This is a genomic window from Staphylococcus sp. acrmy, from assembly GCF_022690565.1.
GTDB classification, from domain to species: Bacteria; Bacillota; Bacilli; order Staphylococcales; family Staphylococcaceae; genus Staphylococcus; species Staphylococcus caledonicus.
The window spans coordinates 57,672-173,014 of record NZ_JALCVE010000001.1 but is presented as its reverse complement, the minus strand read 5'-3'; the positions used below and the strand labels follow the sequence as shown (position 1 = coordinate 173,014).

Below are 115,343 nucleotides of genomic sequence, written 5' to 3'. Positions count from 1 at the left end.
ATCCACGCTTCACTAGTATTGAGCGTTATGCCGAAGAACATCATCTTGCGGTCATCATGCCTAACGCTGATCATAGCGGCTACGCGAATATGACATACGGCCATAGTTATTACGATTACATACTAGAGGTGTATCACTATGCACATCAAGTCTTCCCACTTTCAACACGACGTGAAGATAACTTTATAGCAGGTTACTCGATGGGTGGTTATGGCACGATGAAATTTGCCTTAACACAACCAGAGTTATTCTCAAAGGCATCACCTCTCTCATCAGTCTTTCAAGCTCAAGATTTAATGAACTTAGACTACTCAGACTTCGCACCTAAAGCTATTACAGGAGAAGATACGAATATCAAAGGTACAGAATTAGACACCTATTATCTCGTAGATAAAGCTATTGAAAATGAAGCAACCCTACCACAACTATTGATTCAATGTGGTACCGAGGACTTCTTATACGAAGATAACCAACAATTCATGGCCTACTTAGATGAAAAAGGAATTTCTTATCAATACGAAGAAGGCCCTGGCGCACACGACTATGCATTCTGGGACAAAGCCATCAAACGCACCATTGAATGGCTAATAGAAGAGTAAGGAGCGCTCTGAAAATTAATTTCATTGTATTGACAAAGCCTATTTAACAACCTATCATTAAATGTGAAAACGTTTTCATTAAGGGTGATGGTATGGCAACAATTAAAGATGTAGCTCGAAAAGCTGGTTTATCAGTGACAACAGTGTCACGCTATTTAAATAATCATCCTTATATTACGGATGAAAAGAAACGAAAGATTCAACAATCAATGGAAGAATTAAATTATTTTCCTAATTCATTAGCAACACAATTACGTTCAAATAAATCTTTTACAATAGGGGTCATCGTTCCACGGATTACTAATCCGTACTTTGCTTACTTAATAGATGCGATTGATCAGGTTATTAAAGATACACCGTATCATACACTTATTATGCAAACATATAATAATAAGGAAGAAGAATTACGCTTACTCAATATGTTTAAACAACAACATATTGCCGGGGTAATAATGGCATCACTTGAAAATGAAATAGCCATCATTGAAACATTTTCAGAATTTGGGCCCATCGTCCTCTCAGCCGATCAATCAGTACAATCTGACAAAATAAAAATTATACATACAAATCAACGTCAAACCACCTATGACGCGATTCAATATCTTATCGATAAAGGATATAAGAAACTAGCATACTGTACGGATAATAATTACTTTGGACATTGTTATAATAAACCACGAAATTTGGGTTTCCGTGAAGCTATGGAAGACAATGGCTTAGCTATTAGAGAAGAATGGATATTTAATAATATACATACTATTGAAGATGGGGAAAAGGTTGCTGAAATACTCTTACATGAAGAGGTGTTACCCGACGCCATATTTGCAGGAAGCGATGAGGTTGCACTAGGTCTAATACATTATATGACGGAACATCATATTGAAGTGCCAGAGCAAATTGCGATTATGGGGTATGACAATCAACCTATTTCAAGTCTAATTAAGATTTCTTTATCTACCGTCAATCAACCAGTGAATGCAATAGGCAAACAACTCATAGAATGCTTACTTGCTATCCTTGAAGATACAGAATTTACGATAAACGATGAAATATTAAAACTGGATATCGTTGAACGTCAAAGCACATAAAAAACAACGCCTACCAATTGAAACAATCCAATTGGTGGGCGTTGTTTATCTATTTTAGAATTTCAATGCTAAATGGAACGACGTAATCTTCGCCTTTATTTGTTGAGACAAGTGCTAGGATTGTGTAGATGATTTCTGCAATAATAATGACGAATATTGTTAAATAACCAATTAAGACCATCATTAAAACCATACTCACAATTGCATAAATTGAATAACTGATAGCGTAATTAAAGTAATTTCGTCCTTGCTGATTAATATATTCAGACTCATCTTTCTTCATCATCCAAATGACTAATGGCCCGATAAATCCAGTAAATATAGAGGTAATCCAGATTAACATAGTCATCGTCTTTTCATTTTGTGACACTTGACCAAATGCGTGCGGGTTCTTCGATTGATTTTGTAAATTCATACTTTGATTTCCCAACTTTCTACGTGATTTGAACTTCTTGAGATAAATATAAACTATAGGTGTGTCAATTTTTGTCTATTTAAAAATATGCATCTTACATTTTTAAGTTAGTTATAGTTAAATAAAGATAATCATTAATATTAAGCGAGGAAAAATTATGACTAAAGCAACCGACATTTTAGAGCTATATTTGAAATTAATGTCAGGCGAACGATTAACTAAAGCACAAATTGGCGAAACGATTAGTAATAAGTCGGCTCGAACGGTACAACGTTATATAGCTAATTTAAATGAATTCTTAACAACAAGAAGAGATACCGAATATTTGAAAAATGTAATGAACCCAACTGATAAAAAATATGAGATGCGACGAGATGATAATAAATCATTTGATAAGGAACAAATTCTAGCAATATTAAAAATTCTTATTGCTTCGCGTGGTTTATCTAAAGAAGAAATAAGACATGTGATCGACAACTTAACTGAGAAAATTTCCGATAATAATCGAGAAAAAATAACAAAAGCGATTAATTCTGAATTAATTCACTATGCGCCAATGAACCACGGAGAACCGCTATTTAATAAAATATGGGAACTAAACCAATGTATACAAGAAGGTAAAGCGATTGAGTTTGAATATTTTAATGCGATGAATCGTGGCCGCTTACATAAAATCAAGCCTATGTATATCACATATTCTGAACTTTACTTTTATTTAGTAGGTGTGAATGAGAAAGAGCAGGTACTCATTTTCAGGGTGGATAGAATTCAAGAATATAAAGTGATTCAAGAGACTATTCAGGTGCCAAGTTCTCCGTATATCAAAGAAGGGGAATTGAAAAAGCGTATTTACTTTATGTACGGTGGTGAATGGAAGAAAGTTACTTTCGAGTTTAATGGGGGCATCATTGAATCTGTACTAGATCGCTTCCCAACAGCACAATTATTGAAAAAAGATTACTCCAATAATCGCTTCGTAGTAGAAGTCGAAGTGATTGGTGATGGCATCTTAATGTGGTTATTATCTCAAGGTGCACGTATTAAAGTACTCTCACCACAAAATTTGAAAGAAAAGCATATCGCAGAAATTAAAAAAATGTTATTGAATTATGAGTAGACAAATTTTGACTACCTAATGAGGTATACTTTTCAACAAATAACGTTGTGAGGTGTGCAATTATGATTAAATTAGATTATGAAGCTAAAAAACAAGCTGAAAGAGCAATGTTGAAACCTAAACTATTAAGAACTAAAGAAGAACAACTACTTGTAACCTTTTATAAACGCGAAGTATTTGTGGAAAAGCAAAAACCAAAGAAGTTTCTAATATAGTTATATTAATATATTGTGAGAAAACTATATTTTTACTATAAAAAGTATAGCAAAACTTTTGTAAAAAACTTATAATAAGCATGTGTCATTCATAATGAAAGTAGGAAATTAAATGATACCTAGGTTCACACAAGTCGAAATAAGTAAGCGCATTCAAAAAGAAATAAATAAAAGTGAATTAGATATAGATATATATGCAATGGAACACAGTTATAATCTTGATACTTTACATAAACTGTTGAACCCATCGCTAATATGGATTGCACAAGATTATAAACTCGCATCAAAGATTATAGATATCGCGCCTGAACAACTATTGGAGCAGTTACCGCAAGAAGAATTAGACAGTATTTCTTTTCGTGCATTAGATAATACTGATGAGATTAATCAAAAAGTAAGACAACTAGACGATATCTTCCAATTACTGACCTATCAATTAAAGATTGGAAGTGACCTACATGACTGAGACATATCGAGAAACGATTGAGCGTATACGACCTATAGCTGAACAATTTATCTCTGAACATAACATTCAGTATCCAATCATAAATAGTATCGAACTACTTTCTAAAATGGGCTATTACATAGTAAAAGCACAAGCGCCAAATAATCTATCTGGGTTTTATATGAAGAAAGATCGCTTTCCATTTATCTTTGTTAATTCGAACCATAGTAGAGGGCGACAAAATTTCTCATTATGGCACGAAGTATATCACCACTATATGAACCATCAAAATGGGATTAGTGACTTTAATTCTCAATCATTAGAAGAGAGAGAAGCAGAAATTTTCGCCGGAATCGTACTCTTACCTGATGCAGAAATTAAAAAATGGATGGATACTTATGGCGATATTATGCAACCTGATATTTTAGCTAAGATGAGACGTCTATTATCACGTTAGTTTTAATGCAGCAATGATTCGTTCAATGCAACTTAACCCAATTCCTAAAGAGCTATATCAACAGCTAAAATCTTTATCTCGTATTGATAATTCTAAGCAATTGTATGCAATTTACATTGAAAATGGACTAAATACCGAGATTTTAGACCCAACTGAAGATATACAAATCTCATCTAATATTATGAATATTTTAGAAAAAAATTATAGCGATGGTTTAGTTTCTGGGGCAAAGATTAATGAAATTATTGAGAAAATTGAGGGACTCAACAATGGACACTAAAGTACTGACGCCACCTATTGTAGATACAGATATTTGGGTGTACTTAACGTTATCAGGGTATTATCAACGCATTATCGACTATTATGGTTACTTACAATTTTCCGACGTAGTAGAACAAGAAATTATGAACTGGCAAAAAAACTCCGAAGAATTTTCAACTATAGCAAAGACCTTTGAAAGACTTAAAATGACTCAAAGTGTAAGAGTTATTCACTTTGAAAATTTTGATACATTTACGCAAGCAAGCATTAACCACACTTTAAGCGAATATGGATTAAAAGAAGTAGGTATCATCGAAAAGAATAAAGGTGAATTTACAAGCTTACTTTACGCACTACATACCGATATTCATCGCTTTAAAACTAACGATCGTAAATTTAAAGAAACGATTGAAGACCACATTGATGAAACCTTTACCTTCGTCAATTGGATTAATATTCTAGACAACTATAGCACCAACTTTAAAGAAAAACTCGAAACACAAAAATTAGTTGATAGAAAGCAACTAAAAATGAAACAACAAAACGAAGCACACAAACATACTAAACAAGATCCAAGATGGGATAAATTAAAACAATTAATCAAACAATGAGGAGAAATAATAATGTTAAATAGACAAGAAAGAATTAGCGCAGTTAGTGATTTAGAAAAAGCAGTTGAAAAATTTGAAAAAGAAAAAGCTTACATGGTTACTCAATCTGAGAAACTTTATAAAGAGAGAATAATTTTAAAAGATAATGTGAAAAAGGTTTGGCAATTTTTAAATGGTATGAGAAATAAACCAGAGGAAATTAAGGTTGAAGTAGAAAAATTAAAAATAGAATTTGAAAGATATGAAAATTTTGTCGCTGAAATAAATGAAGAGGTAGAAAATTCGATAAAATTAGCAGCTGGTGGTGTAGGCGGTGGCTTAGCGGCTGGCGTAGGAGTAGCAGCTTTTGGACCTTCTGCAGCTATGGCAATTGCTACTACATTTGGCACAGCTTCAACTGGTACAGCTATTTCGGCTAGCAGCAACGAATGCAGCATTAGCTTGGTTAGGAGGAGGCGCTATAGCAGCTGGTGGCGGTGGTACAGTTGCAGGTTCAGCATTATTAGCTTTAAGCGGTCCTATCGGCTTGACAATTGGCGGAATTAGTATAGCTACAGCAGGATTACTTACAAGTTCAAAAAATAAAAAAGTCGCTAATGAAGCAAGAACTAAACAAGTTGAAGTTAAAACACAAATAAAAATGCTTAAAGGTACTAGCGAAGAAGTTATTGAAACAACAGAGTTAACAAAAACAACTAATTTATTAATTGATCCATTCTACGATGATGTATTAAATAGAACAACTAAATATAAATCCGACTATAAAGTAATTAAATCTGCGGGAGATAATGAATTGATTAAAGATTTAGGTAGTCTACTTAACCAAACAAAAGAAGCAACGTCATTATTAAATAGAGCTATAGGTAAGGAGGCATAGTTGTGGAGGAAACTATTAGTTTTGATAGATTTCTAGATTTAAAATACCTAGATAGTACAAATTTATTTAAGGTTAATGACGTTGAACAAAAGACTAGTAAATTATTAGAAGAATATAAATCTATAGCCATTAATCAAGTTATTCAAAACTTTGGTTTAGAAAAAATTATGAAAGTCTATAAAGTTGGCGGCAATGTTACTACTTTAAATAATTTTAAAAATGGAGTTTTTAGTGATGAGGAAACTCAAAGTAAGTATAATCAGATTCAAGCGAATAAAATAAAATTAGATCGTGATTCTCTCGATAGAAACGTAACAAGAATAAATAAAGATGGGGAGGAAGAAGTCCTCTCATTTAGTCTTACGAATATTTCAAAGAAAACTGGAAAAATATTTAACGGAGAAAAAGAGTTAGCTAATGATAAAACAAAGATAAAAAATCCCCCCTCAAAGACTGAAAAAAATCAGTCTAACGCTCGTGTATCAGATAGAGGGAAAAATCAAATTAATGGAATAGCGAATAAGCATAAGCATAGTGACGGTAAAATCAGAGACGCTTATAATAAAAAAATATTCTTAATACTAAGAAACCTAATAAATCAAACTATCAACATGATCATATAATTTCATTAAAAAAATTAAGTCAGGATTATGCTTTTAACCTGTATTTAGATAAAGATGAAAAATCCATATTTGCTAATAGTCCAGACAATATTGCTATTACTACTCAAGCAGCCAATCAATCCAAAGGCGCGGATAGTTTAACTGATTGGGCAGATAGAAATGGAAAAGATAACGCAAAAAGATTTGATAAAAATAGAGAAGATATGAAGAATGAAGAAACTAATGCTAATAAAGCTTTAGAACAGACAAAAAAAGATGGTAAAAATAAATATTATCGAGAGAAAATAACTAAAACAAGCGTGACTTCTGGAATGAAAATGGGTATGAAAGAAATGCTTGGAATGCTATTGTTTGACTTACAAAATGAATTTTTTAAAGAAATGAAATACTACTTCAACAACTTCAAAGAATTTAATAAAAATAAAGTTAAATGGGCTGAATTAAAGTTATGTATAGGACGTATAAAAGAAAAAGTTCTGAATAAGGCTAAAGAATATTTAGTTGGTTTTTCAACAGGTTTCATCAGTGGTTTTTTAGGAAATATTTTAACAATTATACTAAATACTTTTAAAATAACTTATAAAAGAACAGTTAAATTAATTGGGGAAACTTTTAATGGTATTGTTTAATCGATAAAAGAACTATTTAGCTCTGAAAATGATGAACATAAATATAGAGAAGCGGTTAAAGCTTTTAGTGCGACAATTGTTGGCGCTTTAGGTGGGATTATGACCGAAAGTTTAATTGCTTATCTTAGAACAACACCTTTTGCTATTTTTGCCGAGTTAATAGGTGGCACAGTGGGCGGTATTTTAACAGGTATCACTGTCGCTACAACTATGTATATAATTGATGATTTTAGAGGATTTATCGAATCGATTAAAGGTATTTTTACTAGAGATAAGTATACTCAAAAAGAATTACAAGCTAAACTTGAGGAACTTTTAGAGAAAATTGATGAAGAATATGCTGCTATTTTAAAGAAAATTAAAAGAGAGTATAAACGACTAAATGAATTAACTCAGAAAGCCTTTGACCTAAAAAACAGTGCTGCCGAACGTTTGGCTAACACTGTTGTATATGCATCCGCAATGAATGTTAAAGAAACTGAAATAGTTTCTACTGTAGAAGATATAGATGATTTCTTTTTAAACTAAAAAATGGAAGAGGCTAATTTGTTTATCATACAAGTTAGCCTTTTTCTATTTAAAATGAACACGTTAGCGACTTTTCACATTTCTTTTTCTACTTTCCAATAAATGCTAAATAGGTACCAGGCCATTACTACTAATTCCAATACAAAACCGCTAATAATAATGGCGTCTATATCTAGCCACAAGCCGATGATTTCGACTACTAAACCAATTACTCCTACTGCTATTATCACCCATAAGTATTTCAGGCTATATTGCCAAAATAACGTTTGTGCTTTTACCCAATTTTCTTGGCTTGCTAAGGATTTTCTTGTGCGAAAGCCGTACCACCAATTTCGTTCTGGCGGTGGGCTAGTTTTAAAGGCAAAGCCTAGAACGCCCATTACGACACTAAATGGCAATAACAACATCCAAACATCCCTTCAAGTTTTCTCACTACCTTATTAATTCACATAATATATTAACTTACATTTCTATTCAAATTGAATTCAAATCATAAATGAACTAAACTAAAGTTAAAGAAAGCGTTTTATTATAGGTTTTATACATACATTATATTTTAAATATGATTAAAGTGAGAGAGGGCGTAATTTAATGTTTAAGTATTATATCACTTGCTTACTACTTTTCTTTACGTTTGCGATAGTGTGCGGAATGACGCTAAGCGAAGATGTAAGTAAAGAAGCTACAGTAGTAGCAGTAGGCGATAATTTAATTCATCCGGTAGTTTTTAATGACGCGCTTCAACAAGATGGCTCCTACAACTTTGCACCGATGTATAGACATGTGAAAGACGACATTCAAGAACCTGATTTGGCATTTGTAAATCAAGAGTCTCCATTAGGTGGCGATGATCGTCCATTTTCAGGATTTAAGCAGTTTAACACACCTAGTCGGGTGGCTCAGGATATTGTTGATACGGGTTTCGACGCTATAAATGGCGCGAATAATCACGCGCTAGATCAAGGGGACAGCGGCGTTCGGAATAACATTCAAACGTGGAATAAATTTAATCATATTCTGTTTACAGGTATTTTTAATTCGGAAAAGTCCTCCAAAGCAATACCAACGATAACGGTGAATGGCATTAAAGTAAGTGTCTTAAGTTATACATATGGAACGAACGATATGACGTCTCAATATCCTTATACGGTGAAACAATTTGATAAGAAGACCATTCAACGTGATGTAAGAACGGCGAAACAACAAAGCGATGTAGTAATGGTATCCGCCCATTGGGGACGTGAAAATCAACATAAGCCTGACGACTCTCAGAAGAAATATGCGCAACTTTTTGCGGATGAGGGGGTAGATGTGGTACTTGGTACACATCCTCACGTTATTCAGCCCGTTGAGTGGGTTAAGAGCACATATAATCATCATCAAACACTCGTGGCCTATTCGTTAGGTAATTTTCTGAATGGACAGTATGGCGGTGATGAGAACAATCAACTTCTAGGACGTTTAAACTTTAAGATTGTTGAAGCTCCTAAAGGCCCCCATTTGGAAAATGTCACATGGACCAGTATGGTGAATCATTATGAACAGGCAGTACCAACAGATAAGCGTACGAGACACCACTTTAACATTTACAATTTAGATGATTATAACGATAAACTGGCACAACAACATGGTTTAAATAGTGATGCTAAAAGCCAATGAAATATTAAACACTTACAAGATATTACGAAAGATGTCATAAATGATCAATATTTAAATGAAAAGAGTTTATAATACAACGAGGTCACAAGAAATGAATAAATACATCAACAAAGATTTAATATAATTTAAAATTTCTTTGCTATTTTTTATTTAGCTAAGTATAAATAAGGAGCCTAAAACATTTTATTAAATGTCCTAAGCTCCTTATTAATAGAAATTAATTATCTAAAATTTTACCTTTATTTGCTACAATTGTTTGATTTTCTCCAATGTCTTCAACAACTAATGCTTGAGCACCAATTTTCGCATTGTCTCCAATTTTTACGTTGCCTATAATTGTTGCACCTGCACCAATAAGTACATTATTACCAATTACAGGTGTGCCATGTTTTCCACGGCCTCCCATAGTTACATTTTGAAGTATTTTACAATTTTCGCCAATAATCGTTCTTTCATGTATGACGCATCCTAATCCGCTATGCGCAAAGCGAGTGCCTTTTCCAATTTTGACACTACGAGGAACATCAGTCGCAAAGACTAGGCGATTGATTTGTTGCATTAATCTAGGTATTACAGGAACATTTTTACTGTAGAGCTTAGTCATTAAAAATACTGATTTATTCATTAAAGACATTTTATTTTCCTCCTTGGCTTCATTTAAATAATAAGTAATTTTTTCACATTATTCAATAAATAAAAGGAAATTGTTTTGTAATATTAGTGGTTTTCAAAAATAAAGTCTTATACAATAAAATCCCTTAATAATTATTTTTAATTTACACTAGAAGATAATTATTAAGGGAAGAGGTGTTCAATTAGTTAAATATGGTCTTATAATTACTTATTTATTTTGTTCGGCGAATGCTTTTGAGATGTCACGTAGTTTTCTAGGTGAGTCATTCCATTTCATTGTAACTTCAGTAAAATGCATTTGGTTAGGTGCATCATTAATATCTTTGAAGACTTGTTTTAATTCATTTGAACTTTTAGCTTCGTGTATCGCTACATTATCGCCACCAAATACTTTAGGTAATGCTTTATAATCCCACATGCGAATATCGTTATATGGTTTTTCCATACCGTGAATGAGACGTTCTACAGTGTAGCCGTCATTATTAATCACAAAGATAATAGGTTTAATATCATTACGGATCATAGTTGATAATTCTTGTACTGTTAATTGTAATGAGCCATCACCAATTAATAAGATATTACGGCGTGAGTTATCAGCCATTTGAGTACCTAATGTTGCTGGTAGTGTGTAGCCGATAGAACCCCATAATGGTTGACCAATAAATGTCATACCTTTAGGTAAAGCAAGTTCGTATGCGCCAAAGAAAGATGTGCCTTGTTCGGCGATTAAGATATCATTGCTTCCTATAAATTCTTGCATCATGTTAAAGTATGTGGCTTGTGTTAATACCTCATCTGATAATTCGTAATCTGGTTTGTCTGCCTTTTCAAAAGTAGGAGCAGAACCTTCATATTGATAATCTAGTGTATTTAAACCAGCAAGTAAATTAGGCAATGTGACTTCGTTATCTACTGTATCGTTCATTTTGAAATAGCGATGATTCAACATTATTACGTCATCTACATCAAATTCGTAAGAGAAACCTGCTGTAGATGAATCGGTTAATTTGGCGCCGATATTTAGAATGGCATCACTGTTATTTACATAGTCTTTAATATTATCGTCCGCAATTTTACCGTCGAATATGCCAACATAGTGTTCATTTTCTTCGTTAAAAGCACCTTTACCTAACGATAATTGGGCAACTGGAATATGTGTTTGATTAACAAATTTTTCTAATTGATCATGTAAGTGGAAGCTATTGATTTCATGCCCTGCAATAATGACAGGTTGCGAAGCGGACTTCAATTTCTCTGCGACCATATCAATGTAGCTTTGAACATCTTGTTCAGGTGCTTGTGCTACTTCATATGATTGCTCAACGTCGATTTCAGTCATTGCTACATCAATAGGTAAATGAATGTGTACCGGACGACGTTCATGAATAGTTGCATTAATAACTCTTGGAATTTCAGTTGTCGCATTGTCTGCAGTAATATATGCTTGTGCTGTAGTAATATGGGCGAACATTTTTTGATAGCTATCAAATTTTCCTTCACCTAATGAGTGATGTACATATTTGCCAGCTTGTTCAACTGCTTGCGTAGGGGCGCCAGTTATAGCAATCACAGGCACGCGTTCAGCATATGAGCCAGCGATACCATTTACTGCACTAAGTTCACCTACACCGAATGTTGTGACAAGCACGCCAAGGCCATGTATACGCGCATATCCGTCTGCTGCATAACTACCATTCAATTCATTTACTGCACCAATCCATTCAACACCATCATGGCGTACAATATCATCAAGAAATGCGAGATTGAAATCTCCTGGTACACCAAATATTTTATCTACTCCAGCTGTATGCACTGCATCCATTAAATATTGTCCTACACGTTGTTTCATATACATTCCACCTTTATTTCTAAATTAACTATAGTTCAAATATAAATCGGTAGTTAAATAAAGTCAATTAACTTGACCTTTTAGTGACCTTTTTCTGAAAATTGATTATAATGTGTATAAAAATTCATATTTGAAAAGGACAGACGCCTATGGATAGTAATAAAAATGAATATGAACATATGTTATTTTACTTTGCGTATAAGACGTTTATTACGGCAGCAGACGAGATTGTAGAAAAATATGGCATGAGTAGACAACATCATCGGTTTTTATTCTTCATTAATAAATTACCAGGCATCACGATAAAACAATTATTAAGAACATTAGAAATCTCAAAACAAGGATCCCATGCTACATTGCGTAAACTTAAAGAAGAGGGACTCATCGTTGAACAAATGTCTGAAGAAGATCGTCGCGTTAAACAACTCTTTCCAACCCCAAAGGGCAGTAAATTAGTAGATAAACTTAATAAAGCGCAAAATGATTTAATGCAAGAAACCTTTCAAAAAGTAGGTCATGATTGGTATGACATTATGGAAGAACTTGCGAATTATCGCGAAGGCTTTCAAGATATTGAACATTTGAAAGATGAAAGAAAAGAGACAGATAATTAATAATGGGCTAGGAGACTATTAAGACTCCTAGCTTAATAATGTGAACCTTAGTTTAATAATGTTTAATTTTCAAAAATATTGTGTTAAAACTTAATAATTTTATTGTATTTTTTGAATTTAAAAGTAATATTGAATTGTAATTATTTAAACTTTTAAGGGGAGCAAAATGAAAAATAAAAAATTTAGTTATCATGTTTCGCATAAGTGGCTATTGGGAGTAGCTACCACAGTTATTGGTATAGGACTATTAAGTGTAATTGAGGGACAAGCACAAGCCGCTGAAACAACTCAACAAACAACTTCAAAGTTAGATAAATCGTCAACTAAGCCTATTAAGAAGATAAGTCCAAATAAAGAAATTAGTCATGTTACGCAACCAAATTCAACGACTTCATCTAGAACGACACAAGCAATTAATACATCTAAAGGTAAGCAAAGTATTAAAACAGTGACACCAAAATACAAAGCAACGAGTCCTAAAGTAGTAAAACCAGTCTCAACACATAAATTAATGACTAAATCGTTGAAATCAAAGCCAGTACAATCTAAAGTAGTACCTAAAAGCTCGGTATCATCTAAAAAGATTCCACAAACTAAGAGTTTAACGACTAAAACTTCATCAAAATATAAAGCAAAAGCACCTACGAAAGCGAAAGCAACTTCTACGTCAAATACAAAAATTAAAATCACATATCCACCAACACAAAGTCACTCAAAAACATCTAAAGTGAATTCTTCGCATAAAATAACTAAAAAAAGTACAAAGCAAGTCAAAGTTAAACCTAAAAAGACGACAAAAACAAAAGCTACAATTGCATCTGTTAAAACATCTGTGCCGGCAAATACCACTGCGGTTAAACCGATACCTCAATATCGAGTAGGTAGGAATATAGCGGATCACTATAATTCAATGAGCGAATTATTGAACCACACTCAGCAAGGGGTGGATTGGACAAAAGAGAGTTCTGATAATCATAGTAGGGTGTTAATAATGGCGCCACACGGGGGAAATATTGAACGTGGGACAACGGAGTTAACTAAATTGATTGCTGCAAAAGGTAACTATGATTATTACACGTTTAATGGGCTAAAAAAGCTAAATAGCAATGAACTACATGTCACTTCAACGAATTATGATGATCCGGATTTAATTAATCGTAATTATTATAAGGATGTGTCTGTGACGGTTCATGGTGTACGTGCACAAAAAGGGATATTAGAGAATACAGTATGTATAGGTGGATTAGATTACAATTTAAGAAATTTTATCAAAACTGAATTGGTAGGACACCAATTTAATGTACAAGATGCAAGTGGTTATATAGCTGGAGTAACATCAAATAATATTGCTAATTTTAATTGGAGATGAAAAGGAGTTCAACTAGAACTTACTTCAGATTTGCGCGACAGAATGTTAAAAGGAGACGTCATGGATAATGGCTTATCAGTAATGGATAGTTTTGTTACGGCAATCAACAACGCCATTACACAATACTTAATTTAATAGAAAACGACGACAAAAATCTAATGCCAAAATAAAGACTGAGACACTTATAAATAAATGTCCCAGTTTTTTAATGATATTATTAGAAATTTTTGCTCATTTCTCTTGCTTCAGCAAGTGATGCGGCTTTAATTTCTTCAGTTCTTTCAGGTTCAGCATTATGTCCTTCAATAATAACTGTTTCATATGAAGGCACACCTAGGAATGACATGATTGTTTTTAAGTAACGATCGCCACTTTCCATTTCAGCTGAAGGGCCTTCTGAATAAAAACCACCACGTGATTGAATGTGTAATACTTTTTTATCTGTTAAAAGACCTTGTGGACCTTCAGCAGTATATTTGAAAGTTTTACCAGCAATTGAAATTGCATCAATATAAGCTTTTAATACTGGTGGGAATGATAAGTTCCACATTGGTGATACGAAGACATATTTATCAGCTGCAAGAAATTCATCTAAAATTGCGCTTAAGCGATCAACTTTTTGTTGTTCTTCATTAGTAAGTGTATCGCCATTACGTAATTTGCCCCAACCTGTTAATACGTCTTTGTCGATCATAGGAATATCTTCTTTAAATAAGTCGATGTGTTTAACCTCATCGCTTGAATGGTTCTCTTTATATGATTCTAAAATGCTTTACCAGCTGCCATTGAATTAGAAGCTAATTCATCTAATGGATGTGTTGTAATGTATAATAATTTAGCCACAGTCATGCTCCTCAAATCATTTATTTCGAAATCGATATAATTAATATATTGGATTTTCAAAATATTGCAATACTTTTCAATGAAAATCAGACCAATGGGGTATAGAATATTTAATGTAGGTTTTAAAAATAAGTTAATTAAGTGTATAATATAGGTAAATTTAGATTTAAATACACAGAAGAAATCTAATGAATGTAGAACCTTAAAGGAGTGACAGACGTGAGAGGATTATTAATTACAGTAGTTTTAGGCGTAGCTGCATATGTTGGTTTCAAGAAATATCAAAATAAAGTTAATGAAATGCCTAATATTGAATATTAATGTTGTAAGCCATGATGTTTTCATAATGAAAAACGTCTTGGCTTTTTATTTTATATAAATTCTACATAATATTTATTGAATTTCTCTAAATTCAAAGAAGTGCTATCTGATGTGGAAAATATAAATATTTTTTATTTAAAAAGACAAATATTGGCTATGTAGTATTATATAATATTCGGAAGGGACTTTTTCTCATTAATTTGCTCGGAATTAATAGATTGAAATACATAATTGAGCATTAGATACATAATTAATGAATATGTAGTATAAAATGTAAAAATTTACATGATATTTACATGAGATTAAAAATCCTTTTAAAATATTGTTATACGATGAAGTGTAAAGGTTTATAGGCGTAAAACGTCTTATAACAACTGTCTACATAGAAACAAATGAATTTTTTAAAAAAATATAAAGTTTTGAAATGAATATATTTTAAAAATTTGTTGTAAAAATCTTTTTAAAAATATAAAATTAGTAACGAAATTAGATATTGGAGGTTAACATGGAAAATACAGTTGATTTTACAAAAATATGGGAGATTATAAAGAAAAATTGGAAACTTTTAGTACTTTTACCAGTTGTGTTTTTACTAATTAGCTTAGTTTACACTTTCTTTATTGCTACTCCTAAGTACGAAGCATCTACTCAAGTGCTTGTTAATGAAAAAGAAAAAGACAAAAATATGATGGCTCAAGAGGTACAGAGTAATATTCAATTAGTTAATACATATTCTGAAATTTTAAAGAGTCCAAGAATTTTAGATGAAGTAGCAAAGAAACATGATGATTACTCATCATCTAAATTAAATAAAATGATTTCTGTAAATACAGAAGCAGAATCACAAATTTTAAATGTCAGTGTTAGAGCAAGTAATGAAGAAAAATCAGAAAAGTTAGCAAATGATGTAGCTAAAGTATTTAAAAAGCAAATACCTGACATTATGAATGTAGATAACGTGACTGTACTTTCAAATGCGAATGGCACAGCTACAAAAGTTTCACCGAAAATTACTACTAATATAGTCGGTGGATTATTATTAGGACTAATTATCGCTGCACTTATCGTAGCGCTTAAAGAAATGTTTGATAAACGTATTAGAACAGAAGAAGATGTGGAAAGAGAACTTGAAATACCAGTATTAGGATCTATACCTAAGATTAAATAGTTAAGGAGAATAGCAACTATGGCGAAAAAAGAAGTTAGAAAACAATTGGATACACCTCTTTATGCTCATGATAAACCTAAGTCAATAACAAGTGAAAAGTTTAGAGGTATTCGTTCAAATATAATGTTCTCAGGCGCTAATCACGAAATTAAAAGTATTATTGTGACTTCTGAGAAACCAGCTGCCGGTAAAAGTATTGTTTCGGCTAACATAGCAGTTACATACGCTCAAGCTGGCTATAAAACGTTGATTATAGATGGGGACATGCGTAAACCTACGCAACACTATAATTTTGAAACGTCGAATTACGATGGACTTTCTAATTTAATTATAGGTAAAAGTGATTTTGAAAAAGCTATTCGTGATACAAGAGTTGATAATTTAGATTTATTAACATCTGGACCAGTTCCACCTAACCCTTCAGAGTTAATTGCTTCTGATAGATTTAAAAATCTTTATGAACAATTAATGGAAATGTATGACTTTGTACTAATCGATACTCCTCCTGTAATTTCAGTTACAGATGCTCAAGTATTTCTACAAAGTGTTAAGGATTGTGTAATGGTTATTGATACTGAAAGAAATAATAAAAATGAAATTAAAAAAGCTAAACAACTTATTGAACAAGCCGATGGCCATATTATTGGAGCAATTTTAAATAAAACAGCTGGAGATAAATCATCAAACTATTATTACTATTATGGAGATGAAGCTGAGTAATGATCGATATTCATAACCACGTTTTAATCAATGTAGATGATGGTCCTAAAGATGAGGAAGAAATGCTTAAATTACTTAAGCAAGGAAAAGATGAAGGGGTTACAGATATCATTGTAACTCCTCATCATCTTAGTCCAGCGTTTGACAATGAATACAAAATTGTAGAAGGAAAGCTACAACAACTTTTAAATCTTGATAAAGTAAAAGAGTTAGGAATTAATCTTTATCCAGGTCAAGAAATAAGAATAAGCGATCAAATTATTCCGCAACTAGAAAAAGGCGAAGCTATTGGGTTGAACCGCTCGAAGTACTTATTAATTGAGTTTCCTTCTGGTGGAGTTCCTCACTATACGAATCGCCTTTTCTTTGAATTACAATCTAAAGGTTATGTTCCAATAATTGCACATCCTGAGAGAAATAAAGAGATAAGCCAAAACCTAGATGTATTATTTGAACTTGTAAATGAAGGTGCACTTAGTCAATTGACTTCAGCATCACTACTAGGTAAACATGGTAAAAAGATTCAAAAAATTTCGCTTCAAATGATGGACAATAACTTAGCACACTTTATTGCTTCTGACGCACATCATGAGACCAACCGCCCCTTCTTTATGGATAGCTTATTCAAAGAGAAAAAGCTTAAAGATTATGAAGGAAAAATTAAAGAAATGATTAATAACGCGCAAGTTATTATAAAAAATGAAGAAATAAAGAAAAAGCAACCATCTCAATCATATAACCAAAAGAAACTATTTGGTTTATTTTAAATTTATGAAGTAAGTTAGGGGGAGAGAAGTGGATAAGTTAAGTGCAAGAGGACGTTTACTTATACTAATTATACTCGATTCATTGATTGTAGCATTCTCAGTCTTTATTTGTTACAACATTTTAGAACCGTATTTTGAAGGTTATTCACACAGACTTTTAATTTTAACATCAATAATTCTATTAATCTCTCATCATGTTTTCGCATATATATTCAATCTTTACCATCGTGCATGGGAGTATGCCAGTGTTAATGAACTATTACTTATAGTTGAATCTGTAACTTGTTCAATATTAGCAACTGTTGTTTTAATACCATTATTCACAGGGCATCCACCATTCTTTAGACTATATCTAATTACATGGATGATGCATTTAATCTTAATTGGTGGTTCGCGTATTTCGTGGAGAGTTGCGCGTGGCTTTGTAGTAGGTAAAAAACAAAAGAAAAAACCGACACTTATTGTTGGTGCAGGGCGTGGTGGTTCATTATTAGTACGCCAAATGTTAAGAAGTCCTGAAATGGGATTAGAACCATTATTAGCTGTTGATGATGATCCACAAAAACGCAAGTTAACTATTGCTGAAGGGGTTAAAGTTCAAGGTAAGATTGAAGACATCCCTACATTAGTTAATAAATACAGAATTAAACGAATTATAATTGCTATTCCAACATTAAAGCCAGATCGTTTAAAAGAAATTAATGATATTTGTAATAGTACAGGTATTGAATTATTTAAAATGCCAAATATTGAACAAGTATTAGCTGGAGAATTAGAAGTTAACCAACTTAAAAGAGTTGAAGTTGAAGACTTACTTGGTAGAGAACCAGTAGAGTTAGATATGGCAATGATCTCTAAAGAATTAACCCACAAAACAATTTTGGTCACTGGTGCTGGTGGTTCAATTGGTTCAGAAATATGCAGACAAGTTTGCAAATTCCAACCAGAGAGAATTATTTTATTGGGTCACGGAGAAAATAGTATTTATTTAATTCATCAAGAATTAAGTAATATGTATAAAGAAAAAATTGAGATAGTACCTATTATTGCCGATGTTCAAAATGTTGAACGTATGGAAGAAGTTATGGAAACTTATAAACCATATGCTGTTTATCATGCAGCGGCCCATAAACATGTTCCGCTGATGGAATATAATCCAACAGAAGCATTTAGAAATAACGTGTTAGGTACTCGTAATACAGCAGTCGCTGCTAAAAAAGCACAAGTTAGAAAGTTTGTAATGGTTTCAACTGACAAAGCCGTAAATCCTCCTAATGTAATGGGAGCTTCAAAACGAATGGCTGAAATGATTATTCAAAATCTTAATGAAAAAAAAGGACATACAGATTTTGTAGCTGTTCGATTTGGTAACGTATTAGGATCACGTGGCTCAGTTATTCCATTATTTAAAAAACAAATTGAGGCTGGGGGTCCTGTGACGGTTACACATCCAGATATGACGAGATACTTTATGACTATACCCGAAGCCTCAAGATTAGTACTACAAGCGGGTGCTTTAGCTCAAGGTGGAGAAGTGTTTGTACTAGATATGGGTGAGCCAGTTAAAATTGTGGATTTAGCTCGTAATCTAATTAGATTAAGTGGTAAATCGGAAGAAGAAATTGGTATTCAATTTTCAGGTATTCGCCCAGGTGAAAAATTATATGAAGAATTATTAAATGAAAATGAAATACATTCAGAACAGGTATATGAAAAGATTTATAGAGGCAAAACTATGACACCACCTAGAGAAGAATTAGAAGAAGTTATTCGCTATTTAAACACTCACAACAATGAAATTAAAGAAACGCTAATTGATTTAGCGAATAGGAAGTATTAATAATGGTTAATTTATATAGAATCGTAGTTATAGCTTTATCAATTATAGGTATACTGGCGACTTTAATTAGTCCAGCCTATATTCCTAATAATTTAGTACTTATACCTTTAGTATTTTTAATATTATTTTTAATTTTCCCATCTTTTAGTAGATACATGTTTAATAATTTAGGGATAACAGTGATTAACTTCACTATGCTTTTGAGATACGTTATTTCACCCTTATTAATGGCTTTTTATGGTTCAAATATCCAAATTGGAGCCACAGTATCAATTTCAATTCAAAGTCGAGCTGTCGGTTTAATGATTTATGAAATGATAGTTTTATTCGTAATATTTGCGATATTCCATAAGTATTTTTATACAAACAAGGTTGAATTTTATAACGTTAAAGCTAGACCTAATTTATTCGGTTGGATGTTCGTTATAGTAGTGATTCTACTAGTAGCTTTAGATCCGTCATCTATAGGGAGATATTCATTTATTTGGTCTGCTTCCCAATTAAATGATGATGCCTTAGCCGACGTAACTTTAGTAGCTTTATTTGTACAATTAGCACAAATAGTGTTAACGGTCGGTTTATTGAATATTATTTATAGATATTATGAGAGAAAACCCAATATTTTATATTTACTACTGTCTTTAGTTGTGATAATGATTTCTGCTTCATTTATCGTGGGGACAAGTAGATCAAGTATTATTATTCCGTTAATCACAGGGTTATTTACAGTATTTATTTTATACAAGAATTATAGAAAATTGATTATTGCTATGTCTGTTATTTTAAGTTTATTAGTAATTGGAATCTCTACTCTTTTAAAACAAAATACTAATATTGTTACAGCTAGAGGATTGTATCACTCAGCTGGAGCTTTAGAGAACTTTAATACAGATGTTCAAATATATTTTTCAGGTTTAATAAATATAGGACATTCTATTGAAACTTCATATATATATGAACCGTTTCGTTTAAATGCAATTTTTGGAGACTTAACCCACTCGGTTATCTTTGTAAACTCATTCTTTAGAAATTTTCAAAGTGCTTTAATTGCGTTTAATGACATGTTTTATAAAAGAGTAGGAGTTAGTGACCAAATTCTTCCTTTATTAGGACAAGGTTACTTATACTTTGGAGCTATTTTAGCACCGATTTTCTCTGTAATCGTATTATTTGTGGTCATGCTATTGGATAAGAATATCCAACATAGCAATTCAGTTTTTACTTTATATGTATACGCTTATTTATGTCTGAAATTTTCACTATTCTTTATGTCCAATGCCACAATCTTACTTTCATTCTTCACGAATTTCTTCTTGGTATTATTTGTGATTGCGATTTTAAACAAAAGGATTGTAGTTAGAAGGAGAACAGAATGAATATAGGAAAAAAAGATGTACTTTGGGGATATATAAGTTTATTAATGGTGCAAGGAATAAATGTTATTTTATTACCTGTCATTTTAAGATACTTAAACTCAGCTGAGCTTGGCGTATGGTACACATTTACATCACTATATGGCTTAGCAATGTTAATTGACTTTGGTTTTCAAACGATTATAACTAGGAATGTTAGTTATTTATGGTCTGGGGCTCAAAGTGTTAAAAGTGTTGGTTTCGAAACTGTAGACGAGAAAAATTCAAAAATTAATATTCCGTATTTTATAAAAGTGATTTCAGCGGTCAAGTTTATTTATACGTCTATGGGTACGATTATATTTGCTCTTTTTATCACAATAGGGACTTGGTACATGGTAAGTATTAGCGACGGAGAAATAAGTATGAAGACCATGCTTATTTCTTGGTTGTTTTACATGGTATCGATTGTTCTGAATATTAGTTTCTCTTATTGGAATTCGGTACTAAAAGGTATAGGGGCAATTAAAACATATAACCAAATATTAGTTGTTACCAAAGGGACACAACTAATTTTATCAATAGTGTTTCTAATGCTTGGGTTAGGATTAATAGGCGTTTCAGTTGCTTACTTTATTTCTGTAGTGGTGAACCGAGTTTTACAATCACTGGCTTATTATAAATATTCGCCTGAAACGCAAGAAACTAAAGGTAAATTGAAAGTTAAATATGATAGGGAAATATTTAATGCTTTATTACCTAATACTTTAAGAACAGGTTCAATTTCTATCTCTAATTATTTGATTATTAATTTTCCAATCATATTGAGTTCTTACTTTTTATCGTTAAAAGTATCTGGACAATTTGGTTTTATAAATCAAATTGTAACCTTGATAATTATGTTGTCTAATTCGTATTACAACACTTATTTAGCTAAATTTAACTATCTACGTGTAAAAAACAAATATGACGATTTAATAAAATTATTTAGAAAAGCATTGGTAACAAGCTGGGCGTTTAACTTTATAGCCTTTGCCTTATTTATTCTGTTAGGTAATTGGGTGCTAGATATTATAGGCGCGGATTACACATTGTTAAATTTAGTGCCAATGCTAATTATTATTATCTATCGATTTTTATATAACAATCAAACGTTGTTCACTAATTTTTTAGCAACTAAAAATTTAATTCCACATCATAAATCGTTTTTAACATCAGCAATAATAACTGTCGTAATACAGTTAGTGTTATTGCAATTTATTGATAATAAGTTGATTTATTTACTCTTGCCATTATTAATAGTTCAATTAGTTCATAATAATTGGTACTGGGTTTGGTACGTAATAAAAGACATTAGGAAAGATAAAAAATTAACTCAATCAAGTTAATAATTTATAGGTGCTAAGGAGTTTAATATGAAATTATTATTTGTAGTTAACAATTTTAACTTTGGCGGACCCCAAAAGAGTTTATTAAACCTTTTTTATGAACTTAAAGATACAGATCATGAAATCGATTTGATGATACTTAACCAAGAAGATAGCTTAACAAAATATTTACCTGACTATGTTAATGTAAAAAAAGTTAGTTCGAAATTTTCAGTCTTAATGCTTAATAGAAAAAATCTCTTATCAAGTATTTTGAAAAATTTTAAAAGCCCTAAGTTAGGTATGAACGCACTAGTTTTTACTTTGAAAAGTAAACTAAAAATGCATGATACTACAAAAGCAAAACAACAGTTTTGGGTTGAAAATAAGTGGAAAGACCTACAAATGAAAAAGCGCTACGATTATGCAATCGGCGTTTCAGGTGGCCATTCTGTCTATTTCATTGAAGATTATATTAATGCAGATCACAAAATTGGTTGGATTAGAACAGATTATCGAGTGTTAAAAAGAGACCATGAAATTGATAAAAAGTATTTCGATAAAATGGACGGAATGCTTTCCGTATCAAAAATGTGTTCTGAAATTTTTGAAGATATTTTTCAAATTAGACCAGTCACTTTCTATAATAGCTTACCTATTAAATTGTATGAAAATATCGAAAGTGAAAAAATTGATATACAACCAAATAGCTTTAATTTATGTACGATTTGTCGTTTAGATAATGGCAAAGGACTGGATTTATTAATTGAAGCAGCAAAAATTTTAAAATCTAAAGATTTAAATATCAAATGGTACGTGGTAGGTGCTGGAAAATTAGCACAATGGCTGCAAGATGAAATTTCAAATAACAAATTAGAAAATCTCGTAATACCAGTAGGATTCAAATTTAATACTGGAAGTATAGTGAAAAAAATGGACGTATTAGTACATCCTTCTAGATTTGAAGGTAAATCTAATACAGTAGATGAAGCGTTGTATTATAACATTCCTGTAGTAGCTACTAACTTTGAAACAGTATACGAACAAATAACTAACAATGAAAATGGATTTATCGTCAATATGGACGGCTATGAAATCGCTCGAAAAATTGAAGAACTTTATGAAAATAAAACTACTTATCAAACTATTAAAACTAACATAGAAAAACTAAATGTTGAACCTAGCGATAAAGGTAAAGAGTTCATAGAAACGATAAAATTTATAGGGGGTTAATATTATGCTAACTATCTTTACTCCTACATTTAATAGAGCACATACTCTTCCTAGATTATATGATTCATTATTAAAACAAACTGATCATGACTTTGAATGGTTGATAGTTGACGACGGTTCGACTGATGACACCCCTCAACTAGTTAAAAGTTTTAAAACTGATAAATTTTCTATTCGTTATATTAAACAGAGTAATGGAGGTAAACATATTGCCTCTAATGTTGGCTTGAAAGCAGCTAAAGGGGATATTTTCGTAGTATTAGATAGCGATGATTGGTTTTATCCTAATGCTGTAGAAGTTTTTAATACAAAATTTAGAGAAAACAAAGATATGAAAGCACTAATTACTTTGGATACTTATGAAGATGGCAAAGTGGTTGGTGAAAAGCTACCCGAAATTGAAAAAGTAAACTGGGTAGACTTGCGATATAAATATAAAGTTCGACATGATAAATGTTATGTCTTTGCAACGAATATAATTAGAAATATGACTTTCCCTCAATATGGGAAATCAAGACATATGCCACCTTCATATCAATGGTTCGAATTCAGTGAACTATATGATTGTTATTTAGCTAATATCAATACTAAATATGTGGAATATCAAACTGATGGTATAAGCAGTAAAGTTAAAACTAATTATTTTAAATCTGCAGAAAACTATTGTGAATATCGAAAGTTAGCACATAATCAATTACCCACTCTTAAAGATAAACTAATTAATTATTTGTTATATGATATATCATGGATAGATACTGGACTAAACTTGAAGTACAAATTTAAAGATACTGAAAAATTTGCCACTTCTCTAGCATTAACGCCATTCGCATTAGTACTTTATTATTATTACAAAATAAAGTTCAAGAGGAGAGGATTAATTGACTAGTCTATTGTCACAAAAGTGCTTTAAATTGTTGCAAATTCCATACAAATTTTTACCGAAACCAATATGTAATCTGATATGGGACATCTCGTTAATAAATGATTCTTTAGCAGCAATTGTGTATAGAAGACTTTATTTAAATAAATACGCGAAAAGTGTTGGGGCAAATACCCATATTGGAAAATATGTAGTTTTGAAAAATGTACAAAATTTAGTGTTAGGAAATAATGTAAGTCTACATTCTTATTGTTATATAGATGCACATGGGGGAATAGATATAGGGAACAATGTTTCGATAGCTAATCATTGTACTTTAATTTCCTCTGAACACACTTGGGAAAACAAAGATAAACCTATTAAGTACAACAGGATACAATCGAAAAGAATTTGTATAGAGGACGATGTTTGGATTGCAGCAGGTGTAAGAGTGCTTGGAGGCAATACAATTAAAACTCGTTGCATTATTGGAGCAGGTGCGGTTGTAAATAAGGATACAGAACCGAATAGTCTGTATGTAGGTGTTCCAATTAAAAAAATCAGGGAGGTAAATGAATGATGAAAGTTTTGATTACTGGAGCTGCAGGTTTTATCGGCTCAACATTAGCGAAAAAATTAATCAGTCAAGGCTATGAAATAGTAGGTATTGATAATCTCAATGACTATTATTCAGTTCAATTAAAAGAAGACAGATTAAAATCTATCGGAAAAGAAAATTTCACTTTTTATAAAAATGATTTAGAGGATTATGAAAAAGTAAACCAAATCTTTGAAGATGAAAAGCCAGAAGTAGTTATTAATTTAGCAGCACAAGCCGGCGTTAGATATAGTATTGAAAATCCAAGAGCTTATATTGATTCAAATATTGTTGGATTTATGAATATTTTAGAAGGTTGCCGTCATCATAATGTTGAACATTTAATTTACGCTTCATCAAGTTCTGTATATGGTGCGAATACAAATAAACCTTTTAAAACATCAGATAATATAGACCACCCATTAAGTCTCTATGCCGCTACTAAAAAATCAAATGAGTTAATGGCACATACTTATAGTCATCTATATAACTTACCGACAACTGGTTTACGTTTCTTCACAGTTTATGGGCCATGGGGTAGACCGGATATGGCTTTATTTAAATTTACTAAAGCAGTTGTAAATGATGAAACAATTGATGTTTATAACCACGGTAAGATGATGCGTGACTTTACTTACGTTGATGACATTGTAGAAGCAATTAGTCGCTTAGTGAAAAAACCGGCTCAACCAAATCCTGAATGGTCTGGTGCTAACCCAGATCCAAGTTCATCATATGCTCCATATAAAATCTATAATATCGGAAATAACAATCCGGTTCGTTTAATGGAATTTGTAGAAGCTATTGAGAACAAACTTGGTAAAACAGCTAAGAAAAATTATATGGATTTACAACCGGGAGATGTACCTGAAACTTATGCCAATGTGGATGATTTATTTAAAAATATCGATTTTAAACCAGAAACGTCTATTCAAGATGGCGTAAATAAATTTATTGATTGGTATCTAGAATATTATAAATAAAGGGAGATTTAATTATGGATAGAAATATAGCAGTAGTTGGATTAGGATATGTAGGTTTACCCGTAGCGGTGACATTTGGCAGAAAGCACGAAGTAATTGGCTTCGATATTAATGAAAACAGAATAAAAGAATTAAAAGATAATCATGATAGAACAAACGAAGTTACTTCAGAAGACTTGAAAGCTACAAACATTAAATTTACATCTAACGCTGAAGATTTGAAAAAAGCTGATTTTATTATCGTAGCTGTTCCGACTCCTATCGATAAAAATAACAAACCAGATTTAACACCATTAGTTAAAGCGAGTGAAACAGTGGGTAAAGTATTGACTCCTGATACGATTGTAGTTTATGAATCAACAGTTTACCCTGGAGCAACAGAAGAAGATTGTGTGCCAGTATTAGAAAAAGAATCTGGCTTAACTTGTGGTAAAGACTTCTTTGTTGGTTACTCTCCTGAAAGAATTAATCCAGGTGATAAAGTGCATACATTTGAAACAATCACTAAAGTAGTATCTGGTCAAACTCCTGAAGTATTAGAAGTTGTTGCCGATGTATATGGTTCAGTAGTGACTGTAGGCGTTCATAAAGCATCATCAATTAAAGTGGCCGAAGCAGCAAAAGTTATCGAAAATACACAACGTGACGTGAATATTGCGTTAATGAATGAACTAGCGCTTATTTTTGATAAATTAGATATCGACACTAATGAAGTGTTACGTGCATCAGGTACTAAATGGAATTTCTTAAACTTTAAACCTGGTCTAGTTGGAGGACATTGTATCGGTGTAGATCCATACTATCTAACTCATAAAGCGCAAGAAGTAGGACACCATCCAGAAGTAATCTTAGCTGGTCGTCGCATTAATGATAATATGGCTAAATATATTGCTTCTAACGTAATTAAAGGTTTATTAAAACAAGGATTAGAAGTTCAAGGCGCTACAGTAAATGTATTAGGTTTAACTTTCAAAGAAAATTGCCCTGACTTAAGAAATACAAAAGTTATTCATATTATCGAAGAATTAAAAGATTATGGTTTAGATGTTCATGTAAGTGATGTTGAAGCTGATAAAGAAGAAGCACAAAAATTCTATGGTATTAACTTAGAAGATAAAAAAGATTTACCAACAGCAGATGCAGTTGTATTTGCAGTAGCACATACTGACTATGTTGATAATAAACAAGAGTATTTAAGTCTTGTTAAAGATAATGGCATGGTTCTTGATATTAAAGGTATTATTAGCGATGACGAAATCGGAAATAAAGGTTTATGGAGATTATAAACTTACTCTCCATATAAATAAGGGTGATCGTATTGGCTAACAAAAAAATATTTCAATTAGTAACGGTCTCTAAAAGTATTACCTTAATGAAAGGGCAAGTTGAATATTTAAGAGATAAAGGCTTAGACGTTCATATTGTATCTTCTGAGGGACCGGAACAAAAAAACTATTCTCCTGATATTACTCATGCAATTAACATGGAAAGAGAAATTTCTTTAAAAAATGATTTGAAATCATTGTTAAAAATGATTAAATTATTTCAAAAAGAAAAACCTTATATTGTTAATTCTGGTACACCTAAAGCAGGCCTTGTTGGAACCTTGGCCGCTTTTATCACGCGTAGACCTGTTCGTATATATACGGTACGTGGTTTAAGGTTAGAAACAGTAACGGGATTAAAATATAAAATTCTATATGCTATGGAGAAATTAGCGATGTTTTGTGCAACTGATATAATTGCAATTTCAGATAGCTTAAAAGATAAAATTGTTGAATTGGGTCTAGAGAAAAAAGGTAACATCAAAGTATTAGGATATGGTAGCTCAAACGGTATTAATCTGGAAAAATTCAAAAAAGAATTTAATGATATCCCCGACGATTTAAGTGGAATATTAAAAGATCAATTTGTTATTGGCTATGTCGGACGAATTGTAAAAGATAAAGGTATCCATGAAGTGGTTGAAGCGTTTAAAATAATTCAAAAACAACATAGCAATGTGAAATTGCTTATTGTGGGTCCTATCGAAAAAGATGATTCAATTAGCCAAGAGGATTTTGAATATTTACAAAGTAATCCAGATATTATTATGGCAGGTCATGTTGCTAATACAGTGAATTACTATAATCATATGGATGTACTTGTCTTTCCTACACATCGTGAAGGGTTTGGTAATGTCAGTATTGAAGCCCAAGCTGTTGAAGTGCCAGTTATAGTTAATAACGTAACTGGAGCTAAGGATACACTTGTCGATGGTGTAACTGGATACTTAGTCGAAAAAGATGACTATAAACAAATAGCTGCTAAAGTAGGCTATTTAATTGATAATCCTAATATGAAAGAAAAATTGGGTAAGAATGGAAGAAAAAATGTAGAACAAAAATTCAGAAATGAAGTAGTTTGGAAACATTTAGAAACGATATATAAAAACAATCTTCCTGTTTAAAATTATTTAATAAGGAGGGAAATAGAATGTTAAAACGTATATTTGATATAGCTGTCAGTGCTACAGGTTTAGTTGTGTCAGCGCCGATTACTTTAACGGCAGCTATAGTGATTGCGAAGAAACTAGGTAAACCTGTTCTCTTTAGACAAACGCGTCCGGGACAATACGGAGAACCATTTGAAATTTATAAATTCCGTACAATGTCTGATAAACGAGACGAAAAAGGTGAATTGTTACCGGATGAACAACGGATGACGTCAGTTGGAACTTTTATTAGAAAATCTAGTATTGATGAATTACCACAACTCATAAACGTGTTAAAAGGCGACATAAGTTTAGTTGGTCCAAGACCGCTATTAATGGAATATTTACCTTTATATAATGAAGAACAAAAAAAGCGTCATAATGTAAAACCTGGTATTACTGGTTGGGCACAAGTAAATGGTCGTAATGCTATTACTTGGGATGAAAAATTTAAATTAGATGTTTGGTACGCAGAGAATCAGTCATTTAAATTAGACATGTATATTATATACAAAACGTTCATTAATATTTTACAACGAAAAGATGTTAATGCGCCTAACCATGTAACTGCTGAGAAGTTTAAGGGGAACGAAGCATGAGTCAACCTATAATACTTATTGGTAAGGGTGGTCACTCAAAAGTTATTAGAGATATCATTGAGGCGTCCCAACAATATCATGTTGCAGGTTACCTCGATAATGCTATAGATGAATATTACATTGAAAACGGTATTTTTTATGATAACTTAGAAGCGGTTAACAATTATAAACATGATTATTTCTTTATAATTGCAATTGGAAATAATCATGTTCGTAATAAGTTGTTTAATGAATTAGATATTAAGCTTGAAAAATATGCTACACTAATTCATCCATCAGCTATTATCAGTCCTAGTGCTAAGATTAATTATGGTACGGTAGTCATGCCTAATGCTGTAATCAATGCAGAAACTATAGTAGGTATGCATGCCATAATTAATACTGGCGCTATTGTAGAACATGATAATCAAATTGGTGATTATGTTCATATATCTCCTAACGCTGCATTAGCAGGGGGCGTTAGAGTTGGTGATGAATCTCATGTAGCAATTAATGCGGCAGTACTACCATTAGTTGAAATTGGTAATAAATGTATTGTAGGTGCTGGTGCGACAGTAATAAAAAATGTTAAATCAGAATCAACAGTCATTGGAACCCCAGCAAAAATTAAGGAGTGAATTGAAGTGGAAGAAGAAAGAATTTTCTTATCTAGACCTCATATGGGTGGTACAGAATTAGATTACATACATGATGCCTTCGATAAAAACTGGATCGCACCATTAGGTGAAAACGTTACAGAATTCGAAAATAGTGTTAAAAGTTATGTAGGAGTAAATGCAGCATTGGCTGTGGGAAGTGGTACTTCTGCTATTCATTTAGCCCTAATTGAAAGTGGAGTTCAACAAGATGACATTGTATTTTGTAGTTCATTAACATTTAGCGCTTCAGCTAATCCTATTATTTATCAAGGTGCAAAACCAGTATTTATCGATTCTGAAATAGAATCATGGAATATGTCACCAAATGCATTGCGTAAAGCATTTGAACAATATGCTGAAAAAGGTATTACACCTAAGGCAGTGGTTGCTGTTAATTTATATGGTCAATCTGCTAGAATGGATGAAATTAAAGAAATCTGTGAGCAATATGGTTCAATTTTAATTGAAGACGCTGCCGAGTCACTTGGCGCTGAATATAAAGGTCAAAAAAGTGGTACATTCGGCAATTTTGGTATCTTCTCATTTAACGGTAATAAGATTATTACTACTAGTGGTGGTGGAATGCTTATTTCAAATGATGAAGAACATATTGCTCACGCATTATTCTTATCAACACAAGCAAGAGACAAAGCAATTCATTATCAACATAGTGAATTAGGATTTAACTATCGTTTGAGTAACATATCTGCTGGTATTGGTAGAGGCCAAATGAAAGTATTAGACCAACGTATTGCACGTCGTAGAGAAATCTTCGAAAGATATGAACAAGAATTTGGAAACGTTGAGGGCTTTGATTTCCAACTTGAATTACCAGATTCAAAATCAAATCGTTGGTTAACTGCTTTAACAATCGATGAAAATAAAACAGGCTTTACTGCTTTAGATTTAATTGAAAAGTTACAAGAAAATAATATCGAAGCACGCCCAGTATGGAAACCTATGCATTTACAACCTTTCTTTGAGAAATATGATTACATTACCGAGGGAAATGATAATGGTGCATACTTATTTGATCACGGCGTATGTTTACCATCAGGATCAGATATGACTGATGAACAACAATCACGAGTGATTGAAATTATTAAAAGTCTATAAAAAATGAGTGAGTATAAATGAAGAAAAAAAGATCAACTACTTTTAAAGTCATAGTTGCTATATTAATTTTTATCATAGTTCTTATTATTGCTATTGGTATTTTTGTATTTGCAAAACTTCATTCATTGAGTAATTCCATAAACTCTCCTTTAGATAGAGAACACTCGCAATTAAGAGATAAGCCGGCTAAAGAAGGCGACCCTATGACGGTAGTACTTTATGGTGTAGATGATGATGCTGAAAGACAACAAGAAAATTTAGGACAACGTAGTGATTCAATTGTATTAATGTCAATTAATCCTGAAGACAAAAAAACAGTAATGGTTAGTGTGCCTCGTGATACACGAGCTAAAATTGTTGGTCATGGAACAACTGAGAAAATCAATCATGCGTATGCTTATGGCGGTCCTAAAATGGCTGTTAATTCTCTAGAAGAATTAATGGACGTGCCTGTGGATCATTACATAGCGATAAATATGGATGGCGTTAAAACTGTTGTAGATGAATTAGGCGGAGTTGATATTACAAGTAACGCAACATTTACTTTCCATGGTTACAATTTTGAACAAGGTAAAAAATATCACATGGATGGCGATCAAGCATTAACGTATATGCGTAGTCGTAAAGAAAATGGCGCAGGTGGAGACGAGGGTCGTCAATTGCGTCAGCAACAAGTCATCACTGCAGTTGCTAGAGAAGCCTTTTCAATGAATTCAGTTACTAAGTTAAACGGTATCTTCAAAGCTGCACAAAATAACTTGAAAACTGATTTAAGCTTTGTTCAGTTAAATCGTTTCAGATCAGATTACGATAAAGCTCAAGACAATGTAGAACGTCTAACAATTGATGGCCAAAACGCCTTGGGTGACGATAATCTATATTATTTCTATCCTGATGACAATAGTTTGAAAGATATTAAAAAGAAATTAAAAGATAATTTAGAACTTAATTAATAAAAAAAGCACTTTATCGCAACCGACGATAAAGTGCTTTTAGTATATTAATAATATTAGAATAGAGATTATATTTCGTTTAAACTATTTGAAGAAAAAGTATAAAGGAAGTATTGATAAAAGAAAAGCGTCCTCCGAGGAGGGCGCTTTACAAATGCTAGTTTATTGTTGACTTTGATTCATGCTAACATCGTTTGCGAAGAAGTCGAAGATGTTTTTCGCGCTATCAGTATTATCGTTGTTACCTAAGAATTTATCTTCGCCTGGGCCGTGAGCGTAAGTGTTCACGTCTTCACCAGTATGACCGTAAGTTGTCCAACCTGTATGTGATTCATCATTGATTGGTTTTTGAATAGCATCTTGTAATTTTGTTGTTGCTTCGGCGATTTTAGGGTCGTCTTCATTTTTAGCTTTCGACTTAACGTCTTTAAGTTCTTTAGCTGCATCTTTAACTTTGTCTAATTGGTCGTTAGGGAATTCGATGCCATAACCTTTGCTAATTACTTTTTCAGGGTCTTTGCCATCTGCAATTTGTTCTGTCATGTAAGAACCAGTATGTTTCATTTTGTGAATCGCTTCTGGATTCCAGACGTAGTCTTTACCTTTAGCGATAGATAAGCCACCAGTAGAATGGTCGGCAGTCGCTACAACTAATGTATCTTTATGTGTATCAGTGTAGTCAATCGCATTTTGGAATGCTTTGTCAAAGCCACCCATTTCCGACATAACACCAGTAATATCGTTAGGATGTCCGGCTTTATCGATTGAAGCACCTTCTACCATTAAGAAGAAGCCTTTATCGTTTTTCTCTAATTTAGATAATGCACTGTTTTCCATATCAACTAATAATGGATTCTTTTTCGGCGCATCTAGTTGTAATGGCATATTTTCCTCTGAAAATAATCCTAATACTTGATCGCTTTGAGAGTTGGCTAAATCTGTTTTATTTGTCACATAATCATAGCCGTCTTGTTGGAATTTTTTCTTTAAGTTACCATTTTCTTTACCGAAATATTTAGAACCGCCACCTAAAATAACGTCAACTTTATGTTGGCCGTTAATTTTATCATTGTAAAATTGTTGTGCAATTTCATCTTTCTTATCACGGTCATCTACATGGGCAGCGTATACGGCCGGTGTTGCATCTGTTACTTCAGCAGTAGTGACTAAGCCAGTAGATTTTCCATTTTCTTTAGCTTGTTCTAATACAGATTTCAGTGGTTTTTTATCATTATCAACTGAAATCGCGCCATTATATGTTTTTTGACCTGTCGCAAAAGCAGTACCACCTGCTGCTGAGTCGGTTACATTTTCTTTAGGATCATTTGGATTCGTACGATTGGTACCTTTTAAATACTTATCAAAAGCAGTTTGGTCTAGTTCTTTAGTATTTGGATCATCTGCATAGTAACGGTAAGCTGAGTTATAAGAAGGTCCCATCCCGTCACCAACCATGAAGATAACGTTTTTAGGATTTTCAGTGTTACCAATTGCCATGTAGTCGCCATCTTGACCTTGTTGGCCTTGATTTCCTTCACCTGGACTAGATGCAAATGAAAGTTGAGTAGTTCCTAATACTGATGCAGCTAAGATTGTACTTGCCACTGTAGTTTTACCAAATTTGTTAATGAAACGCATTGTTATAAAGCCCCCTAATATGTATATCATCTTGTACTACATCTTTAATATTAAAGAACTTAATTTGATTTAAAGTTAGTATAAAGTTATTTTTAAGTAAAGCTATTGTAAACAATTATTAACTGCAAGAATTAATTCTATTTTTATTTTTTTCTAAATAGGAAAAATATCGTTTTGTACAATAAAACGTAGCGTGAGCTTTATTGAATAACACAGTAGAGTAAACGTGTTCATTTTTCATTAAAAGTTGTAAAATAGAAATTGAATTAACTGTAAGCACTATATAGAAAAGTAGAGGTGTCTACCAATGATATTTATTATGTTATCGCCATTACTCATCATTGGATTTATAGCATTATCAATTATGGAAGAAAGAAAACGTAAAGCTAAAACACGTGATAAAGAAGACGAATTTGAAAAAGAGAAAAATAAACTGTCTAATCCTGACTACACAGATGAACATAAAGAATAATAAAGGGTGAAACTTATGAAAGTATTGATTGTGGAAGATGACTTTGTCATAGCGGAAAGTCTAGAAAACGAGTTGTCCCAATGGAACTATGACGTCATTGTGGCGAAACAATTTGATAATATTCTTGAGTATTTCAAGGTCCATCAACCACAACTGGTCTTGCTAGATATTAATTTACCAACATTTAATGGTTATCATTGGTGCCAAGAGATTCGTAAGGAATCTAATGTGCCAATTATCTTTATCAGTTCACGTACAGATAATATGGATCAAATCATGGCGATTCAAATGGGTGGCGATGATTTTATCGAGAAGCCATTCAATTTATCTTTAACGGTGGCTAAGATTCAAGCGCTCTTACGTAGAACCTATGATTTAGCGGTCTCTCATAATGAACTCACTGTACAAGGTTGTCAACTCGTCGTGGACAAAGCAACGCTATATCATAATAATGAATCTGTTCAACTATCTTTTACAGAATTACAGATTCTACAAATGCTTTTCCGTAATGAAGGCAAGTATGTTAGTCGTACGGCGTTGATTGAAAAGTGTTGGGAGTCGGAGAATTTCATAGATGACAATACATTAGCGGTAAATATGACGCGTTTGCGTAAGAAATTACAATCCATAGGTGTGAAAGATTTGATTGAAACGAAGAAGAATGTCGGATATAAGGTGTAAGCGTGATGTTAAGAGCATTTATTAAATCAATTATTAATGAATTGAGTATTGTCGCTATCACTTTATTGCTATTTGGCCTTATATTTTTCTTATTTGATTTACCGTTTGGCGCGTTTTTCTTAGGCACTTCGATTATTGTATTTGTCATGGTCATTTACTGGCTTGTAAAATTAAGTGGTTTTAAGGAACAAGAGAATTTAAAAGAAACGAAGCTCGAACTAGAACAAGAGTTACAACGTGTGAAAAGTGCGCAAACTGATTATCAAGCTAATGTAGAGAATTATTTCTTAACATGGGTACATCAAATTAAGACACCGATTACCGCTTCGAAGCTATTGTTAGAGCGCAATGAAGATAATGTTGTGAACCGGGTACGGCAAGAGATTATCCAAATTGATAATTATACGAGTTTAGCCCTAAGTTATTTAAAATTGATGAATCAAGAAACGGATATGTCCTTTTCAAAAGTAACGATTAATGAACTTATCCGTCCGTTAATTATGAAATATTCGATTCAATTTATCGACCAAAAAACTAAAATCCATTATGACCGTTATGAAGCGGAAGTTCTTACAGACGTGCAATGGTGTTCGATTATGATTGAACAGCTTCTCAATAATGCGTTGAAATATGCGCGAGGCAAAGATATTTGGATTACCTTTGATAGTGACACTAACATCTTATCGATTCGTGATAACGGTGTAGGTATCAGTCAAGCCGACCTTCCTAAAATCTTTGATAAAGGCTATTCAGGGTACAATGGTCGTTTGAATGATAAATCCAGTGGTATTGGTCTCTTTATCGTGAAACATATTTCCCGTCATTTACATCATAAAGTAGACGTACAATCCGAACTAGGTAAAGGTACGCGCTTTTGCGTTCATTTTCCACAAACAACATAAACTTTCAATATTGTAAGTTAGCCAACAACATTTGTAAGAAAATATCAATGTTGTTGGCGCTTTTTTGTTTTATTATAGAATTAACACTTAACAGTAGAGTCGAATGGTGAAGTTCATTTTCAAAGAAGAGGAGAAACAAAGTGATGTTGTTAGACGTGAAAAATGTGAAAAAGGTCTTTGGCAGAAGATTAAATGCGACGACTGCGCTAAATGGTATCTCATTTAACATACATAAAGGCGAATTTGTAGCTATCATGGGCGAGTCGGGTTCGGGGAAGTCTACCTTACTTAACTTAATTGCTACATTTGATAAAGCGACAGAGGGCAGGATTATTATTAATCAACAAGATGTGCGTGATTTACGTAATAAGCAAGTGGCTCATTTCCGACGTGATAATCTAGGCTTTGTCTTTCAGGATTTCAATGTCTTACCTACAATGACGAATAAAGACAATATGTTGATGCCGCTTGTCTTAGCCAATCGTTCACATAAGGTGATGGAAGCGCGTATAGCGAAACTGAGTGAGGAACTTCATATTCAGGATTTATTACATAAGTATCCTTACCAAATTTCTGGTGGGGAACAACAACGAATTGCTATTGGTCGGGCGCTGATTAATGAACCAGATATTCTCCTTGCTGATGAGCCGACTGGTGCGCTTGATTCTAAGACGTCGAAGAATATTATGACCCTTTTCCGAGAACTTAATAGGAATAACCAAACAATTCTAATGGTGACACATTCAACAGTAGATGCTTCTTATGCGAAGCGGGTGTTATTTATTAAAGATGGTCGGTTGTATCATGAAATTTATCGTGGAGAAGAGGCACGACAAGATTTCCAAAAGCGAATTGCCGACAGTTTAGCTATCTTGAATGAAAGAGGGAACTAAGATGACGTTACGCATGTTAGGGAAGATGATTCTACAAAACTTCAAAATGCAACGCCATGTTATTCTGCCTTTCATCCTAGCGTTAAGCATGATGTTCGGGACGGAGTTTATCCTATTATCGCTCAATATGAATGAGTATGTGCGTGAACGTAGCCAATTATTACCAGGGTTTGTCGCAATAGGTAATATCTTCATGTGTATGCTAGGTTTTATCTTTATTTTATATGCGAACCGCTTCATGATGAAACGGCGTCAACAAGAGCTTGCTATGAATATGATTTTAGGTATGGAAAAGAAGCACTTCCGCATCGTTATGTTTATAGAAATGGTGTATCAATATATTATCATTGCCGTGTTAAGTATCACGGGTGGCTACTTATTTGGTGCCCTTATTTTTATGCTATTAAATAAATTAATGCAACAAACAGGCATGTCACTTATGGATTATCCTTTTAATCTTAAGGCGATGGTCTATACGTTATTGATGCTCGCGTTTGTCATGTTATTCCTATTTAGCCTTAACAATATCAAGATTCTATTTCAAAGTCCGATTAAATTAATTACCCAACGACAAAAGACAGAAAAAAGGTTACCGACACCTGTACTGTACCTATTATTTATTATTGGTTTAAGCGCGTTAATTGGAAGCTATCATATTGCTTTAAGTGATCAACTGATTATTCGGTCACTTTATAATTTATTTGGTGCTATTTTACTCGTCATGATAGGAACGTACTGTTTATTTATGTCGTTAGGCATTCTACTTCTTGATTGGCTCCAACGGTTACCAAGAATTTACTATAATCCGAAATACTTTTTCACAATCTCGGGATTACGTTCAAGAATGAATTCTAATGCGGTAGGTCTAGCGAGTATCACGATGTTATGTACCTTTTTAATTGTCACGTTAGGGATGAGTGTCTCGACGTATAGAGGGATAGAACAACGTTTAGATACACTAATGGCGACGCAATATAGAGTGACGTTAAATGGTAATATTCATAATGATAAAGAGGTTCAAAAGAAGGCGAAGCATATTGAACAGGATATTAGAAAACATGCTAAGGTAGACTTCTTCAGAACCAATACGGTGAGCATGATAGCGGCAGATTATAGGGCGAATGGCGTATTGCTTCCACGAGAGAATAAATTTTATTCTATGGGGTTAAAAAGTGCCTTTCTTATTATTATGACGCAACATGATTACAATGAGCTGAATACTGAGAAAGTTCACTTGAAGCCTAATGAGATGGGATTAAGTAGTGATAGTTTATTATTTAAAAAGTTGAATAATGTGAAGCTAATGAATGAAACGTTCACTGCCAAACAACTGAATGGCCATAATTATTCATTACCTGTGCCTGGGTCCTTAACGATTGTGACACCAGATAGTACCAGTTATCAACATATTACAAACTACTATATGAATAAAGATAAAAACGATAATAAAGATGTAAGTGATATAACAAGTTCATTTATTCATTTTAATATTATGACGAAAGATACATCGCATTTCGATAAAGTGAGTGGTCAACTCAGTAAAAAATATATAGCACAAATTGAAAGTAAAAAAGGAACAGGCGCATCACTTTATGAGTTAAATGGTTGTTTAATATTTATTGGTGTCGTGGTATCTATCATTTTATTACTGGGTACATTTTTAATGATGTACTATAAAAATATTGCGGAAGGTTACGAAGACCGACGAAATTATCAAATTATGCAGAAGGTAGGTATTGAAGAAGAGAGAATCAAAGCAACGATTAATAACCAAATCATGTGGATTTTTATCTTACCTATTATTGTAGCAACGATTCATGTCGTCTTTGCCTCAAAAATGATTTTTAATACATTAGGCATTCTTAGTATTAATAATGTAGGGATTTTTGCGACAAGTTATATTGGGGTGATCGTCGCTGTCATCATTATTTATGCCATAATGTATTGGATTACATCTCGTATATATTATTTTATTGTGAATAGTTATTCTTAAATTTTTTATAAAAAATTAGTTATACTTTTTAAAAATAAGTGTAACCTAGTAAGCGGTAGGGTATGAAATAAAAAAAGGAGGCGTAAATATGGCTAATTACTCAAATGAGTACACAGCATCAGGAAATACACATCAACGTAAAGTTAAACGCACAATCGAACATATTCTTACATGGGTTGGCGTTGTACTACAAGCATTAGTTGCTATACTATTTTTACTTGCTAAACCATTTTTAGGCAATGACAGCTTTAGAGATCAAATGGTTAGAGAAGCTCAAAAACAAGGTGAACAAATATCTACAACTGATATTAACCAAGGTTTTGACGCATTAAGTGGTGTAATCAACTTCTTCACATGGGGTGCGATTATTCCATTAATTTTAGCAATTATCGGTGGTCTTTTAATCAGTAAAGCACCAAAAATTGCAGGTATTTTAATCCTTATTGCAGGCTTTATCACTCTAGCATCAAACTGGATTAGTGTTGTTTTATGGATTATTGCAGGTATCATGTTACTAGTAAGAAAAGGTAAGAAAAAAGATACTTACGATAACCACTATTACGCAAATGACAATAAATATGATGACCATAACCGTAATCATAATGATCGCGATTATGACAATCATAACCGTGCTTATGACGACCGTCATGACAATAACTTCGATGATCGTCGCAATAACGACTATAACGATCGTTATGACAATGACCATGACAATCGCCGTCATAATAACGATGGCCATGACTATAATGATAGATATGATGATCGCCATCAAGACGACCGTCTTAATGTAGATAATCATGACCGTCACGCTGAACGTGAAGATATTAATAATGGCTATCGTGATTCAAATCATCGTGATGACTTACATCGTTCTAATGATGATGACTTCCAACGTAAGAACAATGCAGATTGGACATCTGAAAAAGATCGCCATGATGTAAGTGACGAACATGATCACCGTGATAACAATGAATTAGGTAGAGATTTAGCAAATAATGAAGAACGTCATTATAATGATGCTGATCGTTCTCAAGGTTATGATGAAGATAATCATTTCCGTCGTAGCGATAGATATAATGATGACAATCATGAATTTGATAATACTAATGAACGTCAAGACCGTCACCGTGACAACAACTTCTTACAAGATGAAACTCAAAAATTAAAAGATAAAAAAGACAATGACCCTTATAAATACTAGTCATTGATATATTAAAAGTGGGACGATAACTCGCCCACTTTTTTTATTTATATTAGTATATACCAATACTCCGTATTGTTTAGCTCGCTTTTCTAGGGTGCCGTCTCAGCCTACCCCAAATTTTAATTTGGGGCCCCGGTCTTCTACTGGCACTGCTCCCTCAGAAGTCTCGCTCACAATACTACGTATATACAAATAATTTAACGTTATCATTTTTAAAGTAATAAAAATTCTCAAGTTATCTTATACATAAAGTTCATTAGATAAAATACTTTGTATTGCTAATATTTTTTATCATAGTTCTTGCTAAAAAAATAATTACAAAGGGAGATACTCGCCTTATTTATAAATAAGGCGAAGGTGCTCCTAAGTTAGCATCTTCGCCTTTACGTTAATTTCTATTATATGGATATGGATAAATGAATTGGATAAATGAATGTCTATTTGGATAATAGTGAATATCTATAATTTGTTTAATTAATCTAACCCCAAGTGTTCTCTCAGGGTATGACCTGAATACTCTGTACGATACAAACCGCGACGTTGTAATTCAGGCACAATCAGTTCTACAAAGTCTTCTAAACTATGGGGAAGTGAAGGTGGCATTAAATTGAAACCATCTGCCACACCTTCATTGAACCAATACTCCATTTCGTCAACAATCTCTTCTGGCGTACCAATAAGGGTTAAATGGCCACCGCCAGCATTTAAATAGCCCAATAATTCACGTACGGTAGGCTGTGTGTCATTAATCATTTCAAGTATTGTTTCATAGCGACCAACAGGCCCACTAAATTCTTCAACTGGTGGTAAGTCGGGAACAGGTTCATCGAGTTCCCACTGACTACAATCCTGTTGGACAAAGAAGCTAAGTTGTTTTAAAGCCGTTTCAACAGACAATAATCCATCGAGTTCTGCTTTCTTTTCTAAAGCTTCTTCATGTGCCCGACCGACATAAGTCACTAACCCGGGAAATACTTTAATATATCTAGGATTTACAGTGGTCTTAGCCATTTCAGCATCTAGGCGTTCACGGTAACGGCGTGCTTGTTTAATATTCCAAGATACTGAATAAACAGCATCGGCATATTTCGTTGCTAAAGCGATGCCTTGCTTTGAAGCACCTGCTTGCATTGCAACGGGTTTACCTTGTGGACTTTGTGGGGTCGTTAACGGTCCACGCACTTGGAAATATTTGCCTTTATGTTGAAGCGGTTGAATATTTGAATTATCTATCAATGTACCTTGTTCACGATTAGGTTGAAAATCATCCGTAGACCAAGATTCAAACAAACCGTTCATGACGTGAGCGAATTCGTCAGCCTTTTCATAACGGATAGAATGGTCGGGTAAAGCAGGCATGCTATGGTTCTGAGCTTCTAAATCGGTCATAGAGGTTACCAGATTCCAACCGACACGACCTCCAGTAATATGGTCGAGACTTAAGAGTTGGCGAGCAACCGTAAATGGATTTGAAAATGTGCTCGAAATGGTGGGTACTAAGCCAACATGTTGTGTTACTTGCGAAATTGCTGTTAAGTTAATCAGTGGATCAAACCAAAAGCTTGGCATAGTAGTAAAGCCAGGATTAAATGATTGGTTATCGGCGAAGAACACGACATCAAATAAGCCTTTCTCTGATAGTTGAGCAAGATGTTGATAATAGGTAACATCTCCAACGCGCTCAATACTCGAATCAGGGTGTTGCCAAGCGGCCTGGTGATGACCACAACCATAAATCAAAATACCTATGTGTAAATGATGATTATCTTTAGGCATAGCTACATAAACACTCCAATTTGAAATCAGTCGTCGTTCATTGGTGGATTAATTCATCGTTAAACCGCCATCAACTGTTATATTTTGACCAGTAATACCACTAGCTGCTTCTGTGCTTAAGTATGCGATTAAGTTAGCTAAGTCTTGAGGTGTCGTTACTTTGCGTAGTGGTGTAGTTTGTGCGATTAAATCAAATACTTCCGGCGTCGTGACTGCACTCGCATCTGTGGTCTTTAATAAGCCACCAGACACGAGATTAGCAGTGATACCGTATTGTCCTAATTCGGCTGCTACATTACGTGTGAAACCAATTAATCCAGCCTTAGCCGTCGTATATTCATGATAAGGTACGACAGGGTTTTGATATAAATTAGTACCAATACTAATGACACTACCAGCACCGCGTTCGATAAATTGAGGTATCACACTTTGCGTGACATTAAACGCAGCTTTCAAAGTGCCGTCAATTTGTTGTTGATAATCTTCCCAAGTAAGATCTTTAAACGCTTTTTGTGCAACCGGATCAAACTTGAAATTAACTAACGCATTATTTACAACGACATCAATTTGGCCAAAGTGGTCTGTCGCTTCTTTAACTAAACGTTCCACGTCTTCACGTTGTGTCACGTCAGCTTGAATAGCAATAGCCTTTTCACCAATCTCAGAAGCAATCCGTTCAGCCGCCTCCTTACTATTGTTGTAATTAATCACGACTTGGAAGCCTTGCTCAGCCAATGTTTTAACAATGGTCGCTCCTAAACCGCGACTACTTCCTGTTACTAATACTGTTCTAGCCATGTATACCGTACCTCCGTACATCTCATTTACAGTAAAAAAATACGCAACCTTCACTAGAGGAAAGTTGCGTAAATAGTAGATGTTATACGTCTATATAAAGAGTTGACAAATTTGTCACATCTCAATATTTATCTAAAATTTATCCCACACTTTCCTACGCTAGTACGATCTAGTTCAGGTTCAAAGGGTTTAGAGCTTTACTCTATCTCAGTTAAAAAACACCCCTAGTGCATATATTTATACTATAGTTACAATTTATAAGTTTTAATTTAATAAGTCAAGGCTATTTAGTTAAGTGTGCCAAAAGTTAAGACGATTTCAATTAATATAATTATATTAACTAATTTGATAATAAAAAGTATTTGCAATTATATAAGATAGAGCTTACGCTTATTCAATGATTTGATATGTTCGTATAGTTTATACTTTTTGAAAATGCAGTTCTTAACTTAATCAAAATAAATAGTAAAACAAGAAAGGAGGGATATGATGGCGTATACCATTGGACTAATACCGTCACCTGGCGTGGCGCATAAACTAGTAGATAAAGCAGTACCTAAAGTTCAAAAGCTCTTACACGAGCGTATCGATGACAATCAACAATGGAACTTTGAAAGCAAAGTAGACTTGTTAATCGGTTCGGCGGAAGATGTGTACGAAAGTATCGATAAAGCTACCGACATGAAAGAACGTTACGGTTGGGATTTTGTCATTAGTATTACTGACTTACCAAGTATCTCTAATAATAAAGTAGTGATTAGTGACTACACTAGTGAGAGTCAAGTGTCTATGCTTTCATTACCGTCACTAGGGTGGATAGATTTAGAACGTAAATTAGTGAATAGCATAGCCACTCTAGTCGAACAACTTTATAGTGACAATACGAAAGAGAGACCGAAAGTACATCCGCTAATTCGTCCAGAGGCTGTCGACCCAAGAGAAGACGAGAGTTCGAAGCGACGTTACATTAATCGTTTTTTAATTTTAGGATGGTTGCAACTCATTTTAGGATTAACCCGCTCTAATGAACCATGGAAGACCATCTTCAACTTTAAAAAGATTATCTCCGTTGCTTTTGCGACTGGGACATATGTGTCCATCTTCTCGATGCCTTGGGAATTAAGTGTGCAATATTCACCGCTTCGATTTATCATTCTAATGCTTACGGCAATTATAGGTATGGCTGCATGGTTGTTTTATGCGCATCAATTAGGTGAACGGAAGACTGCTAAATCACAACGTGTCTACCGTTATATTTATAATTCTACAACCGTGCTCACTTTAATCATTATTACGGTAATGAACTATGTGATTCTTTATATCTTGTTAGCAATCAGTATTTCATTATTTGTACCTGTGAGTTTATTCAATAGTTGGACGAGTGCGAACCCAGATTTCACTTTTCTAAATTATGTAAAATTATTATGGTTTGTAGCTTCATTAGGCTTATTAGCCGGCGCGATGGGGTCTACAGTTGAGAACGAGGAGAAGATACGCAAGATTACGTATTCCTATCGTCAATATCACCGTTATAAAGAAGCGGAAAAAGAAGAACGTCAATCAAAATCACAAGATGAAACACAACAAGAAGTGGCACAAACGGCTTCTAATAAGCAAGTAAAAGATGAAGAACAATATGAAGGTAAAAAACAAGACCATAGAGAGGAGGATGAATCATGAGTGAAGAAAAGACCATTGGCTTAGTAGTAGCGCCTGGCGTGACTGAAAAATTAGCCGAGAGTTTAGTGGACGATATCCCTAATATCTTATCTAAACAGAATAATAACCAACATGACTGGAAAGTCGACCTCGTGGTTGATCCTCTTACTGGTTATGCCGAATCTGTAGAGAAAATCTTTAAGAAAATACAAGATTATCACGATAAAAGACAATGGGATTATGTGGTGGCAGTCACAGACTTACCGATGTTTCATAACCATCGTGTATTAGCATTAGATATTAATAAGAAAAATGGTGCGGCTATCTTCTCATACCCAGCGTTTGGTTGGCGTCCTGTTAAAAATCGTTTTAAACGATCAATCGTAGCCATTATTAATGAGGTACATCACTCTGAAGAACGTCATGAAGAGTATGATGAAGATGATGACGCCAAATATGCGATTAATAAACAATTTCCATTATCAAAAATTGATAAAACAGAAGTGTATTTAGATGAAACGGAAAACTATCATTTGCGTTACTTATCCAATTCACGTTCTGCAGGCATGATCCGTTTAGTCAGTGGGATGACCTTTGCGAATAATCCATTAAATATGATGGCGAGTTTAAGTAATATTGTCGCTATCGCTTTTACCACTGGCGCATTTGGTCTTATTTTCACTACAATGTGGCAGATGAGTATGGAATTCTCAATGTGGCGTCTATTCGGTATTTCAGTGATTGCCGTTATCGGTATGTTGATATGGGTCATGCTATCTCATGAATTATGGGAATCCACTAAAAAAAGTAATAATAAACGACTCACATGGTTATACAATTTAACCACAGTGATGACCTTATTTGTTGCCATTATTATCTATTATATTATTCTCTACACGTTGTTCTTAATTGCGGAACTTGTGTTGTTACCGCCAGACTTTTTAGGACAACAGGTAGGATTGAAAAGAGCAGCCGGCTTTGATTTATATTTAAGTATCCCATGGTTTGCAGCATCGATTTCAACCGTAGCTGGTGCCATTGGTGCAGGTCTATTAAATGATCAACTCATTAAAGAAAGCACGTATGGTTATCGTCAACAAATGCGTTACCATAACCGTGATGAAGATTGAGAAAAAACTAACATCTAAGGTAAACGCCTGACTAGATGTTAGTTTTCTTTAGTTAAGTAGTATGATAGTCGGAATTCGAGTTGAGTTTTATTTTTTTCTAGTGAAAAATAACATTATTAAGATAGAAACTGCTAATAATATTTGAGAAAAAGCTATAGAAACATTAATGACTTTAAACATTATCAAAATATTAATAATCATAATGATGATGACGATTAGTAATAAAATCATCTCAAAACGATTTAATTTTTTACGATTATCTTTCATTAAGTTTCCTCCTTATAATTATGTTGGAATACAAAATAATAAATTTGATTACATGAACCTGTACTTAATGCTAGTATAGGTTTTTTCTATAAACTATAAAATTACTTCGAGGTCATTTAGTTAAACCTTCACATTAAATAAGGAACTTTGTCAAAACGCCTTGACTTTCCATTTAAAAATGGTAAAGTATTAACATATTATTCTGACAATTCTGATAGGATTTGTTTAATAAATTTGTGAACAGTGAGGGGGAATCATAAGTTTATGTCAGTACAGAAAATTACGTATGAGAACTTTGAGAGCGACCCTTTCATCGATTCTATAACAGGTAACGACGCAACTAAAGGGGCCTATGAAATTCTAGATTGGGCTTATAGCACATATGGTGATTCCATCGTTTATTCATGTAGTTTTGGCGCAGAGAGTATGGTACTTATTGATTTGATTTCTCAAATTAAACCAGATGCTCAAATTGTATTTCTAGATACTGATTTACATTTTCAAGAAACTTATGATCTAATCGATAGAGTAAAGGAAAAGTATCCACAACTTCGCATCGAGATGAAGAAGCCAGATTTAACGCTAGAAGAACAAGCTGAGAAATATAATCCAGCTTTATGGAAGAATGACCCGAACCAATGCTGTTATATTAGAAAGATTAAACCATTAGAAGAAGTCTTAGGCGGGGCAGTCGCTTGGGTTTCTGGATTACGTCGTGCGCAGTCGCCTACACGTGCTAATACAAACTTTATTAATAAAGATGAGCGTTTTAAATCGATTAAAGTGTGTCCGTTAATTTATTGGACGGAGGATGAAGTGTGGGATTATATTAAGCAACACGAGTTGCCTTATAATACGTTACACGATCAACATTACCCAAGCATCGGTTGTATTCCATGTACATCTCCTGTATTTGATTCAAGTGATTCTAGAGCAGGACGTTGGTCTAATTTTGAAAAGACAGAATGTGGATTACATGTTGCAGATAAACCTTAAAATATAAGGTAAAATTTTTTAATTATAAAACATAGTATTCTGATAGGTTTTAAAAAGAAATTCTGAAATACGAGAGTCGGATAGATGGAAGTGGCTAAGACATTAATAATTAGTTCTTTGCGAAAATGATAAACGGCATCTGACGAGTATCCTAAACACTTTTGTCCCACCCTCTTGTATTTCTTACATAATAAAAATAGTATATTATTTATAATAGAAGATTATTTTTACGGAATAAGAGGTGGATACGATTGAATTTAAGTGTCACTAATAGCCCATTTACAGAAGGACAAGCCACACAAATTAATGAATTACTACAAACACTCACACCAGAACAAAAAGTTTGGCTAAGCGGTTATTTAGTTGCGAATCAACAATTTTCAACTAATGCATCAACTTCAACTCAATCACAAGCGCAAACTAGTACGCCAGGGCAAGGCGAACTGTCGGAAAGCACTGAAGCTATGCTTCAACAAAATGAACCAACTATGGTACCTGAGAAACGTGCTATCACATTGCTTTACGGTTCTGAAACAGGCAATGCGAAAGGCTTAGCCGAAATCTTTGAAGAACGTCTATCTAACATTGGGCATAAAGTAACGTTAAAAGCGATGGACGACTTTAAAGCTAAAAATCTTAAAAACGTTGAAGACTTATTTATCATTACGTCAACACAAGGCGAAGGTGACCCACCAGATAACGCTGCTGAATTGCACGAGTTTATCCACGGTAGAAAAGCACCGAAACTTGAATGTGTCAGATTCTCTGTTTTAGCGTTAGGTGACCAAACCTATGAATTCTTCTGCCAAACTGGTCGCGACTTCGATAGAAAGCTTGGAGAACTAGGTGCCGAAAGAATTTATGAACGTGTCGATTGTGACGTCGATTATGAAGAAGACGCTGAAAAGTGGATGGCCAACGTCATCAATGCGATTGATACAGAACCAGAAGGTACACAAAGTGAACAAGTAGTCAGCGAATCTATTAAATCTGCGAAAGAAAAGAAATTCTCTAAAGCGAATCCTTATGAAGCAGAAGTATTAGAGAATATTAACTTAAACGGTCAAGGCTCTAATAAAGAAACACGTCATATTGAATTCTTATTAGACAATTTTGGCGAAGAATATGAAGTTGGCGATTGTTTAGTCGTTTTACCACAAAATGATCCAGCACTAGTCGATTTATTAATCAGTACACTTGGCTGGGACCCAAATGAACAAGTTTCAATTTCAGATGAAGGTGACACGCTATCATTAGAAGAAGCGCTAACGTCTCATTTTGAAATTACAAAATTAACTAAACCGTTACTACTCAATGCGGCATCATTCTTCGACAATGATGAACTTTCAGAAAAAACTGAAGATAGAGAATGGGTTCAAAATTACATCGAAGGTCGTGACTTCATCGACTTATTAAATGACTTCGCAACAACTGAATTACAACCGGAGAACTTATATCAATTACTTAGAAAACTCCCACCTAGAGAGTATTCAATCTCAAGTAGTTACCAAGCGTTACCGGATGAAGTACACATCACCGTTGGAGCAGTAAGATATAACACGCATGGTCGAGATCGCTCAGGCGTCTGCTCAGTACAATTTGCGGAACGTATTCAACCAGGTGATACAGTGCCGATTTACTTAAAACGTAATCCTAACTTTAAATTCCCTACAGAGGGAGACACACCAGTGATTATGATTGGTCCTGGTACAGGGGTTGCACCATTTAGAGCGTATATGCAAGAACGTGAAGAACGTGGCTTTAAAGGCAACACATGGTTATTCTTTGGAGACCAACACTTCACAACTGACTTCTTATACCAAACTGAATGGCAAGAGTGGTTGAAAGATGGAGTCCTAGGTAAAATGAATGTCGCTTTCTCACGTGATACAGATGAAAAAGTTTATGTACAACATCGCATTGTAGAGCACAGTGAAGAATTTAATCAATGGCTTCAAAATGGGGCTTCAATTTATATTTGTGGCGATGAGAAACATATGGCTAAAGATGTACATCAAGCGATTCGCAACGTCTTAGTGAAAGAACAAAACTTGTCTGAAGAAGAAGCAGAAGACTATTTAAAACAAATGAAAAAAGATAAACGTTATCAACGAGATGTGTACTAAAGAAAGGGTGGTACTTAATGGCTAAATCAAACAAGCAAATTTCAGATGAATTAGACCACAAACTTGACGCTTTAGAATATATAAAAGATGAGAGTAACTATTTACGTGGCACAATCGAAGAAGGATTGGCATACCCATTGACAGGTGCCATCTCAGATGATGACACGAAACTATTAAAGTTCCACGGTAGTTACCAACAAGATGATAGAGATTTACGTGACGAACGTCGTAAACAAAAGCTTGAACCGGCATATAGCTTTATGATTCGTGTCCGTCTACCAGGCGGTAAAGCCACACCGGAACAATGGATTGCGATGGACGATATTTCAAACAAATACGCAAATCATACTTTGAAATTAACGACACGCCAGACCTTCCAGTTCCACGGCATTTTAAAAAGAAATTTAAAAACATCAATGAAAAAAATCAATGACTCAGTACTTGATACGATTGCGGCATGTGGGGACGTTAACCGTAATACAATGTGTAACCCTAACCCGTACCAATCAAGTATTCATAAAGAAATTAATGACTATGCGACGGCAATAAGTAATCATTTACTACCACAAACACATGCATATCATGAAATTTGGCTAGACGGTGAAAAGGTACTCGATTCTTCAGAAGAAGTAGAACCAATGTACGGTAAGAAATATTTACCACGTAAGTTCAAAATCGGTATCGCCGTGCCACCAACCAACGATATTGACGTCTACTCTCAAGATATCGGTTTAATCGGCATCATTGAAGATGACCAGTTAGTCGGTTTCAATGTAACAATCGGTGGCGGTATGGGTATGACCCATGGTAATACTGATACCTACCCTCAAGTTGGGCGCTTAGCTGGATTTATTCCTAAAGATAAAGTAGTAGATGTTTGTGAAAAGATATTAACGATTCAACGCGACTACGGCAATCGTGAGAATCGTAAGAATGCACGTTTCAAATACACGGTCGATCGTTTAGGTGTTGAAAAGGTAGTCGAAGAACTCAATTCACGATTGGGTTGGGACATTCAAGAGGCAAGAGACTTCGAATTCGAACATAACGGCGATCGTCTAGGCTGGATTGAAAGTGAAGAAGGCATTTGGAATTACACTTTATTTATCCAAAATGGACGTGTCAAAGATACAGAAGATTATAAATTAAAAACGGCATTGCGAGAAATCGCAGAAACACATACGGGCGACTTCAGATTATCTCCAAATCAAAACTTAATTATCGCAAATGTAGTTCCTGAAAAGAAAGATGAAATACAAGGTCTTATCGACCAATACGGTTTAACAGACGGTAAGAACTATACCGGCTTAAGAAGAAATTCTATGGCATGTGTCGCATTTCCAACATGTGGTCTAGCCATGGCTGAATCAGAACGATATCTTCCTTCACTTATTTCAAAGATTGAAGATTTATTAGATGAAGCAGGTGTTAACGATGAAGATATTACGATTCGTATGACAGGTTGTCCTAATGGATGTGCGAGACCAGCATTAGCTGAAATTGCCTTTATCGGTAAAGCACCTGGTAAATACAACATGTATTTAGGTGGTGGCTTTAAAGGCGACCGTTTAAACAAACTATATAAGGAAAATATTGGCGAACAAGAAATTCTTGAAAGTTTACGACCAATTTTAATTGATTATGGTAAAGAACGCCTTGAAGGTGAACACTTTGGTGACTTTGTTATCCGTTCAGGTGTCGTAGCTAAAGTTCATGGCGGTCAAGATTTCCATAGTTAACATTAAAAAGAAGTCAATAAAGTGGGGTGACAAGATGGGGAAAGTGTATCTCGTAGGAGCAGGACCTGGAGATCCTGATTTATTAACAATTAAAGGCTTGAAAGCTATCAAAGCTGCCGACGTTATTCTATATGATCGTTTGGTCAACAAAGACATCTTAGACCTAGCTGAACCATCAACAAGATTCTTCTACTGTGGTAAAGATCCTAATAAGCATTCCTTGCCACAAGAGGAAACCAATCGAATGTTGGTAAGTTTGGCTAAAAAAGGCCATGTTGTCACTCGTTTAAAAGGTGGCGACCCATTCGTCTTCGGAAGAAGCGGAGAAGAAGCGGAAATCTTAGCACAACATCAAATCCCGTTTGAAATTGTGCCAGGAGTCACGTCAGGCATCGCCGCCCCTGCGTATGCAGGTATTCCGGTAACACATAGAGATTATAGTTCTTCAGTAGCGTTTGTAACGGCTGTAAATAAGCCAGGCATGTCGAAAGAAGCATATTGGCAACATTTAGCACAGGGGCCAGAAACGTTATGTATCTATATGGGCGTTAAACGATTAGCCGAAATTTGCGAATTATTAGTGCGACACGGTAAAGGCATTGATACACCCGTAGCATTAGTTCATCTAGGAACAACAGATGCGCAAAAGACGGTAGTTGGCACATTAGGTAATATTGTTACACGCGCTTCAGAAATTAAAAACCCAGCAATGATTGTTGTTGGCGATGTGGTTCACATGCGTCAAAAGATCAGCTGGTTTAAAGAACAAGTTGCAGATTCTACCTTAGTGAATAAAGTGTAAGAGACTGACACATTAGAACATAAAGGGAGGAACGATATGAGTAGTATGCCACTTATGATTGATTTAAATGATAAACAGATTGTCATTGTTGGTGGCGGAAAAGTAGCTACCCGACGCGCAACGACATTAGTTGAATATTGTTCCCATGTTCATATTGTTAGTCCAACTCTCACTACAGAATTACAGAATTTACTAGAAAATGGACGTCTCACATGGAGTGAAAAGCAATTCGAACCACAAGATATCAAGCGTGCGTATTTAGTAGTGATTGCCACGGATCAACCCGAGGTCAATGATTACGTCAAAGCATGTTTGCCTCATGGTACATTGCTTAACCATGCTGCAGATGCACATGCAGGAGATGTCACTTTTCCTAGTATTTTAAAACGGGGACGATTAACGATCAGTGTCTCAACCAATGGTGCTAGTCCGAAATTAGGTTCCCAAATTATATCAACCTTAAATGACATGTATGACGACAACTATGAAACGTATATTGAATTTTTATATCAAAGTAGACAGTATATTAAAGCATTAGCAATTGAGCCATCTAGAAAGCAACGCCTGTTACAACAAATTGTGTCTGACGAATATTTAGATGAAGATAAACAACTTGAATTCATGCGATGGCTCCAATCACAAGCTGAGGATAAGGGGTCATGTGATATATGAGAAAATTATTTATATTTGCATTAGCTGGATTTTTAGCCCAACTTGTTGATGGTTCACTCGGAATGGGTTTCGGTGCTTCATCATCATCTATATTATTGACGTATGGTATTGCACCTGCCATTGTATCGGCAACCGTGCACTTTTCAGAAATAGCTACTACGGCAGCGTCAGGGACATCACACTGGAAATTCGAAAATGTACATAAACCTACTATGTTAAAGTTGGCAATTCCAGGAGCAATTAGTGGTTTTATAGGCGCAGGTTTACTCACTCAAATACATGGCGAGTATATTAAACCGTATATTGCATTGTTTTTACTCTCAATGGGCGTCTATATTTTATATCAATTTTTATTCAAGCGTAAAAAGGAAATTCATACGCATATTGGTAAGGTTAGCGGCGTTAAGCTTGTACCTCAAGGCGCGATTGCAGGTTTCTTAGATGCGATTGGTGGCGGAGGATGGGGCCCAGTAAATACGCCATTATTATTAGCTAGCCATAAAATTCAACCACGCTATGCGATTGGTACAGTGTCGGCCAGTGAATTCTTTGTTACGTTATCAACATCACTTAGTTTTATTATCTTCTTAGGTATTACACAAATTAATTGGTGGTTTGTCATTGCGCTAAGCATCGGGGGTATGGTAGCTGCACCTATTTCAGCCTATTTAACGAAAGTATTACCGATAAATATTTTAGCTATTTGTGTAGGTGGATTAATTATCTTTACCAATAGCAATGCTTTAATGACTTATTTTGTGAAAGACGATGTCATTACTAATATCGTAAGATTTGCGATTATTTGTGCAATTGTGATTTTAGTGATAATTACAGTCATTCGAAACAAGAAATTATCTTTTTCTTACAAATAAAACCGAGTAAACAAATCAAATTAATTGGAAAAGGGGTTATCAAATTATGGCAACACATGAAGAGATTATTCATAACACAATTAAACCACACGGAGGGGAACTTATTAATCGAGTCGTAGAAGGTGCCGAACGTGAACGCTTAATTGAAGCAGCACAATCTTATAAGTCACTCACTTTAAATCCATGGGCGATTTCCGATTTAGAATTAATCGGTATCGGTGGATTTAGTCCACTAACTGGGTTTATGGGAGAAGCCGACTATATTAAAGTTGTCGAAGATACACATCTGGAAAATGGTTTAGTGTGGAGTATACCTATTACGTTACCCGTCACAGAAGACGAAGCGGATAACTTAGACATTAATGACGACATTGCCCTTTATGGCGAAGACGGAGAATTATACGGCATATTAAAACTTGAAGAAAAGTACACGTATGACAAAGAAAAAGAAGCTAAAAATGTATATGGCACTATAGATGAAGCTCATCCAGGCGTTAAGAAAGTCTATGAGAAAGGCAATGTTTATTTAGCAGGACCTATCCAATTACTTAATCGTCCTAAACATGATGAATTCACAGATTATCATTTAGATCCGGCAGAAACACGTCAATTATTCCATGATATTGGTTGGAAGACGGTTGTCGGTTTCCAAACGCGTAATCCAGTTCACCGTGCACATGAATATATTCAAAAATCTGCATTAGAAATTGTAGATGGCTTATTACTTAATCCTTTAGTAGGTGAAACGAAAGCTGATGATATTCCAGCCGATGTACGTATGGAAAGTTATCAAGCGATTCTAAATAATTATTTCCCTGAAGATAGAGCGCGCCTAGTTATTTATCCTGCCGCTATGCGCTATGCCGGTCCACGTGAAGCGATTCTGCATGCGACAGTCCGCAAAAACTATGGTTGTACCCACTTTATTGTCGGACGTGATCACGCAGGCGTAGGCGATTACTATGGCACGTATGAAGCACAAGACCTTATTTCTCAATTTGAAGATGAATTAGATATTCAAATCTTGAAATTTGAACATGCATTTTATTGTAAAAAATGTGGCAACATGGCTACGGCTAAAACTTGCCCACATGATGCATCTGAACATGTGCATTTAAGTGGTACAAAAGTAAGAGAAAAATTACGTAATGGTGAATCTTTACCAACTGAATTTTCAAGACCAGAAGTAGCAGAAGTGTTAATCAAAGGTTTACAACAAAATTAAGTCGGGGGTATAAGAGATGAGTCAATCTAGTCATATTACATGGCACGATTCTGAAGTAACGAAAGCAGATAGACAACAACAGAATGGTCATAAGAGTGTAGTTATTTGGTTTACAGGTTTATCTGGTTCAGGTAAGTCGACGGTATCCGTAGCTCTTGAAAAAGCTCTGTTTGAACAAGGTAAACATTCGTATCGTCTAGATGGCGACAATGTACGCCATGGATTAAATAAGAATTTGGGATTTAGCCCAGAAGATCGTAAGGAAAATATTCGTCGTATTGGCGAAATTAGTAAACTATTAGTGGATGCTGGAACAATTGAGATCACTGCATTTATCTCGCCTTATAGACAAGACAGAGATGATGTACGTGCCATATTGGAAGAAGGCGAATTTATCGAAGTCTATACGGAATGTAGTGTTGAAGAGTGTGAGAAACGTGACCCAAAAGGCCTTTATGAAAAAGCACGTTCAGGCGAAATTAAAGAATTTACTGGTATTAGTGCACCTTATGAAGCGCCAAATCATCCAGAAATTACTATTAATACAGAACAACAAAGCGTAGAAGCATCAGTTGAACACATTCTTAACTATTTAAAAGAAAAACAATATATATAGAAATAAAAAGGGAGCGACGACAAAAACCTTTGAAAAGACATTAGGTTTCTGTCGTCGCTCCTAACTTTTTATATAAACTCCATTTATATAGAAGTAATTGGATAATGTAAAAGCACGATTATAAGAAATATTAACCACTTTCTAAGCTTCTTCGTTTCCCGATTCACATGAAATAAAACATAATTTCAATTATCAGATATATTACAGTCATTGTAATGATAAAAATCAATAAACAGATATAAACGCTGACATAGAAGTCTTTTAGTGTCTGTAAAATTCTGTTGCGTTCATTACAAAACACGTCCGATTATTATGATTCATTTACAAACACATGAAAAGCCCCACAAACCCTTGTTAGTTTGTTAAAGTATGTCTTGTCGTTATTTAGCGAGAAAAAATTAAGTCAAAGAGACTAAGAAATTAAATTAAACTACAGATAGCCACGAGATAAAATTTTGTTCAAACTTTATAGGAGGATTTTTAATTATGAAAAAAATCGCAACAGCTACAATCGCAACAGCAGGGATCGCAACATTCGGACTGGCACATCACGACGCAGAGGCAGCTGAAAACAACGGATACAACCCGAACGATTCACAATCATACAGCTACACTTATACAATCGACCAACAAGGTAACTACCATTACGATTGGAAAGGTAACTGGAACCCATCTCAAGCTCAACAAGGTGGACAACAAAATAGTGGCAATCAAGCAGTAAACAATACACAATCAAACAATAATTATAACTACAACTACAGTTATAATAATGCGCAAGAAACTACAAATACTAATTCAAATAATAATACTCAATCATATACTGCAAACAACAGTAATAACAATGGTGGCGGCTTAGGTGCAAGCTATTCAACATCAGACCGTAACGTTAAAGTAACAACTCAACATGCGCCAACTACACAATCATCTACAAAAGCATTTGCAGGTAAATCAAGTTCAGGTGCTAACCTTTACACTGCAGGTCAATGTACGTATTACGTATATGGCAAAGTAGGCAGCATTGGTAATACTTGGGGCAACGCTAACAACTGGGCAAACGCAGCAGCTCAAGCTGGTTACTCAGTAAACAACTCACCTAAAGCTGGTGCCGTAATGCAAACATCTCAAGGTGCTTATGGTCACGTAGCATACGTAGAGAACGTTAACAATGACGGTTCAGTAGAAGTTTCTGAAATGAACTATAACGGCGGACCTGGCGTAGTATCAACACGTACTATCTCAGCTAGCCAAGCAAGCTCATACAACTACATTTCATAATTTAAGACAACCATTACCAGGTTGTGAGAGGCTAGGACATTTATATGTAATATAAATGTTTTAGCCTTTTTATTTTGGTAATGCTTAACTGAGATGAAGACGTGTTTAAGCCTCATTTTCTTCAATTCTATCTAACTTTTTTCTTTCAAATGTCATAGCAAGATTCTTCGCAATGTGATTGAAGCCGAAGCAGAACGGGAAATACAATAATAATGAAGCTATACAACAAAGATTATAGTTCACGATTAATGTTGAAGGACGGTGAGTAAATATGACATTTGAAGTAATAAAATGGATTATCATAGGATTAATCGTTGTAGTAACCATTGCCATTATATGTGGACTAATTTGGGGCTCTTTATTAGAAGAGCGCGCATACGATAAACGTTCTAAAAAGAAAAAACAAAAAGAAGAAGAAAGAAATGTACGTATGGCAAGAGGTCATACTGATGATGAAGAAACATATGATGAGTCTGGAAAAGTTGAACTCAAAGACGAGGCAAATAAAGACTATCATAATAAAGATAAGCAATAGATAAATTATAATCCTTTGAAAGTAGTAGGTGACGCCTCACTTTCAAGGGATATTTTTATGCCATTAACTTTATTTGATAATCGTTATCATTTATGATGGTATTATGTGAAGAAATATAGATGTTCACAGATTATATGCATTTAACTTTGTGAATTTTAATCAATTATATACTTTTAACATATTGAAGTGATAAAATAATCTATGTTAAAAAAATCACAATAATTTTCTGAAAAGTTAGGAGCGCTTATCATGCTACTATTTGTAGTAGAAATTATCATAATGATATTGGCCATATTATTAGGATTGCGTACAGCTGGCGCACTAGGATGTGGTATCTTCGCCATTGTGGCACAACTTATTATGATATTCGGCTTTCAACTGCCTCCAGGTTCTGCACCTGTCACTGCAATTTTAATCATCTTATCTATTGGTATCGCTGGCGGTACTTTACAAGCTACAGGTGGAATAGACTACTTAGTCTTTCTTGCTTCTAAAATTATCGAACGATTTCCTAAATCAATTATATTTATCGCCCCAATGATCGTCTTTTTATTTGTATTCGGGGTAGGTACGGCCAATATTGCGCTTTCATTAGAACCGATTATTGCACGTACGGCCGCTAAAGCAAATATTCAACCGAAACGTCCACTAACTGCATCGGTATTAACGGCCAACTTAGCATTACTCTGTAGTCCGGCAGCTTCATCTACGGCTTACCTTATCTCTGTCATGGCAGGCTATGATATTTCAATGGGAAAATATTTAAGTATTGTCTTACCGACCGCTATTATTACGATGTTAATGTTAAGTTTATTTTGTACGTTTGTAGGGCGTAAATCTAGCGTAACTTCAAGCGAAATTGCGCATACACCTGACGTGGATGTAGCGCAGTCATTTTCAACTAAAACGAAACTTGGCGTGCTTTGCTTTCTTCTATGTGTAGCAGGAATTTTGACGTTTGGTGTATTTCCAAATCTTATGCCATCATTTAACGTCGATGGCTCTACAGTGAAAGTGACGATGACGGAAATTGTTCAGTTCTTTATGTATTTAAGCGCTGCTATTAATTTATTAATGTTGAAAATCAATACAAGCGATATTCTATCATCGAATATTGCACAATCTGCTATAGGTGCACTCTTCGCCGTATTAGGGCCAGGTTGGTTAGGCGCAACTGTCTTTAATGCACCGCAAAATTTAAAAATTATACAAAATGATATTGGCAAAACAATACAATCTGTACCTTGGTTAGTGATTGTTCTTGTAGCCATTGTGGCGATGATTGTCATTTCACAAACAGCCACAGCATCTATCATGGTGCCTATTGTAATGAGCATGGGCATTCCACCTATGTACTTTATTGCGATGGTCCAAACGCTCAACGTCAACTTCGTTATTCCGGCGCAACCGACATTGTTATTTGCCGTGAACTTAGACGAAACAGGACGTACGCGACCAACAAGCTTTATTATTCCAGGATTCTTTACAATCATTGTTTCAATTATAGTTGGGTTCTTGATTAAAGCGATATTAGGATATTAAATAGATGAAATTGCCAAACTAGAGAGGAATAACGAAATCAATTGGATTTCGATTCCTCTTTTTTTGTTACTCGAAAAGTAGTTATTTTATAAAAAATAGAAATAAATATAAATTCATATTGTATGTATAAGTATTCAAAATACATGCACTAATAATTTTGTTAAATTCGTTAAGTTTTAATTTAACACTGTTGTTATAGCAATTTTAAAAGCTAAAAAATGTCAGAAATATATAATTATTCAATAATTTACTTACAATATTTTGAATGTAATTTGCATTTTTATTTAATTTTAGATATCGTCAATATGTGAATAAAGTGTGTCAAACCATCTATTGATATAACTATAATGAGGAGGAACACAATTGAAACGTCAAAAGATTATGGATTGGCCAACATTTATAGGGACAGTAGTCGTACTACTCGTTGCGGTGATTCCTATGATGGCTTTTCCAAAAGCTAGTGAAACAGTGATTACTGATATTAACAGTGCAATTTCGAACTCAATAGGTTCTGTATATTTATTTATGGGATTAGCAATTTTATTCTTCGTACTTTACATAGCATTTGGAAGATACGGCAATGTCACATTAGGGAGAGCAAGTGACAAGCCAGAATTCAACAATTTCAGTTGGGCATCAATGTTATTCTGTGCCGGTATCGGATCAGATATTCTATATTGGGGTGTTATTGAGTGGGCATTCTACTACCAAGTTCCACCTAATGGCGCAAAAGGAATGACAGATGAAGCTCTTACATACGCAACGCAATACGGCATGTTCCACTGGGGACCTATTGCCTGGGCAATATATGTTTTACCAGCCTTACCGATTGGCTATTTAGTCTTCGTGAAGAAACAACCAGTCTACAAAATCAGCCAAGCATGTCGTCCGGTATTAAAAGGTCAAACTGATAAATTCTTAGGTAAAGTAGTAGATATTTTATTTATCTTTGGATTATTAGGAGGCGCAGCAACGTCACTTGCCCTTGGTGTACCGATGATTTCTGCCGGCATCGAGAAATTAACAGGTATTGACGGCGAGAATATGGTAGTACGTTCAATTATCCTGTTAACTATAACGGTCATCTTCGCAATCAGTTCTTATACTGGTTTGAAAAAAGGAATCCAAAAACTGAGCGATGTTAACGTATGGCTTTCATTTATTTTATTAGCTTTCGTATTTATTGTAGGGCCAACCGTCTTTATTATGGAAACGACTATTACAGGATTCGGTAATATGTTGAGAGAATTCTTCCATATGGCAACATGGGTTGAACCATTTGGAGGTATTAAAGGACGCAAAGAAACTAACTTTCCACAAGATTGGACAATTTTCTATTGGTCATGGTGGTTAGTATATGCGCCATTTATTGGGTTATTTATCGCCCGTATTTCTAAAGGTCGTCGTTTAAAAGAAGTTATTTTAGGCACAATTATTTATGGTACATTAGGATGTCTATTATTCTTCGGTATCTTTGGTAACTATGCAGTTTATTTACAAATTACAGGTGAATTTAATGTGGTTAATTTCTTAAATTCACATGGTACTGAAGCTACGATTATTGAGGTTATGCATCAATTGCCATTCTCAACATTGATTGTAGTTCTATTCTTAATTTCTGCATTCTTATTCTTAGCTACTACATTTGATTCAGGTTCATACATTTTAGCGGCTGCATCACAAAAGAAAGTCGTTGGCGAACCTTTAAAAGCCAATCGATTATTCTGGGCTTTCGCATTATGTTTATTACCATTCTCACTTATGTTAGTAGGCGGGGAACGGGCGCTCGAGGTATTGAAAACAGCATCTATTCTTGCCAGTGTACCGTTGATAGTAATCTTTATTTTTATGATGATTTCGTTTATTATTACGCTGAATAAAGATCGGATTAAACTAGAAACACGTGCAGATAAACTTAAAGAAATTGAACGACGCTCGCTTCGTATCGTTCAAGTAAAAGAAGACCCAGAAGACGATAATTTATAACAAAAAATAGGAGTAAAGGTGATTTAATTAGTAATCATCTTTACTCCTATTTTTATATCAATATTTTGTATTGTTTGGCTCGCATTTCATCTTTTAGTCGTCATCATCTTCTGGTATAGGATAATGTTCAAATATTTGGCCACTTTCGATAGCGTTGCTTAAGTTGTCTAACCATTTACAGTATTTTTTAGTATGGCCTAACTGAGCTTGGATGTTATCAACTTCAGCCTGTGTTTCGGCGTCTAATTCCACACCTTGAAACGTTTCTTGTAACAGTAACTCAGCCTTTTCAACTGCTTCTAAATTTCTATCTACTTCGCGTTCCCACTTTTGAGTGAAGAAATTACGGAAGAAATTAAAGAAGTTCTTCTCAGCTATGAAGTGTTGTTTTCGGCTACCACGTGTAAATTGTTGTTTTACGATATCGAATTCTTGTAACTTTTTCACGCTTGCACTCATGCTTGGTTTACTCATTTGTAAATGTTCTCGCATTTCATCAAGTGTCATGCTGCCTTCGAAGACCATCGTTCCATATAAGTTACCTACACTTCTATTTGTGCCGTATAAATCCATTGTTTCGCCGATTGAGTTAATAACTAAATCTTTAGCCTCTTCAATCTTTTGGTCGTAGTTCACTGAACGTGCCATCTTGCACCTCCATCACTGCATATTTGTTACTACGAAAAAAACAAACATATGCGTTCATTTTTTCAATTCTCAATCATTATAAAGTGTTTTCTCAAAACTTTCAAAAGTGCGTTACTAGGATGTGTGTTTTTGAGAGTTTTATTTTCAAAAAGAGAAAAACGGGCATGAAGCGTCAAGTTGCAAGGCTATGGAAATTATGCTAATCTAGTTCTGTAAAATTCGTTAAATAAAAATTTAACAAACTTAACGGAGGTCGTTTGATGGAACTTGTAGAAAAATTATCTAATCGTCAATATATCGATGGTGAATGGGTCGAAAGTTCAAATGGAAATACAAGAGAAATTATCAATCCTTATAATCAAGAAGTCATCTTCACAGTAGCAGAAGGTACAGTTGAAGATACTGAGCAAGCTATTTTAGCAGCGCGTCGTGCCTTTGAAGATGGTGAATGGTCATTAGAAACAAGTGAAGTCAGAGGTGAAAAAGTAAGAGCAATCGCTGATAAAATTACAGAGCATCGTGATGAATTAGCTAAATTAGAAACATTAGATACTGGTAAAACATTAGAAGAATCGTATGCAGACATGGATGACATCGCTAATGTTTTCACATATTTTGCAGGGCTTGCAGATAAAGACGGTGGCGAAATCATTAATACGCCAATTCCAAATTCAGAAAGTAAAGTCGTTAAAGAGCCTGTAGGTGTAGTAACTCAAATTACACCATGGAATTATCCATTACTCCAAGCATCATGGAAGATTGCCCCAGCGTTAGCGACAGGTTGTTCACTCGTAATGAAACCAAGTGAAATCACACCATTAACTACTATTCGTGTATTTGAGCTAATGGAAGAAGTTGGCTTCCCTAAAGGTGTAATCAACCTTATATTAAGTAGCGGTGAAGAAGTTGGCGATACATTATCAGGTCACGAAGAAGTTGACTTAGTGTCATTCACAGGCGGTATTGAAACTGGTAAACACATCATGAAAAATGCAGCCAACCACGTAACTAATATTGCATTAGAGCTTGGCGGTAAGAACCCAAATATTATCTTTGATGATGCAGATTTCGAATTAGCAGTAGATCAAGCATTAAACGGTGGTTATTTCCATGCCGGACAAGTTTGTTCAGCAGGTTCACGTATTTTAGTGCATAACGATATTAAAGATAAATTCGAAAAAGCGTTAATCGATCGTGTCGGTAAAATTAAATTAGGTAATGGCTTCGATGATACTACTGAAATGGGACCAGTTATTTCTACTGAACACCGTGAAAAAATCGAAAAATACATGGAAGTAGCTAAAGAAGATGGCGCTACAATCGCAATCGGTGGTAAACGTCCTGACAGAGAAGATTTACAAGATGGTTTATTCTTCGAACCAACAGTAATTACAGACTGTGATACGTCAATGCGTATTGTTCAAGAAGAAGTATTTGGACCAGTTGTAACAGTCGAGGGCTTTGACAGTGAAGAAGAAGCTATCAAATTAGCAAACGATTCAATTTACGGATTAGCTGGTGCAGTATTTACTAAAGATATTGGTAAAGCACAACGTGTAGCTAACAAACTTAAATTAGGTACTGTATGGATTAATGATTTCCATCCTTACTTTGCTCAAGCACCATGGGGTGGTTATAAACAATCAGGCATTGGCCGTGAATTAGGTAAAGAAGGATTAGAAGAGTACTTAATCAGTAAACACATCCTAACAAATACTAACCCAGAACCAGTAAATTTCTTCAGTAAATAAAAGTTTCATGCTAAAAACTATGGGAGCGATACAGAATCTAGCATGAGTAGAGATTTTGCATTCGTATCCCGGTAGAATTGATTGAAAATGGACAATAGCAGGTATTGGCGAATGTTCATTTCAATCATTTACTGCCAAATATAATGCAGTCCAGAACATTTATATGATGTCCCAGACTGCATTTTTCAAATATCATATATGAGCGTATCGAACTTAAATACATTTTAGATAAACATAATTCCATTTTTTAAGGGAGGACGAATTCAACATGAGTAAAAACAAATCATACGATTATGTCATTATCGGTGGCGGTAGTGCCGGTTCTGTATTAGGTAATCGTTTATCAGAAGATAAAGACAAAGAAGTATTGGTATTGGAAGCGGGACGTAGTGATTATCCATGGGATTTATTTATTCAAATGCCAGCTGCATTAATGTTCCCATCAGGTAATAAATTCTATGATTGGATTTATGAAACTGAAGAGGAACCACATATGGGCCGTAAGGTAGACCATGCACGTGGTAAAGTGCTTGGTGGTTCTAGTTCAATTAACGGGATGATTTATCAACGTGGTAACCCAATGGACTATGAAGGATGGGCAGAACCAGAAGGTATGGAAACATGGGACTTTGCTCATTGTTTACCTTATTTCAAACGCTTAGAGAAAACATACGGTGCAGCACCTTATGATAAATTCAGAGGTCATAATGGTCCAATCAAATTAAAACGCGGTCCTGCGACAAATCCTTTATTCAAATCATTCTTTGATGCCGGTGTTGAAGCTGGTTATCACAAAACAAAAGACGTAAATGGTTATAGACAAGAAGGCTTTGGACCTTTTGATAGCCAAGTACATAACGGACGTCGTGTGTCAGCATCAAGAGCTTACTTACATCCTGCAATGAAACGCAAAAACTTAACAGTTAAAACACGTGCGTTTGTCACTGAAATTCACTTTGATGGTAATAAAGCCACAGGTGTTACTTTTAAACGTAATGGAAAACTTCATACAGTAGAAGCTGGCGAAGTTATTTTATCTGGCGGAGCATTTAATACACCTCAATTATTACAATTATCAGGTATCGGTGATGCTGAATTCTTAAAATCTAAAGGTATTGAACCACGTATGCATTTACCAGGTGTAGGTGAGAACTTTGAAGACCACTTAGAAGTGTATATTCAACATAAATGTAAACAACCCGTATCACTTCAACCAAGTCTAGATATTAAACGCATGCCATGGATTGGTCTACAATGGATCTTTGCGCGTAAAGGTGCTGCAGCATCTAACCACTTTGAAGGTGGTGGTTTCGTAAGATCTAATGATCAAGTAGACTATCCAAACTTAATGTTCCACTTCTTACCAATTGCGGTAAGATACGATGGTCAAAGAGCACCAGTTGCTCATGGTTACCAAGTGCATGTTGGCCCAATGTATTCTAATTCACGTGGTAGCTTGAAAATTAAATCAAAAGACCCATTTGAAAAACCAAGCATCGTCTTCAACTATTTATCAACGAAAGAAGATGAACAAGAGTGGGTTGAAGCGATTCGCGTAGCTAGAAATATCTTGTCACAACATGCTATGGATCCATTTAACGGTGGTGAAATTTCACCAGGGCCATCAGTACAAACAGATGAAGAAATTTTAGACTGGGTACGTAAAGATGGCGAAACTGCGCTACATCCTTCATGTAGTGCGAAAATGGGACCTGCCTCTGACCCAATGGCGGTAGTAGACCCATTAACAATGAAAGTACACGGTATGGAAAATTTACGTGTCGTAGATGCATCTGCTATGCCAAGAACTACAAACGGTAATATCCATGCACCTGTCCTTATGCTAGCTGAAAAAGCGGCAGATATTATTCGTGGTAAAGCACCATTAGAACCTCAATATGTAGATTACTATAAACATGGCGTGAGCGATGAAAAAGCCGGCGCTATGGAATTTGATCCATATTATAAACATTAATATCGTATAGCTATCACTAGGCTAGGACATTTATATCATAAGTGTCCTGGCCTTTTATACATTTGGGACAGCGAATAACTGAAATGTTTTCATGTGAAAATCTATTTTAACCATTAAATTTCAGTTTCTCTTCTATTTTTAGGGTAATAACAAGAAGTATTAATTTTAAAGATTTAAATGCCACCTCAATATAGACAAATGAGTTAACTATATCTACTTCATATTTAAAGTGTGTAACAACATAAGACAGAATGAAAGTCATATAATATATAAAAAAGGAGTGGATAGACATGACTAAAGATTTAGTCCAACGTTTACAAGATAAAGAGGAACGTATGATTGACATACGTAGGCATTTACATCAGCATCCTGAATTATCATTTAAAGAAACTGACACGCCTCAATATATTGCTGACTTCTATAAAGATAAAGACTGTACCGTCGACACAAATGTAGGCGATAATGGCGTTAAAGTGACAATCGATAGTGGACAACCTGGTAAGACTATTGCGATTCGCGCAGACTTTGATGCTTTACCTATCCAAGAAGATACAGGACTCCCATTTGCCTCAAAGAACGATGGCGTAATGCATGCATGTGGTCATGATGCGCATACCGCTTATATGTTAATTTTGGCTGAAACATTGATTGAAATGAAAGACCAATTTAATGGTAAGGTAGTTGTCATTCATCAACCTGCAGAAGAAATGCCACCAGGTGGCGCTAAAGGAATGATTGAAGACGGTGTATTAGAAGGTGTAGACCATGTTCTTGGTACACACGTTATGACGAATATGGAACCTGGTAAGGTGTATTACCGTCCTGAGAATGTTCAAACCGGACGTTCATATTTTAAATTGACTATTCAAGGCGAAGGCGGACACGGTTCTTCTCCACATACGGCGAATGATGCTATTGTAGTCGGAGCAAACTTTGTGACAACGGCGCAAACCATTGTGTCACGTCGTTTAAATCCATTTGAAACAGGTGTAGTAACGATTGGTTCTTTCGATGGAAAAGGACAATTCAACGTTATTAAAGACAAAGTGACCTTAGAAGGCGATGTACGCGCACTTACAGATGCGACACGTGACCGTATCGAAGAAGCGTTACAACATATTGTTGAAGGTTTAGAAGCAACGTTTGGTGTAAAATGCAATTTTGAATTTAGTAAAGATTATCCTGCATTGTATAATGACCCAGAATTTACAAAATATGTAGCAACGACAATCCAAAATGCAGACTTAGCTGACGTTAAAGGCGTTGAAGAATGTGAAGCACAGCCACCATCAGAAGATTTCGCATTCTATGCTAAAGCATTACCAAGTACATTTATTTACTCAGGTGCAGCGCCACAAGATGGTAAAGTATATCCTCATCACCATCCAAAATTTAATATCGATGAGAAAAGTATGTTAGTCGCTGCGGAAGCGGTTGGCGCGGTAGTCTTAGATTATTTAAGTGCTAAATAATAGATAGAATCATAGGCGGTAGACGATATAAATTCATCTATCTCAGTTTCAATACTAGTGTTAAGCTAGGTATCGTGATAGTATTAGCATATATCTAGACGCTGGGGTGAGATGATGAGTTTTTATGAATTTATGCAAGGATTTATTGGTGATAAGACCCCGTTAGGTGAACTCACGCAGTGGATTAATCAAGACCAATACTTTCCAAAGCATGAAGATTTTTCGGAAAATATATTAAATTACTTTTTAAAAATTCCCGCATTAGACCACGAATTTTTAGAAATCGTCAAACGTTCTATCTCATTATATGAACAGAGTCGACTAGGAAGTAAAATATAGATATAAAAATCAAAAGATAGCTTGATGCTAGTTTAGAAATGAAGGAAATGAATTATGATTTTAGAAGACAGTTATAAAACATATGTAATTGAAGAAATAACTGACCAAGAAATAGCTATCAAGAAAAATAATGATCTTCACCACTATAAAATATTAGAGACAATTAATGACTTATCGAATGATTCATTTTGCGTTTTGAATCATTTATTTGTAAATGATAAAATGGAAAATCAGTTTGAGAAGAAGTTTTTAGAACGTCCTAAATATTTACAAGAGGAACCAGGATTTAAAGCGTTGCGCTTTTTACGACCTGAGTCGTTAGACCGTCACTATATTATTTTAACGCTTTGGGAAAGTCAACAAGCGTTTTATGATTGGCAGAATTCTACAGCTTACAGCAAAACACATAAAAAAAGAGGCACGAAAGAAGGCGTCGATCGCGATATTGTGAATCGAGACTTGTCTTATAATGTACGTATTGAACTAGCTGGCTTAGAATCTAGAGTTGACTTAGCACGTATTTTTTAATAATTAAGATTAAGTTTCTTGTCAGTAGGTTTTAGACACTAGGAACTTAATCTTTTTAATTTTCAAGAAAAATAAGAATAAAACGCTTACTCAAGGGATTTGGATTTCATTGTACAAAAGCGTTTGATAATATGATAAACAAGTAGAACCGAAAGGGAGTTTAGTAATGGAAAATACAAACTTATTGGCGCCAGAAACATATAATATTGTTTCCGAAATTGAAAAACATACTTCAGATGTCACTAAACAAGCGCTTATTTATGAGAATGGTGAAGACGCAACAAAGACGGTTACATATTCAGAATTGATTAAAAATGCGAATAAAGTAGGTCATGTCTTATTAAATCATGGATTAAAAAAAGGGGATAAAGTTTTAATCATGATGCCACGTGCTATCATGACATACGAACTTTATCTTGCAGCTTTAAAATTAGGCATCGCAATTATTCCAAGTTCAGAAATGTTAAGAACTAAAGACTTACAATATCGTGTCACACATGGTGAAATCGATGCCATTATTACAATGGCTGATTTTATTGGTGAATTTAAAGGTATCAAAGAATACGATAATTTAACAAAATTTATCATCAATGGTCATGAAGATGGTTGGATTAATGTCGAAGATGAAAAAGCTAATCAAAGTGATGAGCTTGAAATCGAAAAAACATCAAGAGATGATATTGCGATTTTATCTTATACATCAGGGACTACAGGCAATCCAAAGGCTGTAACACATTCACATGGTTGGGGCTATGCCCACATGAAGATGGCACCAGAGCATTGGTTATGCATCGGTGAAGATGATTTAGTATGGGCTACTGCTGCTCCTGGTTGGCAAAAATGGGTATGGAGTCCTTTCTTATCAATTATGGGTTCAGGTGCGACTGCATTTGTCTATAATGGTAAATTCAACCCTTCACGTTATTTATCATTACTACAAGACTTTAAAATTAATGTGTTATGTTGTACGCCGACAGAATACCGTATGATGGCTAAACTAAGTAATCTTCAAGATTATAATTTAGAACATCTACACAGTGCTGTATCAGCTGGTGAACCGTTGAACCGTGAAGTGGTTGAACAATTCCGTAAGCATTTTAATTTAACTGTACGTGATGGTTATGGCCAAACTGAAAGTACATTATTAATTGGTTTCTTAAAAGATACAGAACCAAGACCAGGCTCAATGGGTAAAGAAATCCCAGGCAGTGGTACGACAGTAGTGGATGATGAAGGTAATCCAGTAGAAAGAAATGTGAAAGGTAATATCGCATTACCACTTGATTTCCCAGGTCTTTTCAAAGGTTATTATAAAGGTGAAGAACGTACAAAAGCTTCAGAAACAGGCGACTACTATATTACTGGAGATTTAGCGCATATCGATGAAGATGGCTACTTCTGGTTTGAAGGTCGTCGTGACGATATTATTATTAGTTCAGGTTATACAATTGGACCATTCGAAGTTGAAGATGCTTTAACTAACCATCCAGCAGTTAAAGAATGTGCCGTTGTAGCGAGTCCACATGCGATTCGTGGTAATATCGTAAAAGCCTTCATTATCTTACAAGATGATTATCAAGGTAGCGAAGATTTAGTGAAAGAATTACAAGCTTTTGCGAAAAATGAGGTTGCACCTTATAAATATCCACGTGCTATTGAATTCGTGGAATCACTACCTAAAACAAACTCAGGTAAAATTCGTCGCGTAGAATTACGTGATGCTGAACGTGAAAAATACAATAAAGAGAATGGTTTTAAATAGTAAGCCATACTGATAATCCTCATATATGACTAGAAGAAATAACTAGTTGTATATGGGGATTTTTGTGTTTATGAAAAAGGATAAAATATCCCTAATGATGGAACTCAATTTCTTCTAAAGTTAAATAGTATGACACAATTATATTGTTAGATACATAAAAATATGATGTCTCTGAAAGGCGTAATTATGTATTATTTATGTCTTTTTTGTAAACGCTTCCTAAATAAGTATAGTTTTTAATTGTATTTAGCTATACTATATGACATACTCTAAATTAATTAGTATGACATAATAACTATAGAGGTGGTAGAAACATGACAAAATATATATATGCGTTTGATGAAGGACAAAAATCCATGAAAGATTTACTTGGAGGTAAAGGTGCCAACCTTTCAGAGATGAAACGTTTAGGTTTACCTGTACCTGATGGTTTCACTATTACAACAGAGGCGTGTATTGAGTATTTACGCCAAGGTAAATCATTATCTACTGAAGTTAAGACGCAATTGATTGATCATCTTACAGCATTTTCAGAAAGAACAGGGAAATCATTCTCATCTGATGCCAATTTAATGCTTGTGTCTGTACGTAGTGGTGCGAAAATTTCAATGCCAGGTATGATGGATACCATTCTTAACTTAGGGTTAAATGATGATAACGTGATGAAGCTTGCAGATAAAACAGGTGACGCACGCTTTGCTTATGATTGTTACCGTCGTTTATTACAAATGTTCGGTGAGGTCGTATATAACGTACCGATGCAATCGTTTGATACATACTTTGAAGATTATAAACAACGTCATAACTTTGAGAATGACGCTGCAATAACGGCTGAAGGTTTACAAGAAATTTGTGAACGTTTTAAAGAAATTTATGTGGAAGAAGTGTATAAACCTTTTCCACAAGAACCGTTAAAACAATTAGAAGAAGCCATTGAAGCGGTATTTAAATCTTGGGATAATGACCGTGCTCGAATTTACCGTGATTTAAATGACATCCCACATGACATTGGTACCGCAGTAAATATTCAAGAAATGGTCTTCGGTAATAGTGGAGACAATAGTGGTACAGGTGTTGCCTTTACACGTAACCCAGTGACTGGAGACAGCAAATTATTTGGTGAATACTTATTAAACGCCCAAGGTGAAGACGTAGTAGCTGGGATTCGTACGCCAAAAGATATTTCAACATTAGACGACCAAATGCCAGAAGTACATAAAGAATTTGTCGAAGTAACGCAACAATTAGAACAGCATTATAAAGACATGCAAGATATTGAATTTACGATTGAAAATGGGAAATTGTATTTACTACAAACACGTAATGGTAAACGTACTGCGCGTGCTGCTATCCAAATTGCCGTTGATTTAGTAGAAGAAGGCGTTATTACTAAAGAAGAAGCCATGACAAAAGTAGATGTGAAATCAATCGATCAATTATTACATCCTAATTTTGATGAAAATGCATTAAAAGAAGCGACTGAAATTTCAAAAATGGGTCTACCAGCTAGCCCTGGTGCAGCCACAGGTCAAATCGTCTTCTCAGCTGAAGATGCGAAAGCACAAGCAGAGGCAGGAAAGAAAGTCATCCTAATGCGCCCAGAAACATCACCTGAAGACATTGAAGGCATGGTAGCAAGTGAAGCTATCGTGACCACACATGGCGGTATGACATCGCATGCAGCAGTAGTTGCACGTGGTATGGGTAAATGTTGTGTGACTGGATGTTCTGACCTAGAAATTAACACAGTAGCGAAGACAATTTATTATAACGGTGGAGAGCTTCATGAAGGCGACACGATTTCTGTTGATGGCTCTAAAGGTGATATCTATATTGGCGAAATTAAAACGGTTAGCGCAGAACATAGTGAAGCCTTTACCCAATTTATGGAATGGTCTGAAGACACTGCACGCTTAAATGTACGTATGAATGCAGAAACACCTCAAGATATTTCAGCAGGCTATCAATTCGGTGCGAAGGGTATCGGCTTAGTCCGTACAGAGCATATGTTCTTTGGTGCTGAACGTCTAGTTGAAATGCGTCGTTTCATCTTATCATCATCGTATGAAGAACGTATTGAAGCCTTAAACAATATCCGTAAATACCAAGTAGAAGATTTTGAAGCCATTTTCAAACTTTCAGGGGAACGCCCAACGATTGTACGTCTCCTTGATCCACCATTACATGAATTTTTACCTAATTCTGATGAAGATGTTGAAAATGTGGCCAGCCAACTCAATATCTCTAAAGACGTACTTAATAAACGTATTGTAGACTTGCATGAAGTGAACCCAATGTTAGGCCACCGTGGTTGTCGTCTAGCTATCACATATCCTGAATTATATGAAATGCAAGTGGAAGCGATTATGGAAAGTGTCTTAAAACTTAAAAAAGAGGGCATAGCGTGCCAACCTGAAATTATGATCCCATTAGTATCAACAGTTGAAGAATTTACAACATTAAAAGAAAAACTCGTACAAACTATTGATAAATTAGAACAAGAACAAGGCGATAAAGTAGACTATCTTATCGGTACAATGATTGAAACACCACGTGCATGCCTAATTGCAGATGAGCTTGCCAAACACTGTGATTTCTTCAGTTTCGGTACCAACGATTTAACACAATTGACATTTGGTTTCTCTAGAGATGATGCAGGGAAGTTTATAAATGTGTATACTGAAACTAACATATTGAAGCTTGACCCATTCCAAACACTAGATCAAGACGGTGTTGGTAAATTAATTGAAATTGCAGTTGAACAAGCGAAGAAAGTGAACCCTAATATTAAAATAGGTGTATGTGGTGAATTAGGTGGCGATGCGAAATCTATCCATCGTTTCAACCAGTTAGCAATTGACTACGTCTCTTGTTCACCGTTCCGTGTGCCAGGTGCAATTTTAGCAACAGCTCAGAGTCAAGCGGAGGAAAGCGAGTAATAACGTGAACGAAACTCAATCTAATGAACAAGCCTTAAAGTTATTTATAGTATCTGATTCTATTGGTGAAACAGCACAACGAATGATTCATGCGACACTAACACAATTTCCCGACTTAACAGACATTGAAATTAAGAAGTTTCCTTACATCAAAGATGAAAATGAATTCTTAAATGTTTTAAACTTAGCCCGTGAACAACACGCAATTGTCGCAACGACATTGGTAGGTGAATCTTTCAATGCCTTAGGACATGAATATGCGAGAGAACATGACATTCCTTACATCGATTATATGTCTGATTTAATTCGTATGGTTGAAAAGGTAACCCATCAACAACCGCTAATGGAAAGTGGCGCATTACGTAAATTAAACGACGAATATTTTGAACGCATTGAAGCCATTGAGTATTCAGTTAAGTACGATGATGGTAAACATTTTACAGATATTGGAGAAGCGGATGCCTTAATCGTAGGTGTGTCACGTACTTCTAAAACACCATTAAGTATGTATTTAGCAAACAAAGGTTACAAAATCGCTAATATTCCATTAGTTCCTGAAATTGAAATTCCGGACAATGTATATAAACAAAAAGGGTTAAAAGTATTTGGCTTAACGGCTAGTCCACAATATATAGCGAACATACGTAAAAATCGTGCAGAAACATTAGGACTCTCAAGTGAATCAAGATATAATAACTTGGACCGAATTAAGAAAGAATTGGCTTATGCCGAAGAAGTATTTAAGAAATTAAATGCAACCGTGATTAATACAGAATATAAATCTATCGAAGAATCCGCATTTTATATTGAAAAGTTTTTACAACCTAAGCAATAAGATGAATATTTAAGAGATAACTTCTCCGATTATAGGCTTGGAGGTGATTTAATTAGAATCACCTCCAAGTCTTTTTATATAATATGTGAGTAAAGAGTGGTTAGGATTTTCGAAATTAAATTAGATTTCTGTCTGATTCCCACTTCTTTTTTTAAACGAAAAAATTGGGGCCAAATGTATTAAATTAAGATTATATTAAAAATGTTTTTATTTCGGTTTCATCAATTTACAATTTACCATATTTGTTTTAACATAATAGTGAAAGACTTAACAAACATTTTAAGGGACAATATTACTTTATAAATAGAAATAAGAAAGTAGTAATATTCTGATGTATTGTTAACTAATAAATTTGGAGAGGTGTACAACCATGGCAGAATCAAAAGACGTCATTTTAATTGGTGCTGGTGTCTTAAGTACAACATTTGGTTCTATGTTAAACGAGCTTGAACCTGATTGGAATATCAAGCTTTATGAACGTATGGATCGACCAGGCCTTGAAAGTTCTAACGAGCGCCACAATGCTGGTACTGGTCACGCTGCACTTTGTGAATTGAACTATACTGTTCAACAACCTGATGGTTCAATTGACATCGAAAAAGCAAAAGAAATTAACGAAGAATTTGAAATTTCAAAACAGTTCTGGGGTCACTTAGTGAAAGCAGGACACATTGAAAATCCAAGAGAATTTATTAATCCTCTTCCACATATCAGTTTTGTAAGAGGCGTTCATAATAAAGAATTCTTGAAAAAACGTTACGAAACAATGAAACAATCTCCAATGTTCGATAACATCGAATACACTGAAGACATTGAAGTAATGAGAAAATGGATTCCATTAATGATGCAAGGCCGCGTTGATGATGGAAAAATGGCCGCTAGTAAAATCAACGAAGGTACAGACGTAAACTTCGGTGAATTAACTCGTAAAATGGCTAGACATTTAGAACAAGATGAACATGTTGAAGTTAAATATAGCCATCAAGTTCTAGATTTCGAACGTTTATCAAACGGTAAATGGCAAGTTAAAATCAAAGACCTTAAAGCTGGTAACGTATTTGAAGAAGTTACTGACTATGTATTTATCGGTGCCGGCGGTGCTGCGATTCCATTACTACAAAAAACAGGAATCCCTGAAAGTAAACATTTAGGTGGTTTCCCTATCACTGGTCAATTCTTAGCTTGTACTAACCCACAAGTTATCGAAGAACACGAAGCGAAAGTTTACGGTAAAGAGCCACCAGGCACACCACCAATGACTGTGCCTCATCTTGATGCACGTTACATTGATGGTCAAAGAACATTATTATTCGGACCATTCGCTAATGTAGGACCTAAATTCCTTAAAAATGGTTCAAACTTAGATTTATTCAAATCTATCAAACCGTATAACCTTACTACAATGTTAGCTGCAGCGGTTAAAAACTTACCATTAATCAAATATTCATTTGATCAAATCATCATGACTAAAGAAGGTTGTATGAACCACTTACGTACATTCTATCCTGAAGCACGTGATGAAGATTGGGAATTATACACTGCAGGTAAACGTGTACAAGTTATTAAAGATACTGAAAAAGAAGGTAAAGGATTTATCCAATTCGGTACAGAAGTGGTTAACTCTGAAGACCATTCAGTAATTGCTTTACTTGGTGAATCACCAGGGGCATCTACTTCAGTATCAGTAGCATTAGAAGTTCTTGAGAAAAACTTCCCAGCACAAATCGGTGCTTGGAAAGCTAAAATCAAAGAAATGATTCCTTCATACGGTGAATCATTAATTGAAGACGTTGAATTAATGAGAAAAACACGTCGTCAAACTTCTAAAGACCTTGAATTAGGTTACTACGAAGACGCTAAATAATAATACTCGTAGACTAACGAGATTATTTTAAATAGAAGGCCCATAAATGAGTTTGTTGAAAATTCATTTATGGGCCTTTTTATGTGGCTATTTTGTATTGAATTGTTCCCTTGCCGTGGGCATGGCTTGAGCCTGTAGTCTCAAGACGCATGCTATTCCTGCAGGCGTATCGCAATCAATACGTTGTTGAAAATAATTGAAGTCACTTTTTATTTACTTTGAATAGGGATAAAGAAGTTTGCGTACTTATAATGATAAACAATATTTGAATAATCAAAAGGTTCACCTTTAGTTGTGTAGAAGGTGAGATCATGTCGCATACATGGATCATGAGACTGAAGATTTAACTTGGTTGCTTCATTTTCCAAAAGAAAATCGATATAAAAATAAATATCAGAAAAGCCTATATTAATATTTAATTGAGTTTGAAGATAATCAAATATTGAATCTTCAGCAATATGAGTATCTAAAAATGGTACAAGATCTTTATTAAAATAAGAAGTTTCAATACATAAAGGATTATTATCAAGATAGCGAATACGTTCAACTAAGTAAACTTCTGAAATATTGTCATCTAAACGCAAATGTTCTCTAATAATATCAGTGGGATGAATAGTTTGAATGTTTAAGACTTTACTGCTCACTTTATGTCCTTGTAAATTGTCGGAAAAACCTTTAGTTTTTAATAAATTTATATATCCATCTTTCTTTTTATTACGCACATAAATGCCACTGCCTCTAGTTTGATAAATAGTGCCATCTTTTTCTAGTATTTCCAAAGCTTTAATAATCGTACTTTTGCTCACTTGATAGTCAGTTTTTAATTCTTCAACGCTTGGAAGTCTATCTCCTACAATATATTCATTATTGGATATAGCGGTTGTAATTTCTTGCGCAATTCGTTCGTACTTTAACATTAATTTGCTCCCTTAACGTGTAATTTATATTTAGTATATCAGATGATACTCCTATGTTTAAAATTGTACCGGTATAATATAGAAAAAGTTATTTACAAATTATACCGGTATAATTATAATTGAATATGTAAAGGCTTTCATTTTTGATAAAAAATAGAATATAGCTCATTGGGAGGCTAAGTCATGAGTGACAAAAATAAACAGTTAGCAAGTCAAATTATTGAAGCAATAGGCGGAGAAGATAATATTGTCAATTACACACACTGTGCAACGCGACTACGTATTGTTTTAAAACGTTCAGTTCCAGATGCCAAGAAAAAAGTTTCATCATTCGATGGTGTTGTGACAGTCGTTGAAAATAATGGACAATTTCAAGTAGTTATAGGTAACGCAGTCGCCAATGTATACAGAGAGTTTGAGGACTTAATTGGAGACGATAATATACAGGCTAGCGAAGAAGAAGAGAAAGGCACGGTATTAAATAGAATTATCGCTACAATGTCAGCTGTATTCGCACCATTTATTTATGTTTTGGCAGCAGCTGGTATCTTACAAGGTATTCTTATTGTAGCAAAAATGATATTTCCTACTTTTGAAAAAACAGGAACTTATGAAGTGTTTAATTTTATATCATGGGCGCCATTTACGTTTTTACCAATCTTTATTGCATTAACAGCTTCTAAACATTTTAAAGTAAATACATATATTGCAGTGGCTTGTTGTGCGGCTCTTGTTAGTCCTGATTTAGCAGGTATTGTTGAAAGTATTGGTAGTGGTAAAATATTTACGTTCTTAGGTATTCCATTAAGTGAGACGAGTTACACATCATCTGTACTACCACCATTATTATTAGTATGGGTACTTTCTTACGTTGAAAAGTATTTAAACAAATATATTCATGAAGTAGTGCGACCATTGTTTGTACCATTTTTCAGTATTGTAATTATGGTTCCATTAACATTATTAATTATTGGTCCTCTAGCATCTGGTGCAGCTCATGGTATCGCATCAGGATTTAACTGGTTAGTAGATGTTGCGCCATGGTTAGCAGGCTTACTTATTGGTGCTTTTTGGCAAGTGTTCGTGATATTTGGTGTTCATTGGGGTATTACGCCTATGGTACTGGCGAACTTTGAACAATATAAGAGTGACGCTTTCCAAGCATTCCAAACAATTGCCGTTATATCACAATTCGGTGCAGTAATAGGTGTATTTTTGAAAACTAGAAATAAAGAGCTTAAAAAAGTATCATTATCAGCTGGTATAACAGGGATTTTCGGTATTACTGAGCCATCAATGTATGGTGTGAACTTACGTTTCAAAAAGCCATTCGTAATTGCCTGTATCAGTGGTGGAATTAGTGCATTAATTGCTAGTTTCTTTAACCCTAAATACTATGCATATGCAGGTCTTCCAGGCCCTATCACTGTTGTGAATGGTTACAGTCCTGATAATCCAACTTCCATTTGGGGAATAATAATTGGTTCACTTCTTGCAATCATTTTACCAATTATATTAATTCAACTATTTGGGTATGGAGAAGATGCGACAGAGCAAGTCGATGAAGTAGATGATATTCAAGACAATAAAGACGTGGTTCGTTCAGAAAGTAATTTAGAAAGTGATATTTATGCGCCTTTAAATGGATTAGTTATACCATTATCTGAAGTAGATGATCCGATATTTGCTGAAGAGATGATGGGTAAAGGTTTAGCCATTCAACCTGATAATTATGAAGTAGAGGCTCCGATTGATGGAGTAGTGAGCATGATAGCAGTTAGTAAACATGCTATTGGCATTACATCTCCAGAAGGTGTTGAATTACTTATTCATGTTGGTTTAGATACAGTTAAATTGAATGGTGAAGGATTTGAATTGCTTGTCTCTGAAAATGAAAAAGTAACAGTAGGACAGCCTTTATTAAAATTTGACGCTAAATATATTAAAGAGCAAGGTTACGACATCATTACACCAGTACTTGTTACAAATAGTAATGAATTTGAAGAAGTTATCGTGGATGATGTTCAACATGTTAAGGCTAAGGATAAAGTGATTACAGTAGTTAAAAAATAAAGTATAAATAAAGAGGAAAGAGGTTTTATAGTATGGCTAAATTACCACAAGACTTTTTATGGGGTGGCGCATTGGCTGCCAATCAATTTGAAGGTGGCTACGATAAAGGTGGCAAAGGGTTAAGTGTTATCGATGTGATGACGGCAGGTGCACATGGTCAAGCACGTGAGATTACCCAACAAGTTGACCCAGATAAATATTATCCAAACCATGTAGGTATTGACTTCTACAATCGCTATAAAGAAGATGTGAAATTATTTAGTGACATGGGCTTAAAATGTTTACGTACCTCTATTGCGTGGACACGTATTTTCCCTAATGGCGATGAAAGTGAACCGAATGAAGAAGGTTTACAATTCTACGATGATTTATTTGATGAATTATTAAAATATAATATTCAACCGGTCATTACATTATCACATTTTGAAATGCCATTACATTTAGCACGTGAGTATGGTGGTTTCAGAAATCGTAAAGTGGCAGATTTCTTTGCTCATTTTGCAGAAACAGTGTTTAAACGTTATAAAGATAAAGTGAAATATTGGATGACATTTAACGAAATTAATAACCAAATGGATATCAATAATCCAATCTTCTTATGGACAAATTCAGGCGTATCGCTAACCGATGAGGATAACAAACAAGAAGTGTTATATCAAGTGGCACATAATGAATTAATTGCGAGTGCCAAAGCTGTAAAAATCGGTAAAGAAATTAATCCAGATTTCGAAATTGGTGCAATGATTTCTCACGTTCCAATTTACCCATACAGTTGTAATCCTCAAGATATCATGGAAGCTGAGATTGCTAGTCGACTACGTTTCTTCTTCCCAGATGTGCATGTGCGTGGTTATTACCCAGGTTATGCGACGAAGATGTTTGAACGTGAACATATCGATATTGGTTGGCAAGAGGGCGATGATGAAATTTTACGCGAAGGTAAAGTCGATTACATTGGTTTCAGTTATTACATGTCTACAGTAGTTAAGCACGATAATGAAGTAAGCGTTGAAGATAATATTGTAAACGGTGGCTTACCTAATTCTGTCGAGAATCCTTATATTGAGAAGAGCGATTGGGGCTGGGCAATTGATCCAGTAGGCTTACGTTATACATTGAATACGCTATATAATCGTTACCAAATTCCTTTATTTATTGTTGAAAATGGCTTCGGTGCAGTAGATGAGTTTGAAGAGGATGGTACAATTCAAGATGACTACCGTATCGATTATTTACGTGAACATATTAATGCAGCAATTGAAGCGGTAGATCAAGATGGCGTAGAGTTAATGAGTTATACGCCATGGGGTATTATTGATATCGTTTCATTTACGACTGGTGAAATGAAAAAACGTTACGGTTTGATTCATGTGGATCGTGATAATGAAGGTCATGGTACGCTTGAACGTACTAAAAAAGCATCATTTGATTGGTATCGCAATGTGATTGAATCAAATGGCGAATCATTATAATTACATTATTGAATAGATTTAAATATAGACCACCAAATAATTTTATCTAAAGTTATTTGGTGTTTTTTTACAATCAGAATAAGTTTAGTTTCATCTAATAACCATTATTTGCTAGACTGAATTTTTTAAATGATACTGAGATGAGGTTAAACTATGAGTATCATATAAACGCATAGGAGATGAGATGTATGAACGCAGAAATTTTTAGTAATCAGTTTTGGGAAGAGGCATGGGAGAATGATGAGAACACGCAAGATAAGAGAATGAAGCGTGCGGGTTTAGGCAATCCAGATGCACCTGGTTTTGAAAAGTGGGCGCAGAACTTTAATGCGAACTCATTTACTGAAAAGAGCCAACAACGTACTGCCCGCATTATGAAATGGGTGGAAAAACAAACAGGGCATTTAGGTGACTTGAGTATATTAGATATAGGTGCGGCATCAGGCGTTTTTAGTATTCCTTTTGCGTAACAAGGGGCTAAAGTCACAAGTTTAGAGCCCTCGAACGTCTTACATGAGATGTTAAATGATAACGCAAAACATTACGATGTTACATTAAACACTATTAATCAATCATTTGAAGATGTAGACATTGCTATAATAGGACAACACGATTTAGTCTTTGCTTCAATGTGCCCGGTCGTAACCACTTGGCAAGCAGTGAATAAAGCAATTGAAGCGGCTAAGAAGTTTGTCTATGTGAGTTTAATGGCAGGGCCTAAAGAAAATTCCGTTGTGGATGAGATCACTGCTTTTCTAGGTTTAGAGAGCCAACCTATGACTGCGGATATGTATTATTTACTTCAATTACTATATGGCAATGACTATACGTATGAAACATTAATCGAACGTCATACGCAACATCAAGACAAATCTGTCGAAGAAGTTATGCAACAATTACCTACTTGGTTAAAAGAAGTAGAAGTTGAACTTGATGAAAGCCAACTTGAAGAAGCTCAACGCTATTTAGAAGACAAGTATGGAGAGAACGTACCAGTTGTGACAGGCGGTAAATTTGGGAAGGTCTTAATCCATTTAGAAGAAGAGGGAGAGTAATGAAACATTATATCGTTAAGTTTGAACATACAGATTTAAAGGGATGGAAGAAGAATGTTATCCCTCATGTACTCTATTTACGTAAATTAATTAAACAAGGCCGCTTAATCGTCTCAGGTCCTACGGTTGATGAGCGCAAAGATGTGAAGGAAGCTTATTTAATTTTTAAAGTTAAAGATAAAACGCAACTAATAGAATTACTAGAGAAAGATCCATATTGGTATAAAGGGTTAGTATCTCATTATACTATCGATGAATGGAAACCGTTATTTGGTAATTTAAGTCTTTTAGAAAATGAAGAATTTAATAAGTAATAGAAGATAAACACTGTTCTGACGAGGTTGTTCGGAGCAGTATTTATTTTTTTAAAAATTATTTCGATATATCGCTTATTATATCGATATATCGAAAAAGTAATTAAAAATAATACAAGAAAAGGTGATTAATATGATGTTTAGAAGAAATGCACAAGATATGAGACAAAGAATGAACCAATTTGAACAATTTGATTTTGGTAAAGGACAAAGAGGATTTGATAAATTTGAACAATTCGGTGGTCGTCGTGGCGGAGGCCGTGACAGATTTTTCAAAAAAGGAAATTTACAATTCATTATTCTAAAAATGTTAGAAGAAGAATCACGTCATGGTTATCAAATTATTAAAGACTTAGAAGAACGCTTTAGAGGATTCTACTCACCAAGTCCAGGTTCTGTATATCCAATCTTACAAATGTTAGAAGATAGAGATTTTGTTTCTATTTCAAAAGATGGTAATAAAAAAGTCTATACAATTACTGAAGAAGTTAAAACATTCTTAAAAGACAATATCGACCAAGATGAATTCACACAACGTTTGAACCAATTTGATAATGTTGATTTCGAACAAATGAAAGCAACACGTGAAAAGTTACAAGAAGTTTTCCACGGATTTATGAAAGCGAGTCAACAAGCATTACAAGATGAAGAAACTAAAAAAGAATTTGACGCATTTGTTGAAGAAACTAAAGAAAGACTAGAAAAATTCAATAAATAATTATTTGGGGGTATATGGGAATGAATATTAAAGATGTGAAACGCGTGGGTATTATCGGCGGTGGCCCTGGTGGCTTAATGTTAGGACTACTATTACAACAACAAGGGGTTGAAGTTAATATTTTTGAAAAAGCGGGCTTAGAAGTGAATGCAGACCGTGGAGGCTCTTTAGATATTCATGAAGAAAGTGGTCAATTACCTCTGAAAGAAACAGGAATTATCGATAAATTTAAAGAACTTGCGCGTTTTGAAGGCGAAGACACTCGTGTTTTAGATAAGAATGGCACAGTCTATTATGAAGAAACAGCAGATCCTGAAGTGGAAGGTGGCCGATCTGAAATTGATCGCGGCGAACTATGCGATATTGTCTCTGAACAATTGCATGATCATACAGTCATTTATGGTAAAGCATTTAAAGGCTTAACTCATTTAGATAATAACCAAATTGAAGTTGAATTTGATGATACCAGTACCATGACATTCGATTTCGTGGTGGGGGCTGATGGAGCCTTTTCAAAAGTAAGACCGTACTTAGCGAATGTAGATGTAGAATATAATGGCATTTCAATGGTGGAATTAAACGTGGAAGATGTCTTTAATCAACATCCCGACTTAGCTCAATTTAACAAAAATGGGAAAATGATGGCGTTTGGTGACCATAAAGCGATACTAGGACAAGTTAACGGCGATGGACGTATAAAAGTCTATATGTCCTATCAAATGGATTACGATGACTTTGATCAATTTAAAGCGATGAGCAAAGCAGAAATTAAAGAACAGTTATTAAACGATTTTAGTGACTGAGACGCAGATTTGAAAAAATATATTGAATACGCTGGCGATGACTTATTGTTACGTCGTATTTATAAATTGCCAATAGGATTTAAATGGGAAAACCAAGCTAATTTAACTTTAATCGGTGATGCCGCGCATTTAATGAGTCCATTTGCGGGTGAGGGCGTGAATATGGCATTTTACGATGCATATTTACTTGCTAAAGCGATTAAAGAACACGATGAGTTAAAAGATGCACTACAAGCTTATGAAGTGGCTATGTATGAAACATCTCAACAAAGTGCCAGTGAATCACAAGCAAATTTAGAAGAAATGTTTGGCGATAACGCAGCGCAAAAATTTGGTGATTTCTTTAATCAAGTAAGAGAATTATTCGAGGAACATCAAAACCAACAATAGAATAATATAGCGATGACAAAATGAGTGTTCATCGCGAACTTATATCAAATGAAAGCTAGGACACCTGTAGAAGATGTCCTAGCTTTTTAGTTCATATTTATTACTAAAAGAGTGACTCTTAGTTTTTATTTACTGAAGCGTCGTAGATTGAATCTACTGTGTCACCTAATGCTTTATCGAATTCTTCTTGTGATTGGCTAGCACGTAAGTCACTTGCTAATGCACGTGAGAAGCTTGCAATTAATGCATCGTTTTCTTTTAATAATTTGTTAGCTTCGTCTCTGCTGTAACCGCCAGATAATACAACTACGCGGACAACATTTGGATGATCTGCTAATTCTTTGTATAAGTTAGCTTTAGTAGGGATAGTTAATTTTAACATTACTAATTGATCATCGTTTAAAGCGTCTAAGCCTTTTTTAAGTTCAGCTTTTAATACTTCTTCGATTTCAGCTTTGTCTTTAGCGTTAATGTTAACTTCAGGTTCGATGATTGGTACTAAACCTTTAGCAATAATTTGTTTAGCAAATTCGAATTGTTGTTCAACAACGTCTTTGATACCTTGTTCATTTAATTCTAAGATATTAGAACGCATTTTAGTACCGAAGATATGACGTTCAACCGCACGGTCTAATGTGTCATCTAAGTCATCGATAGGTTTCATTAATTGAACACCGTTTTGTTGTTCAGCTAAACCTTTGTCGACTTTTAAGAAAGGAACAACGCCTTTATCTGCTAAATAGTCGCCAGTGTATTTGCCTTCAACTTCACGATCCATTGTTTGTTCGAAAAGGATAGCACCTAAAATTTTGTCTGGAGAGAATGAAGGTGAAGTTACTACTCTAGTACGCATATCGTGTACAAGTTGGAACATTTCATCATCGTTGCTATATTCGTCCTCGTTTACACCATATTCTTTCAATGCTTTTGGAGTACTACCGCCACTTTGGTCTAACGCTGCGATAAAACCTTTTCCATTAGTCATTTTTTCTAATTGTTCTTTATTCATTACTCTTTCCACTCCTTTAATTAACTTTCATATTTATTATGATAAAAATCATCTATATTCTCAAGCTATAAAACCTATATTTATTGAAAATTCTTATTTTACAGTTTATAGTTTCAAAAAATAGCCTTATTTATGCCATAACACACAGTTGAAAAGGTTAAACATATGATGATTTGAAGATTTAGATGTTTTTAATTTCATTCCTAAGAAAAGGTAGCATTATTTGTTATTAAAATTTAAAAGTATAAAAAAATAGTTGATTTGTTAAATAAAATCTTACAAAATCCAATATTGTTGAAGAAAATATGCTATTCTAAATGAAAGTTAGGTTCTTTTGAGTAGAATGTTTTAAATACTATAAATCGCTTACTTTTCTAATAAAAGAACCTAATTATACATATAAAAATTTTCGGAGGCTAAGGGAATGAAAAAGAACAAAATATTTGCTGTATTAACAACAAGTGCTTTGTTACTCGCTGCTTGCAGTAATGGAGATAATTCATCAGATAGCGGTCAAAAAGGGGACAGCCAGAAGAACGAACAATCTAATAGTCAAAGCGATAAGTTGAAAAAGAACAACGACAAAAACAACAATGAAAATAAAGTAGACTATCCTAAAGACGGCGTTAAAGGTATTTACGTTACAAGTAATTCAACACAAGGCGACAAGATGGATGAACTCGTTAAATTCATCAAAGATTCTAAATTGAATGCAATGGTTATCGACGTTAAAGATGACGAAGGTAACATTACTATGAAACTTAATACTGGTAACAAAAAAGTAGACAAAAACACATTAGATATTGTTGATGGTAAGAAATTATTGAAAAAATTACACGACAACAATATTTATCCAATTGCACGTATCGTAACATTTAAAGATACAAAATTAGCTAATGAACATCCTGAATGGTCATTTAAAAATAGTGATGGTTCTGTATGGACAAATGGTAAAGGGGACAGCTTCATCAATCCATTTATGAAAGAAGTTTGGGACTATGATATTGATGTTGCGAAAGCAGCCGCTAAAGCTGGATTCCAAGACATTCAATTCGACTACGTTCGTTTCCCTGAAGGCTTTGAAAATGAAGCAGACAGCTTAACTTATAATAAAGGGTCTTATAAAGATAGTAAGATGAGTTCAGGCGATCAACGTGTGGATACGATTACTAAATTCTTAGAACATGCCAATAAAGAATTAAAACCTATGGGTGTTAACGTATCAGCCGATGTATTTGGTTACTCTGCATTAGTTAAGAATGCACCAGGTATTGGTCAAAGCTTCCCTAAAATCTCTGAAAATGTAGACGCAATTTCATCAATGATTTATCCATCACACTGGAGTAATGGAGACTTTGGTTTAGACGCACCAGATACTGAACCTTATAAAACAGTTAACCGTTATATCCAAAAAGAAAATAAATTATTAGATACACTTGGTAAGAAAAAACCAATTTCTCGTCCATGGATTCAAGATTTCACTGCATCTTACTTAGGCGACGGTAATTATATTGATTACGATGCGAAAGCCGTATCAGAGCAAGTTCAAGCGCTTAAAGATAATGGCGTAAATGAATTCTTATTATGGAATGCTGGTAATGAATATACTGAAGACGCAAACTATAATCCTAAAAAAGGTAACGCAAAAGAACAAGACCCTGAAGGTGTAGAACAAGAATCTAAAGACAAAGATAAAGAAAACAAAGACAATCAAGACAAAGAGAGCCAAGATAGCTCAGAAAATAAATAAAACCTTTTATATGTTTACTTGTTGGGTTATAACACCCTAGTGCAAAGCTTTATATATGAAAATACAATCCCCTCACTGTTTTGGCGGTGAGGGGATTTTTAGTGTTAGCTATAGTCATTATTTGAATATCAGTGAGTAGGGATATGATGCATCCATTTTAAACTATTAATACTTTTTATCTCTTAATGAGTTATACTCATCTTTCTTTTTATTCTTCATTCTTTTAATAAAAATAGGATAAAAAATTATTAATAAAGTAATTAATGTTTTAGGTATCATTTCCAGTCCTCCTTACCTTTAGGTTAACATACTCTTTTCTTGGATAATTATTTAAATATATGTAATGTGAATAATCTAACAGCGGTAAGACATTTATTGGAATGGGAAAAGTAATTTTGCATATATAACTAACTCATGTTACAAAATGAGCTATAAAGTACTCTAGTAAGATAAATGTAACCAGGCTTTCATTAAATATGATGGAGTAATTTTACTTCTATATCTACAAATTAAGATAAATATAATATATTATATTTAGTCGAGTAAATAATAGTTTCAATATACATGTTGAAGCACTAAACGCCATCTGCTATGCCCATAGCAGACGGCGTTTTTTAGCAAGATTTTTTGGAAATATTTTTGGACAATTGTAAGGGGGAGATTTAATATGATTGTTAAATCATACTCATATATATATATACGCACACCTCTTAAAGATATGATAAATAAAGTTAATGATGATAATGACATAATCAAAATTACATCAAAAGGTGGAAATGCAGTTTTAATGTCGGAAGATAATTATAACGGAATAGTGGAAACATTATATTTACAACAGGAGCCTGCTAATACAAAACATTTATTAGAGTCTATTGAAAGTCTAAAAAGAAGTAATGTATAAAATATGAAACTTCTAGTATAAGTGGCTAAATTTAATGACTTGTTAAACTTGAGACAAACTAATTAATATTTAGAAAAGAGGAGAAAAGTTGTTTAAAAATATAATTTTTGATTTTGACGGTACTATTGCTAATTCAAAAAAATGTAGTCTCATCGCAACTAAGAAAGCTTTTGGAGAGTATGGTCTAGAAAGAACCTAGTGATGAACAAATTGAATATTATATGGGTATACCTATTGAAAAATCATTTAATTTAATGAGTTCAGTAGATTTAAACGAAAAAGAACTTAAGCAACTCATAAGATTATTTAGAGAAAATTATAAAGAAGTTGAAGAAGCACATTTAAATAGTTATGATGGCATGTTAAATCAACTCGAGACACTTCATAAAAAGGCTAAATTATTCGTGGTTTCTAGTAAAAAAACTGAAGTACTAAAGAGAAATTTAAAGATATTAAAGGTCGATCATTTATTCTTGGAAATCATACGGTCAGATAAAGTAAAAAATTATAAACCATCACCTGATGGTATTCTTTATATTTTAAATAAATATAACTTAAACAAAACTGAAACTATATATATCGGAGATGCTATATTTGATATTCAAATGGCAAAAAATGCAGGAGTCTCTTCATGTGCTGTAACATGGGGAAGTCATAGTGAAGAAAATTTAAAATTAGAAAATCCTGATTTCATTATTAATAGTGTAAAACAAACGAATTTTGAGAGATAAGATAGGTCGGCTAATAAATTGTAAATGTAATTAGATTTTTAATGGTGTTTCTGATTTAATTATTTATTCTCTACGTACTAAGTAATCATTTCCTCCATCTAAATTCCACTCCTAATATAGTGAATTAAATCTTAATTTGTAACTTTTTATCTTAATTGATATACTAAAGCCATAATTGAATATCATCGGATATCAATTAATATTTGCTAGGGGTGCTTTTAAGTGCTGAGAGAGGAATATTTCTCAACCCTTTGGACTTGAACTAGATAATACTAGCGTAGGGAAGCAAATGGATAAAGTAAATTTAAAATAAAATATATTCAATACATATAAAAAGACAGGATACGATTATGGTTGTCTCTATCAACCATCATTTTATTCTGTTTAATAATGTATTTTATTATTAATGATCGCTTTTTTCTAACAAATATATTCCTTTTTTGTGTGCTTAAAATTCTCTTAGCGTCATGATTATAGGAGGATTTTATGAAACAAGAAAACATTGAATTGAAAAAAGGTTTTCCAGCAAGTGAACGTGTATTTAAGCAAGGTGTAGATGAAGATATTCAGGTGCCATTTAGAAAGATTGAGTTATCTGATACACTATTCGACAATGAAAAGCGCCACAATGACCCTTTGTATGTATACGACACAGCAGGCCCTTACCATGAAGATGATTATAAAGTAGACATTTTCAAAGGTATTCCAAAAACCCGTCATCATTGGATAGAGGAGCGAAACGATACTGAGACTTATATTGGACGTCGTATACAATCTATTGATAATGGTTTTAAAAAAGAGGGGCATAAAAATCTTGTTGAACAATCTTTTGACTACCAACCGCGAAAAGCAAGTAAAGCCCATGCCATTACACAAATGTACTATGCTAAAAAAGGCATAATTACTAAAGAAATGAAATATGTGGCATGCCGAGAAGACGTGGACCCAGAATTTGTCCGTGAAGAAATTGCTAGAGGACGCGCCATTATTCCTAACAATGTAAATCACCCTGAATCTGAGCCAATGATTATTGGTAAGAATTTCCAAGTTAAAATTAATGCTAATATTGGTAACTCTATTGTCTCATCATCTATTGAAGTTGAAATAGAAAAGCTTGTATGGGCTATCCATTGGGGCGCAGATACAATCATGGATTTATCGACAGGCAAGAATATTCACTCTACTCGAGAATATTTATTGCGTAATTCTCCAGTGCCAGTGGGTACCGTGCCTATCTATCAAGCTTTGGAAAAGGTTGGTGGTGTAGCAGAGGATCTCACTTGGGAAATTTATCGAGATACGCTTATCGAACAAGCGGAACAAGGCGTTGATTATTTCACAATTCATGCGGGTGTGCGTCTACATCATGTACCACTTACTGTAGACCGCCTCACTGGCATTGTTTCTCGAGGCGGCTCAATTATGGCGCAATGGTGTTTAGCACATCACGAAGAAAGCTTTTTATACGAACATTTTGATGATATTTGTGAGATATTAGCGCAATATGATATTGCTGTCTCATTAGGTGATGGCTTACGACCAGGCTCAATTTATGATGCAAATGATGAAAGTCAAATTGCAGAATTGAAAACACTTGGAGAACTAACTGATATCGCTTGGAAACATGATGTACAAGTAATGATTGAAGGTCCTGGCCATATTCCTATGCATAAAATTAAAGAAAACCAAGAGTTAGCAGATTTCTATTGTAAAGAAGCGCCGTTCTACACACTTGGACCACTGACAACTGATATTGCACCAGCTTATGACCATATTACTTCAGCTATCGGGGGCAGCTAACATTGCAAGCTATGGTACAGCAATGTTATGTTACGTAACACCTAAAGAACATCTTGGTTTACCAGATAAAGATGACGTGCGTGAAGGCGTGGTTACTTATAAGATTGCGGCCCATGCTGCCGATCTAGCAAAAGATCTAAAAAATGCAGAAGAACGTGACAATGCGATAAGTAAAGCCCGTTTCGAGTTTAGATGGATTGATCAATTTAACTTGTCGTTAGACCCAGATAGAGCACGTGAGTATCATGATCAAACGTTACCGACTGAAGCGGCTAAAGTCGCACACTTCTGTAGTATGTGTGGCCCTAAATTCTGTTCAATGAAAATTTCGCATAATATCAGAGAAGAACATCGAGAGAAATTAGAAGGAATGAAAGAAAAAGCCGAAGAATTCAAAGAACAAGGTAGTAAAATTTATCATTAATATAAGATACTGTTACACAATTAAATTATAAAGTATCACATAAAATGCACCCTTAAAAGTTGGACTAAACAATCCCACTTCTAGGGGTGCAATATTTTTTCTAAATTATTATTACTTATCTTTTCTGTTCTTTCTATGTTCTTGACGACGTTGTTCTTCTTTAGATAGAAAATTAGGATACTTGCCAGGATTTTTAGAGCCATCTATGAATCCATATATCAATGGAAAGCCGACAACGCCTATTAGTAAGATGACGCATATACCTAATAACGTATAAACCATATAGTTTAACCTCCTTACATAAAAAGAGAGCAACACAGAAATCTAATGTGATTTCTAAGATTTCATTGTCTCACTCTAGCAAGGTTGACCAGTAATGAAGAAAGTACAGTTACAGTGAGTCTTCAACTCAATCAACTATTGCCAAAACAAAAATGGAGACATCTATGATATAAATGTCTCACTCTCACTAAAAACATTCAAGCTATTATGCAGTTTTTCTAGTTGTGAGATTGATTAAAATTAAACTACCTAGTAGAAATAATGAACTACCTAAAGCTTGAATAGGTTGATGATGATTGGCATCACCAGTTTGAGGCAATGTTTTGTTTGAAGTAGATTGATGTGTATTAGTTTTAGATGATGGGACTTCTGTAGAAGCTACATTTCCTACATAATACGTATTCAATTCACGAGCATTATCTACGGAAGAAGCGTCTGAAGTAGTTGGAGATGGGTTATCTAATTCAGCAGCTTTTGCGATGCCGTGTTCCGCATGTGTGTCTTCACTTGCTAATTGATTAAAATCACTAAATTTATCATTCTTATATTCTACTTCGCCAGTTTTATAAACTCTGTAGACACCTACACCAGAATTTGCTTTATTATGACTTTCAATTTCGAAATAGTTACCTTTATCTATGGCTTTGCCGAAGTTTTGTAAATTCCACTATTAGACATTGCTTCTTGTGCAACTTGTTGTGCATTGTCCTTCGTAACCATTTCTGCAGCTAATGCATGGTTTGAGTTTAAACATAATATTACCGTGCCTATTAGAACAGTTAACACCAATAGAGAAACCTTCTTCACAATGCAAACCCCATTTCATTTATTATCGATTACAGCCTTAGTGTAACACTCAGAATTGAATTAAATAGGGCTTTAAAACGAACGATATCGAAACTTTAACCTAGCTTAAAGAACTCACCTTTTGTAAATTTAGCTTAACAATATTAAAGGTTATTTAAAGTTTATAATTTCTGTGAATTTAGTATTTCTTTTTTGAAAAGTAGGGTATAGCCCATGCCATTAAACAAATGAAGATAATGTGCGCAACCATCCATAAACCATACTCAAGCCAACTGAATTGGAATATCTCACGTCGTGCTAACATAATTAAGAGTGGATAGAGTACGATGAATATCAACATAAGTAACACATAACTTAAGTTATAAAGTGGCTTAGATATATGATAAATAAACAAGAAAACAATATATATAATAAAACCTATCAATACATGAATCAGTAATTCTACTACTAATGGTACTTTACTTGGGTCAGCTAAGAAGTCAATGTTGATAAGTAATAAAGTAAGATGCGTGGATTGTGCAAAGACATCCATAATGGCCATGGTAATAAGCAAGACTATACTTATTATTAAGGCGCTTAATAGGTGATAGCCGTAACGTAACATTGTTAGCCTCCTTTAATCTTGATTATATTACTATTCCCTTGGTGCCAAAGAATAACACGTGTTAACTTTTCGGAATATTTAAAAAATATATTGACCGGTTATAGAGCGAATGCTAAGATAATATCAATTCAATAAAACGTGTTAACTCTTATCGAGAGTGGTGGAGGGATGTGCCCTATGAAGCCCAGCAACCGTCGTTTAACGAAATGGTGCTAATTCACATAAAGTAGACAATACTTTAAGAGATAAGAGAGAGTGTATCGATGCTTTCTCTTAAATAGATAGAAAGTATTTTTTTGTGTCTTCTAATCATTTAAGAGTGCTCATTTTATTGGAAAATATAAATAAAGGTGTCGATACATATGAAAAAGTGGATAAGTATTATAAGTGTTTTAGTCTTGATCTTAGTATTATCAGCATGTGGCAAAGATAAGGAAGAGAATAAGAAGATTACAGTAGCTGCATCTCCTGCACCACACGGAGATGTACTGAAGAAAGCAAAAGCACAATTGAAAAAGAAAGGCTATGACTTAGAAGTAAAAGAAGTAAATGACTATAAAGTGCCTAATAAATTGTTAGATAAAGGCGATGTCGATGCGAACTTCTTCCAACATGTACCTTATTTGAAAGCAGAGAAGAAGAGTCATGGATATAAAATAGAAGAACTTGGTAAAGTATTTACAACCCCAATGGGCGTGTATAGTAAAAAATATAAACACCTTAAAGATATTCCGGAGGGCTCAACGATATACGTCTCTAATAACCCAGCTGAAGAAGGACGTTTCTTGTCATTCTTTGTTAATGAAAGTTTAGTTAAATTGAAAAAAGGTGTAAAAATAGAAGATGCCAAATTTGAAGACGTTGTGGAAAATAAAAAGAATTTAAAATTTAATCATCAACAAGGTGCTGAATTCTTACCTAAAACATATAAAAATGGAGAAGGCGCTGCGGTTATTATGAACTCTAACTATGCTATCGATAACGGCTTAAAACCTTCAAGAGATGCGATTGTTATGGAAGGTAAATCATCACCATTCGCCAATATTCTTGCAGTTCAAGAAGGACATAAAAACGATAAAAAATTCCAAGAACTATTAAAAGTAATGCAATCAAAAGAAATTAAAGATTACATTAAGAAAGAATACGGGGATGATGTAATCCCGTACGAAAGTAAATAATAAATAGAGAAGGGTAAGGGAGAAATCTTGTTCAAAGGTTTCAACCTTACCTTTATTTATTTTGTTTGAGAATTTATATTTTTTAATTTTTCTGAAAATATTTACAAATCTGACAATTATTAGTATATTGATAAATATTACTTAACAATGTTTTGGGCGAAAGCCGAGAGAAACCTGGATAAATGGCCACTATACTTGGCCATCATCCTATTCAACTACATATCCAGGTGTCTCTCTTGGGAGGATGGATACGAATGACAAAGTCAGAGCAACTTATAAATGAAGATGGGAAATATTTTGCAGCGTCAGGAAGAATTAAATACTATCCATTAGCGATTGATCACGGCTATGGGGCAACGTTGGTTGATGTAGATGGAAAAGAGTATATTGACTTGTTATCAAGTGCAAGCTCACAGAATGTAGGCCATGCACCAAAACGCGTAACAGAAGCGATTAAAAAGCAAGTTGATAAATTTATCCATTATACGCCTGCCTATATGTATCATGAACCAGCTGTGAAATTATCTAAAAAGCTGTGCGATATTGCGCCAGGGGATTTTGAAAAGCGCGTAACCTTTGGATTAAGTGGTTCAGATGCCAATGATGGTGTAATTAAATTTGCGCGAGCGTATACAGGGCGACCATACATTATCAGTTTTACAAATGCTTATCATGGGTCAACATTTGGTTCATTATCCATGTCAGCAATCAGTTTGAATATGCGTAAACATTATGGTCCTTTATTAAGTGGGTTCTACCATATTCCATTCCCTGATAAATATAGAGGAATGTATGAACAACCGACACCAAATACAGTAGAAGAATACTTAGCACCGCTTAAAGAGATGTTCGCGAAATATGTACCCGCTGAAGAAGTGGCCTGTATCATGGTTGAAACGATTCAAGGAGACGATGGCTTATTAGAACCGGTAGAAGGCTACTTTGAAGCGTTAGAGGCGTTATGTCATGAACATGGTATTTTAATTGCCGTAGATGATATTCAACAAGGCCTTGGCCGTACTGGTACTTGGAGTTCAATTGATCACTTCAACTTTACTCCAGATTTAATTACATTCGGTAAATCACTAGCTGGCGGCTTGCCTATGTCAGCAATCGTGGGGCGTAAAGAAATTATCGAAAGCCTAGAAGCACCTGCGCATCTGTTCACTACAGGAGCGAATCCAGTAAGTTGTGAAGCGGCTCTCGCAACATTAGAAATGATTGAAGAAGACGACTTATTAACTGCTAGCTCTGAAAAGGGGAACTACGTACGTCAACGAATGGACCAATGGGTAACTAAATATGACTATGTCGGGGATGTACGAGGTATCGGTTTATCGATTGGTATAGATATAGTGTCTGATAAAGAAACTAAGACAAGAGCGTCACAAGAAGCATTGAAAATTTGTAACTACTGCTTTGAACATGGCTTGGTAATTATTGCGGTAGCTGGTAATGTCTTACGTTTCCAACCACCACTTGTTATTACCTATGAACAACTTGATTATGCACTAGATACACTAGAAGACGCATTACAAGCCTTACAAGAAGGACGCTTAGACCAATATGACATTAACGGCCAAGGCTGGTAAGAAGTACAACAGATATCCCATTAATTTAGTTTAGGGATGTTTATTAAAATAACTGAAATCAACGTAGTATTAAATAAAAAAGGAGTAGGGATGATTCTTATTGAATCACCTCTACTCCTATTTAGCATGTTACGCTTTTTGATTGTATATTAATCTTTAGGAACGATATAGTCTTTTTCTTCATTTTTCTTAGAATGTTTAATGCCATAGAAAACATAAATGATAATACCAACTAAGAACCAAATTAAAGTATAAAGTTTCGCTTCAAAGCTTAAGCCCCAGAATACTAATAATACTAAAACGAAAGTAACGATTGGTAATACTGGGAAGAATGGCACTTTAAATGCTGGTACCGGTAAGTCTTTGCCTTCACGTTTTCTTAAGCGATACATTGCTAATGACACAAACATAAATGCTACCAATGTTCCGGCTGAAATAAGTTGCGCTAAGAATGCGAATGGGAACATTGAACCAATTAACACACCAATAATAGTAAGAATGACAAGCGCTCTATTAGGTAAATGCTTTCCATTTAAGTGTGCTAACCATGATGGTAATAAGCCGTCACGACCAAATGAATACAGTAGACGTGAACCTGCTAACATCATACCGATTAAAGCAGTAAACATACCAACAACTGAAATTGCCTGTACGATTGCGGCTACTACACCGTGACCACTTTGACGTAATGCCCAACCCACAGGTTCTGCATTTCCAGCATATTTAGAATAGTGGAACATACCTACTAATACTAGTGCTACGGCTACGAATAATACGATAGCGACGATTAAAGAACCTAAGATACCACGTGGCATTGTTTTTTGTGGATTGATTGCTTCAGCTGAGTTAGCTGCGATAGAGTCAAAGCCAATGTAAGCTAAGAAAATCATTGATACGCCGGCATAGATACCTTGCCAACCACCGAAGTCACCATTTGCTGTCACTTTATGTTCTGGAATAAATGGAACATAATTTGATGCTTGAATCGCAGTTAAACCTACGATAACGAATAAGATAATAGCTAAAACTTTTAAAATAACTAAAATATTCTCAATACGTGCAGCTTCTGTCATACCACGAGATAGTAACAAAGCAGTAAGAATGATTACCACGGCTGCAATGATATCGATAATACCACCATCTGCACCAAAAGGATTGGATAGGGCTTTAGGTAACGCGATACCTAGGGGTGATACTAATCCCCGTAAGTTGGCGGAGAAACCGGAAGCCACAAAGGCTACGGCAATGAAGTATTCGGCTAAGAGCGCCCAACCGGCTACCCAACCAAAGAATTCTCCAAATAATACGTTAATCCAGGAATAAGCTGAACCGGCAAATGGCATAGTTGACGCCATTTCCGCATATGAGAAAGCGACTAATCCCGCTACGATAGCAGCCAATAGGAATGATAAAGCTACCGCTGGACCTGCATGCTCAGCTGCAACTACTCCAGGTAATGTAAAGATTGAAGTTGATACGATTGTCCCTACACCTAATGCAAGAAAGTCTCGGACACGCAATGTGCGTTTTAAATGTCCGTCTTTATTTTGATAGATAGTGGGATCTTCTTTTCTAGTGAAATTATTGAAAAAACTGGACATAATGTTGAACCTCCACTGTTGTTTTTAAAACTTCTATAAGATTAGCTTGTCATTAATTTAATATTTATTATCATAGCATAAAATTTTAGATTTTTGTCTAAAATTTCTGAAAATTTAAAGTTTTCTTACTTTTTGAGAAAAGGATATATGTGACAAGAAAATTCAAAATGATAAAATTGATTATAGCAGATATAAAGAAAATAAAAACAACTAAAAAGAGTAAAAATATACTTTAAATATAAAAAGTGGGCTTAATGTCGCGAATCGCACTATAAATATAGGAGATAAGTCAAGTGATAATACCTATTTATTTGAAAGATTTTGTCAAAAATGAAACAAAGTTGACCTATTCCAAAATGGAATGGGTTCTATCGAAAATATGTATTTTATTAATAGTTCAACGCATACTATAATGAAACACGTAATAAAGTTACAACATATTCAAATGAATTTATAAAGTGTGTGTTTAATCATTCCCCTTAAATTGTAGCAGGACATATGCACTGCACAATTATGATTTATTACACAATCTTGACATAAATAGAAGACTCCCATCTCACATTTGAATATGCTTTATTAACTGAGATTACAATGCAACAATGATAAATAAAGCAACTTTAAATATAAGAAGCCACGACAAACATGTAACAAAGTCTTTCCCTCTTTTTCCCTTAAAAAATAGGCATGTATGTGGCTTCTTTTTAATACTAAAATTAAAAATAATAATAAAAATATAAAATAATATTTGATTTGAAAGGATATGAATTTAGATGGCTAAAGAAAATTATTCTGCAGCAGATATGGTCATTGATACTTTAAAAAATAATAATGTGGAGTACGTGTTTGGTATTCCTGGAGCGAAAATAGACTATCTATTTGACGCGTTAGAAGATGATGGTCCTGAACTTATCGTTACACGTCACGAACAAAACGCAGCGATGATGGCACAAGGCGTTGGTCGTTTAACTGGTAACCCAGGTGTAGCTTTAGTAACAAGTGGCCCAGGGGTGAGTAACCTAACAACAGGCCTATTAACTGCCACATCAGAAGGTGACCCAGTCTTAGCCATTGGTGGTCAAGTTAAACGTAACGACTTATTACGTCTTACACACCAAGCTGTAGACAATGCTTCTCTTTTAAGATCATCTACAAAATATAGCGCTGAAGTCCAAGACCCTGAATCATTATCTGAAGTGATGACAAACGCAATCCGTACAGCTACTTCAGGTAAAAACGGGGCAAGCTTCATCAGTATCCCACAAGACGTTATTTCAGCACCTGTTCAATCTAAAGCAATCAATTTATGCGAACGTCCTCAATTAGGCGTACCATCAGTTGATGAAATTAAAGAAGTCATTCATGAAATTCAACAAGCTAAATTCCCGGTACTTCTTGCAGGTATGAGAAGTTCAAGTGAAAAAGAAACAGAAGCAATTCGCCAATTAGTCGCTAAAACAAACTTACCAGTAGTTGAAACATTCCAAGGTGCTGGCGTGCTTAACCGTGAATTAGAAAATCATTTCTTCGGACGTGTCGGTTTATTCCGTAACCAAGTTGGTGACGAATTATTAAGAAAAGCTGACTTAGTAGTTACTATCGGTTATGACCCAATCGAATACGAAGCAAGTAACTGGAATAAAGAATTAGATACTGAAATTATTGCGATTGACGAAGTACAAGCAGAAATTACAAACTATCTACGTCCTAAAAAAGAAATCGTAGGTAATATCGCAGGTACAATTCATTTATTATCTGAAAATGTGACTGAACCTATCATTAATGAAGAACGTTTAAATGATTTAGAACAATTAAGAGCAGATATTATAGAAGCAACTGGTGTTAAATACACTCATGAAGATGGCGTGATGCACCCATTAGAAATTATTGAAACAATGCAAAACAATTTAACTGACGATACAACTGTTACTGTCGATGTAGGTAGTCACTACATTTGGATGGCACGTAAATTCAGAAGTTATAATCCAAGACACCTATTATTTAGTAATGGTATGCAAACACTAGGTGTAGCATTACCATGGGCAATTGCTGCGGCGTTAGTACGTCCAAATACACAAGTTGTGTCAGTAGCCGGTGACGGTGGTTTCTTATTCTCAGCTCAAGATCTTGAAACTGCAGTTCGTAAAAAATTAAACATCATCCAATTAATCTGGAACGATGGTAAATATAATATGGTAGAATTCCAAGAAGAAATGAAATATAAACGTTCATCTGGTGTCGACTTTGGACCAGTAGATTACGTAAAATATGCTGAAGCATTTGGTGCTAAAGGTCTTCGTGTCACTAGCCAAGAAGAACTTGAAGCTGCTATCAAAGAAGGATATGAAACTGAAGGACCAGTTGTTATCGATATCCCAGTTAACTATAAAGATAATATTAAATTATCAACAAACATGTTACCAGATTCTTTAAACTAATTTTCAATAATTATAGGAGTGAATATTAAAATGAGTCACGTATTATATCAACACGGTACATTAGGTACATTAATGGCAGGCTTATTAGAAGGTACTGCAACAATCGATGAACTATTAGAACACGGTGATTCAGGGCTAGCAACATTAACTGGTTCTAATGGGGAAGTCATCTTCCTTAACGGTGAAGCGTTTCATGCGAATGAGCACAAAGAATTTACTAAGCTTAAAGGTGACGAAATGACACCGTACGCAACAATTACTAAATTTGAAGCGGATGAGTCATACCAAACTACTGATAAAGATTCTGAAAAGGTTCTAAATGAAGTGAAAGAACATATGTTGAGTGATAATTTATTCTCTGCAGTAAAAATCAGTGGTACTTTCAAAAAAATGCATGTGCGTATGATGCCTAAACAAGAACCACCATACACACGATTAATTGATTCTGCACGTAGACAACCTGAAGAAACACGTGAAGATATTAAAGGTACAGTGATTGGTTTCTTCACACCAGAATTATTCCATGGTATTGGGTCATCAGGTTTCCATATTCACTTTGCTAATGATGATCGTAATTTTGGTGGTCACGTATTAGACTTTGAAGTGGATGATGTGACAGTTGAAATTCAAAACTTTGAAACATTCCAACAACATTTCCCAGTAAATAATAAAACATTTACTGAAACTGAAATTGACTACGCAGACGTAGCCGATGAAATCAGAGAAGCGGAATAATTTTTAAATAAGAGGCTCGGCATGGTTGATTTCTAATCGAATTAACCACGCCGAGTCTTTTTGTTTTATATAGTACTACGTATTGTTGACTTTGCTTTCCTGGGTGGACTGGCTAAGCCAAGGTCTTAGCCTAGCCCTGTTCCCCTAGGATTTTCGCCAACAATACTTCGTGATAATAAATAGTGATATTTTTAAAGAGAAGCATAGAAATATAAAGTAATTTCAAATGTTTGTTCGCTCTTTTTAGTTTCTAAATGCAAAATTTAAGGCTAAGACATTTTATATAAACGTCTTAGCCTCTTTCCTACGATTAGTCAAGGTATCTTATTTAATTACTGGGATGATGAGGTGTGAATCATAATCGTTACCAGTATAAATAAGGTGTTTGCCTTTATTAACTGTTTCTTCGTGTTCATAACGTGTTTTCATGTTAGGTAGTGGTGTACTGTTGCCTTTAACGATTTCATTGCCTTTAACAACAACTACTAAAGATTCGCCTTTTTTGAATAATGTACCAGAAGGTAAGAGTTCAATTTTGACAGGTACAATTTCACCAGGTTCGAATTTTAATTCTTGTTCATGTGTATGCCATGGTTGTGCAATTGTTGATTTTGTTTCATCTAATTCGCGATGAGATGCACGTAACCAACCTGTTGCAACTTGACCATTTTCAATATGGTTAAAGTCAGGGAAATGAACTTCATTGCCTCGGCGATCTAATTTTTTAATACCGGCAAATAAATCTAAATCATTCGTTTCTTCTGCAGCTACCCATAATTTCAATTTCATGTTACCAGTTAATTCTGTATCTTCTTCAAATGTGTATGTGTAACGTGCTTCATCGTTGTTACTTTCAGAATCATACGTTGCTACGGCTTTATCTGAAGGTTGTTGCACATTTAATGACATATTGTCACTATCTAAATATAAAGCTTGATAATCAGTGTTTGTTAATGGGAAGTTATCCGCAGTTTTAAATGTTCCACGGTAGAATTTATCTCTTACTTCATAAATCACATGTGGTGTATCTAACCAGTCATTATCTTCTTCTTTTAGATAATAATCGAAGAATTCTTTTTGACGTTCAAGGTTTTCGCGTGAATAATAGCTTTCCCATTCTTTTCGACCGTGTACGTATAACCATTTATTGTCTGAGCTAGCTTGTTTAAAGCCTTCAAAGGTTCCTCTGTTGTGTAAGCCTTGAGTAGACCAGCTTGCGCAAGTTAATAATGGTGTAGTGATATTAGCTAGTGGTGCTTGACGTTGTTTCCAGAATGAATCAAATAATGGGTGATCTTTTTGAGCTTGGATTAAATCTTCAATGTTTGGATTATCTGTCCATCTTGCAAAGATACCTTGAATCCAGAAGCGATAGAAACCAGTATCTGGAATACCACCATGGAAGGCTATTTCACGATACATATCATTTAAGCCTTCCCAAGGGATCATTGCTTTAAGGTGTGGAGGATTTAGGGAAGCAACCCACCATTGTGTAACAGCTAAATAAGACACGCCATTTGTACCAATATTGCCGTTACTCCAATCTTGTTGAGCAGCCCATTCAATTACTTCATAGTAATCTTCAGCTTCACGTTTAGACCATGGAGATAATACGCCATTAGAACCAACGCTACCTCTTAAAGCGACTTTAACTACAACATAATCATTGGGTACCCAGAAACCTGGATCAGGTGATTCTTCAGGTGTGAAACTTGAAGTTGGGATTGCACCGAGTGTTGGCCAAGCTGCGCCCATATTAGTAATTTTAGGTTTATTATCTTTACCATAAGTATCTGCAGACATAACTACTGGGAAGTTGCCTGATTTATTTGGACGGAAAATGTTAACGTATAATACTTCGCCATCTTTCATTGGTACTGCTACGTCTTTTTCCATAATCATTTCTTGATTACCATATTGAATACTATCTACTACAATATGATTAACGCCTTCTTTAACGTCTTCAACATTTGTTACTTCTAATTGTGGATTACCTAAGAATTTATTTGTCATACTAGTTCATCCTTTCATTAAACATTCTTTTCGAATACAACTTCATAGTAAGAGATCTTTACTTTATCTACAACAATCAATGTATTGTCAGTTGTACGAAAACCAACAAAATAGATATAATTGTGTAATAACATGTAGTTTAAAGAGAGGTTTGAACAATGGTTCAAGATAGAAGAATTAGAAAATCACAAAATGCCATTAAAAGCGCATTTCTTGAATTACTGCAACAACAGTATTTTAATGATATTACTGTGCAACAAATTACAGATTTAGCTGATATTAATCGTGGGACGTTTTACACCCACTATTTAGATAAATACGATTTATTGGAAAAATTAGAAGATGAACATGTTGATATCGTACGTACTTTTATTAATGAGAGTAAAACGAGTAGTGGAGGTCAATTCTCAACTGAAGACTTACGTCAAATTATGGAATTTCTTATATCTCACATCGAAGAGAATATAGGATTTTACCGTTTAATGTTTAAAGTGGGTAAAGAATCGATGCTACATGAAAAATTATATAGCTTATTAAATAGTTATCTTAATAGCTTTACAAGTGAAGAAGGTAAAATTAGTGGTATTCCATTCTCCTATTTTATGAGTTATGTATCTGGAGCTGGATTATCATTTTTACGTCATTGGGTAGAAGACGACCAACGTGTTCCTAAAGAAGATTTAATTCAATACTTCTACGACATTGTCAACAATGGTCCTGCAACCATTTTACAAAGAGAAATAGAAAAATAAACAGCTAAGGTTCTAGTGTGAAATGTCATTTATATTTGACATAACCTCTGATGTTTTTTATAGTGAAGATAACGTAGCTATCAAATTTATGAGGTGAGTGGCGATAATGAGCACTAGAGATAAAATCATCAATCGTATCATTGGCGTAAGAGGCGAACGAGACGAAAGAGAGAAGATTGAACTTTATTCAAAATTTACTACCGCTTTCTTAGTAGCTTATTTAGGAATATTTATTATAGCGACAATCAGTTTAATTAATGATTATGTAACCCGGCAGGTCAACATACCAACGATAGGCATCTTTGCTGTTTTTCTAGCAGTGAATGTAACATTAATGATTACTGTTCGGAAAAATAAGTTAGATACAGAACGTGTTTATACTGAGGAAGAATACGAAGAATTATTGAGAAAAAATAAAATGAATTGTCTAGGGGCTGCGCTTTTCTTTTCTATAGTAATGCTTTTATTTGATTTAGTTTGGCTTTATATGTGGAAAGAATCTTTAAACCTAGCCTTCCTACTTATTAAAGATGGGTTAGCTGGAGTTTTCTTTGGTGTAATGATTTATTTTGCATCTAAAAGAAAAATAGCAAAAGAATATAAAATTGAATAGCATAAAATTATAATTCATTATCCTAATACTCCTTAAATATTATATAATTAATACATATAATATTTGAGGAGCGTTTTTATGTTAAAAGCAGATCCAATCATTGCGAAAATGAAGAATCAAAAGATTAATTATGACAAAGTGCTAAAAAAATTAATTAATCAGTGGGAGCGAGAAGATATACGCCCTAAAATTTTACTTCATAGTTGTTGTGCGCCTTGTAGCACGTATACTCTAGAGTATTTAACTCAATATGCAGATATTGCTATCTATTTTGCAAATCCTAATATTCATCCGAAAAATGAATATTTGCGACGTGCTAAAGTCCAAGAACAATTTGTGAAAGATTTTAATGAACGCACGGGACAGAATGTTAAATATATTGAGACACCGTATCAACCTCATGAGTTTATGAAAATGGCTAAATCACGTGGTTTAACTGAAGAACCAGAAGGGGGATTACGTTGTACTGCGTGTTTCGAGATGAGACTAGAATTAGTTGCTAAAGCAGCAGTTGAGTATGGCTATGATTACTTTGGTAGTGCACTCACGTTATCTCCAAAGAAAAATGCACAGTTAATTAATGAACTAGGCATGGAAGTTCAAAATTTATATGACGTCAGTTATTTGCCTAGTGATTTCAAGAAAAATAAAGGTTACGAACGTTCAATTGAAATGTGTAACGACTACAATATTTTTAGACAATGTTACTGTGGTTGCGTATTTGCAGCAATGGCTCAAGGTATTGATTTTAAAAAGATTAATCAAGAAGCCAAAGCCTTTTTAGAACAACATTAGTACTACTTTTTTAGTTAAATAGTTAAATAGCTAACAGCCCCTCACTACAACATGTAATAAGGGGCTGTTAGCTATTAATAAAGTAATTGAATAATATTTTTTAAAATAATAAGACTTACAATAAAGACAATTATGCTTGAAAGTTTATTCAAAGCGATGATGTATTTACCGGTTTTATCTATACTGCCTAACAATTTACCTAATATAGCTAATAAAATAAACCAAAACCAAGATACGGATATGGTAGCTATAGCGAAAGCTATTTTTTCATAACCAGTATATATAGAAGCACTCGTTCCTATCACGCCTACAGTATCCATAATCGCATGAGGGTTCAGCAATGATACAGATAAGGCAAAGCCAATTTGTTTCTTGATACTCATAGGTGCCATATCTCTAACATTTGAAGGCTTTTCTTTCCATAAAGACCATGCCATATATAAAAGAAATACAAATCCTATAATGTATATAATAAGTTGTAAAATAGGGAGCGACATTAATATTAATGACACACCTAATATAGCAATGACTATGAGGAAAGTATCACAAAAACCTGCCGTTATGATTACAGGAAGTGCTTTAGTAAGCTTCTTCTGATTGGCCCCTTGATTAAATACAAATACATTTTGCGCCCCTAAAGGCAGGATTAGACCTAAGGCTAATAAAATCCCGTGTATAGTTGCTTGTAACATTAGTTAACTCACTTTCTACATAATATGAGGAGGCATTCTTTAAAGTATTAGAGAATAGATACTTTCACGATAGGTCATTTATTAATTTATATTCTGCTATTTATACAAACTCGCTATAATAAAGACGTTTAATTTTTCTTTTTAAACAAACCTATAATACAAAGCTATGGCAGCTAATATTAAACCTACAGTAATTCCAGAACTCATTTAATCGTCCTTCCTATATAAGATAATTAAATACAGAATAACTTTTAGTAGACAAAAATCCCAACTTCAATGGCAATTCATCAAGTTGGGATCATTCATTTATAACGTGCGATTGATAAAACGTATAATTGCTAGAACTGCTATGACTAAAGTTGAAAGGAGAGCGGCTATTTTCCAACCTTTTTTCTGTTTTTCAGGTTCTGGGTCTTCATTCTCCATCATTTCTAATAATTCACGTTCGATTTCAAGATCTAATTCTGTTTTTTTCTCACCATTATAACCAATGCTATTATCATCTTTGGCTTGTTTTTGTTGAGATGTCGCAGATTGCTCTTCATTTGTTGACGTTTGATTTGTCTCTTTAGTTTTGTTCTCTACCGTCATAGAAATAATCCTCCGATAAACTTGCGTATCTTTGGTTTTAGTATAGTACAATATTTCATTAAGTAAAGTATTTTATTATTAAATTGTAGACAAAGTCTTTTTGTTAGTTCGCAACCAATATAACGACATTTTTAAGCTTAACTATTCCGGAAAACTACTTAGCATCTAATCCGATAATGTCGCTTACGTTGTTATAGTTATGTTGTTTTAAATATTTAGCAATATCTTTGTTGATTTTTTTAGTTAAACCTGGGCCTTCAATAACTAGAGATGAATAAATTTGAACGAGTGAAGCACCATTTCTCATCATTTGAATAGCATCTTGAGCGCTAAAGATACCACCAGTTCCAATAATTAAGAATTCACCGTTAGTTTGTTGATAAGCCCATTTCACTAATTCTAGATTTCTTTTGAAAAGGGGTTGCCCACTTAATCCGCCGTCTTCTACTTTATTTGGCGATGTTAAACCATCACGTTTACGTGTAGTATTGGCAAGAATCATACCGTCGAATGTTTCAGTAATTGCCGGCAAGATATTTTTAAATCCTTCTAATTCTAAGTCAGATGTTAATTTTAAGAAAATAGGAACATTGATTTCTGTAGAAGCTTTGAAATCTTTTAATGCCTGGCATAGCATTGAGAACTCATCTTTATCATGGAAACTTTGTAAATTCTCAGTATTTGGTGAACTAATGTTGACGGTAAAGAATGACACGTCTGCTTTAAACGTATCGATGACTTTAATGTAGTCTTGATAACGCTCGTTATAAGCCGTTGTTTTATTAACACCCACATTTAAGCCAACCGGGATGTTATAGGCATGGCGACGTAAGTTACTTAACGCTTTGTTCATTCCGCTATTATTAAAGCCCATGCGATTGATTAACGCATTATCTTCAATTAAACGATACATACGTGGTTTAGGATTGCCGTCTTGAGGTTTAGGTGTAATTCCACCTAATTCAAGTGCGCCGAAGCCAGCATTTTCAAGGGCTTTAGGAACTTCACAAGATTTATCGAAGCCTGCTGCTAAAACGACTGGATTATTAAATTGAATACCTTTGATTGTTTGAGATAATGAAGGATCTTCGTAAGTAAATAATTTGTGGATAATTGGTAATAAGAAAGGGCGTTTTTGTGCGACTTTTAACGCATCAATGGTCATGCCATGTGCTTTCTCTGGGTCGAATTTAAATAATAGAGGTTTGATTAGTTTGTACATAATAATGCTCCTATTTCATTGTATTTGAGGCTTACTATCCTCATTTAATATCATTGAAAAACATTTCTATATTAGACTAGCATGTTCATTACTAATTTCCTAGTCTATTTATCTAATGTTTGAAAATTCACCTCAAATTTGGGAGATAAGACAAATTCATGATAAAGATTAAAGTACACATTTTCAGGAAATATAGTAATAATAAGGATAATCAATTAAAGGAGGATGCCTTTATGAATCAAGAATGGCAAGACCAATTACCATTGGATAATATACAAGAGATTACCCCGGTAAGTGGAGGCGATGTGAATGAAGCGTTTAAAGTAACGACAAAAGACGATGTCTATTTCTTATTAGTGCAACGTCATCGTGATAAATCATTCTATGCCAATGAAATTGCAGGGCTAGAAGCGTTTGAAGAAGCGGGAGTTACTGCACCACGTGTGATCGCTAACGGGGAAATTAAAGATGATGCCTTCCTAATCTTAAGTTATTTAGATGAAGGAACGAGTGGTAGCCAACGTGAATTAGGGCAATTAGTAGCTAAAATGCATAGCCAACAACAACCTGAAGGTAAATTTGGCTTTGAATTACCACACGAAGGCAGTGACATTTCATTTGATAATTCATGGTCAGATTCATGGATAGAAATATTTGTCGAACGTCGGATGGACCATTTGAGAGATGAATTAATGCGCAAAGGTTTATGGAACGAAGAAGATAATAAAGTGTACCAACAAGTGCGTACGGTCATGGTTAACACTCTAGAAGAGCATAAGAGTAAACCCTCACTGTTACACGGTGACTTATGGGGTGGTAACTACATGTTCTTAACAGATGGCAGTCCGGCACTATTCGACCCAGCACCATTCTATGGCGATAGAGAATTTGACTTAGGGATTACGACCGTATTTGGAGGCTTTACTCAAGAATTCTATGATGAATATGAGAAACATTATCCTTCTGGAAAAGGATCACGTAAACGCTTAGAATTTTATAGATTATATCTCTTCATGGTTCACTTACTTAAATTTGGTGGAATGTACGCAAGCAGCGTCAACCGCTCAATGAACGAAATCCTAGCATAAATATCGAACCATACAATATAAGAAAAACCTGAGAAATAAATATCTTGGTTTAAAAATTACACGCAAATAATGTAGTATTGATAAAAAGAGCGTAGAGATGATTTTTATTTAATCACCTCTACGCTCATACTTTTGGATTTAAGTCCTAGTCGCTTTTTATTTATAGTGTTTTTAATAATTGTTGCCCATTATCATACAACATCTTTTCAAGTTCATGACGTGAAATTAACTCAGTAGATTCAAGTTCATCCGCTAACATCGTCACTACTTGATCCGTCGTATACGGTGCATCAGAACCATAGACAATCTTATTCATATCCACACATTGTGCAATGTTAGGTAACTGGTACGGTAAAACTTTTCCAGCTAAATCAAAGTAAAGTTCTTTCATCACCTGTTCTAAATCATCAGGTTGACGCTCGCTACCAAACATCTTATTACCCATCGCCACACGTTGCGCAATTACAGGTAATAAAGCACCGCAATGTGGCACAATCCATTTAATATTCGGATATTTACTAAACACGTTATTTTGACTCATATAAATAATCGTACGTGTTGTATCAAAAATAAATTCCATTAATGGTGCAGGAACTACTTCACTCATAGCTTCAATATTAGGTTTCGGTTCATTAGGGTGCAATGCAACTAATGCATGGCGCTCGTTCAATTTAGCCAATACGTCATCTAAACGCGCATCACCAATATAAATACCACGTGCATTAGTAGGCAACGTAAAGCCTAACGCGCCTTGTTGATCTAACGCCTTATCAATTGTCGCAATGCTTTCTTCCACTAAAGGTAGTGGTAATGTCGCAAAGAAACCTAATTGTTCAGGGTATTTATGCACCATTTCAGACGCATAGTCATTTACTTCTTTAGCTAAATCAACCATCTCATCATCAGACGCAGCACTAATGTGCGGACTCGAAATAGACAACACACCATACTCAATTTCCATACGATTCATCAAATCTAGATAACCCTCAGGAGAGAAGGCAGGCGTCGCTACACCATCGCCTTTCCCATCAAAGTATTTATCTAGAAAATGTGAAAATCCAGGTGAAATATAATGCGCATGCAAATCAATCTTCTTCATAGTTATTTACGCTTCCTTTTCTTTAAAAGTTAACCAACTATCGATTTCATTATAATAGTTACTTACTTCAGCTGGTCGATCGATACCTTGGAGTTCACTGTTAACCTCATAACCAATTTCATTTAACGCATATGACAAGCACGTGTAACTTTCACGATAGCCTACAAAATCTTGCTTTGGAAGATTAATGGTCGTAGGTTTAACTGGTGTTAAGCTATCTTTTTCAGACGCGTGATGTACCAAACGCCTTGCTCATCTTGTTCGACACAGTAAACCAATTTAGCATCTGATTGTAATTCCATTTCAACATTTTGCATTGGTAAGCGTGTTTGAATTGTCGCTTGCATAATAGCTACTGCACGCGTGTCATTAATCCAAATTTGAGAATTATGGATTTGATGAGGCGCATAACGATTCATCTCTTTTGAAGAAGTTACAAATTCACTTCCTGTGCCTTTAAACCAAGAGATATTGACGTAAGAATCTTTAGCGAAACATGTGGCCATGCTATCCCATAATGCATTATCACGACAAAAACGTTCAAATTGTATGAGTTCCAAGATATCTTCTTTAGCTAATAATGTTTCCTGTGTATAGGGTTTGTTTCTAGTGAATAGCACAGTGCGGACACTCCTTTGAGTCAATTATCCCCATAATTCAAGTAAGACATTAGCGAAACCTTCTGGCTCTTGAACATAACCTAAATGGCCACCTGGAATATCAACAATATCGATACCAGTTTGTTCAGAGATGTAGAAGTTAACTTCATGAGGGAATGAACCTTTTGAAGCTGTACCATTCAATAAAGTGATAATGTCTTTGTGTTTGTTGAAATCATCAATTGAAATATCAGATTCAGTATATTGACGAATTTCATATTTGAACCAACCTAACATTTCGTCAAAGCGTTTTTTACTTTCTGCATCGTTTTCAGCTTGTGCAGGTTTAGACATAGATTGTTGGTCGATTTTACTTATTTTAAGTGTTTCACCGAATAATTTCATTGCTTGAGGCATACCTTCATTGACTGCAATATCAATAATTTCGGCATTTTTGTCTTGCCAATATTTTGCATCTGGTAAGAATGTGTTGATTGGTGGTTCATGGAAAGCAATTTTTTTCACAACATCTGGGTGGTCTTTTAATACGTGCATTGCAACGATTGAACCAGAACTTGAACCTAATACATATACAGGTTCATCACTAAGTGATTTAGCTAATTCAGCGATGTCTTGGGCATCACGTTTAACACGATAACGGCTATCTGGACTAGCGACTTCGTCAGGAAGTGGCTCAGTTAATTCACTTTGTCCATAACCACGACGGTCTACAGCTACTACTGTGAATTTATCTTTTAATTGTTGTGCAAGTGGCATAAAAATGTCACCTGTACCGTTCGCACCAGGAATTAAGATAAGTACAGGACCATTGCCTACTTTGTTATAACGTAATTTAGCATCTTGTAATTCTAAAGTTTCCATATTAAAAAACCTCCATTTAAATCAGTCTATTTTTAAAATTTTTACTTAAAATGTATCTATTATTTATTTATCGAGGCCTAATAATTTAGCGCCATTTTTATAACTAATTTTTTCTTGTTCTTCTTCTGTTAAGCCTAAGTCGCTTAGGAATGTACCTAATTTTTCAGGTTCAACATAAGGATAGTCGGCTGCGTATAAAATTCTATCAATACCAACTTCAGCTTTAACTAAATCAAATTGTGGTTTAGTTAACATACCACTTGGCGTAATATAGAAATTATTTTTGAAATAATAACTAATTTCGTGTTCTAAATGATCTGCGAAGAGGATATCGTCCATACGTTCTAAGAAGAATGGTACAAATTCGCCCCAGTGACCAATAATTAAGTTTAAGTTAGGGTGACGATCGAAGACACCTGATAATACAAGGTGAATCGCATGAATGCCTACATCGACATGCCAACCATAACCGAAGCAAGCGAATGTAGCAGCAGTTACATCTGGATAGTTACCTTTGTAATAAGCTTGATAAACATCGCTTTGTACTGGAGAAGGGTGCAAGTAAATTGGCACATTCAATTCTTCAGCTGTTGCGAATAAGTCATCGTATTCATCTTGATCTAAGAAACCATCGTTAGGATGGCCCATGATTAATGCACCTTTGAAACCAAGCTCATTGATACAACGTTTGAATTCTTCAACTGAAGCTTGTGGTTCATTAATTGGTAATGTGGCAAAGCCAACAAAGCGGTCAGGATGTTCTTTGATGTAGTCGGCTAATGTGTCATTCGCTTGTTGACACAATTCAATCGCACGTTCACCTTTTAAGTTTGAAGGTGCGCCATTACCGTATGATAATACTTGTTTTTCTACATCATGTTTATCCATAAATTTAATACGGGCATCATGATGCTTAATTTCATCAGCATCAGTGAAACCTGATTTTTGTTCAAGTCCTTTAAGCATCGTTTGCATAGGAACGCCTTTAGGGTCTGATGACATATGTTTCATCGTTTCTTGTTGAATTTCGTCTACGACATAGTGTTCTTCAAAGTTAATACTTTTCATTGAAAAGCCTCCTCATAAAATAGAAATAAATGATTGATTACCAAGGTAATGTGCCATTAGCGTCAATAAATGTACCAGTAGGGCCGTCTTTATCGATTGTCGCAAGTTTCACAATTGAAATAACGCCTTCAGAAGCAGGTTTAGAGTTATTGCTAAAGTCGCCAACTAAGTCAGTGTTTGTTGAACCTGGATCTGCTGCGTTAATTTGAATATGTGGTAAACTTTTCGCGTATTGAACGGTCATCATCGTTACGGCAGATTTAGAAGAACAATAAGCTAATGAATTCACTTTAGATTCTTGTGTTTCAGGATTAGTCACCATGCCGAATGAACCTAGACCACTACTTACATTAACCACAACCGGTTGTTCAGATTGTTCAAGCAGTGGGATGAATGTATTCATCATTCGTACTATACCGAAGACATTTGTATTATAAACATCTTGAACATCGTTCGCCGTTAAATCAGCAGGTTTTTTAAAGCCACCTGAAATACCCGCATTGTTAATTAAGACATCTAAATGTCCTTCATTTTCTTTAATTGTGTTAAAAGCTTTTTCTACGGAAGCGTCATCTGTCACGTCGAGTTGTACAACTTCAACGCCAAGTTGTTCTGCAGCTTCACGGCCACGTTCTTCATTACGAGAACCAATATATACTTTATGTCCTTGTTGTTTTAATTCTTTCGCTGCTTCAAAGCCTAAACCTTTATTTCCGCCAGTAATTAATGTGACTTTTTCCATTATTACTCCTCCTCATTAGGTAAATAGAGTTTTATTAAATTATCTCTAAATATTTCATTAGATAGTTGTCGTTCATTTTTTTGGAATGTAAATGTTGTTGTAGTTAAAGATTTTAATAACATGTCTGTTTTAAATATTGCCCATGATTCATCTTCATCATCATTAAATAAATCAAAGTAGTATTGATTTAAATTTTGAAAGAAATCACTAGAACGGAATAATTTAACGTTATCTTCACCTTCAATACAATTAAGTAAATCGCTATTATCCGTTTTAAATTTTAAAAATATATCAAGTGAATGACTCATAATTTCTTTCTTAGAAGAATAACGTTCTTTAACGCTTAACATTTGGTTCATGATAGTATCAAAATCATGTTCAATAATGTGGTAACATAAATCGCCCTTGTCTTTAAAATGACGGTAGAGGGTTCCCATACCGATATTTAATTCTTTAGAAATTCGATTCATACTCACATTTTTAACGCCTTCCGAATTGAATAATTCGAGCGCCTTTTCTTCTATACGTTGTCGGTTTTCGCGTGCATCTTTACGCATCATATCACCCCTTTAAAATTTATATTATTGACAAACGGATAATGATCCGTTTGTTATAAATCGTTTTAATTAGTAATTCAAATATTAAGCATTATTAATCATTTTATTTTAGAAAAGAGTTGTTAGTTGATGTCATTAAATAAAGAACAAAGACGTGTGACGAGTGAAGAACTTAAAGCACATTTTCATGAATCTACATTAAGTATTGAAAAGATTGCAGAAGAAATGAATATTTCTGTTACAGAAGTGGAAAAGGTGTTAAACATGGACGCTCCCAATGGATTCTTTGGCAATAAATTACAAAAATTCATACACTTAGTATGGGATGTCCGTGATTTAATCAATGACAACATTAAATTAAACGGAGATCAACCTGAAGAATATACGTATTTAAAAGGCGATAAAGAAGATTATTGGTTCTTACAATAGGAGAGATAAATTATGAGTAAAAGTATATTAGTAATAGGCGCTACAGGTAAACAAGGTAACGCAGTCGTTAAACAGCTATTAAAAAATAACTGGAAAGTCCGTGCTTTTACACGTAATAAAAATAATGAAAAATTAACATCAATCAATGACAGTAACCTAGAAATATTTGAAGGTGACTTGAGTAGTCAAGAAAGCTTAACTGAAGCAATGAATGGCCAGTATGGTGTATATAGCGTGCAACCGATTATCGTTGATGATGTGGAAGAAGAATTACGCCAAGGTAAAATGATTATCCATACTGCAGAACAACAAGATATTCAACCTATTGTTTATAGTACGGCAGGTGGCGTGAATCGCGATCGTATTGGTCCACATTTTGAAGCGTTAGCTGATATTGAGAATGAGCTTAAAGCAAGTTCACTAAATTATACAATTATTAAACCATCCTTCTTTATGGATAATTTCTTAAGAATTACAACAGTAGAAAATGGGGAAATAAGTATTCCAGAATTTATTGATAGAGATGTTAAATTTGCGATGATTTCTTCTATAGATATCGCTAAAATTGCAGCTAATATTTTCGCGTCTCGAGAAGACTATAATCATCAAGCTATAGAAATTGCCTCTGACGAATTGACATTAAAAGAGGTAGTAAAAGCGTTTGCCACAGTAACTGGTAAACCAACAGAAATTAAAGGAACGTTCTCTAGTGGTACGGCAGAACGTGGTTGGTTAGAAGAAAAAGGTTATGTAGTCGATTTCAATCAAATGGACCGTATTAACCCAACACGTTTAACCTTAGAACAATGGATTAGTAAAGTAAGCTTTTAATTTATAGTTAAAATGGGGCGATGATTTTGATTCAATCGATGTGGTTTAATTTACACGTAGAGAATTTAGAACGTAGTGAACAATTCTACAAAAACTTAGGTTTTGAAATCAATAAAAACCCAGATATGTTAGATAAAATGATAGGAATTAAAATCGGTCAAACTATCGTTATTTTGATTGAAAATAATCATTTTGAACAGGTCACTCATGAAGAAACTACTTCTCAACCTAATGAATTAATTATTTCATTAGGAGTAAAAACAAATGACGAAGTAGATAAGCTAACTTCACAAGTTAAAGAAGCTGGTGGTACGATTATCGATGAACCTGGTATTTATCAGGGCTATTACGGTGCTACATTTGCTGATTTAGATGGCCATAAATTTAACTTTTTAGTCTGTTAAATAAAAGAAGCGGCGCTAGAAATCTTTGAATGACATTAGATTTCTGGCGCCGTTTCTATTTAAATATTACCGTATTGTTCTCTCAAGTCGTACACTTTATCAGGTGTGACATCTTGGCCAAGTGGGTCCAACACTTTCATAGTTGAGAAAGTATTTAATACTTGTCCTCTAATCATACCTAAGTACTCTTGTCTAAGTTGTTGTTGTTCTTGTTTTTCTTCGATAGTTAAACCGCTCATTTTTTCTTTATTTGCTAAGTGATTAATTCTTGTTAATAATTCTCTCATTATTGATCCTCCTAATTATCTTGATTATGCGATACGTTCAAGATTAGGTGAAAGGGAAGTTATGACGTTAATTTCAGGGCTTTCCCACATCCACCACGTGATTGATACGTATATAAATTTGATAGGGTTTATTATTTTTTCTAGAAAAGTGGCACCACTTTGTAGCAACTTGTAATGCTCGTGATCGTCGGAATCTGACATCTTAACTCCTCCTTTCATACGGATATTAAAAAAACACTTATTATTTAACTAACACTTGTTGTATAAATGTACTATACTCCCATTATTTAGATAGTACAACTGACATATATCAATATTTGTCGTATAGGCAACATATAAAGAAATAAGTTGTTTAGTTGGGGAATATTAACTAGTTAAAGAGGGACAACACTATTCATTATCGAGATGACATTAACGTGTTGTCCCGTTCCTAAGGATATTTAAAGATGGGTAATATGGTGGAGTAAGAACGGCAAATTCTTTTCAATAAATGCTTCAGCGGTGAGAGAACTTGTATTAAGCCAGTGACGCGCAAGATCACTGAGTCCCGTTGATAAAAAGCTCGCACTACTTACTAGAATGTCAATATCATGTTCTGGGTAGCTATTGCGTAGCATGATAGTGAAAATATCTTCTAATTCATTGTTAATACGCTTGTGCGCTTGATTACAAAAGGTTTCACTATTCATCTCGCAAGAGTGGTGCACTTCGGCCATATAGTGCGCGATAGAAATAAATAATGTCGACATAACTTCTTCATTAATTACTTCGGAAATGACGAGTGAATCATTTAAATCTTTTAAAATAGTAACAGACAAGGTGTAGTCTAAAATATCGTATTTATCGGTAAAGTGAGCGTAAAACGTAGCGCGATTGACTGTCGCACGTTCGGTAATATCTTTGACAGTAATTTGTGACATCTTCTTCTCACGTGACACTTCTTGAAATGCTTCGACGAGTAATTTTTTAGTGCGTATAATACGCGGATCAACTTTGGTAGTGGACACTATAGTGGCCTCCTTTTTTGACAATAAGCTTATTCAAATTATCTGTCGAATTATCGACGTTGTCAAAAAGTGAGATTATAAGCACTCTAGAATAATGTTGATTCATTCCAATTCATCAACCTATAGTAGTGCTCTCATCTTTTAGTCTGATTGTGAGCTAAATACATTTGTCATATTTAGTATTTTGTTAATATGTGAGTATCATTTTACTGTTTTGGGAGGGCGATGTTTGAAGAAGATTATAATGAATCTAATTACGTTAGCTATAGTTGTGGGCTTGGGAGTATTGGCCCTTAACTTAATTAATCGCATTGATTTTAGCGATATAGATAATCAGAGTACGAACGAGTCGACGTTTGATTGGGAAGACCGTAGCCGGCTCACACATGGTTTTGGGACTTATAATCATGATTTAGAATTTAATGGGAAGAATGCCCATTACGGTAACGATTATGACTTACCTGAAGATACTGAAGTATTAGCAGCTACAGATGGTACGGTTACACGTATTTTTAAAGATAAATTAGGTGGAAAAGTTTTACAAATCTCAGAAACTAATGGTCAATATTACCAATGGTATATGCATTTGAATGAGATTAAAGTCGAACAAGGGGAACAAGTAAAAGCGGGTGACGTTATCGCATTATCAGGTAATACAGGTAAGCAAACAACAGGGCCACATCTTCATTTTCAAAGAATGAAAGGTGGCATTGGAAATCAATTTGCGGAAGACCCACAAGATTTTATAGATAACTTACCAGAAGGCGAGAATAGTTTATTTAATATATAAAAGAAGCTTGAAGCGGATTTGATTCTTACGTAAAATCAGTCCACTTCAAGCTATTTTTATTTTAGAAGATTTTGTCACAAAAGTGTTTAGAATTTGAGTAAAAAAAGGATAGTATCTCTTAATCCATTATTAGGCAGTAGTTGTCTGAAATGAAGATGCGTTCGAGCCTCACTTTCTTCATTTCTAGTCAACCTTGTCGGGGCGGGACTACGAAATCTTTGAAATTACATTAGATTTCTGTCCCGCTCCCTAGATTTCAGTTTCGCTCCCTATCTTTTATTGTTCGGTTATCTTCAATAATGTGTTTGATATTACTGATGACTTCTTTTTGTTCTGGAATTGGCATAATAGCGTAATCGTGGAATAGGTTATGACCAATAATTAAATTATGGCTAATACCTTTGCCGTCTAACGTTTTTGATAAATCTACTACGTCTGGGTAGAAGATTTCATCGGTACCTATCACGAATGTTACTTTTCCTAAATCTTCAAAGTTACCATATTTAGGAGAAACTTTATAATGACCATCTGGTAGACCATTCGCCCATAATTCTAAAAATCTGCGTAAACTTTTCTGAGTAAGGAATGCATCGCGTGGTTGTATAGCGTAAATATCTGGGTGGTTAAGACGTGATTCAACACATGGTGAAAGTGCGATAATATCTTTAGGTTGAGCGAGATTTAGCTCATTAAGATACTGCGCAAAACTTAAAGCAATATGACCACCAGCAGAATCGCCCATTAATGTAATTTGGTTCGCGGCATTCGTATCATTTAAGATGTCTTTATAAATTGAAGCTAATAAATTAAATGCAGCATGATGATCATGTGTTGGTATCTTTGGATAGTTAGGTGCTACAACTTTAGCATCGAAAGTCTCGGCTAACGTATCGATTAATTTGTAGTGTTCTTTAAATGGACCTTCAATCCATGCACCACCGTGAACATATAGAATCACACGTTGGTCTCTGTCTTGCTTATCATTAATTGTATAAATGATGCTATTGTCTTGAGTTTCGGCATCGAAACGATGTTTGAAACGATAGTCTGTAGGCGTAGGTGTTTCCATTTGTTCATCGCGTTTAAGTGCTATCATTTTATCGATTTTTTGATCAGTATTTAGAAAACGTTTCGGTCCAAACGCTTTAGTCATCGCATTAGTTAGAAAACTTCTATAACTACGCTTTTTAACTTTAGTTTCATAAAGGTATGAACTTAAAGCAGCTGTACCTATTCCAGCAATTGCACCATATATAAATGCTTTTTTCATGGAAAATCCTCCTCTTTCTTACATTAAGGTATTCAACTATCTTAATACATTGAATACAAGAAGTTAAATAAAATAGGCTATAACCTCATTAAAATGGACGGTCAATCTCTCGAATAACCCTATGAGTCCACGTATTTATAAATATCTGAAGAAAAATCAAAAATAATATTCTGAAAATTTAGAATTTGTGGTATAGTAAATTCTATCATTAATTAAGCACATGTTCATCTTAAGTGTGAATGTAAACACCGTGGGAGGTTTTAGAATGACAACAGAACTTAGAAATATGG

Annotated in this window: 111 protein-coding genes, 6 pseudogenes and 3 riboswitches (2 of these 120 cut by a window edge); of the genes and pseudogenes, 86 read left to right on the top strand and 31 right to left on the bottom strand. The window is 34.4% G+C overall.

Translation table 11 applies throughout. The annotated features are described in order from the left end of the window. Window positions 1-599 carry the 3' portion of an alpha/beta hydrolase gene (locus FH144_RS00835; protein ID WP_242313264.1) on the top strand. It extends 163 nt beyond the left edge of the window, so 599 of the gene's 762 nt are visible here — the last part of the coding sequence; the start codon falls outside the window, past its left edge; it ends in the stop codon at window positions 597-599. A gap of 92 nt (window positions 600-691) precedes the next feature. Next, complete coding sequence (locus tag FH144_RS00830; RefSeq protein WP_242313262.1) at window positions 692-1,687, top strand: LacI family DNA-binding transcriptional regulator; 996 nt, start codon at window positions 692-694, stop codon at window positions 1,685-1,687. 49 nt (window positions 1,688-1,736) lie between these two features. On the opposite strand, the gene FH144_RS00825 is transcribed toward FH144_RS00830, so the two are convergent. Then, complete coding sequence (locus FH144_RS00825; protein WP_242313260.1) at window positions 1,737-2,102, bottom strand: DUF4870 domain-containing protein; 366 nt, start codon at window positions 2,100-2,102, stop codon at window positions 1,737-1,739. Window positions 2,103-2,259: 157 nt separating this feature from the next. On the opposite strand from FH144_RS00825, the gene FH144_RS00820 reads away from it, so the two are divergent. The 11 genes from FH144_RS00820 to FH144_RS00770 all read left to right on the top strand — a co-directional run bounded on the left by FH144_RS00820 (window position 2,260) and on the right by FH144_RS00770 (window position 7,865). Then, window positions 2,260-3,219, top strand: coding sequence for a helix-turn-helix transcriptional regulator (locus FH144_RS00820; RefSeq protein WP_242313258.1), 960 nt, complete (start codon window positions 2,260-2,262; stop codon window positions 3,217-3,219). 62 nt (window positions 3,220-3,281) lie between these two features. Then, window positions 3,282-3,434 (top strand): hypothetical protein, encoded by a 153-nt coding sequence (locus FH144_RS00815; protein WP_242313256.1) that lies wholly within the window; start codon window positions 3,282-3,284, stop codon window positions 3,432-3,434. A 112-nt stretch (window positions 3,435-3,546) separates the two neighbouring features. Continuing rightward, entirely contained in the window at window positions 3,547-3,900 is a 354-nt protein-coding gene (locus tag FH144_RS00810; RefSeq protein ID WP_242313255.1) for a hypothetical protein, read from the top strand. Beyond that, on the top strand, window positions 3,893-4,336 hold the full coding sequence (locus FH144_RS00805; protein ID WP_242313253.1) for an ImmA/IrrE family metallo-endopeptidase: 444 nt from the start codon (window positions 3,893-3,895) through the stop codon (window positions 4,334-4,336). Before FH144_RS00810 ends, FH144_RS00805 begins: the two co-directional genes overlap by 8 nt. Window positions 4,337-4,349: 13 nt before the next feature. Next, complete coding sequence (locus FH144_RS00800) at window positions 4,350-4,616, top strand: hypothetical protein (RefSeq protein ID WP_242313251.1); 267 nt, start codon at window positions 4,350-4,352, stop codon at window positions 4,614-4,616. Further along, window positions 4,606-5,208: a hypothetical protein gene (locus FH144_RS00795; RefSeq protein ID WP_242313250.1), complete on the top strand. Its 603-nt coding sequence runs from the start codon at window positions 4,606-4,608 to the stop codon at window positions 5,206-5,208. Before FH144_RS00800 ends, FH144_RS00795 begins: the two co-directional genes overlap by 11 nt. A gap of 12 nt (window positions 5,209-5,220) precedes the next feature. Further along, complete coding sequence (locus FH144_RS00790; protein WP_242313248.1) at window positions 5,221-5,754, top strand: hypothetical protein; 534 nt, start codon at window positions 5,221-5,223, stop codon at window positions 5,752-5,754. Then, window positions 5,735-6,085, top strand: a complete 351-nt coding sequence (locus tag FH144_RS00785) for a hypothetical protein (protein WP_242313246.1) — start codon at window positions 5,735-5,737, stop codon at window positions 6,083-6,085. The genes FH144_RS00790 and FH144_RS00785 overlap by 20 nt, the downstream gene beginning before the upstream one ends. Window positions 6,086-6,087: 2 nt before the next feature. Continuing rightward, window positions 6,088-6,708 carry a hypothetical protein gene (locus FH144_RS00780; protein ID WP_242313244.1) on the top strand — a complete coding sequence of 207 codons (621 nt, stop codon included), beginning with the start codon at window positions 6,088-6,090 and terminating at the stop codon, window positions 6,706-6,708. A 203-nt stretch (window positions 6,709-6,911) separates the two neighbouring features. After that, the gene (locus tag FH144_RS00775; RefSeq protein ID WP_242313242.1) at window positions 6,912-7,337 is read left to right on the top strand and encodes a hypothetical protein; all 426 of its coding nucleotides are present in this window, start codon (window positions 6,912-6,914) and stop codon (window positions 7,335-7,337) included. A 3-nt stretch (window positions 7,338-7,340) separates the two neighbouring features. After that, window positions 7,341-7,865, top strand: a complete 525-nt coding sequence (locus FH144_RS00770) for a hypothetical protein (protein ID WP_481914029.1) — start codon at window positions 7,341-7,343, stop codon at window positions 7,863-7,865. Between the two features lie 74 nt (window positions 7,866-7,939). Here FH144_RS00770 and FH144_RS00765 read toward each other — a convergent pair whose 3' ends face one another. After that, entirely contained in the window at window positions 7,940-8,272 is a 333-nt protein-coding gene (locus tag FH144_RS00765) for an SdpI family protein (RefSeq protein ID WP_242313240.1), read from the bottom strand. Between the two features lie 184 nt (window positions 8,273-8,456). Between FH144_RS00765 and FH144_RS00760 the strand changes: the two are divergent. Next, window positions 8,457-9,596: pseudogene (locus FH144_RS00760) on the top strand (CapA family protein). Between the two features lie 145 nt (window positions 9,597-9,741). Here FH144_RS00760 and FH144_RS00755 read toward each other — a convergent pair. Beyond that, window positions 9,742-10,158, bottom strand: a complete 417-nt coding sequence (locus FH144_RS00755; RefSeq protein ID WP_107506248.1) for a serine O-acetyltransferase — start codon at window positions 10,156-10,158, stop codon at window positions 9,742-9,744. Between the two features lie 207 nt (window positions 10,159-10,365). Then, complete coding sequence (locus FH144_RS00750; protein ID WP_242313239.1) at window positions 10,366-12,006, bottom strand: alpha-keto acid decarboxylase family protein; 1,641 nt, start codon at window positions 12,004-12,006, stop codon at window positions 10,366-10,368. Window positions 12,007-12,155: 149 nt separating this feature from the next. Here FH144_RS00750 and FH144_RS00745 point away from each other — a divergent pair, with 149 nt between their 5' ends. Together FH144_RS00745 and FH144_RS00740 are read left to right on the top strand one after the other, a co-directional pair. Beyond that, window positions 12,156-12,620, top strand: coding sequence for a MarR family winged helix-turn-helix transcriptional regulator (locus FH144_RS00745; RefSeq protein WP_242313238.1), 465 nt, complete (start codon window positions 12,156-12,158; stop codon window positions 12,618-12,620). Between the two features lie 166 nt (window positions 12,621-12,786). Further along, window positions 12,787-13,989, top strand: coding sequence for a poly-gamma-glutamate hydrolase family protein (locus FH144_RS00740; RefSeq protein ID WP_242313237.1), 1,203 nt, complete (start codon window positions 12,787-12,789; stop codon window positions 13,987-13,989). A gap of 217 nt (window positions 13,990-14,206) precedes the next feature. On the opposite strand, the pseudogene FH144_RS00735 reads toward FH144_RS00740, so the two are convergent. Beyond that, window positions 14,207-14,832 (bottom strand): annotated as a pseudogene (locus tag FH144_RS00735) (FMN-dependent NADH-azoreductase). 219 nt (window positions 14,833-15,051) lie between these two features. Here FH144_RS00735 and FH144_RS00730 point away from each other — a divergent pair. The 17 genes from FH144_RS00730 (at window position 15,052) to FH144_RS00650 (ending at window position 31,819) form a co-directional block, all read left to right on the top strand. After that, complete coding sequence (locus FH144_RS00730) at window positions 15,052-15,153, top strand: SE2200 family small protein (RefSeq protein ID WP_107506994.1); 102 nt, start codon at window positions 15,052-15,054, stop codon at window positions 15,151-15,153. A 505-nt stretch (window positions 15,154-15,658) separates the two neighbouring features. Further along, entirely contained in the window at window positions 15,659-16,321 is a 663-nt protein-coding gene (locus FH144_RS00725) for a Wzz/FepE/Etk N-terminal domain-containing protein (RefSeq protein ID WP_107506995.1), read from the top strand. 18 nt (window positions 16,322-16,339) lie between these two features. Next, window positions 16,340-17,041: a tyrosine-protein kinase gene (locus tag FH144_RS00720; RefSeq protein ID WP_107506996.1), complete on the top strand. Its 702-nt coding sequence runs from the start codon at window positions 16,340-16,342 to the stop codon at window positions 17,039-17,041. Beyond that, window positions 17,041-17,808, top strand: a complete 768-nt coding sequence (locus tag FH144_RS00715) for a tyrosine-protein phosphatase (RefSeq protein ID WP_107506997.1) — start codon at window positions 17,041-17,043, stop codon at window positions 17,806-17,808. Before FH144_RS00720 ends, FH144_RS00715 begins: the two co-directional genes overlap by 1 nt. A 28-nt stretch (window positions 17,809-17,836) precedes the next feature. Next, complete coding sequence (locus FH144_RS00710) at window positions 17,837-19,648, top strand: polysaccharide biosynthesis protein (RefSeq protein WP_242313236.1); 1,812 nt, start codon at window positions 17,837-17,839, stop codon at window positions 19,646-19,648. Window positions 19,649-19,650: 2 nt separating this feature from the next. Next, complete coding sequence (locus FH144_RS00705; RefSeq protein WP_107506999.1) at window positions 19,651-21,024, top strand: hypothetical protein; 1,374 nt, start codon at window positions 19,651-19,653, stop codon at window positions 21,022-21,024. Continuing rightward, window positions 21,021-22,388 carry an O-unit flippase-like protein gene (wzx, locus tag FH144_RS00700; protein WP_107507000.1) on the top strand — a complete coding sequence of 456 codons (1,368 nt, stop codon included), beginning with the start codon at window positions 21,021-21,023 and terminating at the stop codon, window positions 22,386-22,388. The genes FH144_RS00705 and wzx overlap by 4 nt, the downstream gene beginning before the upstream one ends. 27 nt (window positions 22,389-22,415) lie before the next feature. Next, complete coding sequence (locus tag FH144_RS00695; RefSeq protein ID WP_242313235.1) at window positions 22,416-23,600, top strand: glycosyltransferase; 1,185 nt, start codon at window positions 22,416-22,418, stop codon at window positions 23,598-23,600. A gap of 4 nt (window positions 23,601-23,604) precedes the next feature. Further along, complete coding sequence (locus FH144_RS00690) at window positions 23,605-24,486, top strand: glycosyltransferase family 2 protein (protein ID WP_242313234.1); 882 nt, start codon at window positions 23,605-23,607, stop codon at window positions 24,484-24,486. Next, the gene (locus FH144_RS00685) at window positions 24,479-25,039 is read left to right on the top strand and encodes an acyltransferase (RefSeq protein ID WP_242313233.1); all 561 of its coding nucleotides are present in this window, start codon (window positions 24,479-24,481) and stop codon (window positions 25,037-25,039) included. Before FH144_RS00690 ends, FH144_RS00685 begins: the two co-directional genes overlap by 8 nt. After that, window positions 25,039-26,040 (top strand): NAD-dependent epimerase, encoded by a 1,002-nt coding sequence (locus tag FH144_RS00680; protein WP_242313435.1) that lies wholly within the window; start codon window positions 25,039-25,041, stop codon window positions 26,038-26,040. Before FH144_RS00685 ends, FH144_RS00680 begins: the two co-directional genes overlap by 1 nt. Before the next feature lie 14 nt (window positions 26,041-26,054). Further along, the gene (locus FH144_RS00675) at window positions 26,055-27,326 is read left to right on the top strand and encodes a nucleotide sugar dehydrogenase (RefSeq protein WP_242313232.1); all 1,272 of its coding nucleotides are present in this window, start codon (window positions 26,055-26,057) and stop codon (window positions 27,324-27,326) included. Window positions 27,327-27,349: 23 nt separating this feature from the next. Further along, entirely contained in the window at window positions 27,350-28,489 is a 1,140-nt protein-coding gene (locus FH144_RS00670) for a glycosyltransferase family 4 protein (protein ID WP_242313231.1), read from the top strand. Between the two features lie 26 nt (window positions 28,490-28,515). Next, on the top strand, window positions 28,516-29,112 hold the full coding sequence (locus FH144_RS00665; RefSeq protein WP_107507005.1) for a sugar transferase: 597 nt from the start codon (window positions 28,516-28,518) through the stop codon (window positions 29,110-29,112). Then, complete coding sequence (locus tag FH144_RS00660; protein ID WP_107507006.1) at window positions 29,109-29,729, top strand: acetyltransferase; 621 nt, start codon at window positions 29,109-29,111, stop codon at window positions 29,727-29,729. Before FH144_RS00665 ends, FH144_RS00660 begins: the two co-directional genes overlap by 4 nt. A gap of 6 nt (window positions 29,730-29,735) precedes the next feature. Beyond that, window positions 29,736-30,866: a DegT/DnrJ/EryC1/StrS family aminotransferase gene (locus tag FH144_RS00655; RefSeq protein WP_347341110.1), complete on the top strand. Its 1,131-nt coding sequence runs from the start codon at window positions 29,736-29,738 to the stop codon at window positions 30,864-30,866. 17 nt (window positions 30,867-30,883) lie between these two features. After that, window positions 30,884-31,819, top strand: coding sequence for an LCP family protein (locus tag FH144_RS00650; RefSeq protein WP_242313230.1), 936 nt, complete (start codon window positions 30,884-30,886; stop codon window positions 31,817-31,819). A 162-nt stretch (window positions 31,820-31,981) separates the two neighbouring features. Here the strand turns inward: FH144_RS00650 and FH144_RS00645 are convergent, their stop codons facing one another. Further along, the gene (locus tag FH144_RS00645) at window positions 31,982-33,457 is read right to left on the bottom strand and encodes an alkaline phosphatase (RefSeq protein WP_242313229.1); all 1,476 of its coding nucleotides are present in this window, start codon (window positions 33,455-33,457) and stop codon (window positions 31,982-31,984) included. Between the two features lie 307 nt (window positions 33,458-33,764). Here FH144_RS00645 and FH144_RS00640 point away from each other — a divergent pair, with 307 nt between their 5' ends. The 6 genes from FH144_RS00640 (at window position 33,765) to FH144_RS00615 (ending at window position 39,599) form a co-directional block, all read left to right on the top strand. Continuing rightward, window positions 33,765-33,929 carry a hypothetical protein gene (locus FH144_RS00640; protein WP_198611831.1) on the top strand — a complete coding sequence of 55 codons (165 nt, stop codon included), beginning with the start codon at window positions 33,765-33,767 and terminating at the stop codon, window positions 33,927-33,929. A 15-nt stretch (window positions 33,930-33,944) separates the two neighbouring features. Beyond that, window positions 33,945-34,610, top strand: coding sequence for a response regulator transcription factor (locus FH144_RS00635; RefSeq protein WP_242313228.1), 666 nt, complete (start codon window positions 33,945-33,947; stop codon window positions 34,608-34,610). A 5-nt stretch (window positions 34,611-34,615) separates the two neighbouring features. Next, a complete protein-coding gene (locus FH144_RS00630) occupies window positions 34,616-35,512 on the top strand; it encodes a sensor histidine kinase (RefSeq protein WP_242313227.1) in 897 nt (298 codons plus the stop codon). Between the two features lie 143 nt (window positions 35,513-35,655). After that, window positions 35,656-36,405, top strand: a complete 750-nt coding sequence (locus FH144_RS00625; RefSeq protein ID WP_242313226.1) for an ABC transporter ATP-binding protein — start codon at window positions 35,656-35,658, stop codon at window positions 36,403-36,405. Window position 36,406: 1 nt separating this feature from the next. Continuing rightward, on the top strand, window positions 36,407-38,398 hold the full coding sequence (locus FH144_RS00620; RefSeq protein WP_242313224.1) for an FtsX-like permease family protein: 1,992 nt from the start codon (window positions 36,407-36,409) through the stop codon (window positions 38,396-38,398). Between the two features lie 88 nt (window positions 38,399-38,486). After that, a complete protein-coding gene (locus FH144_RS00615) occupies window positions 38,487-39,599 on the top strand; it encodes a DUF4064 domain-containing protein (RefSeq protein ID WP_242313222.1) in 1,113 nt (370 codons plus the stop codon). A 477-nt stretch (window positions 39,600-40,076) separates the two neighbouring features. Here the strand turns inward: FH144_RS00615 and FH144_RS00610 are convergent, their stop codons facing one another. Beyond that, complete coding sequence (locus FH144_RS00610; protein WP_242313220.1) at window positions 40,077-41,378, bottom strand: LLM class flavin-dependent oxidoreductase; 1,302 nt, start codon at window positions 41,376-41,378, stop codon at window positions 40,077-40,079. A 48-nt stretch (window positions 41,379-41,426) separates the two neighbouring features. Next, window positions 41,427-42,176: a 3-oxoacyl-ACP reductase gene (locus FH144_RS00605; RefSeq protein ID WP_242313217.1), complete on the bottom strand. Its 750-nt coding sequence runs from the start codon at window positions 42,174-42,176 to the stop codon at window positions 41,427-41,429. Window positions 42,177-42,310: 134 nt separating this feature from the next. Continuing rightward, window positions 42,311-42,412: riboswitch (TPP riboswitch) on the bottom strand. 253 nt (window positions 42,413-42,665) lie between these two features. On the opposite strand from FH144_RS00605, the gene FH144_RS00600 reads away from it, so the two are divergent. Beyond that, window positions 42,666-43,856, top strand: a complete 1,191-nt coding sequence (locus tag FH144_RS00600; protein WP_242313215.1) for a 5,10-methylene-tetrahydrofolate dehydrogenase — start codon at window positions 42,666-42,668, stop codon at window positions 43,854-43,856. Then, complete coding sequence (locus FH144_RS00595) at window positions 43,853-44,965, top strand: 5,10-methylene-tetrahydrofolate dehydrogenase (RefSeq protein ID WP_242313213.1); 1,113 nt, start codon at window positions 43,853-43,855, stop codon at window positions 44,963-44,965. Before FH144_RS00600 ends, FH144_RS00595 begins: the two co-directional genes overlap by 4 nt. An 87-nt stretch (window positions 44,966-45,052) precedes the next feature. Here FH144_RS00595 and FH144_RS00590 read toward each other — a convergent pair whose 3' ends face one another. Further along, a complete protein-coding gene (locus FH144_RS00590) occupies window positions 45,053-45,232 on the bottom strand; it encodes a hypothetical protein (RefSeq protein WP_198611841.1) in 180 nt (59 codons plus the stop codon). Window positions 45,233-45,496: 264 nt separating this feature from the next. On the opposite strand from FH144_RS00590, the gene FH144_RS00585 reads away from it, so the two are divergent. The 12 genes from FH144_RS00585 (at window position 45,497) to FH144_RS00530 (ending at window position 59,618) form a co-directional block, all read left to right on the top strand. After that, a complete protein-coding gene (locus FH144_RS00585; RefSeq protein ID WP_107507019.1) occupies window positions 45,497-46,228 on the top strand; it encodes a phosphoadenylyl-sulfate reductase in 732 nt (243 codons plus the stop codon). 251 nt (window positions 46,229-46,479) lie between these two features. Next, complete coding sequence (locus FH144_RS00580) at window positions 46,480-48,354, top strand: assimilatory sulfite reductase (NADPH) flavoprotein subunit (RefSeq protein ID WP_242313211.1); 1,875 nt, start codon at window positions 46,480-46,482, stop codon at window positions 48,352-48,354. Window positions 48,355-48,371: 17 nt separating this feature from the next. Then, the gene (gene cysI, locus FH144_RS00575) at window positions 48,372-50,093 is read left to right on the top strand and encodes an assimilatory sulfite reductase (NADPH) hemoprotein subunit (RefSeq protein ID WP_242313209.1); all 1,722 of its coding nucleotides are present in this window, start codon (window positions 48,372-48,374) and stop codon (window positions 50,091-50,093) included. Window positions 50,094-50,127: 34 nt separating this feature from the next. After that, window positions 50,128-50,895, top strand: a complete 768-nt coding sequence (gene cobA / locus FH144_RS00570; protein ID WP_242313207.1) for a uroporphyrinogen-III C-methyltransferase — start codon at window positions 50,128-50,130, stop codon at window positions 50,893-50,895. A gap of 36 nt (window positions 50,896-50,931) precedes the next feature. Further along, the gene (locus FH144_RS00565; RefSeq protein WP_242313205.1) at window positions 50,932-51,567 is read left to right on the top strand and encodes an NAD(P)-binding protein; all 636 of its coding nucleotides are present in this window, start codon (window positions 50,932-50,934) and stop codon (window positions 51,565-51,567) included. Further along, a complete protein-coding gene (locus tag FH144_RS00560) occupies window positions 51,564-52,439 on the top strand; it encodes a sulfite exporter TauE/SafE family protein (protein WP_242313203.1) in 876 nt (291 codons plus the stop codon). The genes FH144_RS00565 and FH144_RS00560 overlap by 4 nt, the downstream gene beginning before the upstream one ends. 46 nt (window positions 52,440-52,485) lie before the next feature. Continuing rightward, window positions 52,486-53,664, top strand: a complete 1,179-nt coding sequence (sat, locus tag FH144_RS00555) for a sulfate adenylyltransferase (RefSeq protein WP_242313200.1) — start codon at window positions 52,486-52,488, stop codon at window positions 53,662-53,664. Between the two features lie 16 nt (window positions 53,665-53,680). After that, window positions 53,681-54,280, top strand: coding sequence for an adenylyl-sulfate kinase (cysC, locus tag FH144_RS00550; RefSeq protein ID WP_242313198.1), 600 nt, complete (start codon window positions 53,681-53,683; stop codon window positions 54,278-54,280). A 486-nt stretch (window positions 54,281-54,766) separates the two neighbouring features. After that, the gene (locus tag FH144_RS00545) at window positions 54,767-55,555 is read left to right on the top strand and encodes a CHAP domain-containing protein (RefSeq protein WP_242313196.1); all 789 of its coding nucleotides are present in this window, start codon (window positions 54,767-54,769) and stop codon (window positions 55,553-55,555) included. A gap of 271 nt (window positions 55,556-55,826) precedes the next feature. After that, on the top strand, window positions 55,827-56,090 hold the full coding sequence (locus FH144_RS00540) for a hypothetical protein (protein WP_107507028.1): 264 nt from the start codon (window positions 55,827-55,829) through the stop codon (window positions 56,088-56,090). Between the two features lie 249 nt (window positions 56,091-56,339). Further along, the gene (locus FH144_RS00535) at window positions 56,340-57,632 is read left to right on the top strand and encodes an anaerobic C4-dicarboxylate transporter family protein (protein ID WP_242313194.1); all 1,293 of its coding nucleotides are present in this window, start codon (window positions 56,340-56,342) and stop codon (window positions 57,630-57,632) included. 363 nt (window positions 57,633-57,995) lie between these two features. Next, the gene (locus tag FH144_RS00530) at window positions 57,996-59,618 is read left to right on the top strand and encodes a BCCT family transporter (RefSeq protein ID WP_242313193.1); all 1,623 of its coding nucleotides are present in this window, start codon (window positions 57,996-57,998) and stop codon (window positions 59,616-59,618) included. Window positions 59,619-59,711: 93 nt separating this feature from the next. Here the strand turns inward: FH144_RS00530 and cudC are convergent, their stop codons facing one another. After that, entirely contained in the window at window positions 59,712-60,266 is a 555-nt protein-coding gene (gene cudC, locus FH144_RS00525) for a choline uptake/conversion transcriptional regulator CudC (RefSeq protein WP_242313192.1), read from the bottom strand. 260 nt (window positions 60,267-60,526) lie between these two features. Here cudC and betB point away from each other — a divergent pair, with 260 nt between their 5' ends. From betB to lqo, 9 genes are all read left to right on the top strand, one after another. Continuing rightward, complete coding sequence (gene betB, locus FH144_RS00520; protein WP_242313191.1) at window positions 60,527-62,017, top strand: betaine-aldehyde dehydrogenase; 1,491 nt, start codon at window positions 60,527-60,529, stop codon at window positions 62,015-62,017. A 268-nt stretch (window positions 62,018-62,285) separates the two neighbouring features. Further along, complete coding sequence (betA, locus tag FH144_RS00515) at window positions 62,286-63,992, top strand: choline dehydrogenase (RefSeq protein WP_107507032.1); 1,707 nt, start codon at window positions 62,286-62,288, stop codon at window positions 63,990-63,992. 290 nt (window positions 63,993-64,282) lie between these two features. Then, a complete protein-coding gene (locus FH144_RS00510; protein WP_242313190.1) occupies window positions 64,283-65,464 on the top strand; it encodes an amidohydrolase in 1,182 nt (393 codons plus the stop codon). 114 nt (window positions 65,465-65,578) lie between these two features. Continuing rightward, on the top strand, window positions 65,579-65,803 hold the full coding sequence (locus tag FH144_RS00505; protein ID WP_107507034.1) for a sterile alpha motif-like domain-containing protein: 225 nt from the start codon (window positions 65,579-65,581) through the stop codon (window positions 65,801-65,803). 54 nt (window positions 65,804-65,857) lie between these two features. Next, a complete protein-coding gene (locus FH144_RS00500) occupies window positions 65,858-66,331 on the top strand; it encodes an antibiotic biosynthesis monooxygenase family protein (RefSeq protein WP_242313189.1) in 474 nt (157 codons plus the stop codon). Window positions 66,332-66,497: 166 nt separating this feature from the next. Continuing rightward, complete coding sequence (gene mbcS, locus FH144_RS00495) at window positions 66,498-68,093, top strand: acyl-CoA synthetase MbcS (RefSeq protein ID WP_242313188.1); 1,596 nt, start codon at window positions 66,498-66,500, stop codon at window positions 68,091-68,093. A gap of 314 nt (window positions 68,094-68,407) precedes the next feature. Beyond that, window positions 68,408-71,032, top strand: coding sequence for a pyruvate, phosphate dikinase (ppdK, locus tag FH144_RS00490; protein ID WP_242313187.1), 2,625 nt, complete (start codon window positions 68,408-68,410; stop codon window positions 71,030-71,032). A 4-nt stretch (window positions 71,033-71,036) separates the two neighbouring features. Further along, window positions 71,037-71,867 carry a pyruvate, water dikinase regulatory protein gene (locus FH144_RS00485; protein ID WP_242313186.1) on the top strand — a complete coding sequence of 277 codons (831 nt, stop codon included), beginning with the start codon at window positions 71,037-71,039 and terminating at the stop codon, window positions 71,865-71,867. Between the two features lie 370 nt (window positions 71,868-72,237). Beyond that, entirely contained in the window at window positions 72,238-73,731 is a 1,494-nt protein-coding gene (gene lqo, locus FH144_RS00480) for an L-lactate dehydrogenase (quinone) (RefSeq protein ID WP_242313184.1), read from the top strand. A 209-nt stretch (window positions 73,732-73,940) separates the two neighbouring features. On the opposite strand, the gene FH144_RS00475 is transcribed toward lqo, so the two are convergent. Further along, on the bottom strand, window positions 73,941-74,648 hold the full coding sequence (locus FH144_RS00475; RefSeq protein ID WP_242313182.1) for a GntR family transcriptional regulator: 708 nt from the start codon (window positions 74,646-74,648) through the stop codon (window positions 73,941-73,943). Window positions 74,649-74,831: 183 nt separating this feature from the next. On the opposite strand from FH144_RS00475, the gene FH144_RS00470 reads away from it, so the two are divergent. The 7 genes and pseudogenes from FH144_RS00470 (at window position 74,832) to FH144_RS00440 (ending at window position 81,473) form a co-directional block, all read left to right on the top strand. Continuing rightward, the gene (locus tag FH144_RS00470; RefSeq protein WP_242313180.1) at window positions 74,832-76,721 is read left to right on the top strand and encodes a beta-glucoside-specific PTS transporter subunit IIABC; all 1,890 of its coding nucleotides are present in this window, start codon (window positions 74,832-74,834) and stop codon (window positions 76,719-76,721) included. A 32-nt stretch (window positions 76,722-76,753) separates the two neighbouring features. Continuing rightward, window positions 76,754-78,193: a 6-phospho-beta-glucosidase gene (locus tag FH144_RS00465; RefSeq protein WP_242313178.1), complete on the top strand. Its 1,440-nt coding sequence runs from the start codon at window positions 76,754-76,756 to the stop codon at window positions 78,191-78,193. Between the two features lie 179 nt (window positions 78,194-78,372). Next, window positions 78,373-78,663, top strand: coding sequence for an SAM-dependent methyltransferase (locus tag FH144_RS00460; protein WP_242313176.1), 291 nt, complete (start codon window positions 78,373-78,375; stop codon window positions 78,661-78,663). Window positions 78,664-78,711: 48 nt separating this feature from the next. Beyond that, window positions 78,712-79,248, top strand: coding sequence for a hypothetical protein (locus tag FH144_RS00455; RefSeq protein ID WP_242313174.1), 537 nt, complete (start codon window positions 78,712-78,714; stop codon window positions 79,246-79,248). After that, window positions 79,248-79,562 (top strand): YciI family protein, encoded by a 315-nt coding sequence (locus tag FH144_RS00450; RefSeq protein WP_242313172.1) that lies wholly within the window; start codon window positions 79,248-79,250, stop codon window positions 79,560-79,562. Before FH144_RS00455 ends, FH144_RS00450 begins: the two co-directional genes overlap by 1 nt. A gap of 136 nt (window positions 79,563-79,698) precedes the next feature. Then, on the top strand, window positions 79,699-80,280 hold the full coding sequence (locus FH144_RS00445) for a PadR family transcriptional regulator (protein ID WP_242313170.1): 582 nt from the start codon (window positions 79,699-79,701) through the stop codon (window positions 80,278-80,280). A 20-nt stretch (window positions 80,281-80,300) separates the two neighbouring features. Beyond that, window positions 80,301-81,473, top strand: a pseudogene (locus FH144_RS00440) (FAD-dependent oxidoreductase). Window positions 81,474-81,591: 118 nt separating this feature from the next. Here FH144_RS00440 and FH144_RS00435 read toward each other — a convergent pair. Continuing rightward, entirely contained in the window at window positions 81,592-82,482 is an 891-nt protein-coding gene (locus FH144_RS00435; protein ID WP_242313168.1) for a fructose bisphosphate aldolase, read from the bottom strand. A gap of 424 nt (window positions 82,483-82,906) precedes the next feature. On the opposite strand from FH144_RS00435, the gene FH144_RS00430 reads away from it, so the two are divergent. The 4 genes and pseudogenes from FH144_RS00430 to thiC all read left to right on the top strand — a co-directional run bounded on the left by FH144_RS00430 (window position 82,907) and on the right by thiC (window position 88,088). Beyond that, window positions 82,907-84,232, top strand: a complete 1,326-nt coding sequence (locus FH144_RS00430; RefSeq protein WP_242313166.1) for a putative glycoside hydrolase — start codon at window positions 82,907-82,909, stop codon at window positions 84,230-84,232. Window positions 84,233-84,899: 667 nt separating this feature from the next. Next, complete coding sequence (locus FH144_RS00425; protein ID WP_242313164.1) at window positions 84,900-85,133, top strand: type II toxin-antitoxin system Phd/YefM family antitoxin; 234 nt, start codon at window positions 84,900-84,902, stop codon at window positions 85,131-85,133. A gap of 88 nt (window positions 85,134-85,221) precedes the next feature. Next, window positions 85,222-85,864, top strand: a pseudogene (locus FH144_RS00420) (HAD family hydrolase). Window positions 85,865-86,062: 198 nt separating this feature from the next. Continuing rightward, window positions 86,063-86,165: riboswitch (TPP riboswitch) on the top strand. Window positions 86,166-86,350: 185 nt separating this feature from the next. Continuing rightward, a pseudogene (thiC, locus tag FH144_RS00415) lies at window positions 86,351-88,088 on the top strand (phosphomethylpyrimidine synthase ThiC). Window positions 88,089-88,199: 111 nt separating this feature from the next. On the opposite strand, the gene FH144_RS00410 reads toward thiC, so the two are convergent. The 4 genes from FH144_RS00410 to FH144_RS00395 form a co-directional block, all read right to left on the bottom strand. Beyond that, window positions 88,200-88,370, bottom strand: a complete 171-nt coding sequence (locus tag FH144_RS00410; RefSeq protein WP_242313162.1) for a hypothetical protein — start codon at window positions 88,368-88,370, stop codon at window positions 88,200-88,202. 205 nt (window positions 88,371-88,575) lie between these two features. After that, the gene (locus FH144_RS00405; RefSeq protein ID WP_242313160.1) at window positions 88,576-88,776 is read right to left on the bottom strand and encodes an LPXTG cell wall anchor domain-containing protein; all 201 of its coding nucleotides are present in this window, start codon (window positions 88,774-88,776) and stop codon (window positions 88,576-88,578) included. Between the two features lie 230 nt (window positions 88,777-89,006). Beyond that, window positions 89,007-89,177, bottom strand: a complete 171-nt coding sequence (locus FH144_RS00400) for a hypothetical protein (RefSeq protein ID WP_242313158.1) — start codon at window positions 89,175-89,177, stop codon at window positions 89,007-89,009. Window positions 89,178-89,355: 178 nt separating this feature from the next. Further along, the gene (locus tag FH144_RS00395) at window positions 89,356-89,781 is read right to left on the bottom strand and encodes a DUF898 domain-containing protein (protein ID WP_242313156.1); all 426 of its coding nucleotides are present in this window, start codon (window positions 89,779-89,781) and stop codon (window positions 89,356-89,358) included. Window positions 89,782-89,926: 145 nt separating this feature from the next. Beyond that, a riboswitch (SAM riboswitch) is annotated at window positions 89,927-90,033 on the top strand. A gap of 110 nt (window positions 90,034-90,143) precedes the next feature. Between FH144_RS00395 and FH144_RS00390 the strand changes: the two genes are divergently transcribed. Both FH144_RS00390 and FH144_RS00385 read left to right on the top strand, forming a co-directional pair. Beyond that, window positions 90,144-90,959 carry a MetQ/NlpA family ABC transporter substrate-binding protein gene (locus FH144_RS00390; protein ID WP_242313155.1) on the top strand — a complete coding sequence of 272 codons (816 nt, stop codon included), beginning with the start codon at window positions 90,144-90,146 and terminating at the stop codon, window positions 90,957-90,959. Between the two features lie 254 nt (window positions 90,960-91,213). Then, a complete protein-coding gene (locus FH144_RS00385) occupies window positions 91,214-92,551 on the top strand; it encodes an aspartate aminotransferase family protein (RefSeq protein ID WP_242313153.1) in 1,338 nt (445 codons plus the stop codon). A 149-nt stretch (window positions 92,552-92,700) separates the two neighbouring features. Here the strand turns inward: FH144_RS00385 and FH144_RS00380 are convergent, their stop codons facing one another. Then, complete coding sequence (locus FH144_RS00380; protein ID WP_242313152.1) at window positions 92,701-94,152, bottom strand: APC family permease; 1,452 nt, start codon at window positions 94,150-94,152, stop codon at window positions 92,701-92,703. Between the two features lie 770 nt (window positions 94,153-94,922). On the opposite strand from FH144_RS00380, the gene alsS reads away from it, so the two are divergent. Together alsS and budA are read left to right on the top strand one after the other, a co-directional pair. Then, window positions 94,923-96,587 (top strand): acetolactate synthase AlsS, encoded by a 1,665-nt coding sequence (alsS, locus tag FH144_RS00375; RefSeq protein WP_242313151.1) that lies wholly within the window; start codon window positions 94,923-94,925, stop codon window positions 96,585-96,587. Window positions 96,588-96,617: 30 nt separating this feature from the next. After that, entirely contained in the window at window positions 96,618-97,322 is a 705-nt protein-coding gene (budA, locus tag FH144_RS00370) for an acetolactate decarboxylase (protein ID WP_107507055.1), read from the top strand. Between the two features lie 324 nt (window positions 97,323-97,646). On the opposite strand, the gene FH144_RS00365 is transcribed toward budA, so the two are convergent. Beyond that, complete coding sequence (locus FH144_RS00365; protein WP_242313150.1) at window positions 97,647-99,335, bottom strand: CocE/NonD family hydrolase; 1,689 nt, start codon at window positions 99,333-99,335, stop codon at window positions 97,647-97,649. Between the two features lie 158 nt (window positions 99,336-99,493). On the opposite strand from FH144_RS00365, the gene FH144_RS00360 reads away from it, so the two are divergent. The 3 genes from FH144_RS00360 (at window position 99,494) to FH144_RS00350 (ending at window position 101,495) form a co-directional block, all read left to right on the top strand. Next, window positions 99,494-100,087 carry a TetR/AcrR family transcriptional regulator gene (locus tag FH144_RS00360; RefSeq protein WP_242313149.1) on the top strand — a complete coding sequence of 198 codons (594 nt, stop codon included), beginning with the start codon at window positions 99,494-99,496 and terminating at the stop codon, window positions 100,085-100,087. 106 nt (window positions 100,088-100,193) lie between these two features. Next, window positions 100,194-100,700: a DUF3278 domain-containing protein gene (locus FH144_RS00355; protein ID WP_242313148.1), complete on the top strand. Its 507-nt coding sequence runs from the start codon at window positions 100,194-100,196 to the stop codon at window positions 100,698-100,700. Between the two features lie 78 nt (window positions 100,701-100,778). Then, window positions 100,779-101,495, top strand: coding sequence for an epoxyqueuosine reductase QueH (locus FH144_RS00350; protein WP_242313147.1), 717 nt, complete (start codon window positions 100,779-100,781; stop codon window positions 101,493-101,495). A gap of 74 nt (window positions 101,496-101,569) precedes the next feature. Here FH144_RS00350 and FH144_RS00345 read toward each other — a convergent pair whose 3' ends face one another. The 3 genes from FH144_RS00345 to FH144_RS00335 all read right to left on the bottom strand — a co-directional run bounded on the left by FH144_RS00345 (window position 101,570) and on the right by FH144_RS00335 (window position 104,000). Beyond that, on the bottom strand, window positions 101,570-102,187 hold the full coding sequence (locus FH144_RS00345) for a LysE/ArgO family amino acid transporter (protein WP_242313146.1): 618 nt from the start codon (window positions 102,185-102,187) through the stop codon (window positions 101,570-101,572). A gap of 306 nt (window positions 102,188-102,493) precedes the next feature. Continuing rightward, window positions 102,494-102,778 (bottom strand): hypothetical protein, encoded by a 285-nt coding sequence (locus FH144_RS00340; RefSeq protein WP_242313145.1) that lies wholly within the window; start codon window positions 102,776-102,778, stop codon window positions 102,494-102,496. 154 nt (window positions 102,779-102,932) lie between these two features. After that, a complete protein-coding gene (locus FH144_RS00335) occupies window positions 102,933-104,000 on the bottom strand; it encodes a quinone-dependent dihydroorotate dehydrogenase (protein WP_242313143.1) in 1,068 nt (355 codons plus the stop codon). Window positions 104,001-104,233: 233 nt separating this feature from the next. Here FH144_RS00335 and FH144_RS00330 point away from each other — a divergent pair, with 233 nt between their 5' ends. After that, window positions 104,234-105,088 (top strand): fructosamine kinase family protein, encoded by an 855-nt coding sequence (locus tag FH144_RS00330; RefSeq protein WP_107507063.1) that lies wholly within the window; start codon window positions 104,234-104,236, stop codon window positions 105,086-105,088. A 160-nt stretch (window positions 105,089-105,248) separates the two neighbouring features. Here the strand turns inward: FH144_RS00330 and FH144_RS00325 are convergent, their stop codons facing one another. The 6 genes and pseudogenes from FH144_RS00325 to FH144_RS00300 all read right to left on the bottom strand — a co-directional run bounded on the left by FH144_RS00325 (window position 105,249) and on the right by FH144_RS00300 (window position 110,035). Then, window positions 105,249-106,187 (bottom strand): amidohydrolase family protein, encoded by a 939-nt coding sequence (locus FH144_RS00325; protein WP_242313142.1) that lies wholly within the window; start codon window positions 106,185-106,187, stop codon window positions 105,249-105,251. A gap of 6 nt (window positions 106,188-106,193) precedes the next feature. Beyond that, a pseudogene (locus tag FH144_RS00320) lies at window positions 106,194-106,807 on the bottom strand (nuclear transport factor 2 family protein). A 24-nt stretch (window positions 106,808-106,831) separates the two neighbouring features. Beyond that, entirely contained in the window at window positions 106,832-107,668 is an 837-nt protein-coding gene (locus FH144_RS00315; RefSeq protein WP_242313141.1) for an alpha/beta fold hydrolase, read from the bottom strand. A gap of 63 nt (window positions 107,669-107,731) precedes the next feature. Next, complete coding sequence (locus tag FH144_RS00310) at window positions 107,732-108,736, bottom strand: amidohydrolase family protein (RefSeq protein WP_242313140.1); 1,005 nt, start codon at window positions 108,734-108,736, stop codon at window positions 107,732-107,734. A 37-nt stretch (window positions 108,737-108,773) separates the two neighbouring features. Next, window positions 108,774-109,478 (bottom strand): SDR family NAD(P)-dependent oxidoreductase, encoded by a 705-nt coding sequence (locus FH144_RS00305; protein WP_242313139.1) that lies wholly within the window; start codon window positions 109,476-109,478, stop codon window positions 108,774-108,776. Window positions 109,479-109,480: 2 nt separating this feature from the next. Next, window positions 109,481-110,035 (bottom strand): TetR/AcrR family transcriptional regulator, encoded by a 555-nt coding sequence (locus FH144_RS00300; RefSeq protein WP_242313138.1) that lies wholly within the window; start codon window positions 110,033-110,035, stop codon window positions 109,481-109,483. Window positions 110,036-110,164: 129 nt separating this feature from the next. Between FH144_RS00300 and FH144_RS00295 the strand changes: the two genes are divergently transcribed. Genes FH144_RS00295 through FH144_RS00285 form a run of 3 tightly spaced genes read left to right on the top strand, consistent with a single transcriptional unit; the run spans window position 110,165 to window position 111,699 of the window. Continuing rightward, window positions 110,165-110,464: a DUF2316 family protein gene (locus FH144_RS00295; RefSeq protein WP_107507070.1), complete on the top strand. Its 300-nt coding sequence runs from the start codon at window positions 110,165-110,167 to the stop codon at window positions 110,462-110,464. A gap of 12 nt (window positions 110,465-110,476) precedes the next feature. After that, window positions 110,477-111,295 (top strand): NmrA/HSCARG family protein, encoded by an 819-nt coding sequence (locus tag FH144_RS00290; RefSeq protein ID WP_242313137.1) that lies wholly within the window; start codon window positions 110,477-110,479, stop codon window positions 111,293-111,295. Window positions 111,296-111,321: 26 nt separating this feature from the next. Then, entirely contained in the window at window positions 111,322-111,699 is a 378-nt protein-coding gene (locus FH144_RS00285; protein WP_242313136.1) for a VOC family protein, read from the top strand. 59 nt (window positions 111,700-111,758) lie between these two features. On the opposite strand, the gene FH144_RS00280 is transcribed toward FH144_RS00285, so the two are convergent. The 3 genes from FH144_RS00280 to FH144_RS00270 all read right to left on the bottom strand — a co-directional run bounded on the left by FH144_RS00280 (window position 111,759) and on the right by FH144_RS00270 (window position 112,993). Next, window positions 111,759-111,986 carry a DUF896 domain-containing protein gene (locus tag FH144_RS00280; protein WP_242313135.1) on the bottom strand — a complete coding sequence of 76 codons (228 nt, stop codon included), beginning with the start codon at window positions 111,984-111,986 and terminating at the stop codon, window positions 111,759-111,761. Window positions 111,987-112,010: 24 nt separating this feature from the next. Continuing rightward, complete coding sequence (locus FH144_RS00275) at window positions 112,011-112,187, bottom strand: hypothetical protein (RefSeq protein ID WP_242313134.1); 177 nt, start codon at window positions 112,185-112,187, stop codon at window positions 112,011-112,013. 239 nt (window positions 112,188-112,426) lie between these two features. Continuing rightward, window positions 112,427-112,993 carry a TetR/AcrR family transcriptional regulator gene (locus tag FH144_RS00270; RefSeq protein ID WP_242313132.1) on the bottom strand — a complete coding sequence of 189 codons (567 nt, stop codon included), beginning with the start codon at window positions 112,991-112,993 and terminating at the stop codon, window positions 112,427-112,429. Between the two features lie 229 nt (window positions 112,994-113,222). Here FH144_RS00270 and FH144_RS00265 point away from each other — a divergent pair, with 229 nt between their 5' ends. Beyond that, complete coding sequence (locus FH144_RS00265; RefSeq protein WP_242313130.1) at window positions 113,223-113,783, top strand: M23 family metallopeptidase; 561 nt, start codon at window positions 113,223-113,225, stop codon at window positions 113,781-113,783. A 256-nt stretch (window positions 113,784-114,039) separates the two neighbouring features. On the opposite strand, the gene FH144_RS00260 is transcribed toward FH144_RS00265, so the two are convergent. Beyond that, window positions 114,040-115,053: an alpha/beta hydrolase fold domain-containing protein gene (locus FH144_RS00260; protein ID WP_242313128.1), complete on the bottom strand. Its 1,014-nt coding sequence runs from the start codon at window positions 115,051-115,053 to the stop codon at window positions 114,040-114,042. A gap of 265 nt (window positions 115,054-115,318) precedes the next feature. Here FH144_RS00260 and FH144_RS00255 point away from each other — a divergent pair, with 265 nt between their 5' ends. Then, window positions 115,319-115,343: the beginning of a PTS sugar transporter subunit IIC gene (locus tag FH144_RS00255; RefSeq protein WP_242313126.1), read on the top strand. It continues 1,034 nt past the right edge of the window; the window shows 25 of its 1,059 coding nt (coding positions 1-25); the start codon lies at window positions 115,319-115,321; its stop codon lies off the right edge, out of view.

Coding starts and splice junctions, on each gene's coding strand:
- FH144_RS00390 (WP_242313155.1), top strand. CDS start 90,144: ATGAAAAAGTGGATAAGTATTATAAGTGTTTTAGTCTTGATCTTAGTA.
- FH144_RS00275 (WP_242313134.1), bottom strand. CDS start 112,187: ATGTCAGATTCCGACGATCACGAGCATTACAAGTTGCTACAAAGTGGT.
- FH144_RS00680 (WP_242313435.1), top strand. CDS start 25,039: ATGAAAGTTTTGATTACTGGAGCTGCAGGTTTTATCGGCTCAACATTA.
- wzx (WP_107507000.1), top strand. CDS start 21,021: ATGAATATAGGAAAAAAAGATGTACTTTGGGGATATATAAGTTTATTA.
- FH144_RS00590 (WP_198611841.1), bottom strand. CDS start 45,232: ATGAAAGATAATCGTAAAAAATTAAATCGTTTTGAGATGATTTTATTA.
- FH144_RS00585 (WP_107507019.1), top strand. CDS start 45,497: ATGTCAGTACAGAAAATTACGTATGAGAACTTTGAGAGCGACCCTTTC.
- FH144_RS00725 (WP_107506995.1), top strand. CDS start 15,659: ATGGAAAATACAGTTGATTTTACAAAAATATGGGAGATTATAAAGAAA.
- ppdK (WP_242313187.1), top strand. CDS start 68,408: ATGACAAAATATATATATGCGTTTGATGAAGGACAAAAATCCATGAAA.
- betB (WP_242313191.1), top strand. CDS start 60,527: ATGGAACTTGTAGAAAAATTATCTAATCGTCAATATATCGATGGTGAA.
- sat (WP_242313200.1), top strand. CDS start 52,486: ATGGCAACACATGAAGAGATTATTCATAACACAATTAAACCACACGGA.
- FH144_RS00605 (WP_242313217.1), bottom strand. CDS start 42,176: ATGGCTAGAACAGTATTAGTAACAGGAAGTAGTCGCGGTTTAGGAGCG.
- FH144_RS00795 (WP_242313250.1), top strand. CDS start 4,606: ATGGACACTAAAGTACTGACGCCACCTATTGTAGATACAGATATTTGG.
- FH144_RS00360 (WP_242313149.1), top strand. CDS start 99,494: ATGGTTCAAGATAGAAGAATTAGAAAATCACAAAATGCCATTAAAAGC.
- FH144_RS00790 (WP_242313248.1), top strand. CDS start 5,221: ATGTTAAATAGACAAGAAAGAATTAGCGCAGTTAGTGATTTAGAAAAA.
- FH144_RS00535 (WP_242313194.1), top strand. CDS start 56,340: ATGCTACTATTTGTAGTAGAAATTATCATAATGATATTGGCCATATTA.
- alsS (WP_242313151.1), top strand. CDS start 94,923: ATGGCTAAAGAAAATTATTCTGCAGCAGATATGGTCATTGATACTTTA.
- FH144_RS00815 (WP_242313256.1), top strand. CDS start 3,282: ATGATTAAATTAGATTATGAAGCTAAAAAACAAGCTGAAAGAGCAATG.
- FH144_RS00315 (WP_242313141.1), bottom strand. CDS start 107,668: ATGGAAACTTTAGAATTACAAGATGCTAAATTACGTTATAACAAAGTA.
- FH144_RS00545 (WP_242313196.1), top strand. CDS start 54,767: ATGAAAAAAATCGCAACAGCTACAATCGCAACAGCAGGGATCGCAACA.
- FH144_RS00645 (WP_242313229.1), bottom strand. CDS start 33,457: ATGCGTTTCATTAACAAATTTGGTAAAACTACAGTGGCAAGTACAATC.
- FH144_RS00750 (WP_242313239.1), bottom strand. CDS start 12,006: ATGAAACAACGTGTAGGACAATATTTAATGGATGCAGTGCATACAGCT.
- FH144_RS00740 (WP_242313237.1), top strand. CDS start 12,787: ATGAAAAATAAAAAATTTAGTTATCATGTTTCGCATAAGTGGCTATTG.
- FH144_RS00335 (WP_242313143.1), bottom strand. CDS start 104,000: ATGTACAAACTAATCAAACCTCTATTATTTAAATTCGACCCAGAGAAA.
- cobA (WP_242313207.1), top strand. CDS start 50,128: ATGGGGAAAGTGTATCTCGTAGGAGCAGGACCTGGAGATCCTGATTTA.
- FH144_RS00820 (WP_242313258.1), top strand. CDS start 2,260: ATGACTAAAGCAACCGACATTTTAGAGCTATATTTGAAATTAATGTCA.
- FH144_RS00435 (WP_242313168.1), bottom strand. CDS start 82,482: ATGAATAAAGAACAATTAGAAAAAATGACTAATGGAAAAGGTTTTATC.
- FH144_RS00705 (WP_107506999.1), top strand. CDS start 19,651: ATGGTTAATTTATATAGAATCGTAGTTATAGCTTTATCAATTATAGGT.
- FH144_RS00660 (WP_107507006.1), top strand. CDS start 29,109: ATGAGTCAACCTATAATACTTATTGGTAAGGGTGGTCACTCAAAAGTT.
- FH144_RS00465 (WP_242313178.1), top strand. CDS start 76,754: ATGGCTAAATTACCACAAGACTTTTTATGGGGTGGCGCATTGGCTGCC.
- FH144_RS00620 (WP_242313224.1), top strand. CDS start 36,407: ATGACGTTACGCATGTTAGGGAAGATGATTCTACAAAACTTCAAAATG.
- FH144_RS00290 (WP_242313137.1), top strand. CDS start 110,477: ATGAGTAAAAGTATATTAGTAATAGGCGCTACAGGTAAACAAGGTAAC.
- cysC (WP_242313198.1), top strand. CDS start 53,681: ATGAGTCAATCTAGTCATATTACATGGCACGATTCTGAAGTAACGAAA.
- FH144_RS00500 (WP_242313189.1), top strand. CDS start 65,858: ATGATTTTAGAAGACAGTTATAAAACATATGTAATTGAAGAAATAACT.
- cysI (WP_242313209.1), top strand. CDS start 48,372: ATGGCTAAATCAAACAAGCAAATTTCAGATGAATTAGACCACAAACTT.
- FH144_RS00340 (WP_242313145.1), bottom strand. CDS start 102,778: ATGACGGTAGAGAACAAAACTAAAGAGACAAATCAAACGTCAACAAAT.
- FH144_RS00800 (WP_242313251.1), top strand. CDS start 4,350: ATGATTCGTTCAATGCAACTTAACCCAATTCCTAAAGAGCTATATCAA.
- FH144_RS00330 (WP_107507063.1), top strand. CDS start 104,234: ATGAATCAAGAATGGCAAGACCAATTACCATTGGATAATATACAAGAG.
- FH144_RS00665 (WP_107507005.1), top strand. CDS start 28,516: ATGTTAAAACGTATATTTGATATAGCTGTCAGTGCTACAGGTTTAGTT.
- FH144_RS00650 (WP_242313230.1), top strand. CDS start 30,884: ATGAAGAAAAAAAGATCAACTACTTTTAAAGTCATAGTTGCTATATTA.
- FH144_RS00675 (WP_242313232.1), top strand. CDS start 26,055: ATGGATAGAAATATAGCAGTAGTTGGATTAGGATATGTAGGTTTACCC.
- FH144_RS00810 (WP_242313255.1), top strand. CDS start 3,547: ATGATACCTAGGTTCACACAAGTCGAAATAAGTAAGCGCATTCAAAAA.
- FH144_RS00635 (WP_242313228.1), top strand. CDS start 33,945: ATGAAAGTATTGATTGTGGAAGATGACTTTGTCATAGCGGAAAGTCTA.
- FH144_RS00560 (WP_242313203.1), top strand. CDS start 51,564: ATGAGAAAATTATTTATATTTGCATTAGCTGGATTTTTAGCCCAACTT.
- FH144_RS00765 (WP_242313240.1), bottom strand. CDS start 8,272: ATGTTGTTATTGCCATTTAGTGTCGTAATGGGCGTTCTAGGCTTTGCC.
- FH144_RS00450 (WP_242313172.1), top strand. CDS start 79,248: ATGAAACATTATATCGTTAAGTTTGAACATACAGATTTAAAGGGATGG.
- FH144_RS00310 (WP_242313140.1), bottom strand. CDS start 108,736: ATGAAAAGTATTAACTTTGAAGAACACTATGTCGTAGACGAAATTCAA.
- FH144_RS00260 (WP_242313128.1), bottom strand. CDS start 115,053: ATGAAAAAAGCATTTATATATGGTGCAATTGCTGGAATAGGTACAGCT.
- FH144_RS00755 (WP_107506248.1), bottom strand. CDS start 10,158: ATGTCTTTAATGAATAAATCAGTATTTTTAATGACTAAGCTCTACAGT.
- FH144_RS00300 (WP_242313138.1), bottom strand. CDS start 110,035: ATGCGTAAAGATGCACGCGAAAACCGACAACGTATAGAAGAAAAGGCG.
- FH144_RS00505 (WP_107507034.1), top strand. CDS start 65,579: ATGAGTTTTTATGAATTTATGCAAGGATTTATTGGTGATAAGACCCCG.
- FH144_RS00600 (WP_242313215.1), top strand. CDS start 42,666: ATGGCGTATACCATTGGACTAATACCGTCACCTGGCGTGGCGCATAAA.
- FH144_RS00610 (WP_242313220.1), bottom strand. CDS start 41,378: ATGCCTAAAGATAATCATCATTTACACATAGGTATTTTGATTTATGGT.
- FH144_RS00365 (WP_242313150.1), bottom strand. CDS start 99,335: ATGACAAATAAATTCTTAGGTAATCCACAATTAGAAGTAACAAATGTT.
- FH144_RS00775 (WP_242313242.1), top strand. CDS start 6,912: ATGAAGAATGAAGAAACTAATGCTAATAAAGCTTTAGAACAGACAAAA.
- FH144_RS00345 (WP_242313146.1), bottom strand. CDS start 102,187: ATGTTACAAGCAACTATACACGGGATTTTATTAGCCTTAGGTCTAATC.
- FH144_RS00540 (WP_107507028.1), top strand. CDS start 55,827: ATGACATTTGAAGTAATAAAATGGATTATCATAGGATTAATCGTTGTA.
- FH144_RS00355 (WP_242313148.1), top strand. CDS start 100,194: ATGAGCACTAGAGATAAAATCATCAATCGTATCATTGGCGTAAGAGGC.
- FH144_RS00595 (WP_242313213.1), top strand. CDS start 43,853: ATGAGTGAAGAAAAGACCATTGGCTTAGTAGTAGCGCCTGGCGTGACT.
- FH144_RS00475 (WP_242313182.1), bottom strand. CDS start 74,648: ATGTTAAAGTACGAACGAATTGCGCAAGAAATTACAACCGCTATATCC.
- FH144_RS00720 (WP_107506996.1), top strand. CDS start 16,340: ATGGCGAAAAAAGAAGTTAGAAAACAATTGGATACACCTCTTTATGCT.
- FH144_RS00625 (WP_242313226.1), top strand. CDS start 35,656: ATGTTGTTAGACGTGAAAAATGTGAAAAAGGTCTTTGGCAGAAGATTA.
- lqo (WP_242313184.1), top strand. CDS start 72,238: ATGGCAGAATCAAAAGACGTCATTTTAATTGGTGCTGGTGTCTTAAGT.
- FH144_RS00460 (WP_242313176.1), top strand. CDS start 78,373: ATGAGATGTATGAACGCAGAAATTTTTAGTAATCAGTTTTGGGAAGAG.
- FH144_RS00305 (WP_242313139.1), bottom strand. CDS start 109,478: ATGGAAAAAGTCACATTAATTACTGGCGGAAATAAAGGTTTAGGCTTT.
- FH144_RS00715 (WP_107506997.1), top strand. CDS start 17,041: ATGATCGATATTCATAACCACGTTTTAATCAATGTAGATGATGGTCCT.
- budA (WP_107507055.1), top strand. CDS start 96,618: ATGAGTCACGTATTATATCAACACGGTACATTAGGTACATTAATGGCA.
- FH144_RS00445 (WP_242313170.1), top strand. CDS start 79,699: ATGTTTAGAAGAAATGCACAAGATATGAGACAAAGAATGAACCAATTT.
- mbcS (WP_242313188.1), top strand. CDS start 66,498: ATGGAAAATACAAACTTATTGGCGCCAGAAACATATAATATTGTTTCC.
- FH144_RS00825 (WP_242313260.1), bottom strand. CDS start 2,102: ATGAATTTACAAAATCAATCGAAGAACCCGCACGCATTTGGTCAAGTG.
- FH144_RS00350 (WP_242313147.1), top strand. CDS start 100,779: ATGTTAAAAGCAGATCCAATCATTGCGAAAATGAAGAATCAAAAGATT.
- FH144_RS00425 (WP_242313164.1), top strand. CDS start 84,900: ATGATTGTTAAATCATACTCATATATATATATACGCACACCTCTTAAA.
- FH144_RS00395 (WP_242313156.1), bottom strand. CDS start 89,781: ATGTTACGTTACGGCTATCACCTATTAAGCGCCTTAATAATAAGTATA.
- FH144_RS00745 (WP_242313238.1), top strand. CDS start 12,156: ATGGATAGTAATAAAAATGAATATGAACATATGTTATTTTACTTTGCG.
- FH144_RS00280 (WP_242313135.1), bottom strand. CDS start 111,986: ATGAGAGAATTATTAACAAGAATTAATCACTTAGCAAATAAAGAAAAA.
- FH144_RS00565 (WP_242313205.1), top strand. CDS start 50,932: ATGAGTAGTATGCCACTTATGATTGATTTAAATGATAAACAGATTGTC.
- FH144_RS00640 (WP_198611831.1), top strand. CDS start 33,765: ATGATATTTATTATGTTATCGCCATTACTCATCATTGGATTTATAGCA.
- FH144_RS00830 (WP_242313262.1), top strand. CDS start 692: ATGGCAACAATTAAAGATGTAGCTCGAAAAGCTGGTTTATCAGTGACA.
- FH144_RS00385 (WP_242313153.1), top strand. CDS start 91,214: ATGACAAAGTCAGAGCAACTTATAAATGAAGATGGGAAATATTTTGCA.
- FH144_RS00615 (WP_242313222.1), top strand. CDS start 38,487: ATGGCTAATTACTCAAATGAGTACACAGCATCAGGAAATACACATCAA.
- FH144_RS00410 (WP_242313162.1), bottom strand. CDS start 88,370: ATGGTTTATACGTTATTAGGTATATGCGTCATCTTACTAATAGGCGTT.
- FH144_RS00325 (WP_242313142.1), bottom strand. CDS start 106,187: ATGAAGAAGATTGATTTGCATGCGCATTATATTTCACCTGGATTTTCA.
- FH144_RS00690 (WP_242313234.1), top strand. CDS start 23,605: ATGCTAACTATCTTTACTCCTACATTTAATAGAGCACATACTCTTCCT.
- FH144_RS00430 (WP_242313166.1), top strand. CDS start 82,907: ATGAAAAAGAACAAAATATTTGCTGTATTAACAACAAGTGCTTTGTTA.
- FH144_RS00630 (WP_242313227.1), top strand. CDS start 34,616: ATGTTAAGAGCATTTATTAAATCAATTATTAATGAATTGAGTATTGTC.
- cudC (WP_242313192.1), bottom strand. CDS start 60,266: ATGGCACGTTCAGTGAACTACGACCAAAAGATTGAAGAGGCTAAAGAT.
- FH144_RS00295 (WP_107507070.1), top strand. CDS start 110,165: ATGTCATTAAATAAAGAACAAAGACGTGTGACGAGTGAAGAACTTAAA.
- FH144_RS00470 (WP_242313180.1), top strand. CDS start 74,832: ATGAGTGACAAAAATAAACAGTTAGCAAGTCAAATTATTGAAGCAATA.
- FH144_RS00455 (WP_242313174.1), top strand. CDS start 78,712: ATGTTAAATGATAACGCAAAACATTACGATGTTACATTAAACACTATT.
- betA (WP_107507032.1), top strand. CDS start 62,286: ATGAGTAAAAACAAATCATACGATTATGTCATTATCGGTGGCGGTAGT.
- FH144_RS00695 (WP_242313235.1), top strand. CDS start 22,416: ATGAAATTATTATTTGTAGTTAACAATTTTAACTTTGGCGGACCCCAA.
- FH144_RS00510 (WP_242313190.1), top strand. CDS start 64,283: ATGACTAAAGATTTAGTCCAACGTTTACAAGATAAAGAGGAACGTATG.
- FH144_RS00805 (WP_242313253.1), top strand. CDS start 3,893: ATGACTGAGACATATCGAGAAACGATTGAGCGTATACGACCTATAGCT.
- FH144_RS00380 (WP_242313152.1), bottom strand. CDS start 94,152: ATGTCCAGTTTTTTCAATAATTTCACTAGAAAAGAAGATCCCACTATC.